We start from the raw sequence: 115,343 nt of genomic DNA on the forward strand, positions 1-115,343 counted from the left end.
GCTGGATCGCGACGGCCACTACGGTGTCTTCTTCGCGAGCTGGCAGGTCGCATCGATCGACTTGACCAATCGCCAACCTGTCAGTGATGTGTCCGAACAGGTGTCAGCTATGTCTCCGGGCTAAACACTTCGCGGGCGATGACAGCGAGTTTGACGTGGGTGCGCTCAAACATCCCCCAAGCCCCATCCCCCAACAATAAAAATCTTCCAAATTCCCCTCTCCACACAGTGAATTGCTTCTCCTTGCGGTCTCCGCCGTAGTAGAATCCTCGAAATCACTCCACGCCGGGGTCCCTGCCATGATCTTCCGTCAGCTCTTCGACAGCGTTTCGGGCACCTACAGCTACGTCCTCGCCAGCCGCCCCGGCGGCGAGGCGCTGATCCTCGATCCCGTGCTCGAGAAGGTCGATCGCTACTGTCAGTTGCTGCGCGAGCTGGACCTCAAGCTGGTCAAGGCGGTCGACACCCATCTTCACGCCGACCATGTCACCGGTCTCGGCGAGCTGCGCGACCGCACCCATTGCATGACCGTGATGGGCGACCAGACCAAGGCCGATGTGGTGGCGATGCGCGTTGCCGACGGCGACAAGGTGACGATCGAGGGTCTGTCGCTCGACGTGATGTACACGCCCGGCCACACCGACGATTCCTATTCCTACCTGATGGGCGACCGCGTCTTCACCGGCGATACGCTCTTGATCCGCGGCACCGGCCGCACCGATTTCCAGAACGGCTCATCGCGCGCGCAGTACGATTCGATCTTCAACCGCCTGCTCAAGCTGCCGGACGAGACGATGGTCTTCCCGGCGCATGACTACAAGGGCGACACCGTCTCCACCATCGGCGAGGAGAAGCGCTACAATCCGCGGCTCCAGGTGCGCTCGGTCGACGAATATATCGAGCTGATGGCCAATCTGAAGCTGCCCAATCCGAAGATGATGGACGTGGCGGTCCCCGCCAACATGCATGTCGGCCTGCACCAGGAGGAGCTCGAGAAAGAGGGCCGCGCGCTGAGTGCGGTGGAGGCGATCCGCGTGCTCGGCCGGCCCGACATCCTGCTGGTCGATCTGCGCGAGACCAACGAGCGGATGAAGCACGGCATGCTCGAAGGCGCGCTGCACACGCCCTATCAATCGGTGGAGGAGAGCCTCAAGCCCGGCGGCATGCTGCGCGAGGTGGCCGCCGCCACCGGACGCCGCGTCGTGTTCTTCTGCGCCTTCGGCGAGCGTTCGGCGATGGCGGTGGCCGCCGCCAAGGACGCCGGCCTCACCAACACGGCTCACATCGCCGGCGGCATCGATGCCTGGAAGAAGGCCGGCGGGCCGGTGGTGCAGTGACGGCCTGCCGACATTCTTGAGATGGATCAGGAAGCTCGCATATATTGGGGCTAGGACGGATGCGGCATTACCATCCGGGAGCAGCCATGGCCAAGATCGGCAAGCCGAGCGCGCCGCCCAAAATTGCGGACAACAAGACGGCAGACGAGCAGGCGAAAAAGCCGCCGCCGGCGCCGCGCAACGTCGATGACGACGATTACGAAGACGGCGACATCGCAACGCCAAAACGCGATCGCTACGGCCCGGACGACGAGCCGTTTTGAGCAGATGCGGGTTTAGTCCGCGCTGACGCCACACCTTCCGCTGTCGTCCCTGCGAACGCAGGGACGACGGTGTGGCGGTGCCGCGCCGCCCCTCACTTTCCCACCCGCACTACCTGCCATGCGCCTGCGTTCATGGACAAATAACCGGCCTCCCCGATAATTTGCGCGCCTCCAGGGAGTTGAAACGGAACTGCAATGGTCGACGTTCTCGCCGCACCGCAGCAAGGCAAGGCCGACAATGCGCTGCGCACGCTGACCGGGATCTCGATCGCGCATTGGGTCAGCCATTTCCATCTGCTGGTCCTGCCGATGCTGTTCCCGTTCCTGAAGGACAGGCTCGGCGTCGGCTATCTCGAGCTCGGCTTTGCGCTGACCACGTTCGCGGTGGTGTCCGGGCTGACGCAGGCGCCGACCGGGTACCTTGTCGACCATTTTGGCGCGCGCAGGATCCTGCTGGCCGGGCTGACGCTCGGCGGCGTCGCGCTGATCCTGCTCGGCCTGCATCTGAGCTACGCCTCGCTGATCGCCTGCGCCGTGCTGCTGGGCCTCGCCAACAGCGTCTATCATCCCGCCGATTACGCGATCCTGGCCGAGCACATGGACGAGGCGCGGATGGGCCGCGCTTTCTCGATTCACACCTTTGCCGGCTTTCTCGGTGGCGCGGTCGCGCCGGCGATCGTGGCTGCGCTGGTGATCCTGTCCGGCGGCGTCGGCGCACTGATCGCATCAGGCGCGATCGGCCTGTTGGTGGCCCTGCTGCTGGTTGCCATGAACATTCCCGAAGCCGGCGCGCACAGGACAAAGCCGGGCAGCGAGAATGCGCCGAAGCAGGCCGTCATCACGCCGGCGCTGATCACGCTGACCGCGCTCTTCATGCTGCTCAGCCTGTCGGTCGCCGGCATCAACAATTTCGGCGTGGTCGCGCTGATGAGCGGCTATGGCGCCTCCTACTCCGCGGCCAATGTCGCGCTGACCGCGTTCCTCGCCGCCAGCGCCGCCGGCGTGCTCGCGGGCGGATTCCTCGCCGACCACACCGAGCACCACGGCTATGTCGCCGCGGCCTGCTTTGCCGCGAACGCAGCGATCGTGCTGCTGATCGCGCTCGTGACGCTGCCGGGCTGGGCTCTCACCGCCGCAATGACGGCCGCAGGTTTTCTCTCCGGCGTGATCGCGCCCTCGCGCGACATGCTGGTGCGCAACGCCGCACCTCCCGGCGCTGCGGGGCGCGCCTTCGGCATCGTCTCCACCGGCTTCAATCTCGGCGGCATCGTCAGTCCGCTGCTGTTCGGCTGGATCATGGACCAGAGCGCGCCGCACTGGGTGTTCGGCGCCTCCGTGATCTTCATGGTCGCGACGGTGGTGCTGTCGCCGTTCACGGAGCGGAAGGCGCGAGCTGCTGCGAATTGAGCCGTCGGTATCGCTACAAATTCAACTGTCGTCCCCGCGAAGGCGGGGACCCATAACCACAGGAAGCGGTTATCGCGCGAGGCTTGTCACCACGAGTCTTCGCCAAACCACTCCCTGTGGATATGGGTCCCGGATCGGCGCTCCGCTTGTCCGGGACGACGGCTGAGAGAGACGCGCACAACCACCAAACAAAACGGGAAGAAACACCATGACCACCCCTGATCTCGTGATCCGCGGCGGCACCGTTGCGGACGGTCGCGGCGGCGAGCTGTTCGAGGCCGACGTCGCCATCACCGGCGGCAGGATCAGCGAGGTCGGCAAGATCTCCGCCAAGGGAGCCGAGGAGATCGACGCGCGCGGCAAGCTGGTCACGCCGGGTTTCGTCGACATGCACACGCATTACGACGGGCAAGTCACCTGGAGCCAGGACATCACGCCCTCCTCGCAGAACGGCGTCACCACCGCGATCATGGGCAATTGCGGCGTCGGCTTCGCGCCGTGCAAGCCCGCTGACCACACCCGCCTGATCCAGCTGATGGAAGGTGTCGAGGACATCCCCGAGCCGGTGCTGAGCGCCGGCATTCCCTGGGCCTGGGAAAGCTTTCCGGATTACATGGAATGGCTCAGCAAGCGCGACTTCGACATCGATGTCGGCGCACAGCTGCCGCATGCCGCGCTCCGCGTCTATGTCATGGGCGAGCGCGGCGCGCGCCGCGATCCCTCGACGGCGGAAGACAATGCGGCAATGGCAAAGCTCGCGGCCGAGGCGGTGCGCTCCGGCGCGCTCGGCTTCTCGACCTCGCGCACGCTCAACCACCGCACCTCGACCGGAGATTTCACGCCGACGCTGAAGGCCGGCGAGGACGAGCTCACCGCGATTGCCGGCGCGATGCATCGCCAAGGCCGCAGCGTGCTGCAATTCGTGCTCGATCTCTCCACCATCCACGAAGACCTGCCGATGATGCTGCGGGTAGCGGATGCCACCAAATGTCCGATCTCGTTCTCGATCACGCAGAACGACAAGGCGCCGCAGCGCTGGAGGCAGACGCTGGACGAGATCAACGCGGCGGCCGGGCGCGGCCTCTCCGTCACCGCGCAGATCGCAGCGCGCCCGGTCGGCCTGCTGCTTGGGCTCGAGCTCTCGCGCAATCCGTTCCAGACCCATCCGAGCTACAAGGCGATCGCCCATCTGCCGTTGAAGGAGCGGCTGGCGCGGCTGCATCAGCCTGACGTGCGCAAGGCGATTCTGAGCGAGACGGCGACCGCGACCGACGATCCGCTCTTCTTTAGCCCGAACTACGACAAGATGTTCCTGCTCGGCGATCCCCCCGATTACGAGCAGCCGCCGGAAAGCGCGCTGGGGCCGCAGGCGCGCAAGCAGGGCCGCCAGCCGCAAGAGCTCGCCTACGATGCGATGCTCTCGGACGAGGGACGCGGCATGCTCTACGTGCCGTTCCTCAACTATTCCGACGGCAACCTCGATGCGACGCGCGAGATGCTGATCGATCCGCAATCGGTGCCCGGCCTCTCCGACGGTGGCGCGCATTGCGGCATCATCTGCGATGCGAGCTTCCCGACCTATCTGCTGACGCACTGGACGCGCGACCGCACGCGCGGCGAGAAGCTCACCATCCCGTTCGTGGTGGCGGCGCAGTCACGCAAGACCGCGCTCTCGGTCGGCCTCACCGATCGCGGACTCATTGCTCCCGGATACAAGGCTGACGTCAACGTGATCGACTATGACCGGCTGCATCTGCATCCGCCGAAGGTGCATTACGATCTGCCGGTCGGCGGCCGGCGGCTGTTGCAGGACGTCGACGGCTATGAGGCGACGATCGTGTCCGGCGTGGTGACGCGGCGGCAGGGCGAGGCGACGGGACGCCGGCCGGGGAAATTGATTCGGGGTGCGCAGGGACTCGCGAGCTAGCGAAGACTGCGCCTGAGGCGCAAAGCCCGCGCTTCAACTTCAGTGTCGTCCCCGCGAACGCGGGGACCCATAACCCCAGGGAGAAGTTGTGGCGCGAAGCCGCCAACTCCGAGTCTTCCCCAAACCACTTCCTGTGGCTATGGGTCCCGGATCTGCGCTTCGCTTGTCCGGGACGACAGTGTTGAATGGGGCCGACGGCGCCGCCCTTACGTCGGCGACACTGCACCCTTCAGCGCCGCGGCCTGCGGGGCCGCACCGCGCGTCAGCCTGGCGCGTTCGGTGTTCGGCCAGAGCAGCAGGAGGCCGAGCAGGCCGGAGCCGACCATGATCGCGGCGTTGATGGTGAAGCCCGTCATGTAGCCGTCGAGCATGGTGCCGGCGCGCTGGATCACGGTGCCCATCACCGCGGGCGCGATGATGCCCGACAGCGTATAGAGCGCGCCGTAGATCGCGAGGATGGCGCCGCGCTGCGACGTCGGCGTGAACTCGCCGAGCATGGGCGGGCAGACCACGTAGATCGCGCCGCACAGGCCGGTACCGACCACGAGCAAGGTGAGCTGAAGGCTGGCGCCCTCGACATGCGGCATCGTCGCCAGGATCAGGCCGCCGATGACCAGCGGCACGGAGCCGAGCACGCCGCGGGCGACGCGCGTGGTCGAGCCGCGGGCCATCATCAGTTGCGAGATCCAGCCCGTCAGGATCACGATGGTGGCGCCGAAGATCCAGGGCAGAGTGGAAATCCAGCCGGCCTGGCTCTGCGAGAAGCCGAGGCCCTTGATGATGAAGGGCGTGAACCAGGTCAGCCCGAGCGACAGCGCCCAGTAGGCGCCGAAGGTCGCCGCGACGCAGCCGAGGAAGGTGCGCGAGGTGAGGAGCTGGAGATAGGGAATCTTCGTCTCGGTGGCGGCAAGGACCTGCGTGTCCTCCAGCGGCCCCTCGCTGCCGAGCGCAAGCCAGGCCGCGACCCAGATCAGGCCGACGACGCCGAGCGCGCCGAACGCATAGTGCCAGGAATGATTGACGATGATCCAGTTCAGTGCCGGCACCGCGAGGATCACGCCGAAGGCCGAGCCCTGCGACAAGATCGCGGTCGGCAGCGTGCGCTTCTCGTCGGGGAACCATTTGTAGATGGCGTGCGCGGCGACCGCGAAGGCCGGCCCTTCGCCGGCGCCCAGCACGATGCGGCAGATCAGGAGCGTGGTGAAGGAGACGGTGCCGACCATCGGAAACTGCGCCAGCGCCCAGATCACCGCGAGCGCGAGCAGCACCCACCGCGTCGGCACCTTGTTGACGATGAAGCCGACCACGATCGCCGAGATCGAGAACAGGAAGAAGAACGACGAGCCGAGCAGGCCGAACTGCTCCGGCGTGAGCTTCAGATCGGGCATGATGGGCACGCCGGCGAGGCCGACGACGATCTTGTCGGCGAAGTTTACCAGCATGAACAGAAACAGCAGAAACGTGATCGTCCAGGCGCCCTTTGGCGTCCCGGTCGTCTTGCTCGCTGCGGACGGCGTTCCCTGAGCGCTCATGATTCTCCCCGTATGTCTTTTGGCACTTTTTTGATTTGGCCCTTCCTGGAGCTAACAACGGCTTCGGGACCAACGCAACCCCCGGCATTTCCGCGGCAAATGTGCTACGCAACATTTCCGTTAATTCCGTCCGGCGCCATTCATCGTGCTGAGTATCCGAAACCTCTCGAAGACCTTCTCCTCTGCCGGCGAGCCGGTCCACGTGCTGCGTGGCGTCGATCTCGACCTCAGGGCCGGCGAGCGCGTCGCGCTGACCGGCGAATCCGGCAGCGGCAAGAGCACGCTGCTGCATCTGATCGCCGGGCTCGATGCTGCCGATGGCGGCACGATCCGGCTGGAGGACACCGAGGTCACGAGGCTGTCGGATGCGGGACGCGCCAGCTTGCGGCGCGACCGGATCGGCCTGGTGTTTCAGCAGTTCAACCTGATCCCGAGCCTGTCGGTCATGGACAATCTCGCCTTCCAGGCGCGGATCGCCGGTCGGCACGATGCAGCCTGGACCAGGGAGCTGGTCGAGCGGCTCGGACTTGACGGCCTGCTCAAGCGCTATCCCGAGCAATTGTCAGGCGGACAGCAGCAGCGGGTCGCGATCGGCCGGGCGCTGGCGACAAAACCCTCGCTGCTGCTCGCGGATGAGCCGACCGGCAATCTGGACGAAGCGACCGCCGACGACGTGCTGGCACTGACGCGCGACCTCGTCGCGCGCACCGGCTGCGGCTTCCTGATGGTGACGCACAGTCTGCATCTGGCCGTGACGCTCGACCGCCACGTCACGCTGCATGCGGGGAGGATCGCATGAAGCGCGCGCTGTGGACCCTCGCCGTGCTGCTGAGCCACTGGCGGCGGCACAAGATGCAGTTCGCAACGCTGCTGATCGGCCTGATCGCCGCGACCGCGCTATGGAGCGGCGTGCAGGCGATCAACCAGCAGGCCCGCAATGCCTATGACCGCGCCGCGGCGACCTTCGGCGGCGTGCGCACGGCGATGCTGGTGGCGCCGAATGCTGCAACCTTCTCCCAAGAGCTGTTCATAAAGCTCCGCCGCGCCGGCTGGCCGGTCTCGCCGGTGCTGGAGGGACGCGTCCAGGTCAACGGGCGTTCGGTGCGGTTGCTCGGCATCGAGCCGGTGACGCTGCCGGCCGATGTCGGCAACGCGCCGCGCCTCGGTGCCTCGGATTTGAGCAGCTTCGTCGCACCGCCCGGTCAGACGCTGGTGGCGCAGGAGACGCTGAGCGACTTGCAGGCGCAGGAAGGCGCGGCGCCCGCAATCAGCAGCGGCGCAAAACTGCCGCCGCTGCGCGTGCTGCCGCAACTCGTGCCCGACGTGCTGGTGGTCGACATCGGCGTGGCGCAACGACTCCTCAACAAGCCGGATCAGGTGTCGCGGCTCCTGATCGGCAAGCCGAAGGGCACGCCCGCGCCGCTTCAAGGCATCGTCGGCGATCAGTTGCAGCGGGTCGAGCCGGATGCGGAAACGGAACTGGAGCGTCTCACCGACAGTTTCCATCTCAACCTCACGGCCTTCGGCCTGCTCTCGTTCTTCGTCGGCCTGTTCATCGTCAACTCGGCCGTCGGCCTCGCCTTCGAGCAGCGGCTGCCGATGCTGCGCACGTTGCGGGCCTGCGGCGCGTCGGCGCGGCTGGTCAACACGGTGCTGGTGATCGAGCTGGTGGTGCTGGCGCTGGTCGCCGGGCTGATCGGGCTCGTCTGCGGCTATTTCATCGCGGCCGCGCTCTTGCCCGACGTCGCGGCATCGCTGCGCGGGCTCTATGGCGCGCAGATCCCGGGACAGCTGACGCTGCGTTCCGAATGGTGGCTGGCCGGTATCGGCATCAGCATTGCGGGCGCGCTGGTGGCGGCCGCGACCAGCCTGATCAAGGCGATCAGGATGCCGGTGCTGGCGACCGCGCAGCCGCGCGCCTGGCAGCAGAGACACCGGCGCTGGCTGATCCTGCAAAGCCTGGCCGCCTGCGCAGTCTTCGCGGTCGCGCTGCTGCTGCTTCACTATGGACAGTCGCTGATCGCAGGCTTTGGCGTGCTGGCAGCGCTGATGTTCGGCGCGGCACTGATTCTGCCGGCCTTCCTCGAAATCATCCTGCTCATCGGCCAGCGCTGGGCGAAAGGGCCGCTGGCGCTGTGGTTCTGGGCCGACAGCCGGCAGCAGCTCTCCGGGCTGTCGCTGGCGCTGATGGCGCTGCTGCTCGCGCTCGCCGTCAATGTCGGCGTCTCCACCATGGTGGAGACGTTCAGCCGCACCTTCATCGGCTGGCTGAACGGGCGACTCGCCGCCGACGTCTACATCAGCGCGGCCGACAATGCGCAAGGTGTCGCGATCCGCAATTGGCTGCGGGACCGCGGCGATGTGCAGGCAGTCCTCTCGGGCGGACGAGCGGAGACACAGATCGAGGGACAGCCGGTGGAATTGCTCGGCCTGCCCGATCACGCGCTCTATCGCGAGCGCTGGCCACTGCTGGAGACCGCGCCGCGCGCCTGGACCCGGCTGGTGCCCGGCAATGCCGCCTTCATCAGCGAGCAGCTCAGCCGCCACTTGCATGTCCGCATCGGCGATGTCGTCGAGGTGCCGGCGCCAGGCGGGACCTGGGAGCTCGACATCGTCGGCATCTATGCCGACTACGGCAATCCCAAGGGGCAGCTCGCCGTCAACGTCGCGGCGCTGATCCGGCAGTTCCCGCAGACGCCGCAGACGCGGATCGGCCTGATCGTCGCGAAGGAGAATATCCCCGGCCTGATCGCGTCGTTGCAGAAGCAGTTTGCGCTCGACGACCGCAGCATCGCCGACCAGGCGACGGTGAAGGCGGAATCGATCCGCATCTTCAACCGCACCTTTGCGGTGACCTCCGCCCTGAACGCATTCACGCTCGGCGTGGCCGGGATCGCCCTGCTGACCAGCCTGCTGACGCTGGCGAATTCCCGCCTGCCGCAGCTTGCGCCGCTGTGGGCGGTCGGCCTCACGCGGCCGCGCCTTGCCGCGATCGAATTGACCAAGACGCTGTCGGTTGCACTGTTCACGTCGCTGCTGGCCGTGCCGCTCGGCCTGTTGGTGGCGTGGTGCCTGATCGCGATCGTCAACGTGAAGGCGTTCGGCTGGCGGCTGCCGTTCCACGTGTTTCCGCTGCAACTGGTCGAGCTGGTCGCGGTGGCGCTGCTCGCCTCGCTGATTGCCGCACTGCTGCCGATGGTCCGGCTGGCGCGGATGCAGCCGGCGAGCCTCGTGAAGGTGTTTGCCAATGAGCGCTGACGCAATCTCCCGGCGGGCCTTCGCCGGCGGCATCGCCGCGCTGGCGCTCGCTCGCCGCGCAAGCGCGCAGGGCTATGCCGGGCTGGGCGAGACCGCCGACGGCTTTGCCAAGGTGACGCCGGGAAAGGTCTTCACCTTTCCGGCCGACCACGGGCCGCACTCTGAGTTTCGGATCGAGTGGTGGTATCTCACGGCCAATCTGGTCGATGGCAGCGGCGCAGCCTGCGGCCTGCAATGGACGCTGTTCCGCCAGGCGACGCAGCCGGGTCCGCAAGGCGAGGGCTGGGCCAATCAGCAGGTGTGGATGGGACATGCGGCGGTGACCCGTGCGGACACCCACCGCTTCAACGAAACGTTTTCGCGCGGTGGCGTGGGGCAGGCCGGCGTCACGGCCAAGCCGTTCGATGCCTGGATCGACGACTGGGAGATGAAGGGGACGGAGCGCACCGACGATCGCACTCTGGCGCCGTTGACGCTGAAGGTCTCCGGCACCGACTTCAGCTATACGCTGGCGCTGGAAGCCGATCGGCCGGTGGTGTTGCAAGGTGATGGCGGCTTCAGCCGCAAGTCGGAGCGCGGGCAAGCCTCCTACTACTACAGCCAGCCGTTCTACCGTGCACGCGGGACGCTCGCCATCGACGGCAAGCCTGTCGATGTCACGGGCCAGGCCTGGATGGACCGCGAATGGAGCAGCCAGCCGCTCGACGCCGATCAGACCGGCTGGGACTGGCTGTCGCTGCATCTAGCGTCCGGCGACAAGCTGATGCTGTACCGGCTGCGGCAGAAGGACGGCAGGGATTATCCGTTCGGCAACTGGATCAGCGCCGCCGGCGAGACGCAGATGATTGCGGGGGACGATATCCGGATGATGCCGAAGGCAACCGCGGACGTCGCGGGCCGCAAGCTGCCGGTGGAATGGCAGATCGACATCCCCTCGCGATCGTTCTCGATCCTGTGCAAGCCGCTCAATCCAAGGGCCTGGATGGGGACCGGCTTCTCCTATTGGGAGGGACCGATCAGTTTTGCCGGCACGCATGACGGCGTTGGCTATCTCGAGCTGACCGGGTATTGAGACGCGGTCTTCGAAGGGATTTGCGATGTATCACCTCACCGCCCTCGTCACCCTGCTGGCGATTGCATTTTATTTCTTCACCTGCATCAACGTCGCGCGGTCGCGCGACAAGACGGGCGTCAAGGTGCCTGCAATGTCGGGCCATCCGGATTTCGACCGCGCCTTCCGCATCCAGATGAACACGCTGGAATGGATGCCGATCTTCCTGCCCTCGCTCTGGCTGTTCGCGATCTATATCAGCGACGCGATTGCGGCGGGAATCGGCGTGGTCTGGATCGTCGGCCGCATCGTCTATTTCATCGGCTATTCGCAAGCGGCGGCCAAGCGCAGCCCGGGTTTTGCCATTCAGGCGCTCGCCGCCTTCGCGTTGTGGGCGGGAGCGATCGGGGCGGTGGTGTTGCGGATGGTGTGAGAGCGACGACGCCACCACACATTGTCACCGTTTGCTTCAACCCCAGCAATCTTGCCGTCATTCCGGGGCGGCGCATCGGCGCCGAACCCGGAATCTCGAGATTCCGGGTTCGATGCTTCGCATCGCCCCGGAATGACGCTACGCGTCACTTCGTCAGCGGGCAGCCGCTGTCCTTGGCGGTGAAGAACGCCTGGTCGCCGGGGACGGTGGCGAGCAGCTTGTAATAGTCCCAGGGCTTCTTCGATTCCGAGGGCTTCTTCACCTCGAACAGGTACATGTCGTGGACCATGCGGCCGTTCTCCTGCACCTTGCCCTTCGCGAAATCGTCGTCGACCGGCAGCTCCTTCAGCTTCTTGGCGACCGCATCGGGATCCTTGGTGCCGGCCGCCTTGACCGCCTTGAGATAGCTCAGCGTCGCTGAGTAAGTGCCGGCGTGGATCATGCTCGGCATCCGTCCGGTCCGCTTGAGGAAGCGTTCGCCGAGATTGCGGGTGCGATCATTGAGATCCCAGTAGTAGCCCTCGGTCAGCACCAGCCCTTGCGCGGCCTGAAGGCCGAGGCCGTTGACCTCGGCGAGCGTCATCAGGAGGCCGGCGAGCTTCTGACCACTGGCGACGATACCGAACTCGGACGCCTGCTTGATCGAGTTGGTGGTGTCGAGGCCGGCATTGGCAAGGCCCACGATCTTCGCCTTCGAGCTCTGCGCCTGGAGCAGGAAGGAGGAGAAGTCGGAGGAGTTGAGCGGCACGCGCACCGAGCCGAGCACCTTGCCGCCATTGGCGGTGACGATCTCGCTGGTGTCCTTTTCCAGCGCGTAGCCGAAGGCGTAATCGGCGGTGAGGAAGAACCAGGTGTTGCCGCCGGCCTTGGTCAGCGCGCCGCCGGTGCCGACGCCAAGCGCGCGGGTGTCGTAGGCCCAGTGGAAGCCATAGGGCTGGCAGGCATCGCCGGTGAGGCGCGAGGTCGCGGCGCCGACGACGATGTCGATCTTCTTCTTTTCCTTGGAGAGCTCATGGATCGCGAGCGCGACCGAGGAGGTCGTCAGCTCCGTGATCATGTCGACATTCTCGACATCGTACCAGCGCCGCGCGATCGAGGTGGCGAGATCGGCCTTGTTCTGGTGGTCGGCGGTGACGAGCTCGATCTTATGGCCGAGCACCTCGCCGCCAAAATCATCGATCGCCATCCTGGCGGCCTCGACCGACCATTTGCCGCCGTAATCGGCATAGACGCCGGACTGATCGTTGAGAATGCCGATCTTGACGCCTTGCGCGGCAGCCGGCGCGGCCAGCAATACAGCCGACGCTGCGGCGGCAAAAAGTGCTGATTTCATATATTAACTCCCAGCAGTCTTCTGTTGTGAAATCGCGCGGATACTAGTGAAGAACCCCGCGCGTGCCCATCCATTTCATGTTGGTCGTTAGTATGGAGGCTGCGCGCTATATTCTCCGCTGTCGTCCCGGACAAGCGAAGCGCAGATCCGGGACCCATAATCACAGGGAGATGTTTGGCGAAGACTCGTGGTTACCTCTTCGCCCCGCACTCCTTCCTGGGGTTATGGGTCCCCGCGCCCCGTGCGCAATTGCGCACTAGGCGGGGACGACACCGACGGTGTTGAAGCGTCATCGGCTCCAACCAGCGCCGTCAGGCCGCCACCTCCGGCTTCTTGTCCCGCCGCCCCTCCGCGAGGTTCCGCACGACCACATAGAAGATCGGCGTGAACAACAGGCCGAACAGGGTGACGCCGATCATGCCGAAGAACACGGCGACGCCGACCGCCTGGCGCATCTCCGAGCCGGAGCCGGTCGAGATCACCAGCGGCAGCACGCCGAGGATGAAGGCGAATGACGTCATCAGGATCGGCCGCAGGCGCAGGCGGCAGGCCTCGATGACGGCCTCCAGCCGCGGCTTTCCTTCGTTCTCGATGTCGCGCGCGAACTCGACGATCAGGATCGCGTTCTTCGCCGCCAGTCCTACAAGCACCACGAAGCCGATCTGGGTCAGGATGTTGACGTCCTGTCCCATGATGCGCACGCCGATGGTGGCGGCCAAGAGGCACATCGGCACGATCAGGATCACCGCGAACGGCAGGGTCCAGCTGCCATATTGCGCGGCGAGCACGAGATAGACGAACAGCACGCAGATCGGGAAGACGTAGAGGCCGGCATTGCCACCGGTGACCTGCTGGTAAGACAGGTCGGTCCATTCAAAGGTGAAGCCGCTCGGCAGCGTGTCGTTCGCCAGCTGCTTGATGGTGTTGAGCGCGGTGGTCGAGCTGGTGCCCGGCGCCGGCTCGCCCTGAAGCTCGGAGGCAGCATAAAGATTGTAGCGCGCGACGCGGTCGGGACCCGAGACGTCCTTGAATTCGACCACGCTGCCGAGCATCACCATGTCGCCGGAGGCGTTGCGGGTGCGCAGTCGCGCAAGATCGCTGGACTCTTTCCGGAACGGGAAATCGGCCTGCGCGGTGACGTGGTAGGTGCGGCCGAACAGGTTGAAGTCGTTGACATAGGTCGATCCGAAATAGGTCTGGATCGTCTCGTTGATGTTGGCGATGGGGACGCCGAGCTTCTGCGCCTTGGTGCGGTCGATGTCGACGAAGAGCTGCGGCGTGTTGGCGGTGAACGGCGAGAACACCGAGGTCAAGCTCGGCGCCTTGCGCGCGGCAGCGACCAGTTCGTCGGTCGCAGCGGCAAGCATTTCGGCCCCGCGGCCCTGACGGTCCTGAACGCGGATGGTGAAGCCGCCGCCGGTGCCGATGCCGGGCACGGCCGGCGGCGGAATGACGATGATGAACGCGCCCTGGATCGCCGACAGGCGCTTGCGCAGCTCGGCCGTGATGGCGTTCGCGGACAGTCCCTTCTTCAGGCGCACCTCGGGTTCGTCGAACACCGGAAACAGCGCCGCCGCATTGCCGGCCTGGGTGCGGGTGGCGCCGGAGAAGCCCGCAAAGGCGGCAACGCGGACGATGCCCGGCGTATCCAGCGATATCCGCTCGATCTCGCGCACGACCTCGGTGGTGCGCGCCAGCGAGGCCGCGCCTGGCAATTGCACGGAGATGATGACGTAGCCGCGATCCTGCGCGGGAATGAAGCCCTGCGGCGTCGTCACGATCAGCCAGCCGGCGCTGCCGATCAGCACGACGTAGAACAGCAGCATCACCACGGAATGGCGGATCACAAAATTGGCGGCGCTGGCATAGCCGTGCGCCAGCCGGTCGAAGGTGCGGTTGAAGGCGCCGGTGAAGGCGTCCCAGCCGCGCGCGATGACATTCCAGCGCGCCGGCGGCCGCTTCTCCTCATGCGGGATCAGGATCTGCGAGGCGAGCGCCGGCGACAGCGTCAGCGAGCAGAAGCACGAGATCGCGGTCGCCACCGCGATGGTGACGGCGAATTGCTGAAAGAACTGTCCGGAAATGCCGCCCAAAAATGCGGTCGGCACGAACACCGCGCAGAGCACCAGCGCGATCGAGACCAGCGCACCGCCGACCTCCTCCATGGTCTTGAGCGCAGCATCACGCCGGCTCATCCCATGCTCGAGATGCCGCTCGACATTCTCGACCACCACGATGGCATCGTCGACCACGATGCCGACGGCGAGGACCAGGCCGAACAAGGTGAGATTGTTGATGGAGAAGCCCAGCGCCGCCATCACCGCGAAGGTGCCGACCAGCGACACCGGGATCGCGATGATCGGAATGATCGCAGGCCGCCAGCCTTGCAGGAACACCAGCACCACGACGACCACGAGGAGCATCGCCTCGTAGATGGTCTTGATCAGCTCGTGGACGGACTGCGCGATGAACTCGGTCGGGTTGTAGCCGATATTGTAGTCGAGGCCGCGAGGGAAGCTCTCCTTGAGCTTCGTCATGGTGTCGGAAATGCTCTTGGCGGTCTCGAGCGCGTTCGACCCGGGCCGCTGTGTCACCAGCATGGCCACCGCCGATTTGCGCAGCAGGAAACTGTTGGTGCTGTAGGCCAGTGCGCCGAGCTCGATGCGGGCGACGTCGCGCAAGCGCACCGTGCGACCGTCGGAGCCGGCCTTGATCAAAATGTCCTCGAACTGCTTCTGGTCCTTCAGGCGGCCGGTGAAGGTGAGGTTCGGCTGGAAGGCGCGATCGCCGATCGGCGGCTCGGCGATCTGGCCGCCGGCGATCTGCACATTCTGGGCGCGGATCGCCGCCAGCACCTCGGTCGAGGTCAGGCCGAGATTGGCGATGCGATCAGGATCGAGCCACAACCTCATTGAGTAGTCGCGCGCGCCGAAGATCTGGATGTCGCCGACACCGTCGAGGCGCAGCAGCTGGTCGCGAACCTGGAGCAATGCGTAGTTGGAGATGTAGAGCTGGTCGAAGGTGTCGTCGGGCGACAGCATGAACACGACCATCAGGATGTCGGGCGAGTTCTTGCGCGTGGTGACGCCGTTGCGCTGCACCTCCTCCGGCAGGCGCGGCTGCGCGATGGCGACGCGGTTCTGCACCAGCACCTGGGCCTTGTCGAGATCGGTGCCGAGCTTGAAGGTGACGGTGATGGTGAGCTGGCCGTTCGAGGTGGCCTGGCTGTAGAGATACAGCATGTCTTCGACGCCGTTGATCTCCTGCTCGATGGGAGCTGCGACCGTATCGGACACTGTCTGCGCGGAGGCGCCGGGATATTGCGTGGTGACGACGACGGTCGGCGGCACCACTTGCGGATATTCCGAGACCGGCAGCGTGGTATAGGCGAGCGCGCCGACGATCAGCAGCACGATCGACAGCACCATCGCCAGGATGGGCTGGTTGATGGAGAGACGGCCAAGATTCATGACTTGCCACCGGCCGGGGCTTGTGCGGTCTGCGGGGCGACCTTGGCGCCGACGCGGGCGCGCTGGATGCCGTTGACGATGACGCGGTCCTCCGCCTTCAGCCCCTCGCGGATCACGCGCAGGCCGTCATCCAGCGGCCCGAGCACCACGGTTCGCGCCTCGACCGTGTCATCCGGCTTCACGACGAACACGATCTTGCGGGACTGGTCAGTCGCAATCGCGACGTCCGGGATCAACAAGGCCTCATAGGGCGCGCTGCCGATCAGGCGGACGCGGCCGAACTGGCCGGGCAGGATCGACAGATCGGTGTTCTTGACCACGGCACGGCTGCGGAGCGTGCCGGTGGAAACATCGAGTCGGTTGTCGAGGAAGTTGATGGAGCCGTCATGTGACGGCTTGGCCTCTCCCGCGAGCGTCACCTGCACCGGGTTCGCGGTGTCGCGCGAGCTCGGGCGGCGGCCTTCGAACCAGAGCTTGCTGTATTTGATGAAGGTCGCTTCATCCATGTCGAAATAGACGTAGATCGGGTCGAGCGTCACGATCGAGGTCAGCAGCGTCGAGGTGCCGGTGTCGCTGCCCTGCACGAGATTGCCGGGGCTGACGAGATGGCGACTGACGCGGCCCGTCAGCGGCGCGGTCACATGCGTGAATTCGATGTTGAGCCTGGCGGCCTTCAGCGCGCCTTCGGCCTGCACCTCGGCGGCGTGCGCGGCCTGCAAGGCCTGGCGGCGCTGGTCGACGACCTGCTCGGAGACTGCACTGGTCTGCACCAGGTTGAGGCCGCGGTCGAGCTCGCGCTTGGCGAGCTCCACCCTGGCGCGGGCATCGGAGAGCTGGCCGTCCGCCTGCGCGGCCACAGCCTCGAACGGACGCGGGTCGATCACGTAGAGCAGGTCGCCCTGACGCACGATGGCGCCGTCCTGGAACTCGACCGAATTAACGAAGCCGCCGACGCGGGGGCGCACCTGCACCTCCTCCACGGCCTCGAAGCGGCCGGTGAACTCGTCCCAATCGGTGACGGTGCGCTTGACCGGCTGGGCGACCGTGACCGGCGGAGCCGGCGGGGCGGCGGCCTGCGACGCCGGCTTGTCGCAGCCGGCGAGGGCGAGCGCTGCGGCAAGGAGCCCGGCGATGGCACCCCGCTGAACGAAATCGTGCTTATTGACAAATCGCTCACTTCCGTCCGGTCCGGTCATCCCAGGTCCTCGCACAATAAACCGCGGGAAAAGCAGGGTATTCGCCATCACGCGGGGAATGCAGGATGGGCGGCAATGATGAATTCTTCAAGACCCATGCACGTGCAATGCTCGGACAGACGCCCTGACCGGATGGCTGGTTGACAGGGAGAGAGACGGTGCAAGCCTGGCGATGAGGACGCGCCGCTCGCCACCTTCCCCTGGAGGGGCAGGACTATTGCATATGGCATTTTGCGTGACCTGAGCGCGCGCCTCGTCCTTCGAGACGACCGCTTCGCGGCCTCCTCAGGATGAGGCTAAGCGGCATCGGTGCTCGTCGAAACTGCTGCCACGCACTCGGACCTCATCCTGAGGGCCCGCCAACGGCGGGCGTCTCGAAGGATGGCGACAGAGAAATTGCCAGCATATGCGATTGCCCTGCCTGGAAGGGGGAGGGCGAGAAGCGGGCAGCGTCTTCGCACATGACGGGCTCGGCAGGCCCGGCTAGATTAGTCCCGCAAAAACAAGACGAATTGTCCGGGAGGACAGGCGTGCATAAGGGACGTGTCGTTTACGGCGCGATCGAGGAGGTCGTGTTCGGCCATCCCGCCGCCGAAGCCATCGTGGCGCAGATGGACCGGCTGGGAACGCGCCGCGCTTTCCTGATGGTCTCAGGCACGCTCAACCGGCAGACCGACGAAATCACGAAGATCAGGCAGGCGCTCGGCGAGCGCTGCGCCGGGCTGTTCGACGCCATGCCGGCGCACACCCCACGCGAGGCGGTGATCGCCGCCGCCAATGCGGCGCGCGAGGTGGACGCCGATCTGATCGTCACCGTCGGCGGCGGCTCCATCACCGACGGCGCCAAGGCGGTGCAGCTTTGCCTCGCCAACGGCATCGACGACATTGCCGGCATCGAGCGCATCCGCGTGCACAAGGGCGTCGCGCCCGAGATGAACGCGCCGATCGTGCGGCAGATCAGCGTGCCGACCACGATCGCCGGCGGCGAGTTCAGTTCGATCGCGGGCGTCACCGACCTCAGCACGCATGTCAAACAGATGCTGCGGCATCCGCTCACGGTGCCGCGCGCGACCATCCTCGATCCCGCCATCACCGTGCACACGCCGGAATGGCTGTTCCTCTCCACCGGCATCCGCGCGGTCGACCATTGCGTGGAAGCGATCTGCTCGCACGAGACGCACCCTTATGCCGACGCGCAATCGGTGAAGGGCCTCGCCATGCTCGCCGACGCGCTGCCGCGGGTGAAGGCGGATTCCGCCGATCTCGACGCCCGGATGGATGCGCAGATCGGCACCTGGTTGTCGATGGGAGCGCTTTCGGCCGGCGTGCCGATGGGCGCGAGCCACGGCATCGGCTACGTGCTGGGCGCGGCCTTCGACGTGCCGCACGGCTACACCTCCTGCGTCATGCTGCCCGCGGTGATGCGCTGGAACGCACGCGACAATGCCGAGCGTCAGATGATCGTCGCCGCCGCGATGGGCCATCCCGGCCACAACGCTGCCGACGTGCTCGACGCCTTCATCCGCTCGCTCGGCATGCCGCGCAGCCTCGCCGAGGTGCACGTGTCGCCGGAGCATTTCGATGGCATCGCCGAGCAGGCGATGCGCACGAACTGGATCCCGCGCAACCCACGCAAGATCGGCGGCCCCGCCGATGTGCGCGAAATCCTGCTTCTTGCCGCATAACTCACAGCCGGAGGACTGATGTACACAGGTCACCATGCCCGCCTACGCCCGCTCCAGCCTGCCTTCATCATGGCCGCCACGGGCGAAACCGTGAGCTATCGCGAGCTCGATGCGCGCAGCAATCGCCTGGCGCATTTGTTCCGCAAGCACGGCTTGAGGCGGCTCGACCACTACTCGATCTTCATGGAGAACAATTCGCGCTATCTCGAGGCCTGCAGCGCGGGCGAGCGGTCGGGACTCTACTACACCTGCATCAACTCGTTCCTGACGCCGGGCGAGCTCGCCTATCTCCTCGTCAACAGCCAGTCCAAGATCCTGGTCACGTCGGTGGCCAAACTCGACATCGCACGCGAGGCGATCCAGGCCTGTCCCGACATCAAGCTCTGCGTCGTCGCCGACGGTCCGGGCGAGAGCGATCGCATCGTCGGCCTTGCGGAGGTGACCGCCGACCTGCCCAAGACGCCGATTCCCGACGAATGGCTCGGCACCGCCATGCTGTATTCGTCGGGCACGACGGGGCGGCCGAAGGGCATTTTGCGGCCGCTGCCGGAGGAGCCGCCGAAGCACAATCTGCCGCTATTCGATTTCCTGACCAAGCTCTGGCACTACCGCGAGGGCATGGTCTATCTGTCGCCGGCGCCGCTCTATCACTCCGCGCCGCAAGCTGCGGTCAATCTCACGATCCGTATGGGCGGCACCGTGGTCATCATGGAGACATTCGATCCGGAGCGTTACCTCCAGCTCGTCGAACGGTGGGGCATCACCCACACGCAGCTGGTGCCGACGATGTTCTCGCGCATGCTGAAGTTGCCGGAGGAGGTGCGCAGCCGCTACGACCTGTCCTCGCTGGAGATCGCGATCCACGCCGCCGCGCCCTGCCCGGCCCTCGTCAAGGAGGACATCATCAAATGGTGGGGGCCGATCATCCACGAATATTACGGCGCGACCGAAGGGCTCGGCTTCACCGCCTGCAACAGCGAGGAATGGCTCGCCCATCGCGGCACCGTCGGCAAGGTGCTGCTCGGCGACCTCCACATTCTCGACGAGAACATGAAGGAGTGCCCGACCGGCGTGCCCGGCCAGGTCTGGTTCAAGACGGGCTCGCCGTTCGAATATTTCAACGATCCCGAGAAGACCAAGGAGGCGCGCTCGGCCGACGGCAGCATGAGCACGGTCGGCGACGTCGGCTATGTCGACGCGGACCGCTTCCTCTATCTGACCGATCGCGCGACCTTCATGATCATCTCCGGCGGGGTGAACATCTATCCGCAGGAATGCGAGAATCTGCTGATCACCCATCCGAAGGTCGCCGATGCCGCCGTGTTCGGCGTGCCCAATCCCGACCTCGGCGAGGAGGTGAAGGCGGTGGTGCAGCCGATGACCGGCGTCGTGCCGGGCCCGGCGCTCGCCGAGGAGCTGATCGCGTTCTGCGCAAAATCGCTGTCGCGGCAGAAGGTGCCACGCTCGGTCGATTTCGAGAAGGAATTGCCGCGGCTGCCGACGGGGAAGCTGTACAAGCGGCTGCTGCGGGACCGGTATTGGGGGAACAAGGCGTCAAGGATTGTGTGAGCCGCGCTAAAGGCGTCCGCGAGATGCTGAGAAAGTAGCCGCACGTTCGGTGTCGTCCCCGCGAACGCGGGGATCCATAACCACAGGGAGAGGTTGTGGCGCGATCTGGTAGCTCCGAGTCATTGCCAAACTTCTCCCTGTGGTTCTGGGTCCCGGATCGGCGCTCCGCTTCGCTGCGCTTGTCCGGGACGACAGCGGAGTGCTTGAAGAGCAGCGACATGCGTCAGTTCCGCCGATTCCTTCGCACCTGCACTCTCACATGGTGAGAGTGTGAAACCCTGCGGCCTTCCGTCATCCGAATTGTCGAGGCGGCAATTGGCCTTGCCGGTTGCCTCGCTGCGCCCGCGTCGCTATCGTCCCCTCAAACAGGCCAAAAGGCCGATGTCCAGGGAGGACGAGGATGCGGAGCGTGTGGGCGCTCGCCGCGACGGCGGCGCTATCTTTGCTGGCGTTTTCGACCATTGCACTCGCCGGCGAGCCCAAGCAGGGCGGGATCCTGCGGATCTATCACCGCGACAGCCCGGCGAACGCCTCCATTCTCGAGGGCGCGACCTATTCGGTCAACGTGCCGTTCATGGGCGTGTTCAACAATCTCGTCATCTATGACCAGCACATCGCGCAGAACAGTCCCGATACGCTCAGGCCTGAGCTGGCCGAGAGCTGGTCCTGGAGCAGCGACAACAAGAAACTGACGTTCAAACTGCGCCAGGGCGTCAAATGGCATGACGGCAAGCCATTCACATCGGCCGACATCAAGTGCACCTTCGATCTCCTGATGGGCAAATCGCAGCAGAAGCTGCGGCAGAATCCGCGCAAGGCCTGGTACAACGAGGTCAACGACGTCACGCCGAACGGCGATTCCGAGGTGTCGTTCGACCTGAAGCGGCCGCAACCCTCGCTGCTGGCGATGCTCGCGTCCGGCTACACGCCGATCTATCCCTGTCACGTCTCGCCGGCGGACATGCGCACCCATCCGATTGGAACCGGCCCATTCAAGTTCGTCGAGTTCAAGGCGAATGAATCGATCAAGCTGACGCGAAACCCGGACTATTGGAAGAAGGGCCTGCCCTATCTCGACGGCATCGAGTACACGATCATCACGAATCGCTCGACAGCGATCCTCGCCTTCGTCGCCGGCAAGTTCGACATGACTTTCCCGACGCATATCACCATCCCGCTCCTCAAGGACATCAAGTCGCAGGCGCCGAACGCGACCTGCGTCGTCGAGCCGACCAACGTCTCGACCAACATCATCGTCAATTCGGCTTCCGCACCGTTCGACAACATCGATATCCGCCGGGCCATGGCGATGGCGCTCGACCGCAAAGCCTTCGTCGACATCCTGTTCGAAGGCCAGGCCGATATCGGCGGCACCATGCTGCCGCCGCCGCAAGGCATCTGGGGCATGCCCAAGGACAAGCTGGAGACCATTCCAGGTTATGGCCGGGACGTGAACGCGAACCGGGAGGAAGCCAGGAAGCTGATGCAGAAGGCCGGCTACGGTCCCGACAAGCACCTCGCGGTGAAGGTCTCGACACGCAATCTCGCGGAATATCGCGACCCCGCGGTGATCCTGATCGACCAGCTCAAGAGCATCTACATCGACGGCGAGCTCGACGTCGTGGAGACCGCGAACTGGTTTCCGAAGGTCGCGCGCAAGGATTACATGCTCGGTTTGAACCTGACCGGAAGTTCCGTCGACGATCCCGACCCGTCCTTCTACGAAAACTACTCCTGCGGCTCGGAACGGAACTACACCAACTACTGCAACAAGGAGATCGAAAAGCTGTTCGACGTGCAGTCGCAGGAGATCGACACCAACAAGCGCAAGCAACAGGTCTGGGAGATCGACAAGAAGCTGCAGGAGGATGTCGCTCGCCCGATCATCTTCCATGCGCGGGCCGGCACCTGCTGGCAACCCTATGTCAAGGGAGTCACGATCATGTCGAACAGCTCCTATAACGGTTTTCGCTACGAGGATTTGTGGCTCGAGAAGTAGCGCGCGAGGCTGACGACTAGCGGCTCGCGGAGGGCGAAGGATGTTTGCCTATCTGGTGCGGCGCCTGTTCCTGATGCTCGTGACCCTGTTCGGGATCTCGATCGTCATCTTCTTCCTGCTGCGCATCGTCCCCGGCAACATCGTCGACATCCTGTTCGCCGCCGCCGGCTATGTCGATCCCGCCGACAAGGCCAATCTGGAGAAGGAGCTCGGCATCGACCGGCCGCTGATCGTGCAATATTGGCACTGGATCAGCGGCTTCCTGCGCGGCGACTTCGGCTACTCCTACGTCTCCGAGAAGCCCGCGCTTCAGGAGATCCTGCCGCGAATCCCGATCACGGCGCGGCTCGCCGGGCTCGCGCTGCTGTTCTCGGCCTCGATCGGCATTCCGCTCGGCGTCATCAGCGCGGTGAAGCAGGGTACACGGCTTGATTACGCCCTGCGCGTCGTCAGCCTCAGCGGCCTGTCGCTGCCCTCGTTCTGGCTCGGCCTTCTCATCCTCACGGCGTCGGTGGCGATGTTCGGCCAGATGCCGATCTTCAATCCGAATCCGCGGACCTGGCTCGAGGCCTTTGCCACCTACGCCGTGCCGGCCGCCGCGGTCGGCTTCCGCAGCGCCGCGCTGACCATGCGCATCACGCGCTCCTCGATGCTGGAGGTGCTGCGGCAGGATTACATCCGCACCGCCCGTGCCAAGGGCGCCTCCGATGCGGCCGTGAACTATCACCACGCGCTGAAGAACGCGATCCTGCCCGTCATCACCGTGATCGGCATCGAGGCCGCGTTCCTGATCGGCGGCCTGATCGTCACCGAGACCGTGTTCAACATCCCCGGCGTCGCGCGCTTCCTGGTCGAGGCGATCCGCTGGCGGGATTATCCGATCGTGCAGAACCTCGTGATGTTCATCGCGGTCGTGGTGGTGTTCGCGAATTTCACCGTCGACATGCTCTACGCGGTGTTCGATCCGCGGATCAGGTATACGGACTAGGAGACCAGTTTGGCCGCGATCGACTTCGACGTTGAACTCAGGCGCGCAGGCGCATATGCGACCGGCGGCTGGCGGCGCGTGCTGTACATGGCGCGGCGGCATGTGCTCGGCGCGGCCGGGCTCGTCATCATGACGTTGTTCGTGCTCACCGCGATCTTCGCCGACTTCATCGCGCGCTACGATCCGCTGACGGTCGACTCGGCACGCGCGCTGGCCCGCCCGAGCCTGGCGCACTGGATGGGCACGGATTCCTTCGGCCGCGACGTGTTCAGCCGCATCATCCACGGCGCCCGCATCTCGCTGGCGGTCGGGCTCGGCTCGACCGCGCTCGGCGGCACGATCGGCGTCATCGTCGGGCTGACCTCGGGCTATCTCTCCGGCTGGGTCGATCTCGTGTTCCAGCGCGTCTCTGACGTTCTCCAGGCTCTGCCCCTATTGGTGCTGGCCCTGGTGATGACCGCCGCACTCGGCCCGTCGCTTCCCAACGTGATCCTCGCCATCGCCATTCCGCTGATCCCGACGGTGGCGCGCGTGATCCGCGCCAACACGCTGGCGCTGCGCGAGCAGCCGTTCGTCGAGGCCGCCAAGTCGATCGGCATGAGCGAGATGCGGATCGCGCTCCGCCATGTGCTGCCGAACACGCTGGCGCCGCTGATCGTGCTGGCGACCGCCCAGCTTGGTTCGACGATCCTGACCGAGGCGTCGCTGTCCTTCCTCGGCCTCGGCATCCCCGAGCCCTATCCATCCTGGGGCCGCATGCTGTCGGAATCCGCCGCCGAATATGTCCGCACCGCGCCGTGGCTGGTGATCTTCCCGGGCATCGCCATCAGCCTCGCCGTGTTCGGCGCCAATCTGTTCGGCGACGCCCTGCGTGACATCCTCGATCCCCGGCAGCGCGGCTGATGACGAACAAATCCGATCTCGTGCTCGACGTGAAGAACCTGAAGACGGTGTTCTTCACCAATTCCGGCCTGTTCAAGGCCGTCGACGATGTCTCCTTTACCGTGAGGCGCGGCGAGACGCTGGCCATCGTCGGGGAATCCGGCTGCGGCAAGAGCGTCACCGCGCTGTCCCTGATGCGGCTGGTGCCCGATCCGCCCGGCCGCATCGTCGGCGGCTCCGTCACGCTCGAAGGCACCGACCTGCTGGCGCTGGATGAAGCGCAGATGCGCGCTGTCAGGGGCAACCGCATCTCCATGATCTTCCAGGAGCCGATGACCTCGCTCAATCCGGTGATGCGGATCGGCGACCAGATCGTCGAGGCGGTGCGGCTGCACCGGAACCTGTCGAACAAGGAGGCCCAGAACATCGCGGTCGAGATGCTGCGTCTGGTGCGCATCCCCGAGCCGGCGCGGCGTGCACGCGAGTATCCGCATCAGCTCTCCGGCGGCATGCGTCAGCGCGCGATGATCGCAATGGCGCTGGCCTGCCGGCCGGCGCTGCTGATCGCGGACGAGCCGACCACCGCGCTCGACGTCACCATCCAGGCGCAGATCCTGGCGCTGATCCTCGATCTCCAGAAGGAGCTCGGCACCGGCCTCGTGCTGATCACGCATGATCTCGGTGTCGTCGCGCAGACCGCGCAGCGCGTGATCGTGATGTATGCCGGCAGGAAGGTCGAGGAAGCCAGCGTCGAGGCGCTGTTCGCCGCGCCGAAGCACCCCTATACGCGCGGGCTGATGGCCTCGATCCCGGCCGTGCCGGCGTCCGGCGTCGCCGCGCCGGCACGGCTGAACGAAATTCCGGGCACCGTACCGTCGCTGGTGCGGCTGCCGAAGGGTTGCGCCTTCGCGCCGCGCTGCAAGCTCGCGATCAAGCGCTGCGAGGCAGAATATCCGCCGCTGGCGGACTGGGGCGGCGGCCATCTCGCGGCATGCTGGCGCGCAGAGGAAGTTGCGGAGGTGGCATGACCGAAGCGCTGCTCGAAGTCACCGACCTCAAGAAGCACTATCCGGTGCGCGCCGGCGTGTTGCGCCGGCAGGTCGGCACCGTGCATGCGGTGGACGGCGTCTCATTTGCGGTTGGTGTCGGCGAAACGCTGGGCCTGGTCGGCGAATCCGGCTGCGGCAAGTCGACGGTGGCGCGCAGCGTGCTGCGGCTGGTCGAGCCGACCTCAGGGCAAATCCGCCTCGAGGGCGAGGACATCACCCACCTCTCCAAGACCGCGCTGCGCCCGCACCGCCGTTCGATGCAGATCGTGTTCCAGGACCCGTTCGCCTCGCTCAATCCACGCATGACGGCGGGCGACATCGTCGGCGAGCCGCTCGCCGTGCATGGGCTCGCGGCCGGCAAGGAACTGGAGGCGCGCGTCGCAAGACTGTTCGAGCAGGTGGGACTGCGGCCGGACCAGATGGGCAGCTTCCCGCATCAGTTCTCCGGCGGACAGCGCCAGCGCATCTGCATCGCGCGTGCGCTGGCGCTGGAGCCGCGGCTGATCGTCTGCGACGAGCCGGTCTCCGCGCTCGACGTCTCGATCCAGGCCCAGGTGATCAACCTGCTGATCGACCTGCAGCGCCAGCACGGGTTCTCCTATCTGTTCATCGCGCACGACCTCGCCGTGGTCGCCCATATCAGCCACCGCGTCGCCGTGATGTATCTCGGCCGCATCGTCGAGATCGCCGACAAGGACGAACTGTTCCGTAATCCCCGCCATCCCTATACGCAGGCCCTGCTCGCCTCGGTGCCGATCGCCAACCCGCTCGCGAAGAAGCTCGCGCCGCTGGTCGACGGCGACGTGCCGAGCCCGGTCAATCCGCCCTCCGGCTGCGCGTTTCATACCCGCTGCCGGTTTGCGATGGATCGGTGCAAGACGGAGCGGCCGGCGCTGTTGGAGGCGGGTGACGGGCACCGAGTGGCGTGCTTGCTCAATGAGGGGACGGGGCGAAGCCAGTAGGCCGCAGCGCCCGGATCACCGGCCACGCCGCCAGCGCGGCAGCCAGATGCTTGAGCGTGTGCCCCGAGACGATGTGCCCGGTCGCTTCGAAGATGGTCGCGTCGCCGAGTTCGAAAAGCTTGGCCAGCACGTAGAAAGAGATCACGCCGCCCAGCGGCACGCCGAGCGCACCGGGCCGGGGCCGTGTCAACGCCAGCCCCACGGCAAGCGCCATGCCGCCGAACTGCACGACCACCCATGGCGTGAGGTTCTCGCGTGCCACCCAGGCCGCGAGCAGGCCCGCAACCATCATCAGCACCAGCACCGCCTCGCCTGCGCGCACGCTGATGCGCTCGCCGGTCGCAATGCCCAGAAAGCCCGCAAACGCCACCGCCATGCCGAGGCGATCGGCCACGAGTCGTTGCGGCACGTCGGGGTCCAGATGATAGAAGCCCGAGCCGAGGCAAGTGAGGATCAGGCCCACGAAAAACCAGCTTGCACCGACGGGCGCGTCAGTGCGGGCGCGCAGCCGCTCCGAGCCCCAGACGCCCATGGCGAGGAAGGCGAGATTGCTCAGCACGTCGCCAGCATTGGGCACGCCGAGCCAGGCGCGAGTGTCGACGAAATGCGGGATGTGCCAGCCGGCGGCCGGCAGCGCGGGCGCCAAAAGCGCCGCCAGTGCGAGGACGAAGAGCGCGCCGATCAGGCATTTTTCGCGGGCGGTAAGCAGGAGTCGGCTGGATGGCGAGGGGAGTATGGCATCGGTCGCTTGGGCGGAATCATTTGCGCTCAACATGCAGGCCTCCAAGTTGATTGAACAATGTTCAATATCTATAATCTGGAAATGAACAACGTTCAATAGAGATCGCACGCAGAACGTCGAGAGCTATAACCATATTGAAATCATTTAGATTTTCGGAGTTTGCGCCCTCCGGGGTGATGTCGCGCGGGCAAAGCGAAGCGTGCCCACCGTCCCGCATACAATTGCCGGACGTTGGTTGGCACAGCGCGTCGCGCCTTCACCCACCCGACGATACTGGATTGCTTCGTCGCTTCGCTCCTCGCAATGACGACGAGCGCGCTACTCCGCCCCGATCTCCACGACGATCCGTCCTGTCGTGACCTGCTCGCCCTCGGCGACGTCGATCGCGACGACGACGCCGTCGATGCCGGCCTTGTGGACGTGCTCCATCTTCATCGCCTCCAGCGTCAGCACCGGCTGGCCGGCGGTGACACGGTCGCCGGGGTTGACCAGCACGGCGACGACGCGGCCGTTCATGGCCGCGCGGACTTTTCCATCACCGCCGTTGCCTGCGGCGGCCTTCGGCGCGGCAAGCGTGAGATCGGTGACCGCGAACGGGATGCCGCGGTGCTGGAGGTAGAGGCGGTCGCCGTCGCGCAAGTATTTTGCGCCATCCATCACGCCGTCATGGCGGAAGCGGACTGCGTCCGCATCGAGCTGGTCGATCTCGAACTTTTCTCGCCGTCCGTCGCTGGTGACGATATAGCTGCCGTCACGCTCGCGCGTGACCTCAAGCTCGTGCGGGTGGCCGGCGATCTCGATCTTGACCGGCAGAGGGAACGTTGCGGACAAGCTTCGTCCGCTTCGCCATGATGGAGCGCGCGGGTTGGTGACGTAGAGCAACAGGCCGGCCAGCGCCGTGTCGAATGCTGCGTCCGGCCGCGACGCCAGCAACTCGTCGCGATGCGCCTCGATGAACGCCGTTGTCGCCTGGCCCTTGGCAAAGCCGGGATGGCGCAGGCAGGACATCAGGAAGGCCTGGTTGGTGGTGACGCCGAACGCCGTGAGATGCTCCAGGCCGACGATCAGCCGCCCCCTCGCCTCCTCGCGGCTCGCACCATGGCTGATCACCTTGGCGATCATGGAATCGTAGAACGGCGGGATCTCTGCACCCGATTGCAGCGCGTGCTCGACGCGAATGCCATCGGGCACCTGCCAGCGCGCCATGCGCCCGGACTGCGGCATGAAATCGTGTGCGGTATCTTCCGAGCACAGCCGCACCTCGATGGCATGGCCTTCGAAGCGGATGTCCTGCTGCTTCACGGTGAGCGGCTCGCCGCGCGCGACGCGCAGCTGCAATTCAACGAGATCGAGCCCGGTGATCGCCTCGGTCACGGGATGCTCGACCTGGAGGCGCGTGTTCATCTCCATGAAGTAGAACGCGCCACTCGCATCGAGCAGGAATTCCAGCGTGCCCGCGCCCTCGTAACGCAACGCCTTGACGGCGGCGACGGCAACCTCGCCCATCCTCGCGCGCAGCTCCGGCGTCACGGCGGGCGACGGCGCCTCCTCGATCAGCTTCTGGTGCCGCCGCTGCACCGAGCAGTCGCGCTCACCGAGATGGATGGCATTGCCATGGCTGTCGCCGAACACCTGGATCTCGATATGGCGCGGGCTCTGGATAGCCCTTTCGAGGATGACGGTGGGATCACCAAACGCGGCCTTGGCTTCCGACCGCGCGCTGCGCAGGGCATCGGGGAAAGATGCGGCGTCGGCGACAAGCCGCATGCCGCGCCCGCCACCGCCGGCGACAGCCTTGATCATCACGGGGAAGCCGATCTTTCGGGCTTCCGCGAGCATGACCTCGTCGCCCTGCTCGGCGCCCTGATAGCCGGGGACGACAGGCACGCCGGCCTTCTTCATGATCTCCTTGGCGCCGGCCTTGTTGCCCATCGCCTCGATCGCCTGCGGCGAGGGACCGATGAAGACGAGGCCGGCCTCCTTGCAGGCCCGCGCAAAATCCTCGTTCTCGGCGAGGAAGCCATAGCCGGGATGCACGGCGTCCGCGCCGCTCGCCTTGGCGGCGGCGATGATCGAGGGAATGTTGAGATAGGATTGCGCCGGCAAGGCTTCGCCGATGCGCACAGCCTGATCGGCCTGGCGTACGTGAAGCGCATCGCGATCCGCGTCCGAATAGACTGCGACGACACCGAGGCCGAGCCGCCGCGCGCTGCGCATCACGCGCAATGCGATCTCGCCCCGGTTGGCAATCAGGACCTTGAAGAACGGCCGGTGCTGCACTGATCCGTTCCTCATGGGCGGGCCACCGAGAACTGCATGCGCTGGGGCGCGCGCGCGTCGCCCTCGCGGCAGATCGCGAGCACCTCGGACAGGACCGCGCGAGTGTCGCGCGGATCGATCACGCCGTCGTCGAGCACGCGCGCACTGGTCGAGAACACATCCATCTGGCCGTCGAACACGCCGATGATCTGCGCCTTCATGGCATCGAGCTTGTCCTTCTCGACCGGCTTGCCGCGGCGCGCCGCGGCGGCCTCGGTCACGATCGCCATGGTTTCGGCGGCCTGCTCGCCGCCCATCACCGCCGTCTTGGCGTTGGGCCAGGAGAAGCAGAAGCGCGGGTGGAAGCCGCGCCCGCACATGCCGTAATTGCCGGCGCCGAAGGAGGCGCCGCAGTAGATGGTGATCTGCGGCACTGTCGCCGAGGTCACCGCCTGGATCATCTTGGAGCCGTGCTTGATCATGCCGGCTTCTTCATAGGCCTTGCCGACCATGTAGCCGGTGGTGTTGTTCAGATAGAGCAGCGGCGTGCGGGTCTGGCAGCAGGCCTGGATGAAATGGGTCGCCTTGTTGGCGCCGGCCGGATCGAGCGGCCCGTTATTCGTGATGATGCCGATGGCCTGGCCTTCGATGCGGGCATGGCCGCAGACGGTGGCGGGGCCGTAGTTCGGCGCCATCTCGGTGAAGTCCGAATCATCAATGATGCGCGCAATCACCTGCTTCATGTCCACGGGACGCTTGTGGTCCATCGGCATGATGCCGATCAGCTCGTCCTGATCGTAGCGCGGCGGCTTGAATTGCGGAGCGACCCTGCCCGGCCGCTCCCATTGCAGCGCCGCCATGATCTCGCGCGCGATGCGCAACGCGTCGCGGTCATCCTCGGCAAGATAATCGCCAAGGCCGGAAATCTGCGTGTGCATCTCGGCACCGCCGAGCTCTTCCTCGGTCGCGACCTCGCCGGTTGCGGCCTTCAGCAACGGCGGGCCGGCGAGGAAGGCGCGGGTGCGGCCGCGCACCATGACGATGTAGTCGGACAGACCGGTCTGATAGGCGCCGCCCGCGGTGGACGAGCCGTGGGTCACGGTGACGACCGGAAGACCCGCCGCGGAGAGCCGCGCGAGATTGCGAAAGATGTTGCCGCCGCGGACAAAATCCTCGACGCGGTAGCGCAGGAGATTGGCGCCGGCACTCTCGACCAGCTGGACGTAGGGCAGCTTGTTCTCAAGCGCGAGCTCCTGCACCCTCAGCGTCTTGTCGAGGCCGTAGGGCTGGAGCGCGCCGGCATCAATGCCGGCATCGTTGGCGCTGACCATGCAGCGGATACCCGAGACGAAGCCGATGCCGGCAATGACGCCGCCGCCGGGCACGCTCTTGGTCGCATCCGGCACGTCGAACATGTACCCGGCGAGCGTCGACAGCTCGATGAAGGGCGCGCCGGGATCGAGCACCAAGGCGACGCGCTCGCGCGGCAGCAACTGCCCGCGCTTGTGGAAGCGGTCTTTCGCGGCGGCGGACGCCGCCCGCGTGCGCTCTTCCAGCGCGCGCATGCGGTCGATCAGCGCAAGCATGCCGTCACGGTTGGCGTGGTAAGCGGCGCTGCCGGAGGAAATGGTGTTTTCGAGAATGGACATGACTCTATCCTGCTCGTCATTGCGAGGAGCGAAGCGACGAAGCAATCCAGGCTGTTTCCGCGGAGAGATTCTGGATTGCTTCGCTTCGCTCGCAATGACGGTTGAGGCGATACCTTACCTGTTCGTCCCAAAGATCTTCCGCGCCTCGGCGGGACTCGCGATCTCGCGGCCCGCGCGCCGCGCGCAGGCGGCGACGGCTTCGATCAGCTGTCCGTTCGACGTCACCTTCTTGCCGTCGGCGAGATAGAAGGTGTCTTCGAGCCCGGTGCGTAAGTGGCCGCCGAGCTCGGCGCAGCGCTGGTGCAGCGGCCAGATCTCCTCGCGGCCGATCGCGGTGACCTGAAAGTGCGCCTCGGGACGCTTCAGCTTGATCAGGATCGGCAGCAGCTCCGGGTCCGACGGCATGCCGGAGGCGACGCCCATGACAAAATTGTATTCGAGCGGGCCCTTGTACATGCCGACCTGGTGGTACATGCCGACGCAGCGCACGATGCCGACGTCGAAGCACTCGAACTCGGGGATGGTGCCGACGGCGTTCATGACGTCGAGATAGTCTTTCACCTTCTCGACCGCGTTGTCGAACATCATCGGCGGCCAGGCCCAGGTGTTGTCGGCCTTGACCTTCAGATAATTCAGCGAGCCGGCGTTGCATGCCGCGATCTCGGGCTTCGTCTCACGAATACAGTCGAGCGCGCCAGAGTAGTTCGGCCCCGACACGCCCGAGGTGTGGTTGATGATGACGCCGGGGCAGGCCTCGCGGATCGCCTGCTGGATCTCCTTGCTGACGCTGACGTCCCAGGACGGCAGGTGTCCCTTGTTCGGCGCCTGCTGGCGCAGATGGATGTGCATGATGGAGGCGCCGGCATCGAACGCAGCCCTGGCCTCGCGCGCCATCTCTTCCGGCGTGACCGGTACGTTGTGCTGCCTGGGATCGGTAAGCACGCCGTTCAGCGCGCAGGTGATGACGGCCTTGTCGCTCATGCCTCGGATGTCTCGCACGTTGAGAATTCAACGCTTGCGATCATGTGACGCGCGACATGCGGCTTCTTGCGCGGAGAAGCTAGCGGAAAACTACGAATCGTAGGGTGGGTTAGCCGAAGGCGTAACCCACCAAAGTCTATCCCCGCGGATCCGGAAGTGGTGGATTACGCCTTCGGCTAATCCACCCTACGACGTGATCAACTCGCCTCCGCAAGCCTCACCGTCTCGGTGCTGCGATAGATCGCAAGGTCGCGCGAGCCGACGAAGATCGCGCGCGGCTTCAAACCGTAGAAGCGGCGGATCGAGTGGCTGAAATGCGTCGAATCGGGATAACCGATGTCCTGCGCGAGATGGGCGAGGTTGAGGTCCTGGTTGGCGAAATGCAGCAGGTGCCGCGCACGCTTCCAGGCGCGGAAGGAGCGGAACGAGATGCCGGTCTCCTCCTTGAACAGATGCAGGAAGCGCGAGGCCGAGAGGCCGGCTTCGGCCGCGCAGGTATCCGCCGTCACCGGCTCGCCGGAAAAGCGCTCGATGCGCGCGACCGCGCGTGTCACACGGGGGTCGAGCACGCGGCGTGGCAGCGCCTCGCCGAAACACATCTCGTCGAATTCGGCGGTGGTGATGTCGCCATAGCGGCGCTGGCGCAGCAGCGCGTAAGCCGCGAGAATCTTGCGGGCGTAGACGGCCTTGTCCGGTCCGGTCAGCCGCTCGGCCAAGGCCTCCAGCACGCCGTCCGGCATGCTCTCGGGTTCGAGCGTCACGCTGATTGCAGTGCGATAGTCGCTGGCGATCGAATGGCGCTGGTTCGGCAGGGTGACGAACAGCTCGCCGGAGGCAAAGACATCGTCGATTGTCAGGTGCAAATTGCCCTTCACCGCCACATAGACGTGACAGCAACCGGGCGTCCGCTTGCGGGGGCGGCCGAGCAGGCCGGCATAGAATACCCGCTCCGGCGTGATCAGCATCAGATGGTCGGATTCGCGACCCTTGTCTTCCATTGGCGGTCCTCCTCGCGCGGCTCTCTGGCCGCTGCGAACGGACGTCACCTTAGCGGAAATCTGGGCGCTGTCACGACGCGATAGCGCTGTCATGGAAACACGGTCAGTCGTTCCGGGGCGGTCCGCAGGACCGAACCCGGAACCTCGAAATTCTGAAGCGCGCAACTGCGCACCGTAGTCGACGCTTCGCATCGCCCCGGAATGACAGCTTCGCTTACGCCCTCACGCGCGGCGCGACATTCTGCTCGACTCCTGCCTTCTGCTCCGCAGCAACGGCACGCTTGAAACCGTCCCGCTGCTGAAGTCGCGCCCAATAGGCTGCGACATTTGGCCCGAAATCCTTGGCGAGCCCGATATTGTCGGCGAGCCGGAGCGCATAGCCGATGACAATGTCAGCGGCCGTGAAGCGGCCGGCGCACAAGGTTTCGGCATTCGCGGTCGCTGCCTCCACGGCGCGCAGCCGCCCCAGGAACCATTTTGCATAGTCGGTGGCGACCTGCGGATTGCGGCGCTCCTCCGGCTCGAGCTGGGTGTAGCGGAGCACCAGCGTCTGCGGGAAGGTTAATGTGGCGTCGCTGAAATACATCCAGTTCAGGAACGCGCCATAGGCGGGGTCTTCCGGCCCGACCATCAGCGGCGTCGGGCCGTATGTGATGCCGAGATAGTGGCAGATGCCGGAGGACTCGGTCATCCGCGTCTCGCCATCGATCAGGAACGGGATGGTGCCGAGCGGATTGATGCCGAGATAATCCTTGGCAAAGACCCGCGGCGGGAACGGCAGCATCTTCAACTCATACGGCAGCCCCATCTCCTCCAGCATCCAGAGCGGGCGGAACGAGCGCGCGGCGTCGCAGTGATAGAGCGTGATCATCAGGCGTTCCCCTTACTTCCCGGCAGCGTGCCCATCATCTTGCACAGGACCATCAGCATGACCTCGTCGGCGCCGCCGCCGATCGAGGTCAGGCGGCTGTCGCGATAGGCGCGGCTGACCGGCGTCTCGTTGGTAAAGCCCATTCCGCCCCAGAATTGCAAGCAGGCGTCGGTGAGCTCGCGGCCGAGCCGACCGGCCTTCAGCTTGGCCATGGTCGCAAGCCTGGTCACATCCTCGCCGGCCACGAGCTGCTCGGCGGCGCGATAGATCAGCGCGCGCAGCAGCTCGACCTCGGTCTGCATCTCCGCGAGCTTGAAGTGCACGACCTGATTGTCGAGGATCGACCTCCCGAACGCCTTGCGATTGCGGGTGTATTCGATGGTTTGGTCGATGATGTATTCGTGCGCCTTCAGGCAGGCCGCCGCGCCCCAGAGCCGCTCCTCCTGAAACTGGATCATCTGGTAGGTGAAGCCCTGGCCCTCCTCGCCGATCCGGTTGCGCTTGGGCACCCGGACATTGTCGAAGAAGATCTGCGCGGTGTCGGATGAGCGCATGCCCATCTTGTCGAGTTTTCGCGCGACGGTGACGCCCTTGCTCTTCATGGGGACACAGATCAGCGACTTGTTGCGGTGAACAGGCCCGTCGCCCGTATTGGCCAGCAGGCAGATCCAGTCGGCCTGGGTGCCGTTGGTGATCCACATCTTGCCGCCATTGATGACGTAGTCGTCGCCGTCCGAGCGCGCATTGGTCTTGATCGAGGCGACGTCCGAGCCCGCGCCGGGCTCGGAGACGCCGATGCATGCGACATAGTCGCCGGAGATCGAGGGCGCCAGGAATTCGCGCCGCACCTCGTCCGAGCCGAACCGCGCCAGCGCCGGCGTCGCCATGTCGGTCTGCACCCCGATCGCCATCGGCACGCCGCCGCAGGTGATGGCGCCCAGCTCCTCCGCCATCATCAGCGCATAGGAGTAATCGAGGCCTGAGCCGCCGAACTCGACGGGCTTGTTCAGCCCGAGGAAGCCGAGGCTGCCCATCTTCTTGAACAGCGCATGCGCCGGGAAGATGTCGGCCTTCTCCCATTCATCGACATGAGGGTTGATCTCGTTCGCGATGAATTTTTGCAAGGAACGGCGGATATCGTCGTGGTCGGCGGTGAACAGCATTGTCTCTCAGCCTCGTCATTCCGGGACGCGCCTCTTGGCGCGGGCCCGGAATCCATAACCACCATCGTGAGTATGGATTCCGGGCTCGCTCCGCTTCGCTCGCGCCCCGGAATGACGCGAGGAGAGAGCTTTCACAACCCCATCTGCCGTGACGCCAAGTCCTTCATGATCTCCTCGGTGCCGCCGCCGATGGCGTTGACCTTGACCTCGCGATAGATGCGCTCGGCCTTGATGCCGCGCATGAAGCCGGCGCCGCCGAAGATCTGCACGGCTTCGGAGGCGCAAAACGCCATGGTCTGCGTCGCCTGGTTCTTCATCATGCAGATTTCGGCGACCGGGCTCTCACCCTGCTCGAGCCGCCAGGCCAGCATCTCCAACATCGCTTGCGATGCCGCGACCTTCTGCGCCATGTCGACGATCTTGTGGCGGATCACCTGGTGCTGGGCGAGCGGCTTGCCAAAGGTCTTGCGCTCCTTGGCATAGGCAATCGCCTCGTCCAGACAAACGCGGGCGTAGGCGGTGCAGCTCGCCGCCATGCCCATGCGCTCGCTGTTGAAGTTCCGCATGATGATCTTGAAGCCCTGGCCTTCCTCGCCGATCAGATTCTCGGCGGGCACACGGCACGCGTCGAAATGCAGCGTCGCGGTGTCGGAGGCCCACCAGCCCATCTTCTTCAGCTTGGTGCGAGACAGGCCGGGCGTATCGCCCTCGATCAGGAGCAGGCTGACGCCGCCGGCCCCCTCGCCGCCCGTACGCACCGCAACGGTCAGATAATCGGCGCGCACGCCTGAGGTGATGAAGGTCTTCTCTCCGCTCACGACGTAGTGATCACCATCGCGCCGCGCCCGCGTGCGCAGGTTCGCGACATCGGAACCGCCACCCGGCTCGGTGATCGCGAGCGCGGAGATTTTCTCGCCTGACAGCACCTGCGGCAGCACACGTGCCCTCACCTCGGGCCGTGCCGCGCGCGCGATCGGCGGCGAGCCGATGGTGTGGCTCATCAGGCTGGCGCTGATACCGCCGGCGCCGGCCTGCGCTAGCTCCTGACTAGCGACGATCTTCATGAACTGATCGGCGGCGATCCCGCCATATTCCTCGGGAAATCCCAACCCCAACAGCCCGATCTCGGCCGCCTTGCGATAGAGCGCGCGTGGGAATTCGCCGGCCTCGTCCCATTCATGGGCGAACGGGGCGATCTCCTTCTCGACGAAGCGGCGCATGACGTCACGGAAGGCATCATGCTCGGCGGTATAGAACGGGCTCTTCATCGCAGTCTCGCCTCGCGGACGGATTCGTCTCAGCCACCATGGCCGGAACATTGTTGGCCCACTTGCGCGGAGTGGCTGACCCGGACGGGCCACTCCGCGCAGACCATGGTCCAGCAACTCAACGCAAGACGATTTTCGTCCGTCGCAGGCCAACTCCGGAACAAAAAAGCGACGCACAAACTCCGGCTGGCCCCAGGGCCACGCCGGGCATGGTGCACGACAACGAGGATGTGGGCGGCGCAAGACCGCCGAGGGAGGAACTTTTGGCCGTTCGTTACTACGACTGGATCGCCCACCATGGCCGCCGTACGCCGAACAAGGTTGCGGTGATCGACCTCGCAAGCGAGCGCCGCTTCACCTATGCGCAGCTCGATGCCCGGGTCTCGCGCCTCGCCTCATTCCTGCGCCACACACTGAACGTCTCGCGCGGCGACCGCGTCGCGGTGCTTGCGCTGAACACGACCGATACGCTGGAGGTGCAGTTCGCCTGCGGCCGGTTAGGGGCCATCTTCGTGCCGCTGAACACCCGCCTCACCGTGCCCGAGCTCCAGTTCATTACAAGCGACTGCGCACCGAAGGTGATGATCCACGACACCGATCTCGCCGAGACGGCGCTTGCCGTCGCAAAGCTCTGCGGCGTTGCGACCAGCCTGCTGCTCGACCCAGGCGGTACCTATGAGGCCGGCATCGCCGCCGCAAAGCCGCTCGAGAAGATCGAAGAAGTCACGCTCGATGACGTCTCGACCATCATGTACACGTCCGGCACGACGGGTCATCCGAAGGGCGCGACCATCACCCATGGCATGACCTTCTGGAATTGCGTCAATCTCGGCGGCCCCGCCTGTATCGGGCCATCCTCGGTACTCCTGACCGTGCTGCCGCTGTTCCACACCGGCGGGCTGAATTGCTACACCAATCCGGTGCTGCATGCCGGCGGCACCGTGATGATCATGCGCGCCTTCGATCCCGGCACGGCGCTCGGCCTGATCAACGATCCCGCGCAGGGCATCAACGTGTTTTTCGGCGTGCCCGCGATCTACCAGTTCATGGCGCAGCATCCAGCTTTCGCGACCACCGACCTCAGCCGGCTGATCGTCGGCGGTGTCGGCGGCGCGCCGATGCCGGTGCCGCTGCTCAAAGTCTGGGAGGCGCGCGGCGTCGCGCTCCAGCAGGGCTACGGCATGACCGAGACCTCGCCAGCCGTGCTGGTGCTCGACCGCGAGGATGCGGCGCGCAAGGCCGGCTCCGCCGGCAAGCCGGTGCTGCACACCGAGGTCCGCATCGTGCGGCCCGACGGCAGCGACGCCGATATCGGCGAGCTCGGTGAGCTCTGGGTCAAGGGCCCGAACATCACGCCGGGCTACTGGAACAGGCCGGAGGCGAACAAGACCTCCTTCACCGACGGCTGGCTGCACACCGGCGATGCGACCCGCGTCGACGAGGAAGGCTTCTACTACATCGTCGACCGCTGGAAGGACATGTACATCTCCGGCGGCGAGAACGTCTATCCGGCCGAGGTCGAGAACGTCCTGCACCAGCTCAACGCCATCGCGGAAGCCGCCGTGATCGGCATTCCCGATTCGCAATGGGGCGAAGTGGGCCTTGCGATCGTCGCGATCAAGCCGGGGCAGAAGCTGACCGAGGCCGATGTCTTTGCGCATTGCGCGGCCAATCTCGCGCGCTTCAAATGTCCGCGCCAGATCCGCTTCGTCGATGCGCTGCCACGCAACGCCACCGGCAAGATCCACAAGCCGACCTTGCGCAAGGATTTTTCGGTGACCTCCGAAGTCGACAAGAAGGTCGCCAACGCCTGACCAAAGCGCCCCTCTCGCGGGCGCTTTTCTTTTTTGAAGTGCCTGCTCCACCCACAGGAAACCCCAAGGAATTGCCATGAAGAACAAGAAACGCGCCCTGCTCGCCGCGGCAACGGCCCTGACACTGCTTTCGGTCCAAGGCGCCTCTGCGCAGAAGAAATACGACACCGGCGCGAGCGATAGCGAGATCAGGATCGGCAATGTCGAGGCCTATTCCGGCCCGGCCTCCGCCTACGGCATCATCGGCAAGACCGAGGAGGCCTATTTCAAGATGATCAACGACCAGGGCGGCATCAACGGCCGCAAGATCAACTGGATCTCCTATGACGACGGCTACTCGCCGCCCAAGACCGTGGAGCAGGTCCGCAAGCTGATCGAGAGCGACGAGGTATTCCTGGTCTTCAACGCGCTGGGCACCCCGACGCAGACCGCCGTGCAGAAATATCACAACACCAAGAAGGTGCCGCAGCTCTTTCTCGCCACCGGCGCCAGCAAATGGAACGACCCGAAGGGTTTTCCCTGGACCATGGGCTTCCAGCCGAGCTATCGGGTCGAGGCGCGGATCTTCGCGAAGTATATCCTGCAGGCGAAGCCCGATGCCAAGGTCGCGGTGTTCTATGCCAATGACGATTTCGGCAAGGACTACGTCGCCGGCATCAAGGAGATTTTTGGCGAAAAGGCAGCTTCGCTGATCGTCGCGGAAGAGAGTTACGAGACCACCGAGCCGTCGATCGATTCCCACATCGTCAAGCTGAAGGGCACCGGCGCCAACGTCTTCGTCAACATCTCGACACCGAAATTCGCGGCGCAGGCGATCAAGAAGATCGCCGAGCTCGAGTGGAAGCCGATGCATGTGATGACCGACGTGTCGATTTCGATCGGCGCGGTGATGCAGCCGGCCGGCTTGCAGGCCTCCGAGGGCGTGCTGTCGGCGACCTATCTGAAGGACGCGTCCGACCCGCAATGGAAGGACGACGAAGGCATGAAGAAATTCATGGCCTTCATCGACAAGTACATGCCGGGCGCCAACGTCTCCGACACCAACCTTGTCTACGGCTACTCCGCCGCGCAGACCCTGGTCCAGACCTTGAAGCAGTGCGGCGACGAGCTGACGCGGGAGAACGTGATGAAGCAGGCCGCGAGCCTGAAGGACTTTGCGCCCGATACGCTGATTCCCGGCATCAAGATCAACACCGGCGCCAACGATTTCGCTCCGATCGAGCAACTCAAGATGATCCGGTTCAAGGCCGGTCAATGGGAGCTGTTCGGCGATATCATCAGCGCCGAAACCGGTGGCTAGCTCTTCGCGCATGTCCTTGTCCAAGCATCGGAGCCGCTCCTTGCAGGGGAGGCTCCGCGCCAGCAAGGAGCCCGGGCCTAGCCTGGCAGAAACAGCGCGAACGGCTCCTCGACCGTGCGCCGCAGATGCTTTCGATACAAGGCATGGTTGGCATCATCAGGCGAAACCCGTCCCAATGACGGCTTCGGAACGTTCCTGAGCGGCACATAGGCGATCGGCGCGGCGATCGGCGTCAGCTGCGAGCCGGGGCCGGCGCGAAGCGTCGAGATGATGCCATACATCTCGCCGGTGACCGTCGGCCGCGACACCGTGATCACCCGATGCTGGCCGTGCTTGATGATGACGAGGTAGATGAAACCGGACTGGTGCGGCACCGCAACCTCGCCAGTATGTTCGTAGGCAGCATCGGTGCGATCGCCCTCACGGAAGACCAGCGAAGGTATCTTCGGCTCCCAGACGATCTCGGTGCGATAGGCGAAGATCGCGTCCTTGTCGCCGAAGGACGGCCGCAGTGTGATGTAGACATCCTCAAGCCAGGTCACCGCGCGACGGGCATAGGAGCCGAGGCTGTCGGGCGCGACATCGTTTGCTGCCGGAGGCGTCACCAGGACAACGCTTTTACGCAAGGAGACACCGAGTGCCTGCTCCAGCCGCACGGTCGTTGCCAACGTGAACGGCCGCCGGCCGCCGAGCACCTTCTCCAGCGTCGACAGGCTGAGCTTGGCCTGCTCGGCCAGCGCCTGCCGGGAGATGCGGCGCCTGGCGAGCTCCTCGCGAATGGTCTCTGCGATCTCACGGCTTTGCTCGTCCGAGAGCTGCCCGTCGGGGAGTTTGTCCTGCGTCTGCATCGTTAACCCTGCTCCAGCAGTGATAGTCTAGCAGGACGGACAAACCAGCACAAAACCGCACATGGCCGCCCCGGCGGCGGCTCGGCCGGGCCGGCCGCGGCGGAACATTGCCGATCATTCTGCTCGCGAAATCGGGCTCTCCCGATCGATGCTGAAGGCCAGCAAACATCCTCCGGGAGCAGGCCAAATGGATACCTACGACGCAGCCGACGGCGACGAACACCCCCTGTTGGGCCGGCTGATCAGAGTCGGATTTTTTCTTCTCGCGCAGAGCATCGCGGTGATGCTGGTCGCCTTCGTGGCCCTGCTGGTGAGCTTCGGGACGAGCTGGTCCGCGACGACCGAACAGGCCAGTCTGCTCCAGCCCGGCGATGCGCGCTCCGGCAGCCTGCTGCTGAAGGAAGACGGCACCACCACCGAAGCGATCCGCCTCGGCACCGACGTCGACATCACGGTATCGGGCCCGACGCTGCGCGCCCGCGTCACGCAAGCCTTCCGCAACCCGACCAAGGACTGGGTCGAGGCGACCTATGTCTACCCGCTCGCGACCGACGGCGCCGTGGACACGCTGAAGATGGTGGTCGGCGACCGCATCATCGTCGGCGACATCAAGGAGCGGCAGCAGGCCCGCGTGATCTACGAGCAGGCGCGCCGCGCCGGCCAGAAGGCCGCGCTCACCGAGCAGGAACGGCCGAACATCTTCACCAACTCGGTCGCCAATATCGGCCCGGGCGAAACCGTGCTGGTGCAGATCGAATATCAGGAGCCGGTGCATCAATCCGGCGACGAATATTCGCTGCGCGTGCCGCTGGTGGTCGGACCGCGCTACAATCCCGCGCCGATCGTGCAGAGCGTCGACTTCCGCAAGGACGGCTCGGGCTGGGGCGCGACAACGGACCCGGTGCCGGACCGCGACCGCATCTCACCACCTGTGCTGGACCCCGCCAAGAACGCGCCGGTCAATCCGACCAGCATCACGGTCCGCCTGAACGCCGGCTTTGCGCTCGGTGAGGTGAAGAGCCACCACCACAACGTCAAGGTCGAGAGCCGCGACGACACGACACGCGTGGTCACCCTCGCCGACGGCGCTGTCCCCGCCGACCGCGATTTCGAGCTGACCTGGAAGCCGGCCGCGGAGAAGGCGCCGTCGGTGGGCCTGCTCCGCGAGCATGTCGGCGACGCCGATTATCTGCTCGCTTTCGTCACCCCGCCCAGCGCCGGGCAGGCGGCGCAGAAGCCGCTGCCGCGCGAGGTGGTGTTCGTGATCGACAATTCCGGCTCGATGGGTGGCACCTCGATCGTTCAGGCCAAGGTGAGCTTGACTTATGCCCTCGGCCGCCTCCAGCCGAATGACCGCTTCAACGTCATCCGTTTCGACGACACTATGGACGTGCTGTTTCCGGCCTCCGTGCCGGCGGACGCCGCGCATGTCGCCGAGGCAACCTCGTTCGTCAGCGCGTTGCAGGCGCGCGGCGGCACCGAGATGGTGCCGGCGATGCGGGCCGCGCTGTCCGACAAGCTCGGCGACACCGGCATGGTTCGTCAGGTCGTGTTCCTGACCGATGGCGCGATCGGCGACGAACAGCAATTGTTCGAAACGATCACGGCGATGCGCGGCCGCTCGCGCGTGTTCATGGTCGGCATCGGGTCGGCGCCCAACACCTATCTGATGACGCGCGCCGCCGAGCTCGGCCGCGGCGCCTTCACCCATATCGGCTCCGTCGAGCAGGTCGAGGAGCGCATGCGCGGCCTGTTCGCCAAGCTGGAAAACCCGGCGGTGACCAGCCTCAGCGCAAGATTCTCGGAGTCCAAGGCCGACGTCACCCCGGCGATCATTCCCGACGTCTATCGCGACGAGCCCCTGGTGCTGGCGGCAAAACTCGACAAGCTCGCGGGCTCGCTCGAGATCAAGGGACGCGTCGGCGACCGTCCGTGGTCGGTGACGTTGCCGCTGCAAAATGCCGCCGAAGGCAAGGGCCTGTCAAAACTCTGGGCGAAGCGCAAGATCGGCGATGCCGAAGTGGCGCGCACCTTGCGCGAGCTGACGCCCGAGGATGCCGACAAGACGATCCTCGCGCTGGCGCTCGACCATCAGCTCGTCACGCGGCTGACCAGCCTCGTCGCCGTCGACAAGACGCCGAGCCGGCCCGAAGGCAAGCCGCTCAAGCTGAGCGAGTTGCCGATCAACCTGCCCGCCGGCTGGGATTTCGAGAAGGTCTTTGGCGAACGACAGCAGCCGACGCAGCTCCGCGAGCGCCACGCCGATGCACGCAACCAGCCCGCTGCCAGGCGACCGACTCCCGCCGCGCCTGATGCGATCCGTCTGCCCAAGACTGCAACATCGGCCGAGCTCAAGATCATCGCAGGCCTGGTCCTGATCGTGCTCGCCCTGATCCTGTTCGTGTTCAACCGGCGTCAGCCCTTGCTCACTGACGCCGCTTGAGAGAGGAGCAACCCCGAACTCCTCTGCTTCAGCGCGCGCGGCCGCCCGTCCCACACCAACGGCCGCGCGCGCCTTTTTTCAACTATCTTTGCGACCGCAGCGAAGCAATCCAGACTGCGCCCGCGGAAAGACTCTGGATTGCTTCGCTTCGCTCGCAATGACGATCGTGGAACCAATGCCCCGCCTCATCCCTCCCTTGGCTCTCGCATTGATCGGCCTCATCCTGTTCGGCGACGGCGCCTACATCCATGCCAAGGCCTGGCTCGCCCAAGTGCTGCTGGAGCGTGCGTTCGACAGAAGCGTTGCGTCCGGCGAGGCGGTCAAGCCGTGGTCATGGGCCGACACCTGGCCGGTCGCGCGGATCGAAGTGAAGCGGATCGGCGCCAGCGCGATCGTGCTGGAGGGGACAAGCGGCCAGGCGCTGGCTTTCGGGCCTGGCCATATCCGGCAAACGGTTGATGCCGGCGAGCGCGGTGTTGCCGTCTATGCCGCACATCGCGACACGCATTTCCGGTTCCTGCGGAACGTTGCCATCGGAGACATCATTGAGATCACCCGGCGCGACGGCAGGCATTTCCGCTATCGCGCGGACGTCTCGGACGTGGTCCGTTTCGACGCCTCGGGCATCGAGCCCGCGACGCACGACTTCGAGCTCGTGCTCGCAACGTGCTGGCCGTTCGACGCCGTCACGTCCGGACCCGAACGCTTCATCCTGCATGCCACCTTGATCGAAGCCGACCGATAGACGTGTGATCGGTCTCAACTCGCCGCGAGCTTCGGCAGCACTTCGGCGGATCGTTCGCACTTTCGCCAAAAGTCTGGTGATGCTAGCCTTATCACGACGCCTTGCTGCATTCCGTCTCGCGGCATGGAGCCCGCCACGATCTACCCCCGCCAGAACCCGGCGCGTGCCAGCGCGCTGCAACAAGAACAAGAGGTGAGGAAGCGCCATGGAAGCTCAGGTATCTGCGTCGATTTCTCCGCGCTCATGGTCTCCGCCGCCCGACGCTTCCGACATCGTCAAGAGCATTCATGCCCTGCTGCACCCTCACAACATCGTGCTGGTGGGGGCGACCGACAAACCCGGCAACTATGCCGAGCGCATCTGGAATAATCTGGTCAAGTACGGCTACGAGGGCGGGCTCTATCCGGTCAATGCCAAGCGCGACGCCATCTGGGGTGTCCCGTGCTACAAGGACTTTGCCAGCCTCCCTGAAAAGCCCGACCACGTACTGGTGCTGGTGCCCGCGCGCTTTGCCGTACAGGTGATCCGCGACGCCGCCGCGGCCGGCGCGCGTTCGGCCACCATCGTCACCTCGGGCTTCAGCGAGTTGCAGGATGACGAGAGCCAGAAGCTCGCCGCCGAATTGCAGGCGGCCGTACGCGAGACCGGACTGGCGGTCACAGGGCCGAACTGCCTCGGTAATTTGAGCGCTGGCGAAAAGCTCTTCACCAACATCGACGACCGCGTCGTCACCATGGAGCAGGGCGCGGTGGCGATCGCCGGGCAATCCGGCGCCATCGTGATGGCGATCCGCCAGGCGCTGGAAGATCGCGGCGTCGGCGTCGGCTATATGGTGACGACCGGCAACGAAGCCGGACTCGAGACGCCGGACCTGATGCGCTACTTCGCGGAGGATCCTAGCATCAGGGTGATCGTGGTCTATCTCGAAGGCGTGCGCGACACCAAGGCGTTTCGCGACGCCTGCAAGGCGGCGCGTGCGGCGAGCAAGCCGGTGATCGCGCTCAAGCTCGGCGCATCCGAGGGTGGCCGCGCCGCGGCGATGGCTCACACCGGCGCGCTCGCAGGCTCGATCGAGACCTTCGACGCCATCGCGACCCGCGAAGGCGTGATCCGCGTTGGCGGGCTCGACGAGTTGATCGAGACCACCGAGTGCTTCGTTCACTCTGTCGTACCCAAAGGCGACCGGCTCGCCGCGGTCACGCTGTCCGGCGGCAAACGCGGCATGCTGATCGACGCCTTCTATGCCGCGGGCCTGAACTTCGCGCCGCTGAGTCCGCATGTCAGCGGCGAGCTGGCGAAGATGCTCGGGCCCGGCTCGATCGTCGGCAATCCGCTCGACGCCGGCTTTGCCGCAGTGGTCGATCCCTCCGTCTACATGAAGTCGATCGAGTTGATGATCGACGATCCCGATATCGACATCGTCATCGTCGATGCGGAGCTGCCCAAGGCGCCGCACGAGCTGCGCGAGCGCAATTTGCGCATCGTCAACGGGATGGCGAGCCGGGCCTCGAAGCCGGTGATCTACATCAGCGCGATGTCGATTGGTTTCACCGAGTTCACCAAGAGCTTGCGCAAATCGCTGCCGCATCTCGCCGTCATGCAGGGCATGGACCGCGCGGTGACCGCGATCAAGTCGCTGCTCGACTATGCCAGGCTGCGCAAGGAAGTGCCCGACATCGTGTCGAGCTCGAAGCCTGCGGCGCGCGCCGTGCTGGAGAAGGCGCTGAAATCGGCCACCGGCGCCGCGCTCGACGAGGTCGCCTCGAAGAAGCTCCTGAAGGCCTACGGCATCCCGATCTCGAAGGAGGCGATCGCGCAGACGGCTGCGGAAGCCGTGAAGATCGCCAAGCAGATCGGCTTTCCGGTCGTGGCGAAAGTCGTCAGCGCCGAGATCCTGCACAAATCCGACATCGGCGGCGTTGTGCTGAACCTCAACAGCGCCGCCGAGGTGAAGAAGGCTTTCACCGACATCACGGCGCGGGTCAACAAGCTGAAGGGCAAGCCCAAGCTCGATGGCATCCTGATCGCGCAGCAGGTTAAGGCCGATCTCGAGCTCGTGGTCGGCGCCTCACTCGATGCCGAGATGGGTCCGGTGGTGCTGTTCGGCACCGGTGGCATCGACATCGAACTGATGAAGGACGTGGCGCTGGCCGGCGCGCCGCTGGACGAGGCCGAGGCGCGGCTTCTGGTCGGCCGTACCAAGGCCGGCATCAAGATGCGCGGCTATCGCGGCAAACCGGCACTGCACGAGACCTCCGCGGTGAAGGCGCTGGTCGGCCTGTCCAACCTGATCGCGGATGCCGGCGGCCGGATCGCCTCGATCGACATCAACCCGTTCCTGATCAACACCAGGACGGGTGTGGCGGTCGATGCCCTGATCGTGCTGAACAACGCTGCGGCAAAGCGCGCGGCAGGGCATTGAGACCGTAGGGCGGATTGGCGTAGAGCAATCCGCCAATTCGATCCCATCCGCACGCCAGACTGTGGCGGGTTACGCTTCGCTAACCCGCCCTACATAGAATCGCCGCCATCCGGGCTCCTTCCAACTTCCCTGCTTTGGCCGTAGAATCGCACCTTATGGCACGCGCGAGCAATTTGGTGATCGGAACGGCGACGCTGACGGCGATCGCCGTGGCATTCGGCGGCCTGCTCGGCGTGCAGAAATGGCGCACGATCCAGAGCCGCAGCCAGTTGCGCGTCGTATTCGAGGGCGGTTCCGCCAGCGGGCTGCGCCGCGGCGGCCCGGTCAATTTCGACGGCGTGCCCGCCGGCCAGATCCTGTCGATCAAGCTGGATAGTCCGCGCAGGATCGTGGCGCTGGTGATGCTCGATAACAACGCGCCAATCCGCAAGGACACCGTGGCCGGCATCGAATTCCAGGGTCTGACCGGCATCGCCGCGATCTCGCTGATCGGGGGCGCGCCCTCGGCACCGCCGGTGCCGCTGGATTCGGACGGCATCCCCGTATTGACGGCCGATCTCAGCGACGCCGGGTCCATCGTCGAGACCCTGCACAGTGTCGACCGCACGATCGTGAGCAACGCCCCTGCGATCAAGGACGGGCTGCGCACGTTCGAGAACTACACCGCCGATTTCAGGAGCAAGGGCGCCGAGATCGATTCCGTCATGGCCAAGGTCGATAGCGCCTTTGCCGGCTTCGACAAGGCGGTCACGAAGATCGAGGGGGTGGTGCCCGGCTTCGTCGATGGCAAGGCCGACGAGCTGTTCGAGAAGGTCAAGGAGCTGCACGAGCTCGCCGACACCATGAAGAAGAAGTCGGCGGGGTACCTCGAGGATATCCGCCGCTCGCTGCTCGACGTCAGCGAGACTGCCAACAAGATGGCCGGAACGCCCATGGCAACGCGACCGCCGCGCAGGCCTGAGCAGCAGAAGCGGTGACTGTTTACCCTGCCCCTCCAGGGCAATCGCATGTGCAGGCTGTTTCTCTGCGGCCATCCTTCGAGACGCCCGCCTTTGGGCGGGCCCTCAGGATGAGGACGGAGTGTGCGGCAGCAATTTCAACAGGCAACCCTGCCGCTTAGCCTCATCCTGAGGAGACCGCGGAGCGGTCGTCTCGAAGGGCGAAGCGTGCGCTCAGGCGCCGCCAATAGTCATATGCGATTGCCCTGCACTCCAGGGGGATGGCAGCGTCGCCGATTGCTCGCGCCTACCAAGCGTAGCGCACGACGCCCTTGCCGGCATAGGAGCGCGTGACGTTCGAGAACTCGCCCTCGAAGGTCGCCGACGCAGACCAGCCGTTCATCCAACTCATCTGCACCGAGGCCGTGGTCAGTGCGGAATCGCGCGCCAGCGTGGCGCCGTTCACGACGAAGGCCGATCCCGGCAGGGTCTGGAACACCGCTCCGACGCTGCGGTCCGGATTGTAATCATGCGCCCAGGCGAGGCGGCCGCGCAGGGTCATCAGGCCGCCGGCCGCGGCGAATGACCTGTCCGCGCGCAGGCCAAGCTCGGTGCGCGTGCTGGTCACGTCCTTGGCGGCATAGTTGAGCGCGAAGGTGTTGTTGCCGACCACCGCAAACTCCGAATAGCTCGGAAGACTGAACATGGTGGCCTGGAGCGCCGCATAGGGCGTGAGGCCAATCCACTGCATGGCATATCGATAACCGCCCTCGATGCGACCCGAGACGGCATTGGCGGTGAACTGCGCGCGCAGCTGATCGGCGCCGGCCGCCGTGACAATGCGGTTGGTCGTGACGTCCTGCCAGCCATAGGCCAGCGCAGCCGTGATATAGGCGGGTCCAGCAGTGTGATGCACGAAAGCGCCGGCCTGGAACAGGTCGGAGCGGCCCCAGCCGAGTCCGTTGACGCCGAAGCTGGTGCCGCCGCCGGCAAGCGCGAAACCCGCGATGGTCGACGGCGAGAAACGGTAGTCGAGGCCGACGGCCGTGCCGTAGACGCTGCTGGTGGTGTTGCTCGAGCCGAGGACGGCATGGCCGTCGGTGGTCTGCGAGCCGCCGTAGCCGGCCGCCCACACATCCCAGCGCTGCTCGAAGGTCGCAACCGGCGCCTTGTGGTAGATCGAGGCAAGAGCGTCGCGCGCGCTCTTCTCACGCGGGGTCCTGCCGTTCGCGGCATAGGCATTCGCATTCGTGTCGTCGGTATAGGGCGTCGCACCAGGCGTGCCGCTGCGTCCCGAGCTGAAGACTTCGGTCAACAGGCCGAGGAACTGGTTCATCGCGTTGAACGTCGTCTGCTGCGAACCCGTCGCCGACTCGCCGGACGCCTGCGTCAAGCCGTTGGGGCCGAGGCCGGCGAGTTCGGCTTGCAGAAAGCCATTCGCGTTGAAGAAATTCTGAAGCGTGGTGGCGACGTTCTTCTGATTGATGTTGAGCGCGTATTTCGCGCCATAGTCGAGCGTGAAATCGAGCAAGACTTCACCCGACCCAACGGTTGTCGTGCCAATGAGGCCGCCGGCCGCGGCGACGCCAGCGAAATTGCCGGTGGCGGCGCCGAAGAAATTCAAAATCGAGTAATGCCGCATCACCGTGCTGCCGGGGTACAGCGAGACGCCGACTGTGCCATTCAGCGTAACATTGCCGCTGACGAGAGCATGGCTCGTGCTGAACCCGCTGCCGGCCTGCACGAGGTAGACCGCGCCGGACTGGAAGGTCAGATCACCCTGAACGAACATGCTGGAGCCCGGCCCGCCATCGCCGGGCGCATAGATGCCGCCGTTGGCGATAAATGTGTTGCCGACAATCCCGGCGCCGAACAGCGCGCCGCCCGCGTTCACGGTGGTCAGGCTCGATTGCGAGATATTGCCATCGACCCGCAGGATGCCGCCATTCACCGTGGTGGTACTGGTATAGGTGTTGGTGCCGGAGAGTATCAGCGTGCCGCTGCCGACCTTCTCCAGCGAGCCGGGGCCAGCGGGACCGCAACTGCAGGGATCGAAATCGCCGATGACGCCGCTGACCTCGGTCGAGAGGTTGTTGCCACCGACGACAAGGGTGTTGCCGCCGCCGATATAGTAGAAGCCGCTGCCTTCGATCGAACCAGCGGTGATGCGGCCGTCGCTGTTCGGGCCGGTGCTGACCCCGAAATCAACGATACCGGTCCCGGTGGTGATGAAGCGCGCGTTGCCGCCGGTGGAGTTGTCAAAGAACTCGGTCTTGCCGCCGTCGTTGGTGTAGATGGTGGCATTGCCGGCCGTGGTGAACGCGCCGAAATTGGTCCGGCCATTGGCCTCGTTGATGATTGTCGCGTTGCCGGCGGTCGCGGTGCTTCCAGGAAATGCACCGAAGCCGGTGCTGCCAAAATCCTTGTTGATGATGGTCGCCGACGCGGCCGAGGATTGATCAGAGAATGCGGTGGTGCCGCCATTCTGGTTTGTGATGCTGGCCGAGCCTGCATTGGTTCGGCCCAGGAAGCCGATCAAGCCACCGTCGTTGACGATGGTCGCGCGGCCGGCTGTGGCGGTGTCGATGCTGCTGCTCGCCGACGGATCGCCGAAATACAACTGGCCGCTGTTGGTGATCACCATCGAGCTGGCGGAGGTCCCGTTGAGGAACATCGTCGCGCCGGAGAATTCGTTGACGAGCGACGTGACGCTCGACATGTCGGCGTTGACGATTTTGAACAAGCCCTCGTTCTTGACGGCACCGACAATGCTGGCGGTATGGGTCGCATCGCCAAGCTGCAGTGACCCGCAATTACAGATGAAAGTATCACCGGTATAGGTATTGGCGCCGAGCAGCGCCAGGAAACCGGGTCCCTGCACCGAGATGCCACCGCTGCCGGTGATGCGCGAAGCGATCGCCGCCGAGGGGTCCCCGGTCCCGGTGACATCGTTGGTGAAGAACATGGTGCCGCCCGCGGCCAGCCTGAGGTCGCCACCCTGGATCGTATAGATCGAACCGTCGCCGGTGAGGTCGAAGACCACTTGGCTCGTGAGCTGCACGCCGCCCGGCGTGACCGTCACCGTGCCGCCTGTTGCCGGGGTCGAGGGACCGCCGCTGCCGAACAGGGTCGCCGACGACGACGGATCGTAAGCGCTGCTGATCGAACCGGAAGAGTCCGTCCAGTTGGTGGTGGTCGTATCCCACACCCCACCGCCGCCATTGACGGCACCGTTCGGCGTGGTCTGCGATCCGTTGAAGAATTGCTGCGCCCCGGCAGGGCTCGTCGCGACAGCTGCACCCAAGACGAAGGCCATCCCGAATGCCCTGCGAATTGCCGCGGCACCCCGGCGCGCGCAACCCCGCCCGCTCAATGGCAACCAAGCCTCCACGCTCTTCCCCTCACCCGCAGCGCTCCTCAGCGGCGCCGCGGGAACTTAGGCCATGAGGATGGCGGGTAGAACCACGGGAGCATCGAGAATCCGCCAATGGGACCGCAACTTGAGCAGATTCAACAGCCCATGTTGCAACCGCGCCACGGTTTTGCCGGGGCGCTCTTCCCATTCCGCGCATGCGCCTTGCGTTAGAACGCCCGTGCCCATGGACGGCCATTCACATCAACGGCTTAGTAGTTGCTCGGGGCCGCTCCGTTTGGAATGCCGTCGATCGGGCACTCGTCGGTCCCTGGCGTCGAACGCGTCATCGCCTCGACCATGTCTCGCGTGCCTTCGGGATCGGCGATCCAGTTCTTGTAGAAATCGTACGGACAAGCCGCGACGCCGCGCGGGCTTTCGCCGGAATTGATCATGCCGGTGTAGCCGCGGTGGACCAGCTTGTAGAGATGGTTCTGCGATTGACCGTTGCGGCGCGCATCGCGGATCAAATTCTTCGACAGCTGGGCGTACTGGATGCCGTACTCCTCCTCGCCGCACTCACCGAGGGTGCGACCATCGAAGCCGATGATCGCGGAGTGGCCGAAATAGGAATAGACCCCGTCGAAACCGGCCGCATTGGCGACCGCGACATAGACATTGTTGGCCCATGCCATCGCCTTGGAGATCATGACCTGCTGCTCCTTGGCCGGATACATGTAGCCCTGGCAACGCACGATCAATTCGGCGCCCTTCATGGCGCAGTCGCGCCAGATCTCCGGAAAATTGCCGTCGTCGCAGATGATCAGGCTGACCTTCAGGCCCTTCGGGCCGTCGGACACGTACGTGCAATTGCCGGGATACCAGCCCTCGATCGGCACCCACGGCATGATCTTGCGGTACTTCTGCACGATCTCGCCCTTGTCGTTCATCAGGATCAAGGTGTTGTAGGGTGCCTTGTGCGGGTGCTCCTCGTGGCGCTCGCCGGTCAGCGAGAATACGCCCCAGACCTTGGCCTTGCGGCAGGCCTCCGCGAAGATCGCGGTTTCCTCGCCTGGCACCATGGACGCCGTCTCGTACATCTCCTTGGAGTCGTACATGATGCCCTGGGTGGAATATTCGGGGAAGATCACGAGATCCATGCCGGGCAGGCCGACCTTCATGCCGACGATCATGTCGGCGATCTTGCGGGCGTTGTCGAGCACCTCGGCCTTGGTGTGCAGGCGGGGCATCTTGTAGTTGACGACTGCAACGCCGACGGTGTCGTTGCTGCTGGAAATGTCACCGTGAAGCATGTTGACCGCTCCTGTTCCTTATTTGCTTGGGTTGCCGCGATTGGTCCAGCCGCATGCGTCAGTGGCTGATCATCCAGGGTCGTGCGGTGGGAAAGCCCTTGGCGCCGCCCTTGGTCTTCGTCATCAGCCGGGCCGGCTTCCTCTTGCCCGTCGCACAGCAGCCGCAGCCCGGGCCATGCGAGGCCTTGTATTGCGCGAGCGTCTGCGGCGCATGTGTGCTGCGCTCGTTGACGGCGTGCGCCTTGCGCTTCTCCGCCGGCATGCAGAAGAAATTCGGCGCCGTCAGGATCACGCGTGGCGCCAGCGTCTCGCAGTGCGGACAGTTCTGCGGATCGTCGCATTCCGCCATCGGTCGAAGGTCCTTGAACGGACCGCAGTCGTCACAGAGATATTCATAGACCGGCATCTTTTGCCCCTTCGCGTTCGGTGATGACAGAGCGTCCGCTTCACCTCGCCCCGCTTGCGGGGAGAGGTCGGAACGCATCGCAAGATGCGTTCCGGGTGAGGGGGACTCTCCGCAAACTCACGGCTGCTGTTCGGGCGGAGACAGCCCCTCACCCCAACCCTCTCCCCGTAAGAACGGGGAGAGGGAGCGCAACGTCATTTGTCCGGTGAGATCGGCATCTGGATATCGCCGGTGATGTGCTTGATGGGTCCCGCCGCCGACGGCATCACGTCGAAGTCGAAGATCTCCGTCGGCAGCCACAGCGTGGCGCAGGCGTTGGGCACGTCGACCACGCCTGAGATGTGGCCCTGGCACGGCGCGGTGCCGAGGATCGAGTAGGCCTGTGCGCCGGAGTAGCCGAACTTCTTCAGGTACTCGATCGCATTCAGGCAGGCCTGGCGATAGGCGATGTGAACGTCGAGATAGTGCTGCTTGCCGGCTTCATCGACCGAGATGCCCTCGAAGATCAGATAGTCCTTGTAATTTGGCGTGATCGGCGACGGCTTGAAGATCGGGTTCTTGATGCCGTACTTGGCGACGCCGTCCTTGATGATGTCGACCTTCAGATGCAGCCAGCCGGCCATCTCGATCGCGCCGCAGAAGGTAATCTCGCCATCGCCCTGGCTGAAGTGCAGATCGCCCATCGAGAGACCGCCGCCGGGCACATAGACCGGGAAGTAGATCTTCGAGCCGCGCGACAGGTCCTTGATGTCGCAATTGCCGCCGTGCTCGCGCGGCGGCACCGTGCGCGCACCTTCGGCACCGATCTTGGCTTTGACATCGCCCTTGGCGCGACCGCCATGGGCGGTCGGCGGGAATGGCGGATTGGCAAGGCCGGGCACACGGGTCGGGTTGGTCGAGATCAGCTCGGCCTCGCGCTTGTTCCAGGTGTCCAGCATCTTCGGATCGGGCAGACAGCCGATCAGGCCGGGATGGATCAGGCCGGCGAAGTTGACGCCGGGCACGTGGCGCGACGAGGTGTAGAGGCCCTTGATGTCCCAGATCGACTTCTGCGCCAGCGGGAAATGGTCGGTGAGGAAGCCGCCGCCGTTCTGCTTGGAGAAGAAGCCATTGAAACCCCACAGGCTCTCCTTGAGCGGGCCGACGTCGAGCAGGTCGACGACGAGCAGATCGCCCGGCTCTGCGCCCTTGACGCCGATCGGTCCGGAGAGGAAGTGCACGATCGACAGGTCGATGTCGCGCACGTCATCGGCGGAATCGTTGTTCTTGATGAAGCCGCCGGTCCAGTCATAGGTCTCGATGATGAAATCGTCGCCGGGATTGACCCAGGCCACGATCGGAATGTCGGGGTGCCAGCGGTTGTGCACCATGTCATTTTCATAGGCCGACTTGGTGAGATCGACCTTGATCAGTGTCTCTGGCATCGAGATGCTCCCCTTTTTACTACGGTTGGTTAGACGGACAGATATTTTGAGACCTGCGCGGCATCGACGGCGTCGCGCGGATCATCGCGCACGATCTCGCCGTTCTCGATCACCAGCACGCGGTCAGCGATGTCGAGCGCGAAGCTCAGGACCTGCTCGGACACGACGATCGAGAGGCCCTTTTCGTCGCGGATGCGTTTCAAGGTGCGCGCCATCTCCTTGATGATGGAAGGCTGGATGCCTTCGGTCGGCTCGTCGAGCAGCAGCACTTTGGGCTTGGTCGCCAGCGCCCGCGCGATGGCGAGCTGTTGCTGCTGCCCGCCGGAGAGATTGCCGCCGCGGCGGCCTTTCATCTCCAGCAGCACCGGAAACAATTCGTAGATGTCGCCTGGGACCTCGGATCCGCCGGAGACGACAAGCCCGGTCTCGATGTTCTCCTTCACCGTCATGGTGGAGAAGATCATGCGACCCTGCGGCACATAGGCGAGGCCCTTGGCCACGCGCTCGTAGCTCGGCAGGCCGCCGAGCTCGGCGCCGTCCATGGTCACCGAGCCGCTCTTCGCCGGCAGGATGCCCATCAGCGACTTCATCAGCGTGGTCTTGCCCATGCCGTTGCGACCCATGATCGCCACGATCTCGTTGGGCGCGACCTTGACGTTGAGCCCGTGCAGCACCTCGCTCTGGCCGTAGGCGACGTGAAGATCTGAAATAGCCAGCATCGTCGTGCCTCCTCAGTGCCCCAGATAGACTTCGATGACCTTGGGATCGTTCTTCACCTTCTCCATGGTGCCCTCGGAGAGGATCTGGCCCTGGTGCAGCACGGTGACCTTGTGCGCGATGTCCTCGACGAACTTCATGTCGTGCTCGATCACCAGCACCGAGCGGTTCTTGATGATGCGGTTGAGCAGCTCGGCGGTCTTGGCGCGCTCGGACACGCTCATCCCGGCGACGGGCTCGTCGAGCATCAGGAGGTCGGGGTCCTGGATCAGCAGCATGCCGATCTCGAGCCACTGCTTCTGGCCATGGCTGAGCTCGTCGGCATAGGTATTGAGCTTGTCCTTCAGGAAGATCATCTCCGCGACCTCCTCGACCCGGTCCTTCACCGGCTGGTCGCGCTGAAAGGTCAGCGAGCCGAACACGGTGCGGCCGCGCGGAAACGAGATCTCGAGGTTCTCGAAGACGGTGAGGTCCTCGAACACCGACGGAGTCTGGAATTTGCGCCCGACGCCGGTCTGCACGATCTCGTTTTCCTTCATCTTCGTGAGCTCCTTGCCACGAAACTGAATCGAGCCCGAGGTCGCCTTGGTCTTGCCGCAGATCAGGTCGAGCACCGTGGTCTTGCCGGCGCCGTTGGGACCGATGATGACGCGAATCTCGTTCTCCTCGACGTAAAAGGAGAGATCGTTGACGGCCTTGAAGCCGTCGAACGAGACGGTCAATCCGGAGACAGCGAGCAGGAATTCCTTGGGCTGATGACCGACGAGCATGATCTACCTCCTCACTCCCAGCGCGGCATCGGCATCGTGATGACCGACGAACATGATGGCCTCCTCACTCTGCCGGTGCGCCGTCGGCGACCGAGTTGTCGTTCCAGCCCGACTTCGACTTGCGCGAGGCGAACAGCCGGTCGATGCGCGGCTGCACGTAATCGGCCCAGAGCCCGGACAGACCGTTCGGGAAGGCGAGCACGACCGCGATGAACAACGCGCCGAGGCCGAACAACCAGAGCTGCGGGAAGGATTCCGACAGGCTGGTCTTGGCGAAATTCACCAGGATGGCGCCCCATATCGCACCGAAGATCGACATGCGCCCGCCGACCGCGGTGTAGATCACCATCTCGATCGACGGCACGATGCCGACAAAGGACGGCGACATGAAACCGACATTGAGCGCGAACATGGCGCCGCCGATCGCGGCGAAGACCGCGGCCATGCAGAAGGCGAAGATCTTGAAGTTGGCGACGCTGTAGCCGGAGAAACGGACGCGATCCTCCTGTTCGCGCATCGCCACCAGGATACGGCCGAGCTTGGTCAGGCGGATGAACTGCGCGATGCCGATGCAGGCGAACAGCAACACCACCTCGACGAAGTACAGGATGATCTTGGCGTGGTCGGGCCGGATGTCCCAGCCCTTGAGCGTGCGCAGGTCGGTCATGCCGTTGATGCCGCCGGTATAGCCCTGCTGCCCGACGATCAGGATGGTGAGGATGGCGGCGACGGCCTGGGTGATGATCGCGAAATAGGTGCCGCCGACGCGGCGCTTGAACATCGCGGTGCCGATGATCAAAGCGAAGAGGCCGGGGACCAGGATGATGGCGAGGATGGTGAAGGTGAGGCTGTGAAACGGCTGCCAGAACAGCGGCAGCGACGTGATCTGATTCCAGTCCATGAAGTCGGGGATGCCGGGCGTCGACTGGATCTTCGTGTTCTCGACGCTGGAGGCCTCGAGCTTGAGGAACATCGCCATGCAATAGCCGCCGAGGCCGAAGAACACGCCCTGCCCCAGGCTCAAAATGCCGCCATAGCCCCAGCACAGCACGAGGCCGAGCGCGACAAAAGCGTAGGTCAGATATTTCGCGACCAGATTGAGGCGGAACACATCCAGCGTCAGCGGCAGGATCACGAACAGCACCGCGGCCAAGACGATGAAGCCCATGAGTTCGGATCGATTGAAGAAGCGTGAGTTGATGATCATGGCTTGCCTGCTTCCCGTTATTTGCGGACCTTGAGGGCGAAGAGACCCTGCGGCCGCAGCATCAGGATGCCGACGACAGCGAGCAGCGTGAGCACCTTGGCCATCGAGCCCGACATGAAGAATTCGAGCGTCGATTGCGTCTGCGAGATCGAGAACGCGGAAGCGATGGTGCCGAGCAGGCTGGCGGCGCCGCCGAACACGACGACCAGGAAAGTGTCCACAATGTAGAGCTGGCCCGACGTCGGCCCGGTCGAGCCGATCATGGTGAAGGCGCTTCCGGCGATCCCGGCGATCCCGCAACCGAGCCCGAAGGTGTATCGGTCGACCTTTTCGGTGTTGATGCCGACCGCGCCGGCCATGATGCGGTTCTGCACCACGGCGCGCACCTGGCGGCCCCAGCGCGACATGTAGAGAACGTAGGCGACGCCGACGGTGATCAAGACGGTGAGGCACATCACGAAGACGCCGTTGATCGGCACTTCGATGCTGTCGGTGACGTGCAATGAGCCGAGCATCCATTGCGGCAGTTCGACGCCGACTTCGCGCGCGCCGAACACGGACCGATAGGCCTGCTGGAGCATCAGGCTGAGGCCCCAGGTGGCGAGCAGCGTATCGAGTGGACGCTTGTAGAGGTGCCGTATCAGCACCCACTCCACCAGCATGCCCAGCGCGCCTGATGCGATAAAGGCCAGGATCATTGCGAGGAAGAAGTAGCCGCCGAACAGGCTCGGCAAATAGGACTGAGAGAAATTCGAGGTCATCCAGGTGACGTAGGCCCCGAGGATCATGAACTCGCCGTGGGCCATGTTGATGACGCCCATCTGGCCGAAGATGATGGCAAGCCCAAGCGCCATCAGGACGTAGACCGAAAACAGGATCAGCCCCGCAAAACCCTGCATGACGAAGATGGAGCCAAGGTCACCAATCGAGTAGTCGCCGAACATCGATCATCCTCCGTCGGGGATAGGGTCCCCGCGTCGCGAGCAGGTTCGCGACGCGGGGGTCTTGGGGCATGGACTTGCGATCCACGCCAGGGAGCGGCCTGGTGTTGGAGAGAAAGCGCGAGCGACGCCGCGTCTCTTACCGGTAGCGCTTCTTACTGGTAGCGCTTCTTACTGGTAACCCTTGGGGAACGGATCCGGCTCGACGAGATCGGCGGTCTCGTAGATCAGCTCGAACTGGCCATCGAGCTTGGCGCGCCCGACCCGGGTCTTCGACCAGAGATGATGGTTTTCGTGGATGCGCACGTAACCTTCGGGAGCGCCCTTGAACTCGACGCCCGGCGAGGCCGCCGCGATCTTGTCGACGTCGAAGGAGCCCGCCTTCTCGACCGTCAACTTCCACAGCCACGGGCCGAGATAGGCAGCCTGGGTGACGTCTCCGATCACGGTCTTCTCGCCCCACGCCTTCTTGAACGCCGGAACGAACGCCTTGTTGTTCGGATTGTCGAGTGACTGGAAGTACTTCATGCAGGCATAGGCGCCCGCGATGTTTTCGCCGCCGATGCCGTCGATCTCGTCTTCGGTGACCGAGATCGTGAGCAGCGGCTGCTTGGCGAGGTCGATGCCGGCGGCCTTGAGCTGCTTGTAGAAGGCGACGTTCGAGCCGCCGACGACGTCGGTGAAGATCACGTCCGGCTTGGTCAGCTTGATCTTGTTGATGACCGAATTGAACTGGGTGCTGCCGAGCGCATAATACTCCTCGCCGACGACCTTGCCCTTCAGCACGTTCTCGACGTGCTTGCGCGCGATCTTGTTCGAGGTGCGCGGCCAGATGTAGTCGGAGCCGATGAAGAAGAACGACTTCGCGCCCTTCTCCTTGGCGATCCAGTTCAGGCCGGCGAGAATCTGCTGGGTCGCCTCCTGGCCGGTGTAGATCACGTTCTTGGACTGCTCGAGACCCTCGTAGAAGGTCGGGTAGTAGAGCATGCCGTTATACTGCTCGACGACGGGCAGCACCGCCTTGCGCGAGGCCGAGGTCCAGCAGCCCATGATGGCCGCGACCTTGTCGTTGACGAGCAGCTTCTTGGCCTTTTCGGCGAAGGTCGGCCAGTCGCTGGCGCCGTCTTCCTGGATGAACTTGATCTTGCGCCCGAGCACGCCGCCGGCGGCGTTGATCTGCTCGATGGCGAGCTTTTCGGCCTCGATCGAGCCGGTCTCGGAGATCGCCATGGTGCCGGTCGCCGAATGCAGGATGCCGACCGTCACCTCGGTATCGGTCACCGCGAGGCCCGTGGTATTGACCGCCGAGGTCGCCGGGGCCTGCGCAAAGGATGCCCGCGGCAGCATCGTGATGGCCGGCACGGCCGCCATCCCCATCAATAGTTTGCGCCGGAGTGGCGACAACAGGCCCTTGTTTGCTTCGTCTGACATGAGCACCCCACTTTTGTTCGAGGACACGCGTTGGTGTCGTGAGGATGGCTCGAATTTGTGCAGCTCAAGCATACGCAAGATCGCGTATACTGCACCGCAAAATACCGACGTAGGCTTTTGGTACGGAATTTGCGAGGGATCCGCGCGGGTATCGGGAGTGGGGTTTTAGGTGGCAGGGCGGCAGCGAATAGACCGCGTCAGGCGCCAGTACAACCAATGGGTCGCCAACCAGACGCTGGAAGACTACGCGCTGCGCTTCACGGCCAAGAGCGCACGCCGCTGGTCCGCCGCTCGCGTCGCCAACACGGCGCTCGGCGCGATCTCCTTTCTGGCGCTGGAGGCGATCGGGGGCACCATCACGCTGAACTACGGCGTCACCAATGCCAGCGCCGCGATCCTCGTCGTGTCCACCATCATCTTCTTCTGCGGCGTGCCGATTGCCTACTACGCTGCCAAATGCGGCATCGACATCGACCTGCTCACCCGCGGCGCCGGCTTCGGCTATATCGGCTCGACCGTGACCTCGCTGATCTACGCCTCCTTCACTTTCATCTTCTTCGCCATCGAAGCGGTGATCCTGGCCACCGCGCTCGAAATGTGCTTCGGCATTCCGCGCCCGATCGGCTACCTCATCAGCGCGGTCGCGATCATCCCGCTCGTCACCTATGGCATCACGCTGATCAGCCGCTTCCAGCTCTGGACGCAGCCGATCTGGGTCATCCTGCATATCCTGCCCTTTGCCGCGATCGCCTGGGCCAATCCCTATTCGTTCACGGAGTGGCGCAAGTTCGCCGGCGAGCACGGCGACCCCAGCGGACATTTCGACCTGTTGCTGTTCGGTGTCGCATCCTCCGTGGTGTTTTCGCTGGTGGCGCAGATCGGCGAGCAGGTCGACTTCCTCAGGTTCCTGCCGCGCGACCGCCGCACGTCGCGAACGTCGTGGTGGATTGCCCTGCTGATCGCAGGGCCCGGCTGGATCATCTTCGGCGCGCTGAAATTGCTGCTGGGCTCGTTTCTCGCCTTCTTCGCGCTGAGCCACGGCCTCTCCGGCGAGCTGGCGGCCGAGCCGGCGCACATGTATCTCGAAGCGTTCCGCTACGTGCTGTCGCAGCCGGACATGGCGCTGGCGCTCACCGGCGCGTTCGTCATCCTCTCGCAGATCAAGATCAACGTCACCAACGCCTATGCGGGCTCGATCGCCTGGTCGAACTTCTTCTCGCGATTGACGCACAGCCATCCCGGCCGCGTGGTGTGGCTGGTGTTCAACGTCACGGTGGCTCTGCTCCTGATGGAGATCGGCGTCTACAAGGCGCTGGAGCAGACGCTGGCGCTCTACTCCAACGTCGCGATCGCCTGGGTCGGCGCGCTGGTCGCCGACCTCGTCGTCAACAAGCCGCTCGGCCTGCGTCCGCCGCAGATGGAGTTCAAGCGCGCTCATCTCTACGACATCAACCCGGTCGGCGTCGGTGCCATGACGATCGCGACCATCGTCTCGATCGCGGCGTTCTACGGCCTGTTCGGCCCGACCATGAAGGCGCTGGCGGCGTTCGTTGCGCTGACGGTCGCCTTCGTCACCGCACCAATCATCGCCTGGCTCACCGACGGGAAATATTACATCGCGCGCAAGCCCAAGAAGAGCTGGGCCAATATCGAGGCGATCCAGTGCTGTATCTGCGAGCACCATTTTGAGCCGGAGGACACCACCTCCTGCCCGGCCTATGCCGGCCCGATCTGCTCGTTGTGCTGCTCGCTCGATGCGCGCTGCCACGATCTCTGCAAGCCGCATGCGCGCGCGCAGGTACAATTCTCCGATGCGCTCGGCAGAATCCTGCCGCAGCCGATCTATCAGCGGATCAACTCGCAGTTCGGCCACTATGTCGGCGTGTTCGTTGTCTCGGCCGGCCTCGTCGCGCTGGTGCTCGGACTGATCTATCTCCAGACCTCGGCCAGCGTGCAAGGCGAGAACGCGCTCGTCTCCAACGTGCTATGGAAGGTGTTCTTCTCGCTCAGCATCATCATCGGCGTAGTGGCCTGGCTGTTCGTGCTGGCGCAGCAGAGCCGCCGGGCCGCGGAAGCCGAGACGCGGCGGCAGACCGCGCTTCTGATTCAGGAGATCGATGCGCATAAGCGCACCGATGCCGAGCTCCAGCGCGCCAAGGAGGTCGCCGAATCCGCCAATCTCGCCAAGAGCCGCTACGTGGTGGGCCTGAGCCACGAGTTGCGCTCACCGCTGAATGCGATCAGCGGCTATGCGCAGCTCCTGGAGCAGGACGCGTCGCTCGCCACCAAGCCGCGCGACCAGGTCCGCGTGGTCCGCCGCAGCGCCGACCACCTCTCCGGCCTGATCGACGGCATCCTGGATATCTCCAAGATCGAGGCGGGACGGCTGTACCTGTCGCGCGACGAGGTTCGCCTGAGCGAATTCCTCGACCAGCTCGTCGGCATGTTCCGCCTTCAGGCCGCCGCCAAGGGCATCGATTTCGTGTTCCGGCGGCCGCCGCATCTGCCGGTCGTCGTCTATGCCGACGAGAAGCGGCTTCGCCAGGTGCTGATCAATCTGCTCTCCAACGCGATCAAGTTCACCCAGGCCGGCAGCGTACAGTTCGTGGTGCACTATCGCAGCCCCGTGGCCGAGTTCGAAGTGATCGACACCGGCCCCGGCATCCAGGGCGACGATCTCGAACGCATCTTCGCGCCCTTCGAACGCGGCGCGCTCGGCGTCGCGCAGCCGCAGACCGGCACCGGGCTCGGCCTGACCATCAGCCGGCTGCTGGCCGGCGTCATGGGCGGCGATATCAAGGTCATGAGCACCGTCGGCACCGGCAGCACGTTCAAGGTCAAGATCCTGCTGTCGGAAGTCACCAATCCGCAGCGCATCGCGCCGGTGGAGGCGCCGGTCTCCGGCTATCACGGCGCGCGCAAGACCATCCTGATCACCGATGACGACCCGGTTCATCGCGACCTACTGCGCGAGGTGCTGACGCCGCTCGGCTTCATCCTGCTCAGCGCGCCCGACGGGCCCGGCTGCCTTGCGCTGGCGCAACATTGCCGGCCCGACCTGTTCCTGCTCGACATCTCCATGCCGGGCATGGACGGTTGGGCCGTGGCGGAAGCCTTGCGCGCGAGCGGCCACCACCAGGCGCGCATCCTGATGGTCTCCGCCAGTGCGCTGGAGGCCCACGGCACACCGCTGGCGCAGCCCTTCCACGACGGTTATCTGATGAAGCCGATCGACATCCCGCGGCTGCTGGAGACGATCCGCCAGCTCCTCAAGATCGAGTGGCAATACGGCTCGGACGAGATTGTCGTCCCGTTCTGGCGGCCGGAGAGTGGATCGAAGCCGCCGGTGCGGCACATCGAGGCACTGATCGGGCTCGGCCAGATCGGCTATGTCAAAGGCATCCAGTTGAAGCTCGACGAGATCGGCAGCGAGCATCCCGAACATGCCGACTTCGTCGCGCAGATGCGATCGCTGGTCGATCGCTTCGACCTAGACCAGTATATGGCCACCTTGAAGACGTTGCATGCGCATGAGCATTGAGCCCAAGAAGCGCGACGTCGCGCTCGTTGTCGACGACTCCCCGGAGACGCTGCGGCTGCTCACCGACGCGCTCGACGGCGCCGGCATGACGGTGATGGTGGCGCTCGACGGCGCGGCCGCGATGCGCATCGTCGACCAGATCACGCCCGACATCGTCCTGCTCGATGCGGTGATGCCCGGCATTGACGGGTTCGAGACCTGCCGCCGCCTCAAGCGCGATGCGGGTCTTGCCAATGTTCCCGTGATCTTCATGACGGGCCTGGCCGAAACCGAGCACATCGTGCGCGGGCTGGAGGCCGGCGGCGTCGACTACGTGACAAAACCGATCGTGATCGAGGAGATGCTGGCGCGCATTCGCGTGCACCTCGGCAATGCCAGACTGACGCAGAGCGCGCGCGCCGCGCTCGACGTCTCCGGACGCTTTTTGTTCGCCGTCAACCGGAAGGGTCACGTGCTCTGGGCGACGCCGCAGGCGCAAAAGCTCCTGGCCGATCACCGGAGCGCGCAGGCCGACGACGACTTCGTCCTGCCGCCCTCGCTTCTGCAATGGCTCGAGCAGGCGAAGGTCAAGGGCAGCTCGAAGTCTCAGGCGGCGTCCCTGCCGGACAATCCGCAGCTCCGGCTCTACTACATGGGCGAAACCGCGCCGAACGAGTTCCTGCTGCGGTTGTCCAGGGAGTCCGGCACCGCGCTGCCGCCCGAATTCACCAGCGAGCTCGGCCTCACCACCCGCGAAGGCGAGGTGCTGGCCTGGCTCAGCAAGGGCAAGACCAACCGCGACATCGCGCAAATTCTGGGATTGAGCCCGCGCACGGTCGACAAGCACCTCGAGCAGATCTACGCCAAGCTCGGCGTGGAGAACCGGACGGCGGCGGCCGCGATCGCCACGAATGCGACACGGCGGAATTCGTAGCGGTACTAATAATCTTCGACGCCGCTAGCCCAATTAAAGGTGTCGTCCCGGCGAACGCCGGGACCCATACCGTGTGATCTCTCGATCTTGGGCGGTCGCAATACCGAACGACGAATCTTCGCCAAACTCCTCCCTGGGGGTATGGGTCCCTGCTTTCGCAGGGACGACAGCGGAATATGTGGCGATCGCGATCGCCCCTCACACGAACAAGCCCTCACCCATACACGAACGCCTTGTCATCGAGGTCCGTCTTCGGAATCTCGTCCTTCTCGGTCCAGTAATCCTGGCTGTGCTGCCATTCCGGCTTGTCTCCGCGCTTGGGCAACAGATCCATGTTGCGCATCATGTAGCCCGGGTTGAAGTTCTCCGGATCGATCCAGGGCAGGATCGGCATGTTGTGGTCCTCGGCACGCAAGCTGACCTCGACCTTCCTGCTGCCCTTGGCCTTCATGTGACCGAGCAGCCGGCAGACGAAGTCGGCGACGAGGTCGACGCGCAGGGTCCAGCTCGCACGGAAATAGCCGAACACCCAGACCATGTTCGGCACGCCCGTGAACATCATGCCGCGATAGGTGACGGTATCGCCGAAGGCGAGCGGCTTGCCGTCGATCTCGAAGGCGATGTCGCCGAGGGCTGCGAGGTTGAAGCCGGTTGCGGTGACGATGACATCGGCTTCCAGCAGCTTGCCGGATTTGAGCTGGATGCCGTTCTCGACGAAGCACTCGATCTCGTCGGTGACGACGGAGGCCTTGCCGCTGGCGATGCCCTTGAACAGATCGGCATCGGGCACGAAGGCGATGCGCTGCCGCCACGGCCGGTAGCTCGGCGTGAAATGTTTCTCGACGTCGTAGTCGGGACCGAGGACCGCGCTGATCTGCCCAATCAGCTCCTTCTTCACCTGCTCGGGCTTTGACACGCAGAGTTTCGTGAATGCATCTTGCTCGAACAGGATCTTTCGCCGGACGATCTCGTGGATCCATTCCTCGTCGACCTGAAGCCTGCGCAGCTCCTCCGCGATCTCGATGGCGTTGCGGCCGAGCCGGAAATAGGTCGGCGAACGCTGGAGCATGGTGACGTGCGCGCACTTGTCCGCGATGTTCGGCACCAGTGTTGCCGCGGTCGCGCCGGAGCCGATCACCACCACCTTCTTGTTCGCAAGGTCGATGTCGTCGGGCCAGGTCTGCGGATGGACGATGCGGCCCTTGAAGCGATCCATGCCCTTCCATTCCGGCGTGTAGCCTTCCGAATGGCGGTAATAGCCCTGGCACATCCAGAGGAAGTTGGCGGTGAATATCTTCGGCTCGCCGGTATCGGTTGTCACCGCCTCGATGGTCCAGAGATTCTCCTCGCTCGACCAGCTCGCGGAATTGATCTTGTGCTTGTAGCGGATGTGCTTCGCAAGATCGTTCTCCTCGATCACCTCGTTCATGTAGGCGAGGATCTCTTCGGCGGTTGCGATCGGAGGCCCGCCCCAGGGCTTGAAGCGATAACCGAAGGTGTGGAGATCGCTGTCGGAGCGGATGCCGGGATATCTATGCGTGATCCAGGTGCCGCCGAAGCTCGCCTGCGTCTCCAGGATGACGAAGCTCGTGCCCGGAAGCTGCTTCGTCAGATGATAGGCGCTGCCGATGCCGGAGATGCCGGCACCGACGATCAGTACGTCGAAATGTTCAGAAGCTTGCTTGGTGGCGGCGTGGCCGCGAACAGCGACATTCATTGTTGCTTGTTGCCTTGCTTATTCTGTGGCCGGCCTTGACTGGACGGCGCGTTTCCTCCGCGACGGGCAGTGTCGCCCGCCGCGCTTCCGCTTCAAAATGACATAGATCAAGTCGCGGTCAAATCACAGCGCTGCACCCCAGCTCCGTGCGGTCTGCAAGATCCAGTCGCGATAGAGCGTGAGCGGCGTGACGCCGGTCAATCCGCCGCAACCGGCGGCATTGTTCGGTCCCGTCGACCAGCTGATGAGACCGACGAGCACGGTACCGTTCGGCTTGTCCTCGAACACGGGGCCGCCGGAATCGCCCGTGCAAGCGCCGATTCCATCGCGAACACCGTTGGTTACGGGATCGACCAGCCGGATCTGGAGCGTGCCCGGCTGACCCGTGGCCACGAGCGCCGCAACGCGCGTCGTACCGCCGCTCTTACCCTCACCGCGGACAGTGACGCCGATTCCGGCGATGACAAAGCGGCCACCGACCTGGATTGGAATGTTCGGCGCACCGACTGGCACGGTCGATTTTCCCTTGAGTGGAATATCGAGTTGCAGCAGTGCCACGTCGGCGGTCGCCCGATGCGTCTCCATCGCCTGCATGTTGAAATTCGGATGGATCGCGACGGTGCGGACATTCAACAATTGCGGCTGACCGTTCGCGTCGCGATCGACGATCTTGTAGTCCGCCCCGGGCTGGACGCAGTGAGCGACGGTAAGAACGACCCTTGGCGCGATCAGACTGCCGGTGCAAAAATTGCCGCGCGAACCGACGATGGTGACGACGGCCCGCGCAACGCCATCGACCTGCGGCGTGCCGCCACCGACGATGGCGTGAGCGGGCGTGGCAAGCAGCGCAGCGGCCGTGGCGAATGTCGCGATGGTCTTCATGGGGAGCATGTCTTGTCGGTTCGGTGGGGGGCGTCGTTTGCTTCGGGCTGGCCCTTGCCGATAGCGCGTGCTAGCCGTCTTGTCAGCTATCTTGGCACGAAATTGACGAGGGCGGGACCTTGACGATCGAGGCTGTGATCTTTGACTTTGGCGGTGTGCTGACGACCTCGCCGTTCGAGGCGTTTGCGCGGTTCGAGACGGAGCGCGGCCTGCCGATCGACATCATCCGCCGCACCAACGCCGCCAATCACCTGGAAAACGCCTGGGCTAAATTCGAGCGCGCCGAGGTCGATATCGACACGTTCGATGGTTTGTTCGCCGAGGAGTCGCGCGCGCTCGGCGCGGAGGTCCGCGGCCGCGACGTGCTGCCGCTGCTCCAGGGCGATCTGCGTCCCGAGATGGTCGTGGCCTTGAAGCGCATCAAGGCGCAATTCAGGACCGGCTGCATCACCAACAATCTGCCGGCGAACGCGATCGGCAGCCTCACGGGCCGCACGCTCTACGTGGCCGAGGTGATGGCGCTGTTCGACCACGTGATCGAGTCCGCCAAGATTGGTCTGCGCAAGCCCGATCCGCGCATCTACCGGATGATGGTCGAGACTCTGAAAGTCGATCCCGGCAACTGCGTCTATCTCGACGATCTCGGCGTCAACCTGAAGCCCGCGCGCGAGATGGGCATGACCACGATCAAGGTCGCCAGCGGCGCGCAGGCCATCGCGGAGCTCGAGAAGGCGACGGGGCTGAAGCTGGGGTAGTCTATCCTTCGTCATTGCGAGCGAAGCGAAGCAATCCAGAATCCCTCGGCGGCGACAGCCTGGATTGCTTCGTCGCAAGGGCTCCTCGCAATGACGGCGTGGGACGACCTCGCCCGGCGACCTGACTACTCCGCTCCGGCTGCGATCCGTTCCGGAAATGCCGCCGCCAGCGAAGCACGATCCGGTTTCAACACGCCACGCTCGGTGATCAGGCCGGTGACGAGCCGCGCCGGAGTCACGTCGAAGGCATAGTTCGCGACCGGCGATCCCTCGGGCACGATGCGCACAGTTTCCACCCGTCCGTCCGCCGTGCGGCCGGTCATGTCGGTGACCTCGATGCCGCTGCGCTGCTCGATCGGGATGTCGCGGATGCCGTCATTGACGGCGAAGTCGATCGTCGGCGACGGCAGCGCGACGTAGAACGGCACACCGTTATCGTGCGCGGCAAGCGCCTTCAGATAGGTACCGATCTTGTTGCAGACGTCGCCATTGGCGGCGACGCGGTCGGTGCCGACGATGGCGAGATCGACCATGCCGTGCTGCATCAGGTGCCCGCCGGTATTGTCGGGGATCACGGTGTGCGGCACACCGTGATGGCCGAGCTCCCAGGCGGTGAGCGAGGCGCCCTGGTTGCGCGGTCGGGTCTCGTCGACCCAGACATGGATCTTGAGGCCGCGCTCATGCGCGAGATAGATCGGCGCCGTCGCCGTGCCCCAGTCGACGGTGGCGAGCCAGCCGGCGTTGCAATGGGTCAGGACGTTGATCGTTTCGCCCGGCTTCTTCGCCGCGATCGTCTCGATCAGCTTCAGGCCGTTGCCGGCGATGCCGCGGTTGATCTCAACGTCCTGCTCGACGATCTCGTCGGCGCGCGCGTAGGCAGCCTCGGCCCGCTCCAGCGGATCGATCGGCGCGAGCGTCGCGCGCATCTCGTCCAGCGCCCATTTCAGATTGATCGCGGTCGGCCGAGCCACGACCAGCGTGTCATAGGCACGCTTCAGGCCGGAATCGGAGGCATCCTCGCGCATCGCCAGCGCCATGCCGTAGGCGGCGGTAGCGCCGATCAGCGGCGCGCCGCGCACCAGCATATCGCGAATCGCGACCGCCGCGTCTTCGCAGGATGTCAGCTTCGCAATGACGAACTCGTGCGGCAGCCTGCGCTGGTCGATCGCACCGACCGACCAGCCGTCACGCTCGCGCCAGATGCTGCGGAAATGCTTGCCGTCGACCTTCATGGCATTCTGCCTTTCGTATCACGCCCGCAGGATGCGTCCGGCCACCGCATCGAGCTTCTTCAGAAGCTCCGGATCGCGCGCCTCGGGCGCGGTGATCAGCGCGGTGTCGAGCGCGCGGTCCGAACCGATCGGGCACGGCTCGTGCTCGCGCGGAAAATCTTTCGCCAGCCGTGCCACCAGCGCCTTCGCCTTGTCGGCATTCGAGGTCAGCACGCGGATGATGTCCTGGACGGTGACGGCATCGTGGTCGGGGTGCCAGCAATCGAAATCCGTCACCATCGCGACAGTAGCGTAGCAGATTTCGGCCTCGCGCGCGAGCTTGGCTTCGGGCATGTTGGTCATGCCGATCACGGCATAGCCCAGCGTCTTGTAGGTCATGCTCTCCGCGTACGTCGAAAATTGCGGCCCCTCCATGCAGACATAGGTCCCGCCGCGCGCAAACGCGATGCCCTCGGCTTCAGCGGCCGCGGCAAGATGAATGCGCAAGCGCGGCGAGACCGGATGCGCCATCGACACATGCGCGACGCAGCCCCGGCCGAAGAACGAGCTCTCGCGCTTGTGGGTGCGATCGACGAACTGATCGACGAGAACGAAGGTGCCAGGCGGCAGTTCCTCCTTGAAGGAACCGCAGGCCGACAGCGAGATCAGGTCGGTGACGCCAGCCCGCTTCAGGACGTCGATATTGGCGCGATAGTTGATGTCGGAGGGCGACAGCCGATGGCCCTTGTCATGCCGCGGCAGAAACACGATCGGCAGACCCGCCATGGTGCCACGCCGCACGGGCGCCGACGGCTCGCCCCAGGGGCTCTTGATCGCCTCTTCGTGCGCACCCTCCAGGCCCGGCAGATCGTAGATGCCGGAGCCGCCGATGATGCCTAATACCGCTTGCGCCATGCCTGCTCCACCCGTTCGCCACGTGCGACATGGTTAAGCTATGCCAGCTTTGAGGCGGATTTGGAACGGGGATGGTAGGGGTGGATGCCGGCGCTGTGAGGGGCGCAAAGGTGGCGCGTCAAACTCGCCGTCGTCCCTGCGAACGCAGGGATCCATAACCACAGGCGGTGGTTTGGCGAAGACACGTAGTTTGGTACTGCGACCGTCAGAGGTCGATAGATTCCGCGGTATGGGTCCCTGCGTTCGCAGGGACGACCCGGGGAGAGAGTAGCGACCCTGGCTTAAGCCGCGTTCGCCGGCTGCAACTGGCTGGCGACCATCCGCTCCAGCGTCTCGACGGACTGGAAGTTCTCCGGTGTGATCTCGGCCTGCGGGATGGTGAAGTCGAACTCGGCTTCGACGCCGAGCATCAGATTGACCATGTCCATCGAGGTCAGGCCGGCATCGACGAGCTTGGCCGCCGGCGTGATGTCCGCGGTGAGCGAGTTCTGTTCGAGGATGCCCTTCACCAGGTTGATGATGCGATTGCGCACGTCGGTATCGAAGGCCTGCATCGGCAAATTCCCATTGTCTATCGAGGTTGGACCAGACTGCCGGCTACGATGGGCACGGCCGGTCGATCCCGCAATGGCGTCACCATTACTTCGCGTTTCTTAGTAAACGATGACTCAGATTGTCCGGAATTCGGGCTTCTTCCAGATCACTAACGCGATCGCGGAAATCCGGGCCATGCAAACAACCGGACCTTAACTGTTCATTCGGAATTGGGCTTTGTTTACCCTCTATTTCATCGACGAATTTGAATTAAATCCGTAGCCTCTCCTCACAAGCAAAGATGGTCGGAGGATCGCTGAAGCGACATCGCAGCCGGCGATCTCGAACGGCGAAACCGGAGGCGGACGAGTATGAACGTGCGTGAAGCAGTCCTCACTGTCGACGAAATGCAGACGAGCTTTCTCGAGCAGGGTCCCTCTCTGATCGAACGCGTGGCCCGGACCGCCGCCGCAGCGGCTGCCGACGCGGACGGCGTCGACCGCGACGCCCGCTTCCCGCACAAGGCTTTCGAGGTCGCACGCGAGCAGAAGCTGCTGGGCGTCATGATCCCGGTCGAATTCGGCGGCTTCGGCGCCTCCATCTACGACGTCGCCGACATCTGCTACACGCTCGGACGCGCCTGCGCCTCGACTGCGATGATCTACGCGATGCACCAGACCAAGGTCGCCTGCGTCGTCAGGCACGGCCACGGCATTCCCTGGATGGAAACCATGATGCGCCGGGTCGCGCGCGATCAGTGGCTGCTCGCCTCCTCCACCACGGAGGGCCAGAACGGCGGCAACATCCGCGCCAGCGCGGCCGCTGTCGACCACGCCGGCGACACCGTCTCGCTGGCGCGCGACGCCACCGTGATCTCCTACGGCGCCGAGGCCGACGGCCTCGTCACCATCGCCCGCCGCGCCACCGACGCCGCCGCATCGGACCAGGTGCTGCTGGCACTCGCCAAGGACGACTATTCGCTGAAGCAGACGCAGGGCTGGGAAACGCTCGGCATGCGCGGCACCTGCTCGACCGGTTTCGAGCTGAAGGTCGACTGCCCCGCCGACCGCGTCTTCCCGGAATCCTACGACAAGATCCATGCCCAGACCATGACGCCGTTTGCACATCTGTGCTGGTCCTCGGCCTGGGCAGGCATCGCTGCTGCCGCGGTCACCCGTGCGCAGGCCTTCATCCGCAAGGCGGCGCGCAGCTCCGGCGGCCAGATGCCGCCGGCCGCGGCGCACTTCACCGCCGCCAAGATGTCGCTGGCCAAGCTGCGCGCGCTGATATCAGCCAATATCGACGCTTTCGCGAGCGCCGAACATGACGAGCGTGCGCTTGGCTCGCTCGACTTCCAGTCCTCGATCACGCTTCTGAAGGTGCAGGCTTCCGAGCTCGCGGTCGAGACCGTGATGCATGCGATGCGCACAGCGGGCCTTTCCGGCTACCGCAACGACGGCGAGTTCACCATGGGCCGCCACCTGCGTGACGTACTGTCGTCGCCGATCATGATCAACAACGACCGTATCCTGGCCAACGCCGCCACCTCGACGCTGATGAGCAGCGTTGCTTCGAGCCTTCGCGATTAAATCAACAAGAACAATTTTTCAGATAGCAGGACATCGACCCATGAACATTGCCGTCCTCCCCAATTCGCCCGAGACCGCGCCGCAAATCATCGATCCGCTCGATCATCTCGCCGACAAGCTGTTCCACCCCATGGGCTCGGACGGGGTTTACGCCCGCACCGCACTCTACGAGGACGTGGTCGAGCGTCTTGCCGCGCTGATCACCCGACACCGCGAGGCCGGTACCGAGGTGATGCGCTTCCCGCCGGTGATGAGCCGTAGCCAGCTGGAGAAATCCGGCTATCTCAAGAGCTTCCCGAACCTGCTCGGCTGCGTCTGCGGCCTGCACGGCACCGAACGCGAGATCAACGCCGCGGTGAGCCGCTTCGATGCCGGCGGCGACTGGACCACCTCGCTCTCGCCCGCCGACCTCGTGCTGTCGCCCGCCGCCTGCTATCCCGTCTATCCGATCGCGGCGAGCCGCGGACAATTGCCGAAGGGCGGCCTGCGTTTCGACGTTGCTGCGGACTGCTTCCGCCGCGAACCGTCGAAACACCTCGACCGTTTGCAATCGTTCCGCATGCGCGAATATGTCTGCATCGGTAGCCCCGACGACGTCGCCGATTTCCGCGAGCGCTGGATGGTGCGCGCGCAGGCGATCGCCCGCGACCTCGGCCTCACCTTCCGCGTCGACTATGCCAGCGATCCGTTCTTCGGCCGCGTCGGCCAGATGAAGGCGGTGAGCCAGAAGCAGCAGCAGCTCAAGTTCGAGCTCCTGATTCCGCTGCGCTCCGAAGAGCAGCCGACCGCCTGCATGAGCTTCAACTATCACCGCGAGCATTTCGGCACGACCTGGGGCATCCAGGACGCCAATGGCGAGCCGGCGCACACCGGCTGTGTCGCCTTCGGCATGGACCGTTTGGCCGTCGCCATGTTCCACACCCACGGCACTGATATCGCCGCCTGGCCCGCCAAGGTGCGGGAGATCATGGGCCTGCAGCCGCAAGTCGCGGCCGATGCCCATGGCGAAGGCTGGCGCTAGCAGAACTCACGAGGCCTGCCATTTCCACGGGTAAGACGAGCGTGATCCACACCAAGGTCCGATGCCGCGAGATCACCGAGTCCGACGTCGAGAAGGTCGCGGACCTGCTGACGCGCGGCTTCGTCGGGCGTTCGCGCGAATACTGGATCCAGGGCCTGCGCCGGCAGGCCTTCCGGTCCGTGCCGGAAGGCTATCCGCGCTTCGGCTACATGCTTGACGATGACGGCACGCCGGTCGGCGTGCTGCTGCTGATCTACACTTCGCGCAAGGACGGCGAAGAGACCGCCATCCAGTGCAACCTGTCGAGCTGGTATGTCGATCCGGCCTACCGCAACTATGCCCCGCTGCTCACCAAGATCGCGCAGCGGCACAAGGACGTTACCTACCTCAACATCAGCCCGGCGCCGTGGACCTGGCCGATCATCGAGACGCAGGGTTTCCGCGCCTACTGCCATGGCATCTTCTTCTCGGTGCCGGCGCTGGCGCGGGCCCCGCGCTGGAGCAAGATCGAGGTCATCTCGCAGCACGCCAAGACCATCGAGGGGCTTTCCGACGCCGAGACCGAGCTGCTGACGCGACATGCGCGCTACAACTGCCTCAGCCTGGTCTGCCGCACCCCGCAGGGGACATTCCCTTTCATCCTGCAACCGGTGCGCATCCGCCGCGGCTTCATTGCACCGCCCGCGATGAAGCTGATCTATTGCCGCAGCGCCGCCGAATACGCCGCATGCGCAGGCCGCATCGGCCGGCTGCTGCTGCGCCTCGGCAAGATCTCGGTGGCGGTCGATTCCAATGGCCCCATTCCCGGTCTGGTCGGTATTTATACCGAGCGACGAGGCCGCAAATATTTCAAGGGCCCGCACCGGCCCCAGCTCGCCGACCTCACCGACACTGAGCTGGTGCTGTACGGGCCGTAGGCCCCACTTGTAGCCCGGATGGCGCGCAGCGAAATCCGGGATCAGTCTATCCGGATGCAGCGGCCCCGGATTGCGCTGCGCTCCATCCGGGCTACAGGAGTCTCGGCCAACTCTGGCTTGCAGGCTCTTCCGCATTCGCGTGTTGGCCCACACCTCTCTTCATCGCCGGTCACCCTCCGTAAACTACTGCGCTTAAGGGAATTTTCCGGCCTCTTCGCTACCCTCGGCGACTGAATTACGTTGCGTTAAGTCTGTTGCCCGCCGAGACCTGCCGACCCCATGACGTCGACCCTCGACAACGAGCTTGGTGCGCGCCGCGAGCAGGGCAAGCAGCCCCTGGTCGCGCTGAGCCAGCTTGCGCTCGACCACATGGAGCAGGGCGTCTGTGTCTACGATGCCGACAACCGGATCGTGCTGGTGAACCAGCGCTACCTCACGCTGTTCGACATGTCGGCCGAGATCGTGCGGGTCGGCACGAGCTATCGCAAGGTGCTTGCGCATAGTGCGAGCCGCGGCAACTTTCCGGAAAACGAGCTCGACGCGCTGTATTCAACGCGGATCGCGCAAATCGCAGCGGGCAAGCCGTTCCGCACCGAGCAACGTCTGGCGAGCGGCCTCGTCATGGCGCTCGAGCTGAAGCCGCTCCCCGGCGGCGGCTGGATGACGATCTGCGACGACGTCAGCCGCCTCGCCCGGCTCGAGGCGGAATTGCATGTGCAGACCGAACGCAGCCAGCACGCGCTCGCCAACATGTCGCACGGCCTCATCATGTATGACGCCGACAGCCGCGTCGTCGTCTGCAACGAGCGGTTCCTGCGCCTCTACAACCTCGACCCCGAAATCGTGAAGCCGGGCGCCGCGCACAGCACCGCCATCGAGCATTGGCTCTCGCGCGGCAACCTGCCGGGCATGTCGGGCGACGAATTTCACGGGAGCCGGCTCGAAGACGTACGCGCCAGGAAGGCGAAGACCCTGCTGGTGATGCGCTATGATGGTCGGATGGTGCAGGCGGTCTCCCGCTTCCTGCCCGACGGCGGCTGGGTGACGGTGCACGAAGACGTCACCGAACGGCTGCAATACGAGGAGACGCTGCGGCAGCAGAACTTCATGCTCGATGCCGCGCTGGAGAACATGGCGCACGGGCTCGCATTCTACGACAGCGACATGCGCCTGCGCGTCTGCAATACCACCTACCGCACGATCTACCGGCTGTCGCAGGAGGAAACCAGGCCCGGCACGCATCTCGCCGAGCTGATCGAGCGCTCGATGGCGAACGGGGCGTTCGCTTCGGAATACACCCCGCAGCAGATCCTGGAAGCCGCTCGCGTCCGCATCGCCAACCGCGACTGCTCGCCGATGCGCCGGAGCATGTCGAACGACACCGTGATCTCGGTGCGTTATTGCGCGCTAGCCGAGGGCGGCTTCGTCGCCACCTACGAGGACGTTACCGAGCACGAGCGTGCGGTCGAGGAACTGAGCGAGCAGTATCGGCGCTTCGACGCAGCGCTGAACAACATGAGCCAGGGCCTGTGCATGCTCGATTCGAGCCTGCGCGTCATCGTCTGCAACCGCCGCTACATCGAGATGTACGGCCTGTCGCCGGACATCGTGAAGCCCGGTGTCTCGATGCGCGAGATCATGGAGCACAGCTGCGAGCTCGGCATCCATCCGAACACGACCGGTGCCAAGCTTTATGCCGACTACGTCGAGAGGCTGCGCGAGGGCGAGCACACGCTGCACCGCCACTTGAGCGACGGCCGCATCATCAAGCTCAATCACAAGCGGATGGAGCACGGCGGCTGGGTCGTCACCTATGAGGACGTCACCGAACGCCACAAAGCCCAGGCCCGCGTCGCGCACATGGCGCGGCACGATTCGCTCACCGACCTGCCCAACCGCACGCTGTTCCGCGAGAAGATGGGCGAGGGGCTGAACCAGGTGGCGATCGCCGGCGGCGCCATGGCCGTGCTGTGCTTCGACCTCGACAATTTCAAGACCGTCAACGACCGGCTCGGTCACGCCGCCGGCGACCGGCTGCTGCGTTGGGTCGCGGCGCGGCTGAAGGAGAATGTCGGCGAGCACGACACCGTCGCGCGACTCGGCGGCGACGAGTTCGCCGTTCTCCAGCGCGGACCGCAGCCGCAGTCGGCCGAAAAGCTCGCACGCCGCCTGGTCGAGATCATCGGCCATCCGCCGCCGCTGGAAAGCCAGTCGATCCATGTCGGCGTCTCCGTCGGCATCGCGATCGCGCCCGATCACGGGCTCGATGCCGACGAGCTGATGAAATGCGCCGACCTCGCGCTGTACCAGGCCAAGGCCAAGGGACGCGGCGCCTATCAGCTGTTCGAGCCCGAGATGGAGGAGGAGGCGCGCAGCCGGCATGCGCTGGAGCACGATCTGCGCGGCGCACTGGAGGCACGGGAATTCCACCTGGTGTTCCAGCCGCAGGTGCGGCTCGATTCGTCCGAGCTCACCGGCTTCGAGGCGCTGCTGCGCTGGAAACATCCCTCGCGCGGCTTCGTCTCGCCGGCCGAATTCATTCCGATCGCAGAGGAGACCGGGCTGATCGTCCCGATCGGCGAATGGGTGCTGCGCAGCGCCTGTGCGACCGCCGTGTCCTGGCCCGACGTCACCGTCGCGGTGAACCTTTCGCCGGTGCAGTTCCGCGCGCGCGGATTGGTGGCAATGGTCACGAGCGCGCTGGCGGAAGCCGGCCTGCCGCCGCAGCGGCTCGAGCTCGAGGTCACCGAGACGGCGCTGCTCGACGACAGCGAGGCGACGATCGAGATCCTGCACCAGCTCCGCGCGCTCGGCGTGCGGGTCAGCCTCGACGATTTCGGCGTCGGCTATTCCTCGCTGAGTTATTTGCGCAAGTTTCCGTTCGACCGCATCAAGATCGACCGCTCTTTCGTCGGCACGCTCGGCGACAGCCCGGAGAGCGTCGCCATCGTCCGCACCATCGCCAGCCTCGGCTCCGTGCTCGGCGTCGAGACCACGGCGGAGGGCGTGGAGACCGAGGAGCAACTCGACTTCGTCCGCGAATGCGGCTGTACGGCCGTGCAGGGCTATTATTTCGGCAAGCCGTGCCCCGCAGCGGAGGTCGGCCATGCCATCGAGACGCTGAGCGCAGTCCGGCGCGTGGCGTAGCGGCCTCGCCCGCTCAAATTCCGTATCTCGGCACGCCTCCAAACGACCAATTGTCGCATGGATCGTTTCCGGCGGAATTGCCGTTTGGCGCTTCCCTGACGCACGCGCAATGGCGCTTTTCTTCTCTCGTGATTTCGGGAACAATCGCCGAGAACAACGAGAAACGGCGGCCCGAACGAGGCCGCTGCGAGGGAGGCGTTACGATGTCGCGATACGGGCTGAAGACGGTTGCCTTTGCCGCCATGCATGCGGTGATGGGCGCATTGCTCTCGACTGCCGCCGGTGCGCAGGACTATCCTACCAAACCCATCACGCTGATCGTCCCATGGCCCGCCGGCGGATCGACCGATATCTCGATGCGCGCCATCGCCGACAGCGCCTCGAAAGTGCTGGGGCAGCCGATCGTGATCGACAACAAGGCCGGCGGCGGCGGCACGGTGGGACCCGCGACCATGGCCGCGGCCGCGAAGCCGGACGGCTACACCATCTCGCAGATTCCGATCACCGTCTTCCGCCTGCCCCTGATGCAGGAGGTGTCGTGGGATCCGGCCAAGGATTTCACCTACATCGTCCATCTCACCGGCTACACCTTCGGCGTCACCACCAACGCGGAGTCGCAGTTCAAGAGCTGGAAGGACGTGGTGGAGTTTGCCAAGGCGAACCCGGGCAAGGTGACCTACGCAACGCCGGGCACCGGCACCTCGCTGCATATCGGCATGGAGCAGATCGCCGCGATGTCCGGCATCAAGCTGACGCAGGTGCCGTTCAAGGGCGGCGCGGAGACCAATGCCGCAGTGCTGGGACAGCACACCATGCTTCAGGCCGATTCCACAGGATGGCGGCCGCTGGTTGACGCCGGCAAGCTGCGGCTCTTGATGGTGTGGACCGGCGCACGCTCGCCGAACTATCCCGATGTGCCGACGCTGAAGGAACTCGGCTATCCCATGGTTTATGATTCCCCGTTCGGCATCGCGGGGCCGAAGGGGATGGATCCGAAAATCGTCGCCAAGCTGCACGATGCCTTCAAGAAGGCCGTCGAGGACCCGGCTGTCGTGGCAACGCTCGCCAAATACGACATGGTGCCGAACTACAAGAACACCGAGGACTACAGGAAGTTCGTCGTCGAGGTCACGGAGTCCGAGCGCAAAGTCATCGACACGCTCGGACTTGCGAAGAAGTAGACCGGCGAGGAACGACTTGAGCTACCGTAAACATCGGCGTCATCCTGAGGTGCGAGCCGCACTTGCGGTTCGCCTCGAAGGATGGACACGGGCACCGTCGCCCTTCGAGGGCCGCTGAAGAAGCGGCCGCCTCAGGGTGACGATGGTCTAGAGGCGCTTCATATGAACAATCCAACCAACGTCAAACTTCGCCTCGGCAACTCCGAACTCTGGGGCGGGCTGATTGGGCTCGCGCTCGGCGGCTTCGTGATCTGGTCGGGCCTTAAACTGAAGCTCGGCACCATCAACGATCCCGGCTCCGGCTACGTGCTGTTCTACACGGGCATCTTGATGTGCGTGTTCGCAGGCTCCATCATCATCTCGGCCATCACCGAGGGCGGGCCGACGCTGGCCTCGCGATGGGAAAACGCACGCTGGAGCAAGCCGCTTCTCGTCATCGCCTGCCTCGTCGCATTCTCTTTCGCCCTGGAGCCGCTGGGGTTTCTGTTGTCGTCGATCCCGCTGATGCTGCTGCTGTTACGGCTGATCGATCCCGTGCGCTGGACGCTGGCCATTCCGATCGCCGTGCTGGTGCCATCAGGCATGTGGTGGGTGCTCAAGCGCCTGTTGTTGATTCAACTGCCCTCCGGCCTGCTCGGGATCGGCTGATCGCATGGATACGCTCGCCAATGTCGCGCACGGGTTCGGCGTCGCGCTGACCGGGATCAACCTGCTCTACTGCTTCATCGGCGTCTTCATAGGCACGCTGGTCGGCGTGCTGCCGGGCATCGGGCCGATCTCGGCGATGTCGCTGCTGCTGCCCGTGACGCTCTCGGGCACGCCGGAATCCGGCATCATCATGATGGCCGGCATCTATTACGGCTCGATGTATGGCGGCTCGACCACCTCGATCCTGGTCAACATTCCCGGCGAAGCCGCCTCCGTCGTCACCTGCATCGACGGTCACCAGATGGCGAAGCGGGGCCGCGCCGGCCCCGCGCTCGGCATCTCCGCCTTCGGCTCCTTCATCGCCGGCACCTTTGCGCTGGTCGCGCTGATGCTGGTGGCGCCTCGGCTTGCCAGCATCGCCATCGCGTTCGGCCCGGCCGAGTATTTCAGCCTGATGGTGCTTGGCCTCGTCGTGCTCACCTTCCTCACCCAGGGCTCGATGCCGAAGGCGCTGTTGATGGCGTGCATCGGCGTCGTGCTCGGATTGATCGGGCTCGACAGCATCACGGCGCAGCCGCGTCTGACCTTCGGTCGCATGGAGCTGATCGACGGCATCGGCCTCGTGCCCGTCGTGATGGGCCTGTTCGGCGTCGCCGAGGTGCTGCTCAACACCGAGCAGGCGATCAAGCGCGACATCATCAACGCCAGGATCACGCAGCTCCTGCCCAACAAGGCCGATTGGCAGGCAAGCGCCGGTCCGGTGGCGCGCGGCACCCTGCTCGGCTTCCTGCTCGGCATTCTGCCGGGCGGCGGCGCGGTGGTCGCCTCCTTTGCGTCCTATGCGCTGGAGAAGCGGCTGTCGAAAACGCCGGAGCGTTTCGGCCATGGCGCGATCGAGGGCGTCGCAGGCCCCGAATCCGCCAACAACGCGGCGGCGGGGGGTGCCTTCATCCCGCTGATGACCCTGGGCATCCCGCCGAACGTGGTGATGGCGCTGCTGTTAGGGGCCTTCGTCATCCACGGCCTGCAACCGGGACCGCTGCTGATCACGCAAAACCCCGGCCTGTTCTGGGGCATCGTCGCCAGCATGTATATCGGCAACGTCATGCTGCTAATCCTCAATTTGCCGATGATCGGCATGTGGGTGCAGCTCCTGAAGCTGCCCTACAACATCCTGTTTCCCCTGATCATCCTGTTCACGATCCTGGGCGTCTACTGCTCGAGCAACAACGTGTTCGACGTTTATGTGATGATCGCGTTCGGGATCATCGGCTATTTCATGCGCAAGCTCGGCTATGAGCCGGCGCCGCTGGTGCTCGCCTTCGTGCTCGGACCGATGCTGGAGAACAACCTGCGCAAATCGCTGATCCTGTCGCAGGGCGATCTCTGGACCTTCGTGCAGCGTCCGATCTCGGCGGCGTGCCTTTCGTTGGCGCTGGTGCTGCTGGTCGCACCGCTGTTGCCCGCGCTGCGCAAGAAGCGCGAGCTGGTGGCGCTGGACGAGGGCGCGTGAAGGTCTTGTAGGGTGGGCAAAGCGAAGCGTGCCCACCCTTCGCGCCGCATTGTTGGAGAGATGGTGGACACGGCGCAAGTGCGCCTTTGCCCACCCCACAAACCTCAACTTGCCGCAGGCAGCGCGCTGTCCGGCGGCGCACTCCATGGCCGCTCGGCTGACGCCAGCCCGATCAGCCGGCCCTGGATGTAATCGCAGCCCCAGTCGCGCAGCATGCCGGCGGCCTCTTCGTCCTGCACCCATTCGGCGACGGTCTTGATGTCGAGGCGGCGGGCGAGGTCGATCAGGGTCTGCACGAAAGCGCGGTCGTCGGCGGAATGGGTGATGTTCTGCACGAAGGCGCCGTCGATCTTCACGATATCCACGCCGAGCTTGCGCAGATTGCGGAACGAGGTGTAGCCGGCGCCGAAATCGTCGATGGCGATACGGCTGCCGAAATGCTTGAGACGGCCGACGAAGGCGCGGACGTCGTCGATGTCCTGGATCGCGACCGTCTCGGTGATCTCGACGATCAGCCGCTCGGCAACGCCCGGGTGCGCTTGCATCAGCGATTCGATTCCCGCCCACCAGTCCGGATCCATGGTGGTATCCGGCGAGATGTTGAGGCTGAGCCTGACATCGGGCGCGGCCGCGAGCTCGGCGACCACGAGCTCGAGCACGCGATGGTCGACCAGGCGGATCAGGCCAAGCCGCTCGGCGACCGGCACGATGTCGGGCGCTAGCAGCACCTGGCCGTCGCCCTGGTCCATCCGCACCAGGCATTCGTGGAACGCGCGTTCGCGCGAGGCGGCCGACACCACCGGCTCGTAGGCGAGCCTGATGCGGCGCTCGTTCAGCGCGGTGACGATCTCGTCGGTGACGCGGATGTTGACGCGGCGCTGTGCATCGCGCGCGGCATCCGGGCGCCATGCGGCAAAAGAGCCGGCGCGACGGCGCTTGGCGGCGTCCAGCGTCTCGTGGGCGCGGTTGACCGCCTCATCGGTGTTGCGGGCATAGCGCGGCACGCTGACCGCGCCGATCGAGGCGGTGACCGAGACCGGGCCGGATTTGGTCGGCACCACCTCGTCGCGGATGCCCGCGAGGAAGCGCTCGGCAGCGACGTTCATATCGTCGACGGTACAGTTCTTCAGGATCAGGCCGAACTTGTTGCCGGAGAAGCGCCCGAGCACATCACCGCCGCGCAGGCGGGCGCGGATGCGCTTGGCGACGTCGAGGATCACGGCATCGGCAACGTCGAAGCCGAAGGCGTCGTTGACACGGGCAAGATGATCGATGCCGACCAGCATGAAGGCGGCGGTCGATCGGAAGCGGGTCGTCTCCTCGATCGCCTCGGCCAGTGCCGCGATCAGATGCAGCCGGTTGAGCTCGCCGGTCAACGGATCGAGCCGCGCCAGCTTGGTCAGCTCCTCGTCGCGGGCGCGGCGCTCGTTGTTGATGCGGACGGAGCCGATCGCGCGCGTGGGGCGCCCGTCGGGACCGGCGAACCAGCGGCCGGTCTCCTCGATCCAGACCACGGGATCGGCGGCGCTCATGCGCACGCCATACTCGACACGATAGGGCGTGCCGTCGGCGCCATGCACGGCGGAGGTCTGCGCCAGCGCGGCGGTTCGCAGCGTTTGCGCGGGCTCGATCAGCTTGGCAAATTCGGCGCCGGTTGCGAGCCGGTCGGCCGGGATGCCGGGGAAGATGGCGCCGACCTGCTCACCCCAGACGATGACGTCGCTGGTGATGTCCCAGGCGAACACGGCCTGACCGAGGGCGGCCAAGATGTCGGAGGCTTGCGGCAATGCGGGGGTCAAGAGCGCCTCGTTTCGGGACAGCGGGAGAGTCCTAAGCCGGCACAGAATAAAGCCAGATTCGTCGCCGACCCTAGGCAAACTTGATAAACAATTTGGAAACCATGTTTCGCAGGCCCAGGGAACCAAACCGGCCCGGCCGGCATAGGCCTTGCGAGTACTGACACGCACCCGGCGCCAGCGTCCCGAAACGCGACAGGCTTCGCCGGATCAACGGTGATAGCGATGTTGGGTACTGATCGATCGGACGAGGCGGCGGGCGGCACGGGCACGGCCCTGGTGCCGCTGGTGCCGACGCTTGGATGGATCCACAAGACGTCGCGGCCTCGCCCCGATCCGAGCTTCGTCACCCAGCTCATCGCCAATGCCGAGCACCTGCCCCAGGCAAGCCGGCTCCGCCGCGCCTCTTGCGAAGACGCGCAGATGGCCTATGGCAGCAAGCGACCGCTTCCGAGCGTCAGTGCGCGCACGCGGCAAGTGGCTTGAGCAGCAGCAAATGACATAAGGAGAGGCGGTCTCCCGCTTCACCTCTCCCCGCAAGAAGCGCGAGGAAGCGCGCGGCGGCAGGGTTAAGCTCAGCGCTGCGGCGCGTCAGGCGAGGGCGGCGTGCCGTTGCCCGGCTGCAGGTGCGGCGAGGGAATTTCCGGCGAAGACGTATTCTGCACAGGCTTCGGCGCGGGGTGATCCATCAGCACGGATTCGGCGACCGACTGTGCCGAGGGGGCCGGTACGGGCTGCGCCGGAGCGACCGGCTCGAACTTGGGTTCGGCGGCCGCTTCGTCGATCGGCGCCTCCGCCTGGCGCCTGGCCTTACGCGGCGCCGGCACCGTCTCGGCAACATAGGTGACACGGCGACGCGTACGCTGGGCGATGCCGGCGAAGAAATCAGCCATCGCGAGCAGCACCAGCAGGAAATAGGTCGAATTGCCGAATTTGGGCCACATCACGAATTCGGCGGCGGCCGCGCCGAACACGACCAGCGACAGCAAATGGTCCATCAGGAACTTCGAGCCGGGGCGCGCGCCCTTGACCACCTCGAGCAGCAGCAGCACCACGCCGAGCGCGAGCAAGAGATCGGCGAGCGTGACCGGCCAGGTCTCGCCCGTGATCATCGGCACCTTGAACAGCACGTCCGAGAAGGACACGCTGGGCATCAGGAAGGCGATGATGTTGTAGACCGCGAGCGGAATCAGGAGCAGCGGGAAACCGACCATCGGCAAGATGCCTTCTCGATCATGATGTCCAGACAGGACAATGCGGCGGCGAAGCATTGGCTCCGCCGCCGTCACCGTCATATCTCATGGGTTGGCCGAAATCAGGCAGGTCAAATCATCCCGCCACGAGAAAGGTCCTGCCTTCAGGACTCTTTCTTCTTCAGGACCTGACGGCCCTTGTACATGCCGGTCTTGAGGTCGAGATGGTGCGGACGACGGAGCTCGCCGGAGTCCTTGTCTTCCACGTAGGTCGGCTTCTTGATGGCGTCTGCCGAGCGGCGCATGCCACGACGCGACGGCGAGGTTTTTCTTCTCGGAACGGCCATTTCAATATCCTCTAGGGATTGGTGTCATCAGGGCATCGTCCGCGAGGGGACGGCTCAGCACCCGCAATACGAGGCGAGCTGAATGCCGATCAAGGCCGCGCTTATAGAGGAAGGCTGGCCGTAAAGCTAGGCTTTTGGGCCGGAAAATACGCCCAAAATGGGCTCGAAATCAGCGATTTTCCCGCCAACAGGTCGCAAGTGAGCTCGCCTGCCCCCGCGCCACATAGGTTGCCGCCAACCGCCTGACGCCCGGACCAGGGGTCCTGGCGCTGCGTTTGACCGGATTCGGCAGGATCGAGGCCAAAAGCGCTGCTTCGCGCGGGGTGAGGTTAGCCGCCGATTTGCCGAAGGCGTAGGCGCTGGCCGCCTCGACGCCAAATTGGCCCTGCGGGCCGAGCTCGGCGATGTTGAGGTAAATCTCCAGGATCCGCGGCTTGGGCAGGACGAGGTCGATCCACAACGCAAGCGGGAATTCCAGCGCCTTGCGGACAAAATCCCGGCCCTGCCAGAGGAACAGGTTTTTCGCCACCTGCTGGGTGATGGTGGAGGCCCCCCGGAACGGCGTACCGTCCTCCTTCGCATCGTCGATCGCCTCGCGCAGCGCGCCCCAGTCGATGCCGTGATGCTTGCAGAAATGCGCGTCCTCGGCGGCCACCACCGATCGCGGCAGGTAGGGCGACATCGCCGCCAGATCGATCCATTCCCGCTGCATCGGCGCGCCCCGGAGCGAACGCCACGCCATCAGTGTCGAAACCGGATGGCCGGCGCGGTAGAACGGCGCAATCACATAGGGCGCGAGCAGTGCGACCACGAGCACCAGGAGAAGGATTTTGACGATGCGCAAATCAACCTTTCCGGCGCAAAATGAAACGCAGCCACGGGCCCGATCATTAAGTCTGTGATAATTCTGGCCTTTTCCAGCACTTTTTAGGCCTTCCAAACGATTGACTGGGGCGGGCGCATAAAGGATTGTCCCGCCGAATTTTAGTTCTGGAGCCTTTCTTGATGACCGGCACGTCCCCGTCCGATTTCGCCAAACGTCTGGACAAGACCGCTGATGATACCGAGGCCCTGCTCGGGCACCTGCTAGCGGACGACATCCTGCACGATGAGATCGCCCGGCCCAAGCGACTGATGGACGCAATGCGCTATTCGAGCCTCAACGGCGGCAAGCGCCTGCGGCCGTTCCTCGTGGTCGAGAGCGCGGCCGTATTCGGCGTGCCGCGCGAGGCGGCACTGCTCGCCGGTGCGGCGCTCGAATGCATCCACTGCTATTCGCTGATCCATGACGATCTTCCGGCGATGGACAATTCGGACCTGCGCCGAGGCCGTCCCACCCTGCACAAGAAGACCGATGATGCGACCGCGATCCTCGCCGGCGACGGCCTGTTGACGCTCGCCTTCGACATCATCACCCGCGACGAGATCCATCGCGACGCCAATGTGCGGCTGCTGCTGACGCGCGCCCTGGCGCGCTGCGCCGGCATCGGCGGCATGGTCGGCGGCCAGATCCTCGACCTCGCCGGCGAAGGCCGCTTCGGCGGCAATGAACCGATCGATGTCGCCCGTATTCAGCAGATGAAGACCGGCGCGCTGCTGCGCTACGGCTGCATCGCCGGCGCAATCCTCGGCCAGGCGTCGCAAAAGGAATATCAGGCGCTCGACGATTACGGCCGCGCGCTCGGGGAGGCATTCCAGATCGCCGACGACCTGCTCGACGTCGAAGGCGATGCCACGGCGCTCGGCAAGCCCTCAGGTCAGGACGCAGCCCTCGGCAAGACCACGTTCGTCACCCAGCTCGGCATCGAAGGCGCCAAGCAGCGCGTGCGCGACCTGCTCGCGCGGGCCGACAGCGCTGTGTCGATCTTCGGGGATCGTGCCGCCGTTCTACAGGCCGCCGCGCGCTTCGTCGCCGAGCGGAAGAACTGACGCAGCGCACGATCTTCACCGGGGGCGAGGGAGCGTACCGCCGCTGCCGCAACAGTGAGAGAGCCGACACCATCATGGCTATCGGCAAAGAAGATCCCGTCCTCGTCCGCTTCCGCCAGATGTCGCGGCCGATGCGGTTGCTTTATGCGCGGCCGCGGACGTTTATCGCGCTCGCGGCCGGAATACTGGTCTGCCTGCTGCTGCCGGGCACACACCGGCCGGTGACGCGACTATTGTTCGGCTGGGATGCGCTGATCGCGGTCTATCTCGTGCTGGTCTACGCAATGATGTTGTGCAACGACCACCAGCACATTCGCCGCGCCGCTGCGATGCAGGACGACGGCCGCTTCGTGATCCTGCTCGTGACGGCGGTCGGCGCTTTCGCCAGCATTGCGGCGATCGTCGCAGAACTCGGCACGCCACATCGCGGCGCAGCGGATCTCACCGTCGCGATCTCCACCATCGCGCTGTCCTGGGCCGCCGTGCACACCACGTTCGCGCTGCATTACGCACACGACTACTACCGCAACGCCAGGCCGGGCGGCCTGCAGTTTCCGGGCGCCGACCAGGAAGACCACGCCGACTATTGGGACTTCGTCTATTTCTCGTTCGTGATCGGCATGACCGCGCAGGTCTCCGATGTCGGCATCACCGACAAGACCATCCGCCGCACGGCGACGGCGCACGGCATCGTCTCGTTCATCTACAACACGGCGTTGCTGGCGTTGACGGTGAACATCGCGGCAAGCGCGATTGCAACTTGAATACCTGCCCGGAAGTCGTCCTCGCCAAAGCCGGCACGACCGTGTGGCACTGGTTCGCGCCTAAAGCATGATCCGGAAAAGTGCGCAGCGGTTTTCCGAAAAGATCGTGCTCAAACAACAACCTAAAGCGCGATGACGATTCATCCCAATCTCATCGCGCTTTAGTTACAAACCTCGGCATTGGCCACAACATTGCCCGGGCCGCCACCGCCGCGATATTCGAGATGGCAGCCTCGGGTGACCTGGCGGCAGACCCTGGTGTCACAATAGATCTGGCCACCGCCGCCTGACGAACGGCCCGCACCGCCGGCGATCCCGGCCGCCGCACCGCCAATTCCGCCCGTCTGCCGACGCTGCCGCGCCGGACGGTCCTCGCTGTCATCGCGCCGCGATGTCGTCGCGGGCTTCGATGGCGCAGGCTTGGCGGCGCGCTTCCTCTCGCACTCATTGTCGTCGTTCAGCGCATAGCCGTCGCCACAGACGATCTTGGTGCATTTGTCGCCATCGACCTTGAAGCCGTGTTCGCAGACCAGCGGGCAGATGCGCGACGGTTTCGACTTGACTGCATCGAGCGCATCGGTGCTCGCCACCTTCACGTCGAGCTTGGTGCCGGCATAGCGGTTGAACTGTGACAACGACCGCTGCGAGGACGTATTCCAGTTGCCGTCGGCGGCGCCGGAGAAGCAGCCGACGCGGCCGAGCTCGGTCTGCACCGAGCGGTTGAGATCGGCCGGCGCGGTCGCCGGCGTCAGGGAGGCGACGTTGGTGCCGGCCGGGCTCGCCGTACTGGCCGGCGCAGCGCCCGGCGCAGCGGCGGCGAGGTTGACGCGCTGCTGCTCGGCTGCCGCGGCCTGCTGCTGCGCCTGCTCCTTGGCCTTCTGCGCGGCGAGCTGCGCCTGTTCGGCGGCCTTCGCGTCAGCCGCAGCTTTGGCCTGCGCGTGTTTCTGCGCGCCGAGGGCGGCGAGACGGTCGCGCTCGGCTTCGGCCTGCCTCGCCTTCTCGATCGCCGCCGCATGGGCCTGCTCGGCGCCGATTTTCTCCAGCTGGAGCTTGGCGAGGCTGGCATAGAAGCCGGCGGGGTGCTGGACGAGGAAGGCTTCCCACGCCGCCCTCTTGCCGAGCTGGAGCGCGAGCTCGTAGTCGCGGCGGATGTCGGCTTGCGGGTTCGGCACAGGCGCCACTGGTGCTGCGGCCACCGCCTTGACCGGCACCAGCGGCACATCTTCGCCGCCAAGCGAACCGTAGACGAACGGCTCCTGCTTGTTGCCGGTCGACTTGAGCACGTCGTCGCGCACGAAGCCGAAGGCGCGGCGGACGTCGAGACCCGGCGTCGTCAGATGCTTCGACAGCGCGACCGTGAACGGACTGTTGGCGCCGTCGCCGTCCTGCGCCGTGAAACCGGCCTTGGCCGAATAGGCGATCAGCGTGTTGGGACTGATCGGCTCGACCTGGGCGAGGCCACGGCCGATGCCGCGCGAGGCGACCGTGCGCTTCATGGTCTTGCTGAACGGATTGTCGCGGCAGGCGTCGAGGATCACCAGGCGAAGCTGCTTTGCCGGCTCGACCGAGACCAGGACACGCTCGAGGGAAAGGGCCTCGTCATAGACGTCAGTGTCGCGCTCAAGCCTGGCGTCGACCGGGATCAGATAGTTCGAGCCTTCGACCTCGATACCGTGACCGGCATAGTAGACCACGGCGATGTCGGCATCGCGGCTCGCATCCGCAAAGTCGCGCAGCACGCGCCGCATGTCCAGGGCCGGCAGATCGTGCCGGGAATCGACGATGTCGAAGCCGGCTTCCTTCAGCGTCTTCGCCATCACCGCACCGTCATTGACGGGATTGGCGAGCGAGGGCGCGCGCTGATAGGCCGAATTGGCGATCACCAGGGCCACGCGCTTGCCAGCAAAGGCGGGCTCGGCGCCGAACAGCAGCGCGAAAGCGAGGAGAAGCGGGCAAAATCTGAGCAGATTGCGCATGACACGACTTCCGACAGTTCAGGGCCGTCCGGGGCCCCTTGGGATCGCTTTGGCAAGATCGACCGCCGGCGCTCGTGATCAAGGTCACAAAGGCAGCCCCGGCGTCGGGCCGAAAGGCCGCTTTTGTTTGTCGCGCCAACGCGATGGCGGTTCGCCCGCAAATGCGTGTGCGTGCCGGATTGCCTTATCCATCCCCGATGTGCCCCCGATATTGCGGCAGATTGTCCGTAATGTCGTGCCAGGGCGCCTTCGAGCCCACGAAAATGTGGGCACTCGGCCGGATCGAGGGGGCATCGACCAGGGTTCCCATGGCGACATGGACCCACTGTCCCTCACGCACCTGGGAATAGAGCAGCGAGCCACAGCGGGCGCAGTGGGCGTCATGGGTGACGTCGTCGCCGACTATGATCCGCTGCTCGTCACCCTGGACGATACGGAGCTTGTCCCGCGCGATACCCGCGAACGGCTTGAAGGCGGAGCCGGTGGTGCGGCGGCAGTTCGAGCAATGGCAGTTCATGGCGTAGGAGAACGCGTCGGCCACCTCGAAGCGCACGGTGCGGCAATAGCATTCTCCGATCAGGATACGAGCGTTCGACTTCTCTGATCCGGTCATCGCAATGTCCCCGCACAAAATGGCGCGGACACCCATAGCGCAATTTGATGAGTACGACTAAGTTCCGTCCGACACATCAGGCAAAAGGATGAGCCATGAGCCAGAACCGTGCGAGCGTCGAAGCCGTCGTGCAATCCTATTTCGACGGGCTCTACGAGGGCGACGCCGACAAGCTCGGCGCCATCTTCCATCCCTCCGCCGATTTGCGCTGGGTCGAGAAGGGCGAGCTGCAGGTTCTGACCGTGCCCGACTGGCTCGACCGCGTGCGCAAGCGGCCCTCCGGCAAGGCCGAAGGCAAGCCGCGCGAGGATTTCATCGTCACCATCGACCGTTCGGATGACAAGACCGCTTTCATCAAGGTCCGGTGCCAACTCCCGCCGCGCTATTTCACCGACTATCTGGTGGCGATGAAGCTTGCCGACGGCTGGCAGATCGTGTCGAAATCGTACCGGTATGACCTGAGGGAGTGACGGGCCTTTCGACCCGCTTGCCACAGCTGGAGCTTCGGGACGCTCCATCCTCCGTCATTGCGAGCGCAGCGAAGCAATCCAGAATCTTTCCACGGAGACAGACTGGATTGCTTCGCTGCGCTCGCAATGACGGCGCGGATAAATTGTACGCTCCCTGACACGCCCAAAGGTCCCTCATGCTTCTCGATCGTCGCTCCCTGCTCGCATCACTGTGCTGGATGACCGCTTCGCCCGCGCTGGCCGCGGAGGCGCCGCCTGATCTCGAAACCTATGAGCGCGAGAGCGGTGGGCGGATCGGGGTCTATGCGGAGAACCTAGCGACCGGCAAGAAACTCGCCTGGCGCGCCGACGAGCGTTTCGTCATGTGCTCGACATTCAAGGCCTCGCTTGCGGCCTGCGTGCTGGCGCGGGTCGATCGCGGCGAGGAGCAGCTCGCAGCGATGATCCCTTATGGCCAGGCCGATCTGCTGGAGTACGCACCGGTGGCGAAGCAGAATCTCGCTGCCGGCACAATGTCGGTCGCCGAGATGTGCAAGGCGATCGTCGAGCTCAGCGACAACACCTGCGCCAATTTGCTGCTGGCGCGGATCGGCGGACCCGCCGCGCTCACCGCATTCTGGCGGTCGCTCGGCGACGCCACCTCGCGGCTCGACCACAACGAGCCCGAACTCAACCGTTCCAGGCCCGGCGATGCCCGGGACACCACGACGCCTGCGGCGATGGCAGGCAATCTGCGCCGGCTGGTGACGGGCGAGGCACTTTCCGCCGCTTCGCGTGCCCAGCTCACCGAATGGATGGTGAACTGCAAGACCGGCGCGAACCGGCTGCGCGGCGGCCTGCCCGCAGGCTGGAAGATCGGCGACAAGACCGGCAACAACGGCAAGGATGCATCGGGCGACATCGCGGTGGCCTGGCCGAAGCCCGACACGCCGATCCTGATCGCGGCCTATGTCCAAGGCGGCACGCCGAGTACCGCGCAGATCGCGGCGACGTTCGCGCGGATCGGGCGGATGGTGGCCGAGCGGCTGGCGTGATCCGCGCCGCATTGACCTTGCGGGCGCTTCCGGGTGAAGACAGGCCGTCATGGAAGCTAAATTTCAGACGTTTCTCATCCTTCTTGCCGTGCTGGCAGGCGTGGCGCTGGCCGCACGCCGCTTCAACGTCGCCCCCGCCATCCTCCTGATGCTGGCCGGCGTCGGCCTCGCCTTCGTACCGGGCATGCCGCCGGTGGAGCTGCCGCCGGAACTGGTGCTTCTGATGGTGCTGCCGCCGCTGATCTACTCGGCGAGCGTCGCCATGAGCTGGCGTGAGTTCAAGAAGAACCTGCGCCCGATCGTGCTGCTCGCGGTCGGCGCGGTGATCTTCACCGCGGCCATGGTGGCGGCCGCCACGCATTACCTGATCGGCCTGCCCTGGACCGTCGGCTTCCTGCTCGGCGCGATCGTGGCACCGCCCGACGTGGTCGCACCGCTTGCGATCGCGCGCCGCCTGCACATGCCACGCCGGATACTGGTCATTCTGGAGGGCGAAGGGCTCGCAAACGACGCCACCGCACTGATCCTCTACCGCTTCGCGCTCGCCGCGATCATGGTCGGGCATTTCTCGCTGCCGCTGGCGGCCGGCGAGTTCCTGCTGATTGTTGCCGGCGAGATCGCCTTCGGCATCGGCGTCGGCTGGCTCTCGCTTCGCGCCCGCAAATGGTCGAGGGATCCGCAGGTCGAGCTGACGCTGTCGCTGATCACGCCTTACGTCTCGTATTGGCTGCCCGAGCATGTCGGTGGCTCCGGCGTGATCGCCACGGTCGCCTGCGGCCTCTATGTGAGCTGGAACGGGCCGCTGCTGATCTCCTCGGCGACACGCCTGCAAGGCATCTTCTTCTGGGATCTCGTGATCTACCTGATCGAAGGCCTGCTGTTCCTGCTCACCGGCTTCCAGATGCGCGCTCTCTACGAGAAGTCGAAGGCGTTCCCGCTCGACGACATCCTCATCGCAACCGCCGTAGTTCTGGTGATCGTCGTCATCGCACGCTTCGCCTGGCTCTATCCGGCGACCTATCTGCCGCGGATGCTCAGCAAGTCGCTGCGCGAGCGCGATCCCTCGCCGCCATGGCAATGGCCGTTTACGCTCGCCTTCACCGGTGTGCGTGGCGCGGTGTCGCTCGCGGCCGCATTGGCGCTGCCGTTCACGCTGCCGAGCGGCGAGGCCTTTCCGTATCGCGACCTGATCCTGTTCGTCGCCTTCGGCGTCATCTTCGTCACGCTGATCGGCGTCGGCCTGACGCTGCCGCCGGTGGTACGCTGGCTCGGTGTCGCCGAAGCGGGCCGCAGCGAGCATGTCAGCGAGCACGAGGCCGAGATCGCGGCGCGGCGCCAGGCGCTCGATGCTGCACTGAAGTCGCTCGATGCGCTGACCGGGGAGAAGGAAGTCTCCGACGAAGTGATGCGGCTCCTCCGCGCCCGCCACGAGATCCGCGTCAACCAGTTGCCGGACTCGCTCGACCCCGCCCACCACGACGTCTCCGCTGCTGGCACCGCACTGACCCGAGAGCTGATCGCCGCCGAGCGCAAATTCATCCACAACCTCCTGCGCGACGGCGAGATCACCGACGAAACGCGGCGGCGGATCGAGCGGGATCTGGATCTCGAGGAGGCGAGTTTGGCGAATCGGGAGTATCGGGGGACGCCGCTGTAGCCTTGCGTCATTGCGAGCGCAGCGAAGCAATCCAGGATCCTTCCGCGGCGACAGTCTGGATTGCTTCGCGGAGCGTGTCATCGGGCCGCGCTTCGCGCGGACCCGTTGGCTCGCAATGACGGCTTTTGATACAGCGAAGCAAACTATCGCCGCTCGCAAAACTCCCCCACCCCCGCTGCCACGGCTCCGGCAATCGTCTCCTGCCGCTCCGCCGAGTTCATCTCCATCTCCTCGTCGCGGTTGATGATCGAGCCCGCCTCGAGCAGCACCGCGGAGCTCCTCGTCCGCGACAGCACGACGAGTCCGTCATAACGGTAGACGCCGACATCCATGTCGAGCAGCTGGCGCCGGTAACGGCCCATCACCGGTAACGTGTATTGGCTGGCATAGTGCAAGCCCTGCTCTTTCAACCGCCGGCCAATCATGCGGGCGAGCATCAGGCTGGTGGCGAAGTGCGGATTCTGCCGCGACACGAACAGCGAGTGGCCCGAGAATCGGTCGCTGAAATAGCTGCTTGCGCCGTCAAATTCCCAGGTCTCGAGCAGCTTGTCCGGCACCGAATCGTGATGGATCGACAGGAAAAGATCGGCCCGGGCGTCATTCGCGGCACCGACGCGCTTGAACAGGCTCGGTCGCGCCTTGCCGTCCGTGACGAGCAGACGGGTCGCGGCAAAGCCCTCGGATTTGAGCCTCGCCGTGACGAGTCTTGCGAGGCGGAAGTTGAAGCCGAATTCCGGATCGTTGCGTGCGCTCAGCGCGCCGTAGGAGTCCGGAGTGTGCCCGACATCCACGACGATCCGGAACTTCGGCCTCTCACACTTGACCGGCGACGAGGGCTTCTGCCTCGGTTTCACAATCTTCCGCGCGGCCGCGACCTGGCCGCTGCCAGCAGGCGCAAGCGACGACAGCACGATCGACGCAACGAGCCCCACGATGATGCTTCGCGCCCGTGACAAGCGCTACTCCGCTGCCGCGACCTTGGGGCGGCCGACGAAGCCCGCGGCATCGCCGAAGCGTTCCAGCATCACCGCGGGCAGATCCTTGGCGTTGAGATCGGGATAGGAGGTCGGCATGTCATGGCGTTTCCCCGGGATTGTTTCTTGGTTTTCCCGGAGCTTGGCGTAGCGGATGCGAGACGTCAATGCGATTGCCGGCGCTGCGGGCCACCCTGTCCCGCGAGCGCGAGGATTTGCAGGCGTTTTCTGCGCCATGCGGCGCGTCCTCGCTCGAAGGGGCTCAAAGCAAGCTGCCCCTCCAGCTCACGGCTTCACGTAGCTCCATCCCTTTTCCTGTAGTTCCATCACGCGAACGACGCCCGACTTCACGACGTCCGCCTGCTTGAGGATCGGTATGGACTTGTTCTCGGCCTTTTGCATTTTTTCCTGGGTGTTACCGCAGGCCTTGAACGACACGTCGGGCGAACTGAGAGCCATTTCTTCGATGCGAGCCTTCACCGGCGACGTATCCTCGCGCAGCATATGCAGGCCCGGGCCGAACGTGACCACCTCGATCTTCACCTTCTCGCCGAGACCCTTGTAGTAGTCGCTCACGTTCGTTGCATTGTTAAGCGTGAGATTCATGGCGGCAGGATCATTGGAGTTCACCTGCAGAATCAGATGATGCTCCTTCCCTTTCGGCGTCGCAGGATTGTGCATGCGCGCAAATGCGGATCGCTTCCGTGTTTCCGCAGTGGCTCGCGGCCTTTCAGATTTCCGGACGTCGCTCGCCCGGTGGGTTGCGGACTGCTCGTTCGGCACCCAGTATTTTCCACCCTGCTGGGCCACCGTGCATGACGTGGAAGCCAGTACGGCGACGGCCCCCATCGCAATCAATTTCACAACAGATTCAAAACTGCGCATCAGGCATCTCCATCTCAAAAAAAGATCAGCGAACACCATTCTCAATTGCCCGGCCTAGCGATAGCGAGCGGCCATTTGCAGATCGCGGCCATCCTCGCGCGCATTGCGTCCAGCCCTGCGAGAGAGAATGTTGCGTCATGGGCAGCCCCGGTACGGGGTGAAAGGCGGACCGCAAGGTCCGCGTTGTCGGGAAGCGACTGCAGCAAGCGAACGACATCACCGGCGACCGCGACGCCGGAGCCGAACGCCGGCACGATCGCCGCGACCTGCACCGGCTGGCCGTTGTTGACGCGATAGGAAATCGCATAGTCGTCGCCTCGGCCGGAGATGCCGGGCCCTGCGAGAGACAGCTCGGTCCGCCCGCCGCGACATCGGATCGACAGCTTCATGGATCGCTCGACCGAACCGACGCGCGGCGATGTCGTCGCGGTGGCGATCGGTGAATAATCGACGGGCGACGTCGTCTCGCTGATCGTCCAATTATCGGCTCTCGACGCTTCGCGCCTGGTTGGCGCGGCCGCGTGCGACAGCTTGTCGAGACACTCCAGACGCGCCTCGCGTCCCATCTGGGAACAGGCACGAAGCTGAGCCAGCGGATCTTCCGTCCCTTGCGCCAGGGCAATCCCGTTGACGAAAGCGATTGCGGCAAGGAGCGGGACGGCGAGCCTGGTCATTGCGATGCCTGTGTCGTGCGCGGTTGGCGATCGAGCCAATTCTGCGCGGCAGGAAAGCGCGCAAGGCCGGGCACGGTCGCGCTGAGGTTGATCGATTTCCATTTCGCATCGAAGCCGGGTCCCTGCAGCTTGTCGATGCGCGAGAACAGATGATCGACGAAACGTGCGACGCGCTCGAAGCGGTTCGTGCGGGCCGGCCAATTGAAGGCGACGAGCGCGGTCGGCACGGCTATCGTGGCCACGCGATCGCCCTTCTTGATCAGGTTCGGGTAATCGGCCGCGTCGAGGGCCGCGGGAAGATAGTAGTCCTCGAACTTGTCCTCATACGGAACAGGCAGGAACTTGAAGCCCGGTTCAAACCGGCCCTTCACGAAGGCATCGACCGGCTTCGAGGTAATGAAGACGACGGCCGCCACCTCGCCTTTGCGCATCTGTTCGAGCGCGATCTGGTGCGGAATGAACATCTTCTCGATGTCGATGCCGAGGCGACTGAAGATCAGCGGTCCTGAATAGGCAGCGGCCGTACCTTGGCTGTTGAAGTTCACCTTCTTGCCGGCAAGATCGCCCAGACTCTGAATCTCCGGTCGCACGAAGACATGCAGTTCGGACGGAAACAGGTTCAGGACGTAGGCGATCCGTCGCTGGATGTCCGGCACCTGGCTCTTGTATTCCTCGAGCGCGTCGGAGTTGATGATCGCGGCGTCAATGCCGCGCAGATACAGCAGCGAATTCAGATTCTCCGTGGCCCCGCGCGTCACCACCGGCAGAACGTGCAGATTGTCGCCATCATCGACCACGCGGGCGATTTCGGCGGCCAGGCGAATCGGAGCGCCGTCGAGAAGACCGCCGGCGAGGCCCACGGTCCAGGCGTTCATTGCCTGGACTTCGGGCTTGGGCTGGGGCGATGCGGCCTGGATCAGGCGAGCCTTGTGAGGCCGAGCGTGTTGCTGCCGCGCATCCGACGGAAGCGGCTGCAGGGCCAGGAGCAGCGGCACCAGGGCCGCAAGCAGGAACAGCCGGCGCAATCCGATGGACCTTTTCATCAACGAGCTCCTTTGCATGACACCCTGTCGTGGCGTCCGTCCCTGCCGCGCAGATCGTTCTATCGACGCAGTGCTTCGAACCGCGCCTTTGCTTCCTTGATTCCTCCGGCCTCGGCCTTCGCGTAGAGATCGCGCGCCTTGGTCGAATCGCCGCGCGTTCCATACGTTCTCCAGCTGGAAAGGATCAGCGGATCGTAGGTTTCCGCGAGCGCGAAACTTGCCTGGGCACTGCCCATCTCGGCGACGCGTTCCAGCACGATCCGCGCACCACCGACGTCTCCCCGTTCCAGCAGCAAACGCGCCCGCGCCATCAGTCTCGCCTCTTGCACGCTATCGTCGGGATGGACCTCGGCATTGCCCGCAATACGCACGGCTGTGGCCTGGTCCTCGGCTGGCCCCATCGGCGCGCTCGCCGGCTTTTCCGGCACGGGCCGCCCAGCGGCGGCGGCGGTGACCACCTGAGACGCAACAGGCGCCACTTTCGCAGCGGAGATACCAATGCCGCGGTTGGCCGATGCGAGATCCCTCTCCAACTGCTCGGCCCTGCCACGCTCCCGCTGCAGCAGGCTGCGCTGCTCGGCCATAGCCTGCTCCGCAGCTTGCTTCATTCCGGCGACCTGCGCGTTCGCTTCGGCTGCCCGCTCGGCCTGCGCGTCGCGTTCGCGGCTTTTGATTGCAAGATCGCGAGCCAGCTGCTCAGCCCGCTGCCGCTCGCGTTGGAGCAATTGTCGCAACTCGGCGGTGTCGTTTGCTTCCGCCTGTTTCTGCTGTGCTGCTTCGTTGGCTCGTGCGGCATGAGCCTCGTATGCATAGATCTTGGTGCGCGCCATCGAGAGATCCTGTGCCAATGCATTGGCTCTCTCGTGCTCCCTCTGCATCGATCGACGCAGTTCCGCAGCGCTCGCTTCCGCCGCCTGCTTCAGTCTGGCGAGCTCATCGCCGGCCTTCGCCGTCAGCGCAGCTTGCGTTTCCACGTCGCGACGGGACGCCGCGAGGTCCTGTTCCAGTCCCACAGTCCGCGAGTGTTCCTGCTCCAGTGCCTTCTGCAGATCCGTCGCGTCGGTTTGCGCGGCCTGCTTCAGCTCCGCCGCGTCATCGTTTGCCTTGGCCGCCAGGGCGGCCTGCTTTTCCACCTCGCGACGGGACGCAGCGAGGTCCTGCTCCAGTCGCACAGTCCGCGCGTGTTCCTGCTCCAGTGCCTTCTGCAGATCCGTCGCGTCGCTTTGCGCGGCCTGCTTCAGCTCCGCCCCTTCATCGTTTGCCTTGACCGCCAATGCAGTCTGCTTTTCCACCTCGCGACGGGACGCAGCGAGGTCCTGTTCCAATCGCGCGGTCCGCGCGTGCTCCTGCTCGAGCGCCTTCTGCAGGTCCGCCGCGCCGCTTTGCGCGGCCTGCTTCAGCTCCGCCGCGTCATCGTTTGCCTTGGCCGCCAGAGCGGCCTGCGCTTCCACCTCGCGACGGGACGCAGCGAGGTCCTGCTCCAGTCGCACAGTCCGCGCGTGCTCCTGTTCCAGTGCCTTCTGCAGATCCGCCGCGCCGCTTTGCGCGGCTCGCTTCAGCTCCGCCGCATCATCGCTTGCCTTGGCTGCGAGGGCGGCCTGCGCTTCCACGTCGCGACGGGCCGCCGCGAGGTCCTGCTCCAATCGCGCAGTCCGCGTGTGCTCCTGTTCCAGCGCCTTCTGCAGATCCGCCGCGCCGCTTTGCGCGGCTCGCTTCAGCTCCGCCGCATCATCGCTTGCCTTGGCTGCGAGGGCGGCCTGCTTTTCCACGTCACGACGAGCTGCAGCAAGGTCCTGTTCCAGCCGCGCGGCTCGCCCGCGCTCCTCTCGCAGGGACTTCTGTACGTCGGCCGCGCCATCCTGAGACGTCTCCTTCAGCGATTTTCTCAGTTCCGCGGCTTCGCTCCACAAGGCGGTCCGGGCTCGACCCCACTCCTCGCGCTCTTTATTCAGCAAGCCCTGCTGCAATTCGAGGTCACGTCGCGCCGTCGCGAGATCGCGGGCGAGCATCTCCGCGCTTTGCTCCTGGTTTCCGGCCTGACGCGCATCACCCGCATTGCTCGTCCTTGCTTGTCCAGGCCGCAGGGAATCGCCCGCGACGCCATTGGACTGCGCGTGCGCCCCGTCGCCGGGACGCGGTACATCCGAAAGGCACGACACCACGAGGGTGGCTGCAAACCATAGCGAAGCCGCCGGACGTTTTGTCGTCCTGCGAAGAAGTGGCACTCGATCCGATGTGACGCGCGAGCCGGCGCTTTTGCCGGTTGAGTTCCCGTCATCGTTGCGAATGACGATGCTCTGATATCTCGGCGCGTCCACTATCACCTGTGGCATGGTGATATGGCCCATTCTGATGCGGCACCGTAGGGCTCACCGGCTCGCGAATTCAATTACCCGCAGGGATGACCTGACCTACCCCTTTTGGGGTAAGCTGCGAGCCTCGAGCGCAGCGGCGATCGACGCGGCACCGCATGGCAAGAGCCGCACTCACACGGGCCTTTCGCCCTTCACCGTCACCCGCGTGCCTGAGCGGGTATGCGGCCAGTAGTCCCACATCGCGCGATGCTGGGTGCAGCGGTTGTCCCAGAACGCGATGGCGTTCTCGGTCCAGCGGAAGCGGCACTGGAACAGCGGATTTTCCGCGTGCTGATAGAGATAGGCGAGCATCGCGTCGCTCTCGTCGCGGGGAATGCCGTTGATGTGGCGCGCGAAGCCGCGGTTGACGTAGAGCGCCTTCTTTCCCGTGACCGGATGCGTGCGCACCACCGGGTGCTCCGCGTTCGGATAAGAGGGGCGGTCGGCGACGCCATAGTTCGCATAGAGCCCGCGATAGATCGGCTCGCCGTCGTGCAAAGCAGTCAGGCCGTCGAGATAGGCCTTCATGCGATCGGACAGAGCCTCATAGGCCGCATACATGTTGGCGAACAGCGTGTCGCCGCCGCGCGGCGGGCATTGCTTGATGTAGAGGATCGAGCCCATCGGCGGCTCGAGATCGCAGGACACGTCGGAATGCCAGCCCTCGCCATTGGCCCGCGGCGAGTTCTTGTCGGCGTAGATCTTCATCAGCGCCGGGTCTTCGTCCTCGTGCGGCGCGGCGGGGTGAAAATGCAGCTCGCCGAACTTGCGGCCGAACGCGAGATGCTGCTGCGGGGTGATCTGCTGGTCGCGGAAGAAGATGACGAGGTTTTCGGCGAGCGCGCGGTGGATCTCGTCCATCTGCCGGTTGGAGCGGGCATCGCCATCGACGAGCTTGCCGATATCGACGCCAATGATCTCTGCGCCGATGATGGGAGTGAGCTTTTCGACCGCGATGGTCTCGTAGGGCGCGCCGTCCTCAGTCGTGTGGCGATAGCGCGGGCCCTGCTTGCCGGCGAGTGAACTCATGGCGTGTCTCCCGATGCGTTCTTAGTTGGCAGCCATCGTAGGCTTTGCACGAGCGGACGCAAAGGGCAGAGCTGCAACCACCTCTTGACACACTTATAAAGCTTTAATAGTGTTAGTAGCAGTTGGAGGGTTTCGACATGGGTAAATACGAGCGGCTCGGTGAATTTCTGAAGTCCCAGCGAGCTAGAGAGGTCCCCATGACCTTTGCCGAAATCGAGCGGATCATCGGAAGCAAGCTGCCCCCTAACTCACCTCAGTATCCGGCTTGGTGGAGCAACAACCCGACGAACAACGTCATGACCAAGGTCTGGCTAGCCGCGGGCTTCCGTACCGAGCAGGTCGACACGAAGGCTCGCAAGGTCGTGTTTCGGCGGGTTGAGCCGAGCTCCGCGGAGCCCCCGCCCGCTCGCGCCAAGAAGCTTGGCCGCCATCCGCTGTTCGGCGCGCTCAAAGGATTGGCACATATCCCACCGGGCGTAGACCTGACGGAGCCGGCAGATCCCGATTGGGGCAAGGTCTATGAATGAACCGGCGCCTCTTCTACTCGATACGCATGCGGCGATTTGGATTGTTGAGGACAAGCCCATCGCCTCGGAGGCGAGGGAAGCGATCGAGGCCGCGTATCGCGCCGGAACCGCAATCTTCGTGTCCGCAATTACGGCATGGGAAATCGGCTTGCTCGTTGCACGCAACCGGTTGGGCCTCTCAACGAGACCAGAACGTTGGTTTCAACGGCTGCTTGACGTCGAGGGAATACGGCTCGCCGAACTGACGCCCGATATCTTGATCGCGTCATCTTTTTTGCCGGGCGAGCCGCCACGCGATCCCGCGGATCGGATCATCATTGCAACCGCTCGCGACCTTGGCGCCAGCGTAGTCACCCGGGACGGTCTGCTGCTGAGATATGGAGAGACGGGCCAGGTCAGCACGATTACATGCTGACCTGATAAAACTACTCCGCCGCAGTCACCGGCACCTTGGCGCCCTGGCCGTAGCGCTGGTCGATGTAGTCGATCACCAGCGCCTTGAAGTCGGCGGAGATGGTCGGGCCGCGCAGCGTGCGGAACTTCTTGCCGTCGACGAAGACGGGCGCGGCCGGCGCTTCGCCGGTGCCCGGCAGCGAGATGCCGATATTGGCGTGCTTGGATTCGCCGGGGCCGTTGACGATGCAACCCATCACCGCAACGTTGAGCTCTTCGACGCCGGGATACTTCGTCTTCCAGGTCGGCATCTCGTCGCGGATGAAATCCTGGATCGAGCGCGCCAGCTCCTGGAACGTGGTCGAGGTGGTGCGGCCGCAGCCGGGGCAGGCCGCAACCAGCGGCACGAAGGTGCGGAAGCCCATGGTCTGGAGCAGCTCCTGGCCAACCTGCACCTCACGGGTGCGGTCGCCGCCGGGCTCCGGCGTCAACGAGATGCGGATGGTGTCGCCGATGCCCTGCTGAAGCAGGATGCCGAGCGCGGCGGACGACGCCACGATGCCCTTCGAGCCCATGCCGGCCTCGGTGAGGCCGAGATGGATGGCGTAATCGGAACGCGACGCGAGATCCTGGTAGACCGCGATCAAGTCCTGGACGGCCGACACCTTGGCCGAGAGGATGATGCGATCCTTGGGCATGCCGAGCTCTTCGGCGCGCGCGGCCGACAAGAGCGCCGACTGCACCATGGCCTCGCGCGTCACCGCGCGCACGTCGCGCGGATTGGCGGACGCGGCGTTCTCGTCCATCAGCTTGGTCAGCAGCTCCTGATCGAGCGAGCCCCAATTGGCACCGATGCGGACCGGCTTGCTGTTCTTGTTGGCGATCTCGATGATGTCGGCGAACTGGGTGTCGCGCTTGTCCTTGAAGCCGACATTGCCGGGATTGATGCGGTACTTGGCGAGCGCCTCGGCGCAGGCCGGATAGGCCGCAAGCAGCTTGTGGCCGATATAGTGGAAGTCACCGATCAAGGGCGTGGTGATACCGCGCTTGGCCAGGCCGTCGCGGATGTGCGGAACGGCGGCGGCGGCCTCCTCGCGGTCCACGGTGATGCGGACCATTTCGGAGCCGGCGCGCGCGAGCGCTGCGACCTGGGCGATGGTGCCGTCGATGTCGGCGGTGTCGGTGTTGGTCATCGACTGCACGACGATCGGCGCGCCGCCACCAACGGCAACGTTGCCGACCTTGACCTGGGTGGTCCGGTGCCGGGGCGCGGGGCCCGCGATGTCGGAATCAATGGGGTTTTCGAGCTTGTTCATGGGGTCCAAATATCAGGTTTTGGTGACGTTCAGCAATGCATCGCGCGGCGCCGCAGCACTTTGGCTCGGACGGTTAACCAGAAAAAGCCCAGCAATTACAAGGACTGCAGCCGCCCCGAATGTCAGGCTTAGGGTGTCGTGCATGATGAAATAGCTACCCACCACGCCAAACAAAGGGGTGATGAAGGTAAAAGCCGACAATTTGCTGGCCGAATAGGCCTTCACCAGCGCGAACCAAAGCGTGAACGTGGTTCCCACCACCCAGATCGCCTGGAAGGCCATGAGGCCGAGGGACAGTGGGGCGGGCATGTGCGTGATGGATTCGCCGAACAGCCAGGCCGCTAGCCCCAGGATCGGGATCGAGGTTGCGACCTGATAGCCGAGGGCCTTTTCGGGCGCTGCAAAGCGCAGCCGGGTGCCCTTGGCGACCAGCGTGGTCGCGGCCCACAGCGCCGCGCCGCCGACGATCATGAGGTCGCCGAGCAGCACCTTGGCGTCGACATCCGGCTGCGGCACGCCGATCGCGAGTGCGACGCCGGCAAAGCTCACCGCGAGCCCCAGCCATTGCGTGCCGCCGAGCCGCTCGCCGAGCACCTGATAAGAGCCGAGGGCGACGAAGAACGGCGCGGTGTAGAGGAACACGACCGCCCGCGACGCCGGGGTGAAGCGCAGGCCCTGAAAGATCAGAACGAACTCGATGCCGAACATCAGTCCGGCGATGATGCCGGGCTTCCAGGTGCCGTCGCGTTCAAAGAATCTGACGCCGCGAAACGTGCCGATGATGAACAGCACCGGCAGCGCCCCCATCGAGCGGATCGTGGCCTGAAGCATCGGGGGGATGTCCGGCAGCACCAGCTTCACCGCGATCTGGTTGAAGCCCCAGGTCAGGCACAGCATGAGCATCAGGGCGATGGCGCCGGCACTGAGGGGACGGCCGGCGGACGGTATGGCTTGTGGTGCGGACATCTCTTCCCGAAACCGGCTTTGCGCCGTTGTTAATCTTATGCAGCTTTCTGGCAATGGGTGCAGACGCCCGTGATCTCCACCACGGACAATTTGGGAGCGAAGCCCGAGCTGCGCGCGGCCGCATTGAGGTCCTTGGCGAAGGATGCCGACGGAATCTCGCCGACCAGGCCGCAGCGCTCGCAGATCAGGAACGCCACCGCCGAGGTCGCGTCGTGGTCGTGGGCGGCGCAGGCCAGATAGGCGTTGCGGCTCTCGATGCGGTGCACGAGGCCGTTGGCCATCAGGAAATCGAGAGCACGGTAGACCGTGATCGGCGCCGGCCGCGGCATCGACTTCGCCAGTTCGTCGATCACCTCATAGGCGCCGAGCGGGCGGTGGCTGGAGAGCAGCGCCCCCAGCACCTGGCGGCGTATTGGCGTGAATTTCTGGGCGCGCTGTTCGCAGACCTCCTCGGCATGCGCCAGCGCGTCCGCGGTGCAGCGGCCGTGATCGTGGTCGGGCGCGGGAAATGCCGGTTTTGCAGGGGTCATCGGCCTCGCTTCTAGCATTTCGGCAAGGGAACCCAAAGCGAGACCGGCAAATGGCGGTCAGCCATGCTCTCGCTGCGGGACAGCGTCCCGGTAACTCGATCGTGAAATAATCATAAGCTTGCTTATTATATTGCAAGCTTATTGGAGACCAAGCTCATGAGCCGTGGGGCCGTGGACCAGAACTTCCTGTTTACGCTTGCCGAACTCTACCGCCTGCTGCGCGTCTATGCCGACAAGGAGGCATCGCGCTTCGGCATCACCCGCGCGCAATGGGCGGTGCTGGCCAAGGTCGAGCGCAGCGAGGGCATGAAGCAGTCGGAGCTCGCCGAGCTCCTGGAGATGCAGCCGATCACGCTGACGCGCCTGATCGACAAGCTCTGCGACAACGACTGGATCGAGCGCCGCAGCGACGCGTCGGACCGCCGCGTCAAGCGGCTGTACCTGAAGAAGGCCGGGCGGCAATTGCTCGGCAAGATGAGCGGCCTGAAGTCCGAGCTCACGGCGAACGCGCTCGATGGCATCAATCCGGCGGACGCCCACCGTCTCCTCACCCAGCTCGAAACAATCAAGGAAAACGTGCGGAACGCGATCCAGACCAGCGGCGCGGACCAAGCACGCAAGGAGCAGCGCTATGGCTGATCAGGTTCTCAAGTTCCAGCCCGAGCAGAAGGCCGACAGCGGCAAGCCGACCAAGAAGGCCGGCGCCGATCCGCGTCGCCGCATCCTGGCCGGACTGCGCCGCTATCGTCGCTTCCTGCTGATGGTCGTGCTGCCCATCGTCGTCGCCATCGGCGGCCTCACCTTCTATCTCAATGGCGGCCGCTATGTCGGCACCGACGACGCCTATGTCGGCGCACAGAAGGTGCTGGTGACGCCCGACATCTCCGGCAAGATCGAGAAGGTCGTCGTCAGGGAAGGCCAGCTCGTCAAGCAGGGCGACGTGCTGTTCGAGATCGACCCCGTGCCGTACCGCCTTGCGGTCGACGAGGCCAAGGCACAGCTCGCCCAGGCGCAGACGACCTATGACAATCTCCGCGCCAACATCAAGATCTACGGCGACATGCTCAACCTCGCCCAGCAAGGCGTCGACCTGAAGCAGCGCGACGTCGAGCGCAAGCAGGCGCTGGTCAAGAACAGCTACGGCTCGCAGCTCGACCTCGACAACGCCGCGAACGCGCTGGTCACCTCTGGCTCGATCGCGCAATACGTCAAGCAGCAGATCTCGACCGCCAAGACGCAGCTGCTCGGCGATAGCGACCTGCCGCTGGAGAAGTTCCCGCCCTATGCGCAGGCGAAGGCCAAGCTCGACAATGCGGAGCGCAATCTCGACCACGCCGTGGTGCGCGCCTCGATGGGCGGCGTGGCGACGCAGGTCGAGCAGATCCAGCTCGGCCGCTACGTCGCCGCCGGCACGCCGGTGTTCTCCATCATCGACGTCGCCCATCCCTGGGTCGACGCCAATCCGAAGGAGAGCGACCTCACCTACGTCACGGAGGGACAGCCCGTTACCCTCGAGGTCGATGCGTTCCCGAACCACGTCTTCAAGGGCAAGATCGGCTCGCTCGCACCCGGCACCGGCGCGCAATTCGCGATCCTGCCGCCGCAGAACGCCACCGGCAATTTCGTCAAGGTGGTGCAGCGCGTGCCGATCCGGATCTATTTCGACGAGACCGACAAATATGTGCGGAAGCTGAAGGCCGGCATGAGCGTCTACGCCACCATCGACACCGGCCACAAGCGTTCGCTCGCCGGCCTGCTCGGGCTCTCGGCGGCCGCGAATCAGGACAAGGACTGATCCGGATGTCCGGCCCCGATGCCAGCCTGATGGTCCCCGGTCTGCGCCGGAACATGGTGACGATCTGCGCCATGACCGCGACCATCATGCAGGCACTGGACACCACCATCGCCAACGTCGCGCTGCCCTACATGCAGGGCACGCTGTCGGCCTCGCAGGACCAGATCAACTGGGTGCTGACCTCCTACATCGTCGCCGCCGCGATCATGACGGCCCCGGTGGGCTGGATCGCCAACCGCTTCGGCCGCAAGCGCATCTTCATCATCTGCTCGGCCGGCTTCACCATGGCCTCGGTGCTGTGCGGCCTCGCGCAGGACATCAACCAGATGGTGCTGTTTCGCCTGCTGCAAGGCGTGTTCGGCGCCGCGCTGGTGCCGCTGTCGCAATCGGTCATGCTCGACTATTACACGCTCCAGGAACGCGCCAAGGCGATGTCGATCTGGGGCATGGGCGTGATGATGGGACCGATCATGGGGCCGTCGCTCGGCGCCTGGCTGACCGAGACCTATTCGTGGCACTGGGTGTTCTTCGTCAACCTGCCGTTCGGCGCGATCACCGTGATCGGGCTGATCGTCTTCATGGACGAGACCAGGAAGGATCTCAGCCTCAAATTCGACTGGTTCGGCTTCGCGGCGCTGGCGGTCGCGATCGGCGCGCTTCAGCTCGCGCTCGACCGCGGCGAGCAATTGGGCTGGCTCGAATCCAACGAGATCATCGCCGAGTTCGTCGTCTCGGCCGTCGCCTTCTATTTCTTCATCGCACACTCCTTCACGACCTCGACGCCGTTCATCCGCTTCGCGCTGTTTCGGGACCGCAACTTCGTCACCGGCTGCATGTTCATGATCGTGATGGGGCTCGTGCTGTTCTCGACCATGGCGCTGGCCTCGCCTTACATGCAGAACGTGATCGGCTATCCCATCATCACCGCCGGCCTGCTGCTCGCAAGCCGCGGCTTCGGAACTTTCTTCGCCATGATGCTGGTCGGCCGCATGATGCGTTATTTCGAGGCGCGCACGCTGATCATCACCGGCCTGACGCTGACCGCGGGCTCGCTGTTCCAGATGACCGGCTGGACCGACCTGACCCAGGTGCCGGAGATCGTCACCGTCAGCGTCATCCAGGGCTTTGGCTTCGGCCTTGTGTTCGTTCCGCTCTCGACCGTGTCGTTCCTGACACTGTCGAACGAGCTCCGCACCGACGGCGCCGCGATGCTGACCCTGATGCGCAACGTCGCGAGCTCGGTCGGCATCTCCGTCGTCATCGCCGAGCTGACGCAGGGAACGCGGCGGACCTACGCGATCCTCTCCGAGCACATCAATCCATTCAACCACGCGCTCCAGATGCCCGACGTCAGCGGCATGATCAATCTCTCCACCGACGCCGGCCGCGCCATGGCCGACAGGATGGTCAGCGTGCAGGCCCAGATCATCGCCTTCGCACACGACTACCAGCTGGTGATGCTCTTCATCCTCTGCACCATCCCGCTCGCCCTGCTGATCGGCTCGACCAAGGCGACGCTGCGCAAGCAGGCCGCGGGGCCGGAACATGCGGTGATGGAGTAGTTGAAGGCTCGCGCCTCCTCGTCATTGCGAGCGCAGCGAAGCAATCCAGAATCTTTCCGCAGCAAGCAGTCTGGATTGCTTCGTCGCAAGTGCTCCTCGCAATGACGGCTTGTGGCACGAGCCCCCTACAACAACTCCTCACACCCCAAATCCTCGACCGCCATCATCACCCGCTCCAGATTATTCCACCAGATCACCGGCGGGATGTTGACGCTCCACTGCCAGACCGGCTTGGTGATGTGCCAAAGCACCGACTGGCGGTAGTCCCGGTCGAGCGCGCCACGCGTGTAGCCGGTGACACCGTGCTGCATCAGCGTCTCATGATAGAGGTTGAGCAAGGGCCGCTCGAGTGCCTGCCGGCGGTCCGGATACCATTGCGTCGCCATCATGTAGGCGAGATCGCCGGTCGGAACGTTGATGCGCCACTGATCGAAATCGAAAATGCGCACGCTATCGTTGGCGCCGGCGCGTGGCAGCAAGAAATTCCAGATATGAGCATCGCCATGAGCGATGGTGAGGTGGCGGCGCGAATGATAGCGCTCGAACAGACGGTCCGACTGCTCGATGAAACGGCGATAGAGAATGCGCCGCTCTTCGCTGAGGCGGTCACCGAGTAGATCGGCAAAACGATCGTAATGGCCCGCAAAGGTCTCCATCAACCTCGTTGAGTCGTCCGTGCTCATCCAGGTTCCGACGGTGTCGCCGAGGTCCGCGTGGTCCCACCACGCCGCATGCATCCGCGCCAGGGTGGTGACGATCGCCATCGCCTGCTCGCGCGATGGCGACAACGGCCATTGGGTCGCGATCTCGTGGGTGTCGGTAAGATCCTCGGCCAGGAGATGCCAGGCCTGGCTCTCCTCGTCAAAATTCCCGTCGAAGCAGCGCGGCACGAGTCCCGATGGCATGATTGGCGCAAGCTTCGTGTAGAAGGCGACCTCGTTCCGGCCGCCATTTGCAAGTGTCTTCGCGAAGGCGGCATGCGCGGTCTTCAGGATCAGGGACTGCGGCGCGCCAACGGACTCCCCGACATAGCGCAAGCCGAGACGCACGATATGTGACACGAGCGTGTCGCGCTGATGCAGCACCTTCACCTCGCGCACGGCACCGGCGTCCAGCGCGCCGGCCCTGCGCAGCGCGGCCGTGAGGTAGGCAGGCTCGGCAACCGCCGACAGTTGCGGATTCGTCATGAAAACCACGATGCCCCCGTGCCGCGCCATATTGCACGATCACAACCGCCGGCACCAGCGGCAGGCATCGCGCCGAGCGTCACGCCGCCGCGGTCGAGTCACGCACGGTCCGGACCACGACCGAACGCAGCTGTTCGAGGTTGGTCGCCATGCCGACGATCGCCTGCCTGACCTCCGAGGCGCGCTCGTTCACGGAGACGGCGTCGCGGCTGACATTGCCGATCTTGGCCGAGACCTCCTTGGCTGCGGACGCCGATTCGGAAATCGACCGCGTGATCTCCCGCGTCGCTGCGTCCTGCTCCTCCATCGCGGCGGCAACCGAGGTCGCCACGCCATCGATCTCGGCGATGTGGCCTCCCATGGTCTCGACGGCATCGACAGCGGCCTGCGTCGAGGTCTGGATCTCGGCAATCAGGCGCGTGATCTCCTCGGTGGATTTGGCGGTCTGGTCGGACAGCGATTTCACCTCCGCGGCGACCACGGCGAAGCCGCGGCCGGCCTCGCCGGCGCGTGCCGCCTCGATCGTGGCGTTGAGCGCCAGCAGGTTGGTCTGGCCGGCGATGCCGCCGATCAGGTCGGAGACTTCGGCGATCTTCTTCACCGAACCGGCCAGCGCCTGGATGGTGGACCGCGCCTGCTCGCGGCCGGCGACAGCGGATTTGGTGACGGTCGAGGTGCGTAGGACCTGGGTCGCGATCTCGCGGATCGAGGCGCTCAGTTGTTCGGCCGCGGCCGAGACGGTCTGCGAGCTGCCGAGGGCCTGGGTGGAGGCTGCGGCGACCGCCTGCGACTGGGCCGAGAGCGAACTTGCGATCTCGGACAGGCTGGAGGCGGCCCGCTCAACGCCTTGGCTCGCCGCGCTCGCGGTGTCGACCGAGCGGCCGGTCTCGCGCTCGACGGTCTCGGCCATCTGGTGCAGGGCGCTGCGCTTGGCCAGCGCCGCCTCCTGCTCCTTGCGCAACTGCTCCTCGCGCAGGCGCGAATTCTCGACCGCCGCCTGCTTGAACACCACAAGCGCGCCCGCCATCGAGCCGACCTCATCCTGGCGCTGCGCGAAAGGAATGTCGGCGGCGAGATCGCCGGTCGCGAGCTTCTGCATCGTGTCCGTCATGCGCACGATCGGGCGCACCACGCCGAGGGCAACGCCGAGCAGGCCTGCGGCAATGAAGGCAAGGACGGCGGCAGAGACACCGAGGAGGATATAGAGCATCGCGCTGTCGCGGTCCGCGGCCAGCTTCTCCATGTCGGCATTCTGCTTGTTGGCGCTCTCGACGATGCTGTCGATGACGGCACGATGCGCGGTGTAGGCGTCCTTGAGCTGCGCATAGGCGCGTTCGGAAGCAGCCATATCCTTGGCCTTGAGGGCCGGCAGGAGCTGGTCGGACAACAGCTTCCAGAATTTCTGTACTTCGGCGTCGGACTTCGACACCAGCGCCGTCTTCAGGTCGGCGGAGAGGCTGGAGGCGACCCAGAAGGCCTTGCGCTCGTCGTAATCCTTGCGGAGCTGGACCAGACGCTCGCCATGGGCCGCCAGCTGGTCCGGCTCGCGCATGGCGAGGGTGGCTTCGAGATAGGCCTCGATGACATATTCCGGCGGTGGCAGGATATCGGCGATGAGGTCGTTGCCGAGCTTGATGTCGGAATAGAGCGGTCCGCCGACCTTGAGCTCTTTCAAGGCGTACAGGCTGGTGGAGACCACGGCCGTGAAACCGAGGGCCAGGACGATGCCGAATGCAATGATGGCAGAAGAAAGCGAAAGACGAATTTTCATGGAACAATCCGATGCCGCACGTCGAAATCCAACGGACTCTAAACGACTGCGGTAAACACGGGATTGCTTCGCGTGGAAATTGTACCCCACGAACTCCGGAAAACTACGGGAAAACGGGAGCGACTTTCTGTGCGGAGGGCGGTTGTGCCCGGCCGTCGTCCCGGACAAGCGCGCCCCAAGCGCGCGTAGATCCGGGACGACGCTGGGATTAAACGTCGAAGAACACCGTCTCGTTGTCGCCCTGAAGCCGCAGGTCGAGCCGATAGACCGCCTTGCCGGCTTCGCGCACCGCCGTCAGCGTGGTCCGCCGGTCGGCGGGCACCAGCGCCAGCACGGGATCGGCGGCATTGCCGGCCTCGTCGCTGAAATAGATGCGGGTGTAGAGATGCCGCAGCATGCCGCGGCCGAACACCGCGACAAGAATGTGCGGCGCCTGCGGCTTGCCATCGGGATCCGGCACCGCGCCCGGCTTGATGGTGTCGAAGGAGTAATTGCCGTCCTTGTCGGTGCCGCAGCGGGCGAAGCCGCGGAAGCTCGCGTTCGGCAGTGCGCGCTTGTCCTGCGGGTCGGCGAAGCGGCCCTGCGCATCCGCCTGCCAGATCTCCAGCATGACGTCAGGCACGGCAATGCCGTCACCGTCGAACACGCGGCCCTCGATGCGAACGCGCTCGCCGGAGACGTCGGGCGTCAGCGTCGAGTTGGTGAACGCGTCGTTCCAGGCATATTCGCCATTCGGCGTCAGGCCGTATTTGAAGAACGGACCGACGGTCTGTGATGGGGTGATCCCGTTGTCCTGCACTTAGTGGTTCTCCATAGGCGTGGCGTTCTTGCCGCGCAGCACGATGTCAAAGCGGTAGCACAGCGCCCATTCGGGCTGGGTGTTCTCGAGATCGAACGACGACACCATCCGCGCCCGTGCCTTCTCGTCCGGCACCGAGTTGAAGATCGGATCGAACGGGAACAGCGGATCGTTCGGGAAATACATCTGCGTCACGAGACGCGTGACGAAGGAATGCCCGAACACAGACAGATGGATGTGCGCGGGACGCCAGGCATTGTGATGATTGCCCCAGGGATAAGCGCCGGGCTTGATGGAAACGAAGCGGTAGTAGCCAGCCGCATCGCTCACGGTGCGGCCGGCGCCGGTGAAATTCGGATCGAGCGGCGCCGGATGCTGGTCGCGAACATGCACGTAGCGGCCGCAGGAATTGGCCTGCCAGATCTCGACCAGCGAATTCGGCACGCCGCGCCCGTCCTCGTCGCGCACATGGCCGTGCACGATGATGCGCTCGCCGAGCGGCTCGCCACTGTGCTGGCGGGTGAGATCATTGTCGCCCTCGCGCACGGTCTCCTGGCCGTAGACCGGGCCGGTCAGCTCCGACAGCGTGTGGCGCATCGGGATCAAGGGCTTGTTCGGCGCGCGCTTGATCGAGCTCTTGTACTCGGGCGACAGCGGCAGCGGATGCGCCTTGTTGCTGTCTGTGGGATAGATGAATGTCATTGGCGAACTCCTCCCCGGCCATTTTGGTCCGGCCGGTCAACGCTTCCGCCAATCATTATAGGATATAACTAATTTGGGGAAGCTCCCTGTCATTCCGGGATGGTCCGAAGGACCAGACCCGGAATCTCGAGATTCCCGGGTTCAGCCCTGTCGGGCTGCCCCGGGATGACGAGACGTTGCGCGTTTCGTCAATTCACCTTCTCGATCGCCACGGCAACGCCCTGACCGACGCCGACGCACATGGTGGCGAGCGCGAGCTTGCCGCCGCGCTTCTCCATGCCGTGCACGGCGGTGAGCGCGAGGCGGGCGCCGCTCATGCCGAGGGGATGGCCGAGCGCGATGGCGCCGCCATGCGGATTGACGAAGTCGGCATCATCAGGCACGCCGAGCTGGCGCATGCAGGCGATCCCCTGCGAGGCGAAGGCTTCGTTGAGCTCGATCAGGTCAAAATCACTGATCTTCTTGCCGAGCCGCTCCATCAGCTTGCGGGTCGCCGGCACCGGGCCGATGCCCATGATGCGCGGCGGCACGCCGGCCGAGGCAAGCCCGAGAATGCGCGCGCGCGGCGTCAGACCATGCTTCTTCACGGCGGCTTCCGAGGCGAGGATCATGGCGGCGGCGCCATCATTGACGCCGGAGGCGTTGCCGGCGGTCACCGTGCCGGGATTGCGCACGATCGGCTTCAGCTTGGCGAGGCCCTCCAGCGTGGTCTCGGGGCGAGGATGCTCATCCTTGTCGACCGTGATCGGGCCGGCCTTGCCACCGGGAATGATGATCGGGGTGATTTCTTCCGCGAAATAGCCGGCTGCGATCGCAGCTCCGGCGCGCTGCTGCGAGCGGATGGCAAAGGCGTCCTGGTCGGCGCGCGAGACCTGGAATTCCTCGGCGACGTTCTCGCCGGTCTCCGGCATCGCGTCGACGCCGTACTGCGCCTTGAGCAGCGGATTGATGAAGCGCCAGCCGATGGTGGTGTCGAAGATCTCGGCCGAGCGCGAGAAGGCCTCCTGCGCCTTGCCCATCACGAACGGCGCGCGGGTCATGGATTCGACGCCGCCGGCGATCGCAAGCTCGATCTCGCCGGAGCGGATGGCGCGCCCCGCGGCACCGACCGCATCGAGGCCGGAGGCGCAGAGCCGGTTCAGGGTCTGGCCGGGAACCGAATCCGGGAGGCCTGCGAGCAGGAGCGCCATGCGCGCGACGTTGCGGTTGTCCTCGCCGGCCTGGTTGGCGCAACCGAAGAAGACTTCGTCCACCTGCGACCAGTCGAGCTTGGGGTGCTTGGCCATCAGCGCCTTGATCGGGGCGGCGGCGAGATCGTCCGCCCGCACCTTGGCGAGCGAGCCGCCGAAGCGGCCGATCGGGGTCCGCACGGCATCGCAGATAAAGACGTCACGCATCGTTGTTCTCCCTGAATGCCGCGATCCGGCCCAAATTCTTCAATGTCGGCGGAGTTTTAGGAGGGCGCCCGCGGCAGGTCAATTGACGGTTTCGCGGGCGGCGTATTCGGCTGAGCGCATGAAACTCCGCCGTCATTCCGGGGCGCCCGAAGGGCGAGCCCGGAATCCATAACCACCAATCGGGGTTATGGATTCCGGGCCTGCGCCTGTCGGCGCATCCCGGAATGACGACCGAATATTGGCACTCATTATCCCGTGGTGCGGACAACGTGGAAAACCTCCTCTCGGCGGCCAAAGCGATAGGAGCAGGTGCCGAAATTTTGTAGGTTGCGCCGCCCATGACAATGCAACAGCCGATACCTGTACCGCCCCCCGACGATGTGCCCGCGCCGCAGGCGGAAGTTGCCGCGCGCGTCACGCCGATGATGGAACAGTACCTCGAGATCAAGGCGGCGCATCAGGGCCTCCTGCTGTTCTACCGGATGGGCGATTTCTACGAGCTGTTCTTCGAGGACGCCGAGATTGCGTCCAGGACGCTCGGCATCGTGCTGACCAAGCGCGGCAAGCATCAGGGCGCGGATATCCCGATGTGCGGCGTACCGGTCGAGCGCTCCGAGGACTATCTGCACCGCCTGATCAGCGCCGGGCACCGGGTCGCGGTGTGCGAGCAGACCGAGGATCCCGCCGCTGCGAAGGCGCGCGGCAACAAGAGCGTCGTGCGCCGCGGCGTGGTGCGGCTGGTCACGCCGGGCACGCTGACCGAGGACACGCTGCTCGATGCCCGCGCCAACAACTATCTGCTGGCGATCGCGCGTGCCCGCTCGTCCGCCGGCGGCGACCGTTTTGGTCTGGCCTGGATCGACATCTCGACCGCCGAATTCATGGTGACGGAATGCTCTGGCGGCGAACTCGCCGCAACGCTCGCGCGCATCAATCCGAACGAGGCGATCGTCACCGACGCGCTCTATAACGACAGCGAACTCGGACAGACCCTGCGCGAGCTGCCGGCGGTGACGCCGCTGACCCGCGACGTCTTCGACGGCGCCACCGCCGAGAAGCGCCTGTGCGACTATTTTGCGGTCGCGACCATGGATGGTCTGGCGCAGCTGACGAGGCTGGAAGCTACCGCTGCGGCCGCCGCCGTCACCTATGTCGACCGCACCCAGGTCGGCAAGCATCCGCCGCTGTCACCGCCCGCGCGCGAGGCATCGGGCGCGACCATGGCGATCGATCCGGCCACCCGCGCCAATCTCGAGCTGACGCGGACGCTGGCCGGCGAACGGCGCGGCTCGCTGCTCGACGCCATCGACTGCACCGTGACCTCGGCGGGCTCGCGTCTGCTGGCGCAGCGGCTCGCGGCGCCACTGACGGACGCGCCGGCGATCGCGCGGCGGCTCGATGCGGTCAGCACCTTCGTCGCGGACTCCGCTGCGCGCGAGGACATTCGCAGCATTTTGCGCGGCGCGCCCGACATGTCGCGGGCGCTGGCCCGTCTCTCGGTCGGCCGCGGCGGACCGCGCGACCTCGCGGGCCTGCGCGACGGCATCATCGCCGCCGACCAGGTGCTGGCACGGCTTGGCGAGCTTGATCAGCCGCCGCAGGAGATCGCGGCGGTGATGGCGGCCTTGCAGCGCCCGTCGCGCGAGCTCGCAGCCGAGTTCGCCAGCGCGCTCGACGAGCAATTGCCGCTGATCAAGCGCGACGGCGGCTTCGTGCGTCAGGGTTATGAGCCCGCGCTCGACGAGGCGCGCAACCTGCGCGACGCCTCGCGCCTGGTGGTGGCCTCGATGCAGGCGCGCTACGCCGACGTGACCTCGGTGAAGGGCCTGAAGATCCGCCACAACAACGTGCTCGGCTATTTCGTCGAGGTCACCGCGCAGCACGGCGACAAGCTGATGTCGCCGCCGCTGAATGCGACCTTCATCCATCGCCAGACGCTGGCGGGGCAGGTGCGCTTCACCACCTCCGAGCTCGGCGAGATCGAGGCCAAGATCGCCAATGCCGGCGACCGCGCCCTCGGGCTCGAGCTCGAAATCTTCGAGCGGCTTTCCGCGAAGGCCATGGCGATCAGCGACGATCTGCGTTCCGCCGCCCATGCCTTTGCGCTGCTCGACGTTGCGACTTCGCTCGCCAAGCTCGCGGTCGACGACAATTATGTCCGGCCGGACGTGGACAACTCTCTCGGTTTCGCCATCGAGGCCGGCCGCCATCCCGTGGTCGAGCAGGCGCTCAAGCGCAATGGCGAGCCGTTCATCGCCAATGCCTGCGACCTCTCTCCGGCGCCCGGACAAAAATCCGGCCAGCTCTGGCTGCTCACCGGCCCGAACATGGCCGGTAAATCGACCTTCCTGCGCCAGAACGCGCTGATTGCTCTTCTTGCTCAAATCGGAAGTTTCGTGCCGGCGACGCGCGCGCGGATCGGCATCATCGACCGCCTGTTCTCGCGCGTCGGTGCCGCCGACGATCTCGCCCGCGGCCGCTCCACCTTCATGGTGGAGATGGTCGAGACCGCGGCGATCCTGAACCAGGCCGGCGAACGTTCGCTCGTGATCCTCGACGAAATCGGCCGCGGTACCGCGACCTTCGACGGCCTCTCCATCGCCTGGGCCGCGATCGAGCATCTGCACGAGAGCAACCGCTGCCGCACGCTGTTCGCCACCCATTATCACGAGCTTACCGCGCTCTCGGCCAAATTGCCGCGCATGTTCAACGCCACGGTGCGGGTGAAGGAATGGCAGGGCAATGTCGTGTTCCTGCACGAGGTGCTGCCGGGCTCGGCCGACCGCTCCTACGGCATCCAGGTGGCCAAGCTCGCCGGCCTGCCGCCCGCGGTGATCACGCGCGCGAAGTCCGTGCTGGCAAAACTGGAGGCGCAGGACCGCGGCCAGACCGCGCGCGCCCTCGTCGACGACCTGCCGCTGTTCGCCGTGCCCTCGCGGGCCGCCGCGGAAGCCGCGCCTCCGAGCGACGCGGAGCTGCTGATGGACGCCGTGAAGGCGCTGCACCCGGACGAGATGTCGCCGCGCGAGGCGCTGGACGCGCTCTATGCGTTGAAGGCGAAGCTGCCGAAGCAGTGACCGAACTGTCATTCCGGGATGGTCCGAAGGACCAGACCCGGAATCTCGAGATTCCGGGTCCGATGCTTCGCATCGCCCCGGAATGACGGTGAGCCAAACTACGCTCTCGCCGCGATCGCCGCTGCCTCCGCTGCCGCGCGCTGCATGCTGGTCGACATCTCGTTCGTGACCGTGCTCTGCTCCTCGACGGCGGCGGCGGTCGAGGTCACGTATTCGCTGACATTGTTGATCGCCTGCTTGATCGAGCCGAGCGCATTGACGACGTCGCCGGAGATGCCGTTGAGGCTGCCGATCTCCTGGCCGATCTTGTCGGTCGCCTGCTTGGCCTGGTTGGCGAGGCTCTTCACCTCGGAGGCGACCACCGCGAAGCCGCGGCCGGCTTCGCCCGCACGCGCCGATTCGATCGTGGCGTTGAGCGCGAGCAGGTTGATCTGTCCGGTGATGTTGTTGATCATCTCGATGATGCCGCTCATTGCCTGTGCGGCTTCGGTGAGGCGCTGGGCCTGCGCGTCGGCGGCTGCGACCTGCTCGACCGCGCCCATCGCGGTCTCGCGCGACTTGGTCATGGCTTCGGAAATCTCCCGCACCGAGGCGTTGAGCTCCTCGGAGCCCGCGGCGACCGATTCCATCATGCCGCGGACGCGCTCGTTGCCCATGCGGACCAGCACCTGCCTGGTCGTGTCGGTGGCGTATTTCACCACCTTGAACGGCTTGCCGTTGAGATCGAGGATCGGATTGTAGGAGGCCTGGATGTAGACCTCCTTGCCGCCCTTGCCGATACGCTTGTATTCGGCCGCCTGATACTGGCCGCGATTGAGCGCGGCCCAGAACTCGCGATAGGCGGCGCCGTCGCGCTCGGAGGGGTCGACGAACAGGCTGTGATGCTTGCCCTTGATCTCGGCCAGCGAATAACCGAGCGTGCCGAGGAAGTTGGCGTTGGCCGTGATGATCGTGCCGTCCATGTTGAACTCGATCACCGCCTGCGCCTTGTCGATCGCCGCAATCTGGCCGGCGAGATCGGCATTGCTCAATTTCTCCGCGGTGACGTCGGTCGCGAACTTGACGACGCCGTACGGCTTGCCGTTCTCGTCGAGCAGCGGGTTGTAGGAGGCAAGGATCCAGACCTCGCGGCCGCCCTTGCCGATGCGCTTGTATTCGCCGGCCTGGTAGTCGCCGCGATTGAGCGCGGCCCAGAATTCGCGATAGGCCGCACCGTCGCGCTCGGCCTGGGCCACGAACAGGCTGTGATGCTTGCCTTCGATCTCGGCCAGCGAATAGCCGAGCACCTTGCAGAAATTCTCGTTGGCCGTGACGACGGTGCCGTCGAGCTTGAACTCGATGACGGCCTGGGCACGGCTGATGGCGGAGACCTTGGAGGCCTCCGTCATGGCATGGACCTTTTTCGCAGTGATGTCGGTCGCGATCTTCACGACCTTGACGGGCTTGCCGGCATCGTCGAGCACCGGATTGTAGGACGCCTCGATCCAGACCGCGCGGCCGCCCTTGGCGATCCGCTTGAACTCGGCAGCCTGGGGCTCGCCGCGGTTGAGCTGCGCCCAGAACGCCTGGTACGCGGCGCCGTCGCGCTGATCGGCCGGCACGAACATGGCGTGTTTCTTTCCCTTGATCTCGTCGAGGGAGTAGCCGAGCGCCTTCAGGAAATTCTGGTTGGCCGTAAGGACGGTGCCATCCATCGCAAACTCGATCATGGCCTGCGAGCGGCCGATGGCGGCGAGTTGAGCGTCCGCGTCATTGC

Annotated in this window: 91 protein-coding genes and 1 pseudogene (1 of these 92 running past the window's edge); 44 read left to right on the top strand and 48 right to left on the bottom strand. The window is 64.9% G+C overall.

The window, feature by feature from the left end; translation table 11 throughout:
- The 5 genes and pseudogenes from GPL20_RS24790 to GPL20_RS24810 all read left to right on the top strand — a co-directional run.
- Positions 1-124: pseudogene (locus GPL20_RS24790) on the top strand (IS481-like element ISRm20 family transposase); the annotation flags it as partial.
- Positions 125-299: 175 nt separating this feature from the next.
- Positions 300-1,337, top strand: coding sequence for an MBL fold metallo-hydrolase (locus GPL20_RS24795; RefSeq protein WP_157332520.1), 1,038 nt, complete (start codon positions 300-302; stop codon positions 1,335-1,337).
- Positions 1,338-1,423: 86 nt separating this feature from the next.
- Positions 1,424-1,600, top strand: coding sequence for a hypothetical protein (locus tag GPL20_RS24800; RefSeq protein WP_167533194.1), 177 nt, complete (start codon positions 1,424-1,426; stop codon positions 1,598-1,600).
- Positions 1,601-1,795: 195 nt separating this feature from the next.
- Positions 1,796-3,007, top strand: coding sequence for an MFS transporter (locus GPL20_RS24805; protein WP_157332525.1), 1,212 nt, complete (start codon positions 1,796-1,798; stop codon positions 3,005-3,007).
- A 208-nt stretch (positions 3,008-3,215) separates the two neighbouring features.
- Positions 3,216-4,934, top strand: a complete 1,719-nt coding sequence (locus GPL20_RS24810) for an N-acyl-D-amino-acid deacylase family protein (RefSeq protein WP_157332527.1) — start codon at positions 3,216-3,218, stop codon at positions 4,932-4,934.
- A 206-nt stretch (positions 4,935-5,140) separates the two neighbouring features.
- On the opposite strand, the gene GPL20_RS24815 is transcribed toward GPL20_RS24810, so the two are convergent.
- Positions 5,141-6,466 carry an MFS transporter gene (locus GPL20_RS24815; protein WP_157332529.1) on the bottom strand — a complete coding sequence of 442 codons (1,326 nt, stop codon included), beginning with the start codon at positions 6,464-6,466 and terminating at the stop codon, positions 5,141-5,143.
- A 145-nt stretch (positions 6,467-6,611) separates the two neighbouring features.
- On the opposite strand from GPL20_RS24815, the gene GPL20_RS24820 reads away from it, so the two are divergent.
- Genes GPL20_RS24820 through GPL20_RS24835 form a run of 4 tightly spaced genes read left to right on the top strand, consistent with a single transcriptional unit; the run spans position 6,612 to position 11,208 of the window.
- Positions 6,612-7,265: an ABC transporter ATP-binding protein gene (locus GPL20_RS24820; protein WP_254125489.1), complete on the top strand. Its 654-nt coding sequence runs from the start codon at positions 6,612-6,614 to the stop codon at positions 7,263-7,265.
- Complete coding sequence (locus GPL20_RS24825) at positions 7,262-9,724, top strand: FtsX-like permease family protein (RefSeq protein ID WP_157332531.1); 2,463 nt, start codon at positions 7,262-7,264, stop codon at positions 9,722-9,724. The genes GPL20_RS24820 and GPL20_RS24825 overlap by 4 nt, the downstream gene beginning before the upstream one ends.
- The gene (locus GPL20_RS24830; RefSeq protein ID WP_157332533.1) at positions 9,714-10,796 is read left to right on the top strand and encodes a lipocalin-like domain-containing protein; all 1,083 of its coding nucleotides are present in this window, start codon (positions 9,714-9,716) and stop codon (positions 10,794-10,796) included. The genes GPL20_RS24825 and GPL20_RS24830 overlap by 11 nt, the downstream gene beginning before the upstream one ends.
- A 25-nt stretch (positions 10,797-10,821) precedes the next feature.
- Entirely contained in the window at positions 10,822-11,208 is a 387-nt protein-coding gene (locus tag GPL20_RS24835) for an MAPEG family protein (RefSeq protein ID WP_157332535.1), read from the top strand.
- Positions 11,209-11,353: 145 nt separating this feature from the next.
- On the opposite strand, the gene GPL20_RS24840 is transcribed toward GPL20_RS24835, so the two are convergent.
- From GPL20_RS24840 to GPL20_RS24850, 3 genes are all read right to left on the bottom strand, one after another.
- A complete protein-coding gene (locus GPL20_RS24840; protein ID WP_157332537.1) occupies positions 11,354-12,541 on the bottom strand; it encodes an ABC transporter substrate-binding protein in 1,188 nt (395 codons plus the stop codon).
- A 311-nt stretch (positions 12,542-12,852) separates the two neighbouring features.
- Complete coding sequence (locus tag GPL20_RS24845; protein WP_157332539.1) at positions 12,853-16,011, bottom strand: efflux RND transporter permease subunit; 3,159 nt, start codon at positions 16,009-16,011, stop codon at positions 12,853-12,855.
- On the bottom strand, positions 16,008-17,207 hold the full coding sequence (locus tag GPL20_RS24850; protein ID WP_157332541.1) for an efflux RND transporter periplasmic adaptor subunit: 1,200 nt from the start codon (positions 17,205-17,207) through the stop codon (positions 16,008-16,010). The genes GPL20_RS24845 and GPL20_RS24850 overlap by 4 nt, the downstream gene beginning before the upstream one ends.
- Positions 17,208-17,737: 530 nt before the next feature.
- Here GPL20_RS24850 and GPL20_RS24855 point away from each other — a divergent pair.
- The 7 genes from GPL20_RS24855 (at position 17,738) to GPL20_RS24885 (ending at position 26,341) form a co-directional block, all read left to right on the top strand.
- Entirely contained in the window at positions 17,738-18,892 is a 1,155-nt protein-coding gene (locus GPL20_RS24855) for an iron-containing alcohol dehydrogenase (protein WP_347340042.1), read from the top strand.
- Between the two features lie 18 nt (positions 18,893-18,910).
- Complete coding sequence (locus tag GPL20_RS24860; RefSeq protein ID WP_157332545.1) at positions 18,911-20,461, top strand: AMP-binding protein; 1,551 nt, start codon at positions 18,911-18,913, stop codon at positions 20,459-20,461.
- A 400-nt stretch (positions 20,462-20,861) separates the two neighbouring features.
- Entirely contained in the window at positions 20,862-22,460 is a 1,599-nt protein-coding gene (locus GPL20_RS24865) for an ABC transporter substrate-binding protein (RefSeq protein WP_157332547.1), read from the top strand.
- Between the two features lie 40 nt (positions 22,461-22,500).
- Positions 22,501-23,448, top strand: coding sequence for an ABC transporter permease (locus tag GPL20_RS24870; RefSeq protein WP_157332549.1), 948 nt, complete (start codon positions 22,501-22,503; stop codon positions 23,446-23,448).
- Between the two features lie 9 nt (positions 23,449-23,457).
- Positions 23,458-24,351, top strand: coding sequence for an ABC transporter permease (locus GPL20_RS24875; protein ID WP_157332551.1), 894 nt, complete (start codon positions 23,458-23,460; stop codon positions 24,349-24,351).
- A complete protein-coding gene (locus GPL20_RS24880; RefSeq protein ID WP_157332553.1) occupies positions 24,351-25,358 on the top strand; it encodes an ABC transporter ATP-binding protein in 1,008 nt (335 codons plus the stop codon). The genes GPL20_RS24875 and GPL20_RS24880 overlap by 1 nt, the downstream gene beginning before the upstream one ends.
- On the top strand, positions 25,355-26,341 hold the full coding sequence (locus GPL20_RS24885; protein ID WP_157332555.1) for an ABC transporter ATP-binding protein: 987 nt from the start codon (positions 25,355-25,357) through the stop codon (positions 26,339-26,341). The genes GPL20_RS24880 and GPL20_RS24885 overlap by 4 nt, the downstream gene beginning before the upstream one ends.
- Here GPL20_RS24885 and GPL20_RS24890 read toward each other — a convergent pair.
- The 8 genes from GPL20_RS24890 to GPL20_RS24925 all read right to left on the bottom strand — a co-directional run bounded on the left by GPL20_RS24890 (position 26,313) and on the right by GPL20_RS24925 (position 36,272).
- Entirely contained in the window at positions 26,313-27,116 is an 804-nt protein-coding gene (locus tag GPL20_RS24890) for a hypothetical protein (protein WP_157332557.1), read from the bottom strand. The genes GPL20_RS24885 and GPL20_RS24890 overlap by 29 nt on opposite strands.
- A gap of 285 nt (positions 27,117-27,401) precedes the next feature.
- On the bottom strand, positions 27,402-29,378 hold the full coding sequence (locus GPL20_RS24895) for an acetyl-CoA carboxylase biotin carboxylase subunit (RefSeq protein ID WP_157332559.1): 1,977 nt from the start codon (positions 29,376-29,378) through the stop codon (positions 27,402-27,404).
- The gene (locus GPL20_RS24900) at positions 29,375-30,991 is read right to left on the bottom strand and encodes an acyl-CoA carboxylase subunit beta (protein WP_157332739.1); all 1,617 of its coding nucleotides are present in this window, start codon (positions 30,989-30,991) and stop codon (positions 29,375-29,377) included. Before GPL20_RS24900 ends, GPL20_RS24895 begins: the two co-directional genes overlap by 4 nt.
- Before the next feature lie 114 nt (positions 30,992-31,105).
- Positions 31,106-31,972 (bottom strand): beta-keto acid cleavage family enzyme, encoded by an 867-nt coding sequence (locus tag GPL20_RS24905; RefSeq protein WP_157332561.1) that lies wholly within the window; start codon positions 31,970-31,972, stop codon positions 31,106-31,108.
- Between the two features lie 197 nt (positions 31,973-32,169).
- Positions 32,170-32,970, bottom strand: a complete 801-nt coding sequence (locus GPL20_RS24910; RefSeq protein ID WP_157332563.1) for a helix-turn-helix domain-containing protein — start codon at positions 32,968-32,970, stop codon at positions 32,170-32,172.
- Between the two features lie 214 nt (positions 32,971-33,184).
- Positions 33,185-33,841, bottom strand: a complete 657-nt coding sequence (locus GPL20_RS24915) for a glutathione S-transferase family protein (protein ID WP_157332566.1) — start codon at positions 33,839-33,841, stop codon at positions 33,185-33,187.
- Entirely contained in the window at positions 33,841-35,004 is a 1,164-nt protein-coding gene (locus GPL20_RS24920; protein ID WP_157332568.1) for an acyl-CoA dehydrogenase family protein, read from the bottom strand. The genes GPL20_RS24915 and GPL20_RS24920 overlap by 1 nt, the downstream gene beginning before the upstream one ends.
- A gap of 131 nt (positions 35,005-35,135) precedes the next feature.
- The gene (locus GPL20_RS24925; protein WP_167533195.1) at positions 35,136-36,272 is read right to left on the bottom strand and encodes an acyl-CoA dehydrogenase family protein; all 1,137 of its coding nucleotides are present in this window, start codon (positions 36,270-36,272) and stop codon (positions 35,136-35,138) included.
- A gap of 263 nt (positions 36,273-36,535) precedes the next feature.
- On the opposite strand from GPL20_RS24925, the gene GPL20_RS24930 reads away from it, so the two are divergent.
- Positions 36,536-38,086 carry an acyl-CoA synthetase gene (locus GPL20_RS24930; RefSeq protein WP_167533196.1) on the top strand — a complete coding sequence of 517 codons (1,551 nt, stop codon included), beginning with the start codon at positions 36,536-36,538 and terminating at the stop codon, positions 38,084-38,086.
- 76 nt (positions 38,087-38,162) lie between these two features.
- Positions 38,163-39,386 (top strand): ABC transporter substrate-binding protein, encoded by a 1,224-nt coding sequence (locus tag GPL20_RS24935; protein ID WP_157332574.1) that lies wholly within the window; start codon positions 38,163-38,165, stop codon positions 39,384-39,386.
- 77 nt (positions 39,387-39,463) lie between these two features.
- Here the strand turns inward: GPL20_RS24935 and GPL20_RS24940 are convergent, their stop codons facing one another.
- Positions 39,464-40,234, bottom strand: a complete 771-nt coding sequence (locus GPL20_RS24940) for a helix-turn-helix transcriptional regulator (RefSeq protein WP_157332576.1) — start codon at positions 40,232-40,234, stop codon at positions 39,464-39,466.
- Positions 40,235-40,421: 187 nt separating this feature from the next.
- On the opposite strand from GPL20_RS24940, the gene GPL20_RS24945 reads away from it, so the two are divergent.
- The 4 genes from GPL20_RS24945 (at position 40,422) to GPL20_RS24960 (ending at position 46,821) form a co-directional block, all read left to right on the top strand.
- Complete coding sequence (locus GPL20_RS24945) at positions 40,422-42,677, top strand: marine proteobacterial sortase target protein (protein WP_157332578.1); 2,256 nt, start codon at positions 40,422-40,424, stop codon at positions 42,675-42,677.
- Between the two features lie 175 nt (positions 42,678-42,852).
- Positions 42,853-43,422 carry a class GN sortase gene (locus GPL20_RS24950; protein ID WP_157332580.1) on the top strand — a complete coding sequence of 190 codons (570 nt, stop codon included), beginning with the start codon at positions 42,853-42,855 and terminating at the stop codon, positions 43,420-43,422.
- Positions 43,423-43,627: 205 nt separating this feature from the next.
- A complete protein-coding gene (locus tag GPL20_RS24955; RefSeq protein ID WP_157332582.1) occupies positions 43,628-45,844 on the top strand; it encodes an acetate--CoA ligase family protein in 2,217 nt (738 codons plus the stop codon).
- 155 nt (positions 45,845-45,999) lie between these two features.
- Entirely contained in the window at positions 46,000-46,821 is an 822-nt protein-coding gene (locus GPL20_RS24960; RefSeq protein ID WP_157332584.1) for an MlaD family protein, read from the top strand.
- Between the two features lie 268 nt (positions 46,822-47,089).
- On the opposite strand, the gene GPL20_RS24965 is transcribed toward GPL20_RS24960, so the two are convergent.
- From GPL20_RS24965 to urtA, 9 genes are all read right to left on the bottom strand, one after another.
- Entirely contained in the window at positions 47,090-50,098 is a 3,009-nt protein-coding gene (locus GPL20_RS24965; RefSeq protein WP_157332586.1) for an autotransporter outer membrane beta-barrel domain-containing protein, read from the bottom strand.
- 308 nt (positions 50,099-50,406) lie between these two features.
- Complete coding sequence (locus tag GPL20_RS24970; RefSeq protein ID WP_157332588.1) at positions 50,407-51,447, bottom strand: aliphatic amidase; 1,041 nt, start codon at positions 51,445-51,447, stop codon at positions 50,407-50,409.
- A gap of 58 nt (positions 51,448-51,505) precedes the next feature.
- On the bottom strand, positions 51,506-51,853 hold the full coding sequence (locus GPL20_RS24975; protein WP_157332590.1) for an FmdB family zinc ribbon protein: 348 nt from the start codon (positions 51,851-51,853) through the stop codon (positions 51,506-51,508).
- Between the two features lie 194 nt (positions 51,854-52,047).
- Positions 52,048-53,277: a formamidase gene (gene fmdA / locus GPL20_RS24980; RefSeq protein ID WP_157332592.1), complete on the bottom strand. Its 1,230-nt coding sequence runs from the start codon at positions 53,275-53,277 to the stop codon at positions 52,048-52,050.
- A 29-nt stretch (positions 53,278-53,306) separates the two neighbouring features.
- Positions 53,307-53,996 carry an urea ABC transporter ATP-binding subunit UrtE gene (gene urtE, locus GPL20_RS24985; RefSeq protein ID WP_157332594.1) on the bottom strand — a complete coding sequence of 230 codons (690 nt, stop codon included), beginning with the start codon at positions 53,994-53,996 and terminating at the stop codon, positions 53,307-53,309.
- 12 nt (positions 53,997-54,008) lie between these two features.
- Positions 54,009-54,764, bottom strand: coding sequence for an urea ABC transporter ATP-binding protein UrtD (gene urtD, locus GPL20_RS24990; RefSeq protein ID WP_157332596.1), 756 nt, complete (start codon positions 54,762-54,764; stop codon positions 54,009-54,011).
- Positions 54,765-54,828: 64 nt separating this feature from the next.
- Positions 54,829-55,971, bottom strand: coding sequence for an urea ABC transporter permease subunit UrtC (gene urtC, locus GPL20_RS24995; RefSeq protein ID WP_157332598.1), 1,143 nt, complete (start codon positions 55,969-55,971; stop codon positions 54,829-54,831).
- A gap of 17 nt (positions 55,972-55,988) precedes the next feature.
- Entirely contained in the window at positions 55,989-56,915 is a 927-nt protein-coding gene (gene urtB, locus GPL20_RS25000) for an urea ABC transporter permease subunit UrtB (RefSeq protein ID WP_157332601.1), read from the bottom strand.
- Between the two features lie 168 nt (positions 56,916-57,083).
- Positions 57,084-58,343, bottom strand: coding sequence for an urea ABC transporter substrate-binding protein (gene urtA, locus GPL20_RS25005; protein ID WP_157332603.1), 1,260 nt, complete (start codon positions 58,341-58,343; stop codon positions 57,084-57,086).
- Between the two features lie 169 nt (positions 58,344-58,512).
- On the opposite strand from urtA, the gene GPL20_RS25010 reads away from it, so the two are divergent.
- Together GPL20_RS25010 and GPL20_RS25015 are read left to right on the top strand one after the other, a co-directional pair.
- Entirely contained in the window at positions 58,513-61,884 is a 3,372-nt protein-coding gene (locus tag GPL20_RS25010) for a hybrid sensor histidine kinase/response regulator (RefSeq protein ID WP_254125491.1), read from the top strand.
- Positions 61,868-62,797: a response regulator gene (locus GPL20_RS25015; protein ID WP_167533197.1), complete on the top strand. Its 930-nt coding sequence runs from the start codon at positions 61,868-61,870 to the stop codon at positions 62,795-62,797. Before GPL20_RS25010 ends, GPL20_RS25015 begins: the two co-directional genes overlap by 17 nt.
- A 214-nt stretch (positions 62,798-63,011) precedes the next feature.
- Here the strand turns inward: GPL20_RS25015 and GPL20_RS25020 are convergent, their stop codons facing one another.
- Together GPL20_RS25020 and GPL20_RS25025 are read right to left on the bottom strand one after the other, a co-directional pair.
- Positions 63,012-64,514 (bottom strand): flavin-containing monooxygenase, encoded by a 1,503-nt coding sequence (locus GPL20_RS25020; RefSeq protein WP_157332605.1) that lies wholly within the window; start codon positions 64,512-64,514, stop codon positions 63,012-63,014.
- A 123-nt stretch (positions 64,515-64,637) separates the two neighbouring features.
- Positions 64,638-65,396 carry a S1 family peptidase gene (locus GPL20_RS25025; RefSeq protein WP_157332607.1) on the bottom strand — a complete coding sequence of 253 codons (759 nt, stop codon included), beginning with the start codon at positions 65,394-65,396 and terminating at the stop codon, positions 64,638-64,640.
- A 119-nt stretch (positions 65,397-65,515) separates the two neighbouring features.
- Here GPL20_RS25025 and GPL20_RS25030 point away from each other — a divergent pair, with 119 nt between their 5' ends.
- Positions 65,516-66,151, top strand: coding sequence for an HAD-IA family hydrolase (locus GPL20_RS25030; RefSeq protein WP_157332609.1), 636 nt, complete (start codon positions 65,516-65,518; stop codon positions 66,149-66,151).
- Between the two features lie 125 nt (positions 66,152-66,276).
- On the opposite strand, the gene mtnA is transcribed toward GPL20_RS25030, so the two are convergent.
- The 3 genes from mtnA to GPL20_RS25045 form a co-directional block, all read right to left on the bottom strand.
- On the bottom strand, positions 66,277-67,383 hold the full coding sequence (gene mtnA / locus GPL20_RS25035; RefSeq protein ID WP_157332611.1) for an S-methyl-5-thioribose-1-phosphate isomerase: 1,107 nt from the start codon (positions 67,381-67,383) through the stop codon (positions 66,277-66,279).
- Positions 67,384-67,401: 18 nt separating this feature from the next.
- The gene (locus GPL20_RS25040; RefSeq protein ID WP_157332613.1) at positions 67,402-68,277 is read right to left on the bottom strand and encodes an S-methyl-5'-thioadenosine phosphorylase; all 876 of its coding nucleotides are present in this window, start codon (positions 68,275-68,277) and stop codon (positions 67,402-67,404) included.
- A gap of 281 nt (positions 68,278-68,558) precedes the next feature.
- On the bottom strand, positions 68,559-68,831 hold the full coding sequence (locus tag GPL20_RS25045) for a phosphopantetheine-binding protein (RefSeq protein WP_157332615.1): 273 nt from the start codon (positions 68,829-68,831) through the stop codon (positions 68,559-68,561).
- 351 nt (positions 68,832-69,182) lie between these two features.
- On the opposite strand from GPL20_RS25045, the gene GPL20_RS25050 reads away from it, so the two are divergent.
- The 7 genes from GPL20_RS25050 (at position 69,183) to GPL20_RS25080 (ending at position 78,827) form a co-directional block, all read left to right on the top strand.
- A complete protein-coding gene (locus GPL20_RS25050; RefSeq protein WP_157332617.1) occupies positions 69,183-70,400 on the top strand; it encodes an acyl-CoA dehydrogenase family protein in 1,218 nt (405 codons plus the stop codon).
- Between the two features lie 40 nt (positions 70,401-70,440).
- Complete coding sequence (locus GPL20_RS25055) at positions 70,441-71,421, top strand: amino acid--[acyl-carrier-protein] ligase (RefSeq protein ID WP_157332619.1); 981 nt, start codon at positions 70,441-70,443, stop codon at positions 71,419-71,421.
- 41 nt (positions 71,422-71,462) lie between these two features.
- Positions 71,463-72,338 (top strand): acyl-CoA acyltransferase, encoded by an 876-nt coding sequence (locus GPL20_RS25060; RefSeq protein WP_254125492.1) that lies wholly within the window; start codon positions 71,463-71,465, stop codon positions 72,336-72,338.
- A gap of 279 nt (positions 72,339-72,617) precedes the next feature.
- Positions 72,618-75,485 (top strand): PAS-domain containing protein, encoded by a 2,868-nt coding sequence (locus tag GPL20_RS25065; protein WP_157332621.1) that lies wholly within the window; start codon positions 72,618-72,620, stop codon positions 75,483-75,485.
- 203 nt (positions 75,486-75,688) lie between these two features.
- Entirely contained in the window at positions 75,689-76,666 is a 978-nt protein-coding gene (locus GPL20_RS25070; protein WP_157332630.1) for a tripartite tricarboxylate transporter substrate binding protein, read from the top strand.
- A gap of 162 nt (positions 76,667-76,828) precedes the next feature.
- Positions 76,829-77,314: a tripartite tricarboxylate transporter TctB family protein gene (locus GPL20_RS25075; RefSeq protein WP_157332632.1), complete on the top strand. Its 486-nt coding sequence runs from the start codon at positions 76,829-76,831 to the stop codon at positions 77,312-77,314.
- Between the two features lie 4 nt (positions 77,315-77,318).
- Positions 77,319-78,827 carry a tripartite tricarboxylate transporter permease gene (locus GPL20_RS25080; RefSeq protein WP_157332634.1) on the top strand — a complete coding sequence of 503 codons (1,509 nt, stop codon included), beginning with the start codon at positions 77,319-77,321 and terminating at the stop codon, positions 78,825-78,827.
- Between the two features lie 104 nt (positions 78,828-78,931).
- On the opposite strand, the gene GPL20_RS25085 is transcribed toward GPL20_RS25080, so the two are convergent.
- Complete coding sequence (locus GPL20_RS25085; RefSeq protein WP_157332636.1) at positions 78,932-80,626, bottom strand: GGDEF domain-containing phosphodiesterase; 1,695 nt, start codon at positions 80,624-80,626, stop codon at positions 78,932-78,934.
- Positions 80,627-80,848: 222 nt separating this feature from the next.
- Here GPL20_RS25085 and GPL20_RS25090 point away from each other — a divergent pair, with 222 nt between their 5' ends.
- Positions 80,849-81,109 (top strand): hypothetical protein, encoded by a 261-nt coding sequence (locus tag GPL20_RS25090; protein ID WP_157332638.1) that lies wholly within the window; start codon positions 80,849-80,851, stop codon positions 81,107-81,109.
- Between the two features lie 89 nt (positions 81,110-81,198).
- On the opposite strand, the gene GPL20_RS25095 is transcribed toward GPL20_RS25090, so the two are convergent.
- The 3 genes from GPL20_RS25095 to mtgA form a co-directional block, all read right to left on the bottom strand.
- Positions 81,199-81,837: a hypothetical protein gene (locus GPL20_RS25095; RefSeq protein WP_167533206.1), complete on the bottom strand. Its 639-nt coding sequence runs from the start codon at positions 81,835-81,837 to the stop codon at positions 81,199-81,201.
- A gap of 143 nt (positions 81,838-81,980) precedes the next feature.
- Complete coding sequence (rpmF, locus tag GPL20_RS25100) at positions 81,981-82,163, bottom strand: 50S ribosomal protein L32 (protein WP_007598106.1); 183 nt, start codon at positions 82,161-82,163, stop codon at positions 81,981-81,983.
- Positions 82,164-82,332: 169 nt separating this feature from the next.
- Positions 82,333-83,007, bottom strand: a complete 675-nt coding sequence (gene mtgA / locus GPL20_RS25105) for a monofunctional biosynthetic peptidoglycan transglycosylase (RefSeq protein WP_157332642.1) — start codon at positions 83,005-83,007, stop codon at positions 82,333-82,335.
- Positions 83,008-83,168: 161 nt separating this feature from the next.
- Here mtgA and GPL20_RS25110 point away from each other — a divergent pair, with 161 nt between their 5' ends.
- On the top strand, positions 83,169-84,092 hold the full coding sequence (locus GPL20_RS25110; RefSeq protein ID WP_157332644.1) for a polyprenyl synthetase family protein: 924 nt from the start codon (positions 83,169-83,171) through the stop codon (positions 84,090-84,092).
- Between the two features lie 74 nt (positions 84,093-84,166).
- Entirely contained in the window at positions 84,167-84,856 is a 690-nt protein-coding gene (locus tag GPL20_RS25115; protein WP_157332646.1) for a DUF1345 domain-containing protein, read from the top strand.
- Positions 84,857-85,017: 161 nt separating this feature from the next.
- Here the strand turns inward: GPL20_RS25115 and GPL20_RS25120 are convergent, their stop codons facing one another.
- Both GPL20_RS25120 and GPL20_RS25125 read right to left on the bottom strand, forming a co-directional pair.
- A complete protein-coding gene (locus GPL20_RS25120; RefSeq protein WP_157332648.1) occupies positions 85,018-86,832 on the bottom strand; it encodes a caspase family protein in 1,815 nt (604 codons plus the stop codon).
- Between the two features lie 184 nt (positions 86,833-87,016).
- Complete coding sequence (locus tag GPL20_RS25125) at positions 87,017-87,445, bottom strand: GFA family protein (protein ID WP_157332650.1); 429 nt, start codon at positions 87,443-87,445, stop codon at positions 87,017-87,019.
- A gap of 95 nt (positions 87,446-87,540) precedes the next feature.
- Between GPL20_RS25125 and GPL20_RS25130 the strand changes: the two genes are divergently transcribed.
- The 3 genes from GPL20_RS25130 (at position 87,541) to GPL20_RS25140 (ending at position 90,606) form a co-directional block, all read left to right on the top strand.
- On the top strand, positions 87,541-87,915 hold the full coding sequence (locus GPL20_RS25130) for a nuclear transport factor 2 family protein (RefSeq protein WP_157332652.1): 375 nt from the start codon (positions 87,541-87,543) through the stop codon (positions 87,913-87,915).
- Positions 87,916-88,091: 176 nt separating this feature from the next.
- Positions 88,092-88,949, top strand: a complete 858-nt coding sequence (gene bla / locus GPL20_RS25135) for a class A beta-lactamase (protein ID WP_157332654.1) — start codon at positions 88,092-88,094, stop codon at positions 88,947-88,949.
- A gap of 49 nt (positions 88,950-88,998) precedes the next feature.
- The gene (locus GPL20_RS25140; protein WP_157332657.1) at positions 88,999-90,606 is read left to right on the top strand and encodes a Na+/H+ antiporter; all 1,608 of its coding nucleotides are present in this window, start codon (positions 88,999-89,001) and stop codon (positions 90,604-90,606) included.
- Positions 90,607-90,749: 143 nt separating this feature from the next.
- Here the strand turns inward: GPL20_RS25140 and GPL20_RS25145 are convergent, their stop codons facing one another.
- The 6 genes from GPL20_RS25145 to GPL20_RS25170 all read right to left on the bottom strand — a co-directional run bounded on the left by GPL20_RS25145 (position 90,750) and on the right by GPL20_RS25170 (position 97,565).
- A complete protein-coding gene (locus GPL20_RS25145; RefSeq protein WP_167533198.1) occupies positions 90,750-91,562 on the bottom strand; it encodes an N-acetylmuramoyl-L-alanine amidase in 813 nt (270 codons plus the stop codon).
- A 303-nt stretch (positions 91,563-91,865) separates the two neighbouring features.
- Positions 91,866-92,465 (bottom strand): DsrE family protein, encoded by a 600-nt coding sequence (locus GPL20_RS25150; protein ID WP_157332659.1) that lies wholly within the window; start codon positions 92,463-92,465, stop codon positions 91,866-91,868.
- 41 nt (positions 92,466-92,506) lie between these two features.
- Positions 92,507-93,139 (bottom strand): hypothetical protein, encoded by a 633-nt coding sequence (locus tag GPL20_RS25155; protein WP_167533199.1) that lies wholly within the window; start codon positions 93,137-93,139, stop codon positions 92,507-92,509.
- Complete coding sequence (locus GPL20_RS25160; protein ID WP_157332663.1) at positions 93,136-94,182, bottom strand: TAXI family TRAP transporter solute-binding subunit; 1,047 nt, start codon at positions 94,180-94,182, stop codon at positions 93,136-93,138. Before GPL20_RS25160 ends, GPL20_RS25155 begins: the two co-directional genes overlap by 4 nt.
- A 59-nt stretch (positions 94,183-94,241) precedes the next feature.
- A complete protein-coding gene (locus GPL20_RS25165; protein ID WP_157332665.1) occupies positions 94,242-96,530 on the bottom strand; it encodes a coiled-coil domain-containing protein in 2,289 nt (762 codons plus the stop codon).
- A 138-nt stretch (positions 96,531-96,668) separates the two neighbouring features.
- On the bottom strand, positions 96,669-97,565 hold the full coding sequence (locus GPL20_RS25170) for a TauD/TfdA dioxygenase family protein (protein ID WP_157332667.1): 897 nt from the start codon (positions 97,563-97,565) through the stop codon (positions 96,669-96,671).
- 137 nt (positions 97,566-97,702) lie between these two features.
- Here GPL20_RS25170 and GPL20_RS25175 point away from each other — a divergent pair, with 137 nt between their 5' ends.
- Both GPL20_RS25175 and GPL20_RS25180 read left to right on the top strand, forming a co-directional pair.
- Positions 97,703-98,092 carry a DUF7662 domain-containing protein gene (locus GPL20_RS25175; RefSeq protein WP_157332668.1) on the top strand — a complete coding sequence of 130 codons (390 nt, stop codon included), beginning with the start codon at positions 97,703-97,705 and terminating at the stop codon, positions 98,090-98,092.
- Positions 98,085-98,507, top strand: a complete 423-nt coding sequence (locus GPL20_RS25180; RefSeq protein WP_157332669.1) for a type II toxin-antitoxin system VapC family toxin — start codon at positions 98,085-98,087, stop codon at positions 98,505-98,507. The genes GPL20_RS25175 and GPL20_RS25180 overlap by 8 nt, the downstream gene beginning before the upstream one ends.
- Positions 98,508-98,517: 10 nt before the next feature.
- Here the strand turns inward: GPL20_RS25180 and ispG are convergent, their stop codons facing one another.
- From ispG to GPL20_RS25195, 3 genes are read right to left on the bottom strand one after another with little or no spacing between them, the layout of a single operon-like run.
- The gene (gene ispG / locus GPL20_RS25185; protein WP_157332671.1) at positions 98,518-99,801 is read right to left on the bottom strand and encodes a flavodoxin-dependent (E)-4-hydroxy-3-methylbut-2-enyl-diphosphate synthase; all 1,284 of its coding nucleotides are present in this window, start codon (positions 99,799-99,801) and stop codon (positions 98,518-98,520) included.
- Between the two features lie 12 nt (positions 99,802-99,813).
- Positions 99,814-100,767, bottom strand: a complete 954-nt coding sequence (locus GPL20_RS25190; protein WP_157332673.1) for a DMT family transporter — start codon at positions 100,765-100,767, stop codon at positions 99,814-99,816.
- Between the two features lie 35 nt (positions 100,768-100,802).
- A complete protein-coding gene (locus tag GPL20_RS25195) occupies positions 100,803-101,297 on the bottom strand; it encodes a Fur family transcriptional regulator (RefSeq protein WP_157332675.1) in 495 nt (164 codons plus the stop codon).
- A gap of 156 nt (positions 101,298-101,453) precedes the next feature.
- Here GPL20_RS25195 and GPL20_RS25200 point away from each other — a divergent pair, with 156 nt between their 5' ends.
- The 3 genes from GPL20_RS25200 to GPL20_RS25210 are packed head-to-tail and all read left to right on the top strand — an operon-like array spanning position 101,454 to position 104,654.
- Positions 101,454-101,936 carry a MarR family winged helix-turn-helix transcriptional regulator gene (locus GPL20_RS25200; protein WP_157332677.1) on the top strand — a complete coding sequence of 161 codons (483 nt, stop codon included), beginning with the start codon at positions 101,454-101,456 and terminating at the stop codon, positions 101,934-101,936.
- A complete protein-coding gene (locus GPL20_RS25205; RefSeq protein WP_157332679.1) occupies positions 101,929-103,092 on the top strand; it encodes an HlyD family secretion protein in 1,164 nt (387 codons plus the stop codon). The genes GPL20_RS25200 and GPL20_RS25205 overlap by 8 nt, the downstream gene beginning before the upstream one ends.
- Positions 103,093-103,097: 5 nt before the next feature.
- Positions 103,098-104,654, top strand: a complete 1,557-nt coding sequence (locus GPL20_RS25210; RefSeq protein ID WP_157332681.1) for an MDR family MFS transporter — start codon at positions 103,098-103,100, stop codon at positions 104,652-104,654.
- Positions 104,655-104,779: 125 nt separating this feature from the next.
- Here the strand turns inward: GPL20_RS25210 and GPL20_RS25215 are convergent, their stop codons facing one another.
- The 5 genes from GPL20_RS25215 to pcaF all read right to left on the bottom strand — a co-directional run bounded on the left by GPL20_RS25215 (position 104,780) and on the right by pcaF (position 110,510).
- Positions 104,780-105,871: a phosphotransferase gene (locus tag GPL20_RS25215; RefSeq protein ID WP_157332683.1), complete on the bottom strand. Its 1,092-nt coding sequence runs from the start codon at positions 105,869-105,871 to the stop codon at positions 104,780-104,782.
- 49 nt (positions 105,872-105,920) lie between these two features.
- Complete coding sequence (locus GPL20_RS25220) at positions 105,921-107,612, bottom strand: methyl-accepting chemotaxis protein (protein ID WP_157332685.1); 1,692 nt, start codon at positions 107,610-107,612, stop codon at positions 105,921-105,923.
- 208 nt (positions 107,613-107,820) lie between these two features.
- Complete coding sequence (gene pcaG / locus GPL20_RS38960; protein ID WP_254125493.1) at positions 107,821-108,411, bottom strand: protocatechuate 3,4-dioxygenase subunit alpha; 591 nt, start codon at positions 108,409-108,411, stop codon at positions 107,821-107,823.
- Positions 108,412-109,113, bottom strand: coding sequence for a protocatechuate 3,4-dioxygenase subunit beta (gene pcaH / locus GPL20_RS38965; RefSeq protein ID WP_167533200.1), 702 nt, complete (start codon positions 109,111-109,113; stop codon positions 108,412-108,414).
- A 188-nt stretch (positions 109,114-109,301) separates the two neighbouring features.
- Complete coding sequence (gene pcaF, locus GPL20_RS25230) at positions 109,302-110,510, bottom strand: 3-oxoadipyl-CoA thiolase (protein ID WP_157332687.1); 1,209 nt, start codon at positions 110,508-110,510, stop codon at positions 109,302-109,304.
- A 338-nt stretch (positions 110,511-110,848) separates the two neighbouring features.
- Here pcaF and mutS point away from each other — a divergent pair, with 338 nt between their 5' ends.
- Positions 110,849-113,587, top strand: a complete 2,739-nt coding sequence (gene mutS, locus GPL20_RS25235) for a DNA mismatch repair protein MutS (RefSeq protein WP_157332689.1) — start codon at positions 110,849-110,851, stop codon at positions 113,585-113,587.
- 98 nt (positions 113,588-113,685) lie between these two features.
- Here the strand turns inward: mutS and GPL20_RS25240 are convergent, their stop codons facing one another.
- On the bottom strand, positions 113,686-115,343 hold the 3' portion of the coding sequence (locus GPL20_RS25240) for a methyl-accepting chemotaxis protein (RefSeq protein ID WP_157332691.1). Its footprint extends 19 nt past the window's final position; the window shows 1,658 of its 1,677 coding nt (coding positions 20-1,677); its start codon lies beyond the right edge, outside the window — the gene reads right to left on this strand; it ends in the stop codon at positions 113,686-113,688.

Source organism: Bradyrhizobium cajani (assembly GCF_009759665.1).
Classification (GTDB): Bacteria; Pseudomonadota; Alphaproteobacteria; order Rhizobiales; family Xanthobacteraceae; genus Bradyrhizobium; species Bradyrhizobium cajani.

What these genes read in the sequence shown, in the direction of transcription:
- GPL20_RS24795 (WP_157332520.1), top strand. Translation starts at nt 300, where the DNA reads ATGATCTTCCGTCAGCTCTTCGACAGCGTTTCGGGCACCTACAGCTAC.
- GPL20_RS24800 (WP_167533194.1), top strand. Translation starts at nt 1,424, where the DNA reads ATGGCCAAGATCGGCAAGCCGAGCGCGCCGCCCAAAATTGCGGACAAC.
- GPL20_RS24805 (WP_157332525.1), top strand. Translation starts at nt 1,796, where the DNA reads ATGGTCGACGTTCTCGCCGCACCGCAGCAAGGCAAGGCCGACAATGCG.
- GPL20_RS24810 (WP_157332527.1), top strand. Translation starts at nt 3,216, where the DNA reads ATGACCACCCCTGATCTCGTGATCCGCGGCGGCACCGTTGCGGACGGT.
- GPL20_RS24815 (WP_157332529.1), bottom strand. Translation starts at nt 6,466, where the DNA reads ATGAGCGCTCAGGGAACGCCGTCCGCAGCGAGCAAGACGACCGGGACG.
- GPL20_RS24825 (WP_157332531.1), top strand. Translation starts at nt 7,262, where the DNA reads ATGAAGCGCGCGCTGTGGACCCTCGCCGTGCTGCTGAGCCACTGGCGG.
- GPL20_RS24830 (WP_157332533.1), top strand. Translation starts at nt 9,714, where the DNA reads ATGAGCGCTGACGCAATCTCCCGGCGGGCCTTCGCCGGCGGCATCGCC.
- GPL20_RS24835 (WP_157332535.1), top strand. Translation starts at nt 10,822, where the DNA reads ATGTATCACCTCACCGCCCTCGTCACCCTGCTGGCGATTGCATTTTAT.
- GPL20_RS24840 (WP_157332537.1), bottom strand. Translation starts at nt 12,541, where the DNA reads ATGAAATCAGCACTTTTTGCCGCCGCAGCGTCGGCTGTATTGCTGGCC.
- GPL20_RS24845 (WP_157332539.1), bottom strand. Translation starts at nt 16,011, where the DNA reads ATGAATCTTGGCCGTCTCTCCATCAACCAGCCCATCCTGGCGATGGTG.
- GPL20_RS24850 (WP_157332541.1), bottom strand. Translation starts at nt 17,207, where the DNA reads ATGACCGGACCGGACGGAAGTGAGCGATTTGTCAATAAGCACGATTTC.
- GPL20_RS24860 (WP_157332545.1), top strand. Translation starts at nt 18,911, where the DNA reads ATGTACACAGGTCACCATGCCCGCCTACGCCCGCTCCAGCCTGCCTTC.
- GPL20_RS24865 (WP_157332547.1), top strand. Translation starts at nt 20,862, where the DNA reads ATGCGGAGCGTGTGGGCGCTCGCCGCGACGGCGGCGCTATCTTTGCTG.
- GPL20_RS24870 (WP_157332549.1), top strand. Translation starts at nt 22,501, where the DNA reads ATGTTTGCCTATCTGGTGCGGCGCCTGTTCCTGATGCTCGTGACCCTG.
- GPL20_RS24880 (WP_157332553.1), top strand. Translation starts at nt 24,351, where the DNA reads ATGACGAACAAATCCGATCTCGTGCTCGACGTGAAGAACCTGAAGACG.
- GPL20_RS24885 (WP_157332555.1), top strand. Translation starts at nt 25,355, where the DNA reads ATGACCGAAGCGCTGCTCGAAGTCACCGACCTCAAGAAGCACTATCCG.
- GPL20_RS24890 (WP_157332557.1), bottom strand. Translation starts at nt 27,116, where the DNA reads ATGTTGAGCGCAAATGATTCCGCCCAAGCGACCGATGCCATACTCCCC.
- GPL20_RS24895 (WP_157332559.1), bottom strand. Translation starts at nt 29,378, where the DNA reads ATGAGGAACGGATCAGTGCAGCACCGGCCGTTCTTCAAGGTCCTGATT.
- GPL20_RS24900 (WP_157332739.1), bottom strand. Translation starts at nt 30,991, where the DNA reads ATGTCCATTCTCGAAAACACCATTTCCTCCGGCAGCGCCGCTTACCAC.
- GPL20_RS24905 (WP_157332561.1), bottom strand. Translation starts at nt 31,972, where the DNA reads ATGAGCGACAAGGCCGTCATCACCTGCGCGCTGAACGGCGTGCTTACC.
- GPL20_RS24910 (WP_157332563.1), bottom strand. Translation starts at nt 32,970, where the DNA reads ATGGAAGACAAGGGTCGCGAATCCGACCATCTGATGCTGATCACGCCG.
- GPL20_RS24915 (WP_157332566.1), bottom strand. Translation starts at nt 33,841, where the DNA reads ATGATCACGCTCTATCACTGCGACGCCGCGCGCTCGTTCCGCCCGCTC.
- GPL20_RS24920 (WP_157332568.1), bottom strand. Translation starts at nt 35,004, where the DNA reads ATGCTGTTCACCGCCGACCACGACGATATCCGCCGTTCCTTGCAAAAA.
- GPL20_RS24925 (WP_167533195.1), bottom strand. Translation starts at nt 36,272, where the DNA reads ATGAAGAGCCCGTTCTATACCGCCGAGCATGATGCCTTCCGTGACGTC.
- GPL20_RS24935 (WP_157332574.1), top strand. Translation starts at nt 38,163, where the DNA reads ATGAAGAACAAGAAACGCGCCCTGCTCGCCGCGGCAACGGCCCTGACA.
- GPL20_RS24940 (WP_157332576.1), bottom strand. Translation starts at nt 40,234, where the DNA reads ATGCAGACGCAGGACAAACTCCCCGACGGGCAGCTCTCGGACGAGCAA.
- GPL20_RS24945 (WP_157332578.1), top strand. Translation starts at nt 40,422, where the DNA reads ATGGATACCTACGACGCAGCCGACGGCGACGAACACCCCCTGTTGGGC.
- GPL20_RS24950 (WP_157332580.1), top strand. Translation starts at nt 42,853, where the DNA reads ATGCCCCGCCTCATCCCTCCCTTGGCTCTCGCATTGATCGGCCTCATC.
- GPL20_RS24955 (WP_157332582.1), top strand. Translation starts at nt 43,628, where the DNA reads ATGGAAGCTCAGGTATCTGCGTCGATTTCTCCGCGCTCATGGTCTCCG.
- GPL20_RS24960 (WP_157332584.1), top strand. Translation starts at nt 46,000, where the DNA reads ATGGCACGCGCGAGCAATTTGGTGATCGGAACGGCGACGCTGACGGCG.
- GPL20_RS24965 (WP_157332586.1), bottom strand. Translation starts at nt 50,098, where the DNA reads ATGGCCTTCGTCTTGGGTGCAGCTGTCGCGACGAGCCCTGCCGGGGCG.
- GPL20_RS24970 (WP_157332588.1), bottom strand. Translation starts at nt 51,447, where the DNA reads ATGCTTCACGGTGACATTTCCAGCAGCAACGACACCGTCGGCGTTGCA.
- GPL20_RS24975 (WP_157332590.1), bottom strand. Translation starts at nt 51,853, where the DNA reads ATGCCGGTCTATGAATATCTCTGTGACGACTGCGGTCCGTTCAAGGAC.
- fmdA (WP_157332592.1), bottom strand. Translation starts at nt 53,277, where the DNA reads ATGCCAGAGACACTGATCAAGGTCGATCTCACCAAGTCGGCCTATGAA.
- urtE (WP_157332594.1), bottom strand. Translation starts at nt 53,996, where the DNA reads ATGCTGGCTATTTCAGATCTTCACGTCGCCTACGGCCAGAGCGAGGTG.
- urtD (WP_157332596.1), bottom strand. Translation starts at nt 54,764, where the DNA reads ATGCTCGTCGGTCATCAGCCCAAGGAATTCCTGCTCGCTGTCTCCGGA.
- urtC (WP_157332598.1), bottom strand. Translation starts at nt 55,971, where the DNA reads ATGATCATCAACTCACGCTTCTTCAATCGATCCGAACTCATGGGCTTC.
- urtB (WP_157332601.1), bottom strand. Translation starts at nt 56,915, where the DNA reads ATGTTCGGCGACTACTCGATTGGTGACCTTGGCTCCATCTTCGTCATG.
- urtA (WP_157332603.1), bottom strand. Translation starts at nt 58,343, where the DNA reads ATGTCAGACGAAGCAAACAAGGGCCTGTTGTCGCCACTCCGGCGCAAA.
- GPL20_RS25015 (WP_167533197.1), top strand. Translation starts at nt 61,868, where the DNA reads ATGCGCATGAGCATTGAGCCCAAGAAGCGCGACGTCGCGCTCGTTGTC.
- GPL20_RS25020 (WP_157332605.1), bottom strand. Translation starts at nt 64,514, where the DNA reads ATGAATGTCGCTGTTCGCGGCCACGCCGCCACCAAGCAAGCTTCTGAA.
- GPL20_RS25025 (WP_157332607.1), bottom strand. Translation starts at nt 65,396, where the DNA reads ATGAAGACCATCGCGACATTCGCCACGGCCGCTGCGCTGCTTGCCACG.
- mtnA (WP_157332611.1), bottom strand. Translation starts at nt 67,383, where the DNA reads ATGAAGGTCGACGGCAAGCATTTCCGCAGCATCTGGCGCGAGCGTGAC.
- GPL20_RS25040 (WP_157332613.1), bottom strand. Translation starts at nt 68,277, where the DNA reads ATGGCGCAAGCGGTATTAGGCATCATCGGCGGCTCCGGCATCTACGAT.
- GPL20_RS25045 (WP_157332615.1), bottom strand. Translation starts at nt 68,831, where the DNA reads ATGCAGGCCTTCGATACCGACGTGCGCAATCGCATCATCAACCTGGTG.
- GPL20_RS25050 (WP_157332617.1), top strand. Translation starts at nt 69,183, where the DNA reads ATGAACGTGCGTGAAGCAGTCCTCACTGTCGACGAAATGCAGACGAGC.
- GPL20_RS25055 (WP_157332619.1), top strand. Translation starts at nt 70,441, where the DNA reads ATGAACATTGCCGTCCTCCCCAATTCGCCCGAGACCGCGCCGCAAATC.
- GPL20_RS25065 (WP_157332621.1), top strand. Translation starts at nt 72,618, where the DNA reads ATGACGTCGACCCTCGACAACGAGCTTGGTGCGCGCCGCGAGCAGGGC.
- GPL20_RS25070 (WP_157332630.1), top strand. Translation starts at nt 75,689, where the DNA reads ATGTCGCGATACGGGCTGAAGACGGTTGCCTTTGCCGCCATGCATGCG.
- GPL20_RS25075 (WP_157332632.1), top strand. Translation starts at nt 76,829, where the DNA reads ATGAACAATCCAACCAACGTCAAACTTCGCCTCGGCAACTCCGAACTC.
- GPL20_RS25080 (WP_157332634.1), top strand. Translation starts at nt 77,319, where the DNA reads ATGGATACGCTCGCCAATGTCGCGCACGGGTTCGGCGTCGCGCTGACC.
- GPL20_RS25090 (WP_157332638.1), top strand. Translation starts at nt 80,849, where the DNA reads ATGTTGGGTACTGATCGATCGGACGAGGCGGCGGGCGGCACGGGCACG.
- GPL20_RS25095 (WP_167533206.1), bottom strand. Translation starts at nt 81,837, where the DNA reads ATGGTCGGTTTCCCGCTGCTCCTGATTCCGCTCGCGGTCTACAACATC.
- rpmF (WP_007598106.1), bottom strand. Translation starts at nt 82,163, where the DNA reads ATGGCCGTTCCGAGAAGAAAAACCTCGCCGTCGCGTCGTGGCATGCGC.
- GPL20_RS25110 (WP_157332644.1), top strand. Translation starts at nt 83,169, where the DNA reads ATGACCGGCACGTCCCCGTCCGATTTCGCCAAACGTCTGGACAAGACC.
- GPL20_RS25115 (WP_157332646.1), top strand. Translation starts at nt 84,167, where the DNA reads ATGGCTATCGGCAAAGAAGATCCCGTCCTCGTCCGCTTCCGCCAGATG.
- GPL20_RS25120 (WP_157332648.1), bottom strand. Translation starts at nt 86,832, where the DNA reads ATGCGCAATCTGCTCAGATTTTGCCCGCTTCTCCTCGCTTTCGCGCTG.
- GPL20_RS25125 (WP_157332650.1), bottom strand. Translation starts at nt 87,445, where the DNA reads ATGACCGGATCAGAGAAGTCGAACGCTCGTATCCTGATCGGAGAATGC.
- GPL20_RS25130 (WP_157332652.1), top strand. Translation starts at nt 87,541, where the DNA reads ATGAGCCAGAACCGTGCGAGCGTCGAAGCCGTCGTGCAATCCTATTTC.
- bla (WP_157332654.1), top strand. Translation starts at nt 88,092, where the DNA reads ATGCTTCTCGATCGTCGCTCCCTGCTCGCATCACTGTGCTGGATGACC.
- GPL20_RS25140 (WP_157332657.1), top strand. Translation starts at nt 88,999, where the DNA reads ATGGAAGCTAAATTTCAGACGTTTCTCATCCTTCTTGCCGTGCTGGCA.
- GPL20_RS25150 (WP_157332659.1), bottom strand. Translation starts at nt 92,465, where the DNA reads ATGCGCAGTTTTGAATCTGTTGTGAAATTGATTGCGATGGGGGCCGTC.
- GPL20_RS25155 (WP_167533199.1), bottom strand. Translation starts at nt 93,139, where the DNA reads ATGACCAGGCTCGCCGTCCCGCTCCTTGCCGCAATCGCTTTCGTCAAC.
- GPL20_RS25160 (WP_157332663.1), bottom strand. Translation starts at nt 94,182, where the DNA reads ATGAAAAGGTCCATCGGATTGCGCCGGCTGTTCCTGCTTGCGGCCCTG.
- GPL20_RS25165 (WP_157332665.1), bottom strand. Translation starts at nt 96,530, where the DNA reads ATGGGCCATATCACCATGCCACAGGTGATAGTGGACGCGCCGAGATAT.
- GPL20_RS25170 (WP_157332667.1), bottom strand. Translation starts at nt 97,565, where the DNA reads ATGAGTTCACTCGCCGGCAAGCAGGGCCCGCGCTATCGCCACACGACT.
- GPL20_RS25175 (WP_157332668.1), top strand. Translation starts at nt 97,703, where the DNA reads ATGGGTAAATACGAGCGGCTCGGTGAATTTCTGAAGTCCCAGCGAGCT.
- GPL20_RS25180 (WP_157332669.1), top strand. Translation starts at nt 98,085, where the DNA reads ATGAATGAACCGGCGCCTCTTCTACTCGATACGCATGCGGCGATTTGG.
- ispG (WP_157332671.1), bottom strand. Translation starts at nt 99,801, where the DNA reads ATGAACAAGCTCGAAAACCCCATTGATTCCGACATCGCGGGCCCCGCG.
- GPL20_RS25190 (WP_157332673.1), bottom strand. Translation starts at nt 100,767, where the DNA reads ATGTCCGCACCACAAGCCATACCGTCCGCCGGCCGTCCCCTCAGTGCC.
- GPL20_RS25195 (WP_157332675.1), bottom strand. Translation starts at nt 101,297, where the DNA reads ATGACCCCTGCAAAACCGGCATTTCCCGCGCCCGACCACGATCACGGC.
- GPL20_RS25200 (WP_157332677.1), top strand. Translation starts at nt 101,454, where the DNA reads ATGAGCCGTGGGGCCGTGGACCAGAACTTCCTGTTTACGCTTGCCGAA.
- GPL20_RS25205 (WP_157332679.1), top strand. Translation starts at nt 101,929, where the DNA reads ATGGCTGATCAGGTTCTCAAGTTCCAGCCCGAGCAGAAGGCCGACAGC.
- GPL20_RS25210 (WP_157332681.1), top strand. Translation starts at nt 103,098, where the DNA reads ATGTCCGGCCCCGATGCCAGCCTGATGGTCCCCGGTCTGCGCCGGAAC.
- GPL20_RS25215 (WP_157332683.1), bottom strand. Translation starts at nt 105,871, where the DNA reads ATGGCGCGGCACGGGGGCATCGTGGTTTTCATGACGAATCCGCAACTG.
- GPL20_RS25220 (WP_157332685.1), bottom strand. Translation starts at nt 107,612, where the DNA reads ATGAAAATTCGTCTTTCGCTTTCTTCTGCCATCATTGCATTCGGCATC.
- pcaH (WP_167533200.1), bottom strand. Translation starts at nt 109,113, where the DNA reads ATGACATTCATCTATCCCACAGACAGCAACAAGGCGCATCCGCTGCCG.
- pcaF (WP_157332687.1), bottom strand. Translation starts at nt 110,510, where the DNA reads ATGCGTGACGTCTTTATCTGCGATGCCGTGCGGACCCCGATCGGCCGC.
- mutS (WP_157332689.1), top strand. Translation starts at nt 110,849, where the DNA reads ATGACAATGCAACAGCCGATACCTGTACCGCCCCCCGACGATGTGCCC.